Here is a 113,070-nt window from a genome sequence, read left to right as displayed (position 1 = left end):
GGCCGCCCCGCCGCCGGCAAGACCGGCACCGCCGAGGAGGACACCGCCGCCTGGTTCGCCGGCTACACCCCCGACCTCGCCACCGTCGTCGCCGTCATGGGCCAGGACCCCGTCACCGCCGGCCACAAGTCCCTCTACGGCGCCATGGGCCTGCCCCGCGTCAACGGCGGCGGCGCACCCGCCGAGATCTGGGGCCAGTACACCCGCGACGCCCTGGAGGGCGACCCCGTCCAGGCCTTCAACCTCCGCCTCCAGCCCGGCGCCTTCGAGTCCCAGCCGCCCACCGACTCCAGCACCGGCCCCTCCTCCGGCGACCCGACCGGCGGCGACCGCACCGCGCCGGACGACGAGGACACCGGCAGCAGCACACCCGAGGACACCGACGAGCCGACCGGGGAACCGACGGCCGACGACGGGTCAGACGGCGGCGGCACCGGCGGCGCGGACACCGGAGGCGACACCGGAACCACCGACGGCGGCACCGGCACGGGCGACGGGAACACCGGCGACGGCGATGCCAACGGGGACGACCGCACCCGCCCGGGCGACGGCCTGACCGGCGCGCTCACCCAGCACACCCGCCGGGAGTGGTGAAACGCGCGCCCGCTCAGTGACCGGAGGTCGCCTTCAGGCCCACCACGGCGACCACCAGCAGACTGATGAAGAAGATCCGGGCCGCCGTCACCGGCTCACCCAGCACCACCATCCCCAGCACCGCCGCACCGGCCGCGCCGATCCCCACCCAGACGCCGTACGCCGTGCCGATCGGCAGCGTACGAGCCGCGTACGACAACAGCACCATGCTCGCGACGATCCCGGCACCCGTGAGCACGCTGGGCACGAGACGCGTGAACCCCTCCGTGTACTTCATGCCGACCGCCCAGCCGACCTCCAGCAGACCGGCGACCACCAGCAGGACCCACGCCATGACAGACACCTCCGGGACACGAACCGAAACGGGGGTGCGTCGTCTTTGCCTTCACCCCGGTACGGCGCGTCTCGTCGGGGCCCCATGGGTCCCCCCACCGTAGCCCGGAAACGACGGCAGGGGCCAGTGACCATGGTCACCGGCCCCTGCTCACCTCGGAACTACAGGTACAAGCCGGTCGAATCCTCGGAACCCTCGAAACGGTCCGCTGCCACGGCGTGCAGATCACGCTCCCGCATCAGCACATACGCCGTCCCGCGCACCTCGACCTCCGCCCGGTCCTCCGGGTCGAACAGCACCCGGTCCCCCGGCTCCACCGTCCGCACGTTCTGCCCCACCGCCACCACCGCGGCCCAGGCCAGCCGGCGGCCCACCGCCGCCGTCGCGGGGATCAGAATGCCGCCCCCCGAACGCCGCTCACCCTCACTCGTGTCCTGCCGCACCAGCACGCGGTCGTGCAGCATCCGGATGGGCAGCTTGTCGTCCTGGGAACCGTGCTCGAGTCTCTTGGCGCTCACGTCCTGAAACCTACCTGCCTTCGCCACGAACGTACCCGGGAGGGGTCAACGCCGACGCCGGCGGGTCCCCAGGGCCAGCAGCCCCACGACCCCCACCACCAGCAGCGCCACCGGCACGACCCGCTCCAGCCGCGGCGCACCCTCCGCGTCCACGAACTGGCCCTTCACCTCACTCACCACACCGTTGACGCGCACATACGCGCGCCCGAGCGTGTGGTCCACGTGGGACACGACCCTGGCCTTCGCGTCCCCCACGATCGTCTTCGGGTGCGCCCGCACACCGATCTCGTCCAGGGTCTCGGCCAGCACCGCACGGCGGCGCTCGATGTCCGCCTCGATCTGAGCCGGGGTTCTGGTGTCCGCCGTGTCCGCCACCGTGTCGCCTCCGAAATCCACTGATACCTGTGCCGGACAGTCTGTCAGCTCCGCGCCTCCACGCACGGTCAGGACCCCCGGTTACCCTCGATCCCGGCACCCGACGCACCCAGCGCGCACGTACGAGGAGACCAGACCGATGAGCGAACGCCTCCAGCCCGGAGACGAGGCCCCCGCCTTCACCCTGCCCGACGCCGACGGCAACGAGGTGTCCCTGGCCGGCCACAAGGGCCGCAAGGTCATCGTCTACTTCTACCCCGCCGCCCTCACCCCCGGCTGCACCAAGCAGGCCTGCGACTTCACCGACAACCTCGAGCTGCTGGCGGGCGCCGGCTACGACGTCATCGGCATCTCGCCGGACAAGCCGGAGAAGCTCGCCAAGTTCCGCGAGAAGGAGTCGCTGAAGATCACTCTCCTCGCCGACCCGGAGAAGCGGGTCCTCGACGCCTACGCCGCCTTCGGCGAGAAGAAGAACTACGGCAGGACCTATATGGGCGTCATCCGCTCCACGATCGTCGTCGATGAACAGGGCAAGGTCGAGCACGCCTTCTACAACGTCCGCGCCACGGGCCACGTAGCCAAGATCATCAAGGACCTGGGCATCTGACCCCACCCCCTCCGGAACGGCCCGCACCCACGACTCACTGCGCGGGCCGTTCCGCTTCACGCGCCTGCCCGTCCGGTCCGGGGCCGCCGTGCCCCGACCGTCGGGCACCGGTCGGCACCTGACGCAGGAGACGCGCAAGGCAAGGCACATCTCCCGGTACGATGACAGGCGCCCGCGGCGGTGGCGCAATGGCGACGCAGCAGACTTAGGATCTGTGGCCCTTGATCGGGCTTGAGGGTTCGAATCCCTTCCGCCGCACCAAGACGGCCTGCGAATCAGAAGATGATGCGCAGGCCGTTGTGATGAGGGCTCAGCCCAGCAACTCCCGTACCACCGGCACCAGGGCGCGGAACGCCTTGCCGCGGTGGCTGATGGCGTTCTTTTCGGCGGGCGTCAGCTCCGCGCAGGTGCGGGTGTCGCCCTCCGGCTGGAGGATCGGGTCGTAGCCGAAGCCTCCCGTGCCGGTGGGGCTGTGGCGGAGGGTGCCCGTCAGGCGGCCCTCGACGACGCGCTGCGTGCCGTCGGGGAGGGCCAGGGCTGCGGCGCAGGCGAAGTGGGCGCCCCGGTGGGTGTCGGCGATGTCCGAGAGCTGGGCCAGGAGGAGGTCCAGGTTGGCCCGGTCGTCGCCGTGGGTGCCTGCCCAGCGGGCGGAGAAGATGCCGGGGGCGCCGCCCAGGACGTCCACGCAGAGGCCGGAGTCGTCGGCGACGGCCGGGAGGCCGGTGGCCCGGGCGAGGGCATGGGCCTTGAGGAGGGCGTTCTCGGCGAAGGTGACGCCGGTTTCCCTGACGTCGGGGATGTCGGGGTAGGCGTCGGCGCCGACGAGGTCGTGGGACAGGCCCGCGTCGGCGAGGATCGAGCGCAGCTCGGTGAGCTTTCCGGCGTTGCGGGTGGCGAGGATCAGGCGGGTCATGGGCCCAGTATGTCCGGGCCCATGCGCGGTTCGTGCGCCGGTGGTTGGTCCGCTACGGGGTGCAGACCTTGGTGAGTTCGCCGGCGGCGTCGGTGATGGGGCTGATGTCGGGGGTGGCGTCGCCGTTCTCGACGGAGGTGCGGACGTTGTCGACGGCCTTGCCGAGATCGTCGACGGCCTTGGAGACGTCGGCGTTGTCGGTCTTGTCGCCGATCTCGGTGAGGTTCCGGTCTATCGAGTCGAGGGACTCCTCGAGCTGGGTGACGTCGTCGCCCGCGTTCTCGACGGCCTGCTGCATGTCCGTGACGCTGTCGGCGATGGCGTCGGCGGTCTGGACGCAGTCCAGTGCCTTGTCGACGGCGGCGCAGCCGGTGGTGAGTCCGGCGGTCAGCGCGACGGCTGCCAGGGTGGCGGCGACGGCTGTGGTGCGGCGTCGGCGTCTCGCGGCCATGGAACGTCCCTCCCTCGTCGGGCCGGTGCGGCCCGGATCATCGGCCGGGCGCCCGGGGGGTGAGCCGTGCGCCCGTACTGGATCAGACGCGGGGGTGGCCGGCGCGGTTGCTCCACGTCGGCCACGTCCTTGGTCTGCCTTTTACCTTTCGAGGACGGTATCAAGGGCGGCGCGCTGGGCGGTAGCGAGTTCGGCGCAGCCGGTGACGGCGAGGTCGAGGAGGGCGTTCAGTTCGTCGCGGGCGAAGGGTTCGGCCTCGGCGGTGCCCTGGACCTCGACGAAGCGGCCGTCGCCGGTGCAGACGACGTTCATGTCGGTGTCGGCCTTGACGTCCTCCTCGTAGCGGAGGTCGAGGAGGGGGGTTCCGGCGACGATGCCGACGGAGACGGCGCTGACGGTGCCGGTGAGGGGCCGGCGGCCGGGCTTGACGAGCTTCCTGCCCTGGGCCCAGGTGATGGCGTCGGCGAGGGCGACGTAGGAGCCGGTGATGGCGGCGGTGCGGGTGCCGCCGTCGGCCTGGAGGACGTCGCAGTCGAGGACGACGGTGTTCTCGCCGAGGGCCTTGTAGTCGATGACGGCGCGCAGGGAGCGGCCGATGAGGCGGCTGATCTCGTGGGTGCGGCCACCGATGCGGCCGCGGACGGATTCGCGGTCGCCGCGGGTGTTGGTGGCGCGGGGCAGCATCGAGTATTCGGCGGTGACCCAGCCCTCGCCGCTGCCCTTGCGCCAGCGCGGGACGCCTTCGGTGAAGGAGGCGGTGCAGAGGACTTTGGTGTCGCCGAAGGAGACGAGGACGGAGCCTTCGGCGTGCTTGCTCCAGCCGCGTTCGATGGTGACCGGGCGGAGTTGTTCGGGGGTGCGGCCGTCGATTCGAGACATGGCGGTGAGCCTAGCCGTACGTGCGGGAGGGGCCCCTTCCGCGGTGGGCAGGGGCCCCGAACGTGTGGTGTGCGCACGGCTTTTGCCGTGGGTTACATCATGTCTTCGATCTCGGCGGCGAGGGGGTCGGCGTCGGTGCCGATGACGACCTGGATGGCGTTGCCCATCTTGACGACGCCGTGGGCGCCGGCGGCCTTGAGGGCGGCTTCGTCGACCTTGGCGGCGTCCACGACTTCGGTGCGGAGGCGGGTGATGCAGCCCTCGATCTCGTCGATGTTGTCGATACCGCCGAGTCCGGCGACGATCTTCTCAGCCTTGGTGGCCATGCTCGTTCTCCCTGATCCGAACCGGTTGGTCGCGATAACCCACAGTTTGGCCCATCTGTGCGAGCGGTCGTGTCGAGGGTGCCGAAGGATGGCGTCACGACGGCGGAACCGTCCCGCCCCACTGGTCTACACCACCAGGTGGACTGCCGCCAAACCCGTCATGCCCGTCGTGACCGCGTTCCAGCGAGGGGGACCGGATGAGCGCCGACAGCCCTGCCAGCGCCGAGCCCACGGTGAGTCCCGCGCGGGAGCGGTGGAACCGGTTGTTCCAGGGTCTGCAGAAGATGGGGCGCAGTCTTCAGCTGCCGATCGCGGTGCTGCCGGCGGCGGGCATCCTCAACCGGCTGGGGCAGCCGGATGTGTTCGGGGACGACGGTCTTGGCTGGACGAACGTCTCGAAGGTGATGGCGGGCGCGGGCGGCGCCCTGCTGGACGGTTCGCTGGGGCTGCCGCTGCTGTTCTGTGTGGGGGTGGCCATCGGGATGGCGAAGAAGGCCGACGGTTCGACGGCGCTGGCGGCGGTGGCGGGGTTCCTCGTCTACTTCAATGTGCTGCGTCAGTTCCCGGAGGACTGTCCGGAGGGGTCGGAGGCGGTGCCGCAGGTCGGGTGCCGGGTGACCGACGGGTCGGGGACGGTGACGGCGTTCACGTTCCAGAATCCGGGGGTCTTCGGCGGCATCGTGATCGGGTTGATGGCGGCGTACTTCTGGCAGCGGTTCCACCGGACGAAGCTGGTGGACTGGCTGGGGTTCTTCAACGGGCGGCGCCTCGTCCCGATCATCATGGCGTTCGCGGCGATCGTGTTCGCGGCGCTGTGCCTGTGGGTGTGGCCGCCGATCGGCGACGCGCTGGAGAGTTTCAGTGACTGGATGAGCGGTCTGGGCGCGTGGGGCGCGGGGGTCTTCGGTATCGCGAACCGGGCGCTGCTGGTGGTGGGGCTGCATCAGTTCCTGAACGTGCCCATCTGGTTCCAGTTCGGTTCGTACACGAAGCCGGACGGGACGGTGGTGCACGGTGACATCAACATGTTCCTGGCGGGTGATCCGGAGGCGGGGCAGTTCCTGTCCGGGTTCTTCCCGATCATGATGTTCGCGCTGCCTGCGGCGGCGCTGGCGATCACGCACTGCGCGAGGCCCAGCCGGCGCAAGGAGGTCGGCGGTCTGATGCTGTCGGTGGCGCTGACGTCGTTCGTCACGGGCATCACCGAGCCGATCGAGTACTCGTTCCTGTTCATCGCGCCTTTGCTGTACGTGGTGCACGCGGTGCTGACGGGTGTGTCGATGGCGGTGACGTGGGGGCTGGGGGTGCATGACGGGTTCAGCTTCTCGGCGGGGCTGATCGACTACGTCATCAACTGGAACCTGGCGACCAGGCCGTGGCTGATCGTCCCGATCGGTCTGGCGTTCGCGGCGCTCTACTACGTCATCTTCCGCTTCGCCATCACGCGGTTCGATCTGAAGACTCCGGGACGGGAGCCGGAGGAGGAGGTGGAGGACACGACCAAGGCCTGATCCGGCGGGCCGCGCACGGTTGCTGGAGCCCTTGGACCCGGTGGTCCGGGGGCTTTTCGGTGCGCCCGGGAGGATTCCGTTTCGCGGTCGCGGGCAGGCACGGTGCGTAGCCCTGCGGTCGCGGGATTGACGGGTTCCTTTATGTGGCCTTCATCGTGTACAACAGGTCTACACCACTGAGTGGTGTAGACCACGCGTACAGGCTTCTGCCGCGCGTTCAGGACGCCGCCGTCCTCTTCCTGTCCCTGGCGGCGCCTTGCCCACTGGAGGAAGACGATGAGCACGGCGAGCACGGCAACCGCCGAGAAGAAGAAGGGCGCCGGGGCGATGGCCGTCCTGCAGCGCATCGGCCGCAGCCTCATGCTGCCGGTCGCGGTGCTGCCCGCGGCCGCCCTTCTGGTGCGCCTCGGGAACACGGACATGCTGGGGCGCGAGTCGTTCCCCGGTTTCGTCACCAAGATCGCCGGTTTCATGGCGGCCGGTGGAAACGCGATCCTCGACAACATGGCGCTGCTGTTCGCCGTGGGCATCGCGATCGGCTTCGCGAAGAAGTCGGACGGCTCGACGGCGCTCGCGGCCGTGGTCGGCTACCTGGTCTTCAGGGAAGTCCTCGGCACCTTCACCGACGGCAGCCTGCCGAAGGAGGAAGCCATCGTCGACGGCAAGATCGTGATGGTCGAGCAGGCGGTGGACGCCAAGGTGCTCGGCGGGGTGGTCATGGGCCTTGTCGTCGCCCTGCTCTACCAGCGCTTCTATCGCACCAAGCTGCCCGACTGGGCGGGCTTCTTCGGCGGCCGCCGCCTGGTCCCGATCCTGTCGGCGTTCGCCGGTCTGGTCATCGGCATCGTCTTCGGCTACATATGGCCGGTCCTCGGCACGGGTCTGCACAACTTCGGTGAGTGGCTGGTCGGCTCCGGCGCCGTGGGCGCGGGCATCTTCGGTGTCGCCAACCGTGCCCTGATCCCGGTCGGCATGCACCACCTGCTGAACTCCTTCCCCTGGCTCCAGGCGGGCGAGTACGAGGGCAAGAGCGGTGACATCGCCCGCTTCCTCGCGGGTGATCCGACCGCAGGGCAGTTCATGACCGGCTTCTTCCCGATCATGATGTTCGCGCTGCCCGCCGCCTGTCTCGCCATCGTGCACTGCGCTCGCCCCGAACGCCGCAAGGTCGTCGGCGGCATGATGTTCTCCCTGGCACTGACCTCGTTCGTCACCGGTGTGACCGAGCCCATCGAGTTCACGTTCATGTTCATCGCACCGGTCCTGTACGCGATCCACGCGGTCCTCACCGGTGTCTCGATGGCGCTGACCTGGGCGCTGGGAATGAAGGACGGCTTCGGCTTCTCGGCCGGCGCGATCGACTTCGGCCTGAACCTGGGCATAGCGACCAACCCATGGGGCCTGGCCCTGGTCGGCCTCTGCTTCGCGGCGGTCTACTACGCGGTCTTCCGCTTCGCGATCACCAGGTTCAACCTTCCCACCCCGGGCCGTGAGTCGGACGAGGAACTGGCCGAAATGGCGAAGGCCGAGGCCAAGTAGGACCTACGAGGAACCGCAACCGCACCCTGCCGAATGCCCCGATCCGCTGCGTGGCCGGGGCATTCGGCGGTTTCGGGCAGGGAACGACTCCGGGCGTCAGATCTCGTACGTCGTCCCGGCCGACGCCAGACCCACCGGACCGTCGTACACCGCGCGGGCGTCGGTGAGGTTGATCTGTGGGTCGGTCCACGGGGGGATGTGGGTGAGGATCAGCCGGCGCACACCCGCGCGGGCCGCCGTCTCACCCGCCTCGCGGCCGTTGAGGTGCAGGTCGGGGATGTTCTCCTTGCCGTGCGTGAAAGCGGCCTCGCACAGGAAGAGGTCGGCGTCGCGGGCGAGGTCGTCCAGCACGGGGCTGACTCCCGTGTCGCCGGAGTAGGTCAGCGTCTTCCCCCCGTGCTCGATGCGGATGCCGTACGCCTCGACCGGGTGCGCCACGCGCTCGGTGTGGACGAGGAACGGGCCGATCTCGAAGGTGGACGGCTTGACCGTGTGGAAGTCGAAGACCTCGCTCATGGAGGAGGCCGAGGGAGTGTCGGCGTAGGCGGTGGTCAGCCGGTGCTCGGTGCCCTCGGGTCCGTAGACCGGCAGGGGCGCGCAACGGCCCTCGTGCCGGTAGTACCGCGCGACGAAGTAGCCGCACATGTCGATGCAGTGGTCGGCGTGCAGATGGCTGAGGAAGATCGCGTCGAGGTCGTAGAGACCGCAGTGGCGCTGCAACTCGCCCAGGGCGCCGTTGCCCATGTCGAGAAGCAGCCGGAAGCCGTCGGCCTCGACGAGGTAGCTCGAGCAGGCCGATTCCGCGGACGGGAACGACCCCGAGCAGCCGACGACGGTGAGCTTCATGAAGCAGAAACCTCCGCTGGCGCGTATGGAGAGACGGGGGTCGTGCGGTTCGTCGAGCGTAAGGGGCGAAACCTGTGGTCGCTCCTCCACCAGGGGCTGTTGTGGGCGAACTCACCTGTGGGCCGCCACCATCCGGGCTACCTGGCGTTCAGCCGTTCGACCATGATCCGAGGGCACATCACGCCGCCTCCGACAGGACGCCAACGACATGAGGCAGTCACCACTCTGCCGGCGTAACGGCATCTCCTCCGCAGGAGTCGTGATGTACCAACTCAGCACAGAGCCGCATCTGTGATCAAGCACGGAGCCAATTGGCTGTGGCTGATATCCCAGCCCGTAAGGGCGTAGGTGTGCTCGTCGGAAAGAGTGTCCGTAGGCGGGCGTCGTCAGCCTGCGAGTGGGGAACATCACCGACGCGGTCGCCTGTGTGCTCCCGCTGAGCGCGGAACCCGGTTGCAGCCTCGATTTCGGCGATCAGATCCAGGAGGGACGTTCGCGTACCGAAGGCCAGGTTTACTGGCCAGGGTTCGACGACTCGGCGCAGGAGAGCGTCGGTGAGGACATCACAGACCGTGCCGACGTAGGTGAAGTCGCGCGTCTGCGTGCCGTCACCGTGCACCGTCAGGAAGCGTCCGTCGAGCGTGGCGCTGATCCACTTCGGAATGACCGCGGCGTAGGGGTGGTCTGCGCGCTGGCCGGGCCCGTAGACGTTGAAGAAGCGAAAGGGCAGTACGGGCAGACCGAAGCTGTAGTGGTACGCACCCAGGTACGCCTCCGTGGCCAGTTTGGTGACCGCATACGGGCTCATTGGGGCGGTAGAGAGGTCTTCGCGCTTCGGAAGGCGCGGGTTCGCGCCGTAGACGGAGGACGAGGAGGCGGCTATCACCTGCAGGTTGCCGGCTCGGCGGGCTGCTTCGAGGACCTGGAGAGTTCCGGTCGCGTTGGCGTGGTGACTGGCCAGGGGGTCCTTCACGGAGCGCGGCACGGACGGCAGGGCCGCCAGGTGGACGACGGCGTCCGCGTCGTGAAATGCCTGCTTCAGGAGAGCGGCGTCCTGAATGTCACCCTTGAAGAAGCGGACATCCAAGCCCGCGATGTTCTCCTTGTTGCCGGTGGAGAGGTTGTCGATCACCCGGATTTGGCTGATCTCGCGGCGCTCCGTCAAGGTCCTGGCCAGGTTGCTACCGATGAACCCGGCGCCACCGGTGATCACGATCTTCACGTGGCTTCCCTTCAGAGAGAGTCGACGTGGACGCCGGCGAGTCGACGGCGGCAGTCGAGGATGTACGGGGCGTGGGCGGTGATCAGGGGGTAGTCGAAGGCGTCGTGGTCGGCGAGCAGGACGACGGCGTCTGCTGCCTCCAGGGACTCAGGGGTCACCTCGACTCGTTGCAGGTTCTCCAGGTTCGCCGCCCGAGGGTGAGCGTCGTCGCTGACGTGAGGGTCAGCCGCCTGAACCTCTGCCCCCATGCTGATGAGCAGCTCGGCAATGCGTGCTGCTGGGGTCTCGCGGGCGTCGCCGGTGTTGGCCTTGTACGCGAGGCCGAGCAGCAGAATCCGGGAGCCGTTGAGGGACTTCCGGCGCTTGTTGAGGCCGTCGACGAGGCGCCGGACCACATAGTCGGGCATGTGGTTGTTGACGTCGTTCGCCAGCTCGACGAAGCGGAAGCTGCGCCCTAATGTGTGCTGGACACGCCAGGACAGGTACGACGGGTCTATGGGCAGGCAGTGGCCTCCGACGCCCGGGCCCGGGGTGAAGCGCATGAACCCGAAGGGCTTGGTCGAGGCTGCGTCGGTTGCCGACCAGACGTCGATGTCCAACTCGTGGGCGAAGATTGCCAGCTCGTTGGCGAGGGCGATGTTCACGTGCCGGAAGGTGTTCTCCAGCAGCTTGGCCAGCTCGGCTTCCTTGCAGTTGGTGACCGGGACGACCGTGTGGACGAGGGACGCGTAGAAGCGGTGGACGGCTTCCTTGGAGGCGGGGTCGATGCCGGAGATGACCTTGGGGGTGTTCTCCAGCTTCCACGTGGGATTTCCCGGGTCTATGCGCTCGGGGCTGTAGCCGAGGTGGAAGTCCTGGCCGGCGACCAGGCCGGCGGCGTGTTCGAGGAGCGGGCCGAAGACTTCCTCGGTCGTGCCGGGGTACGTGGTGGACTCCAGGACGACGGTTGCCCCACGTGTGAGGTGGCGGCCGAGCATTCGCGCCGCGTCCTCGACGTGGGATAGGTCAGGCGCCCCATCTCGGAGGGGCGTGGGAACCGTGACGATCGCTACGTCGAAGTCCGCGCAGTCGGACGCGTCGATGGTTGGGCGATAGGCGCCGGTGGTAAGAAGCGGGGCAAGGCGTGAGTCCGGGATGTCTTCGATGTACGACTCTCCGTTTACGAGGTGCTTGACGCGCTGGGCGTCCACGTCGAAGCCGACGACCTGGTGCCCGACCTCGGCGGCTCTGACGGCGAGCGGGAGTCCGACGTATCCCTGTCCCACTACGACGACGCGGAGCCGTTGGAACGCGCGCGTCTTGATCATGCTGTCCACCTATTGGGATTCGGGCGGGGGCGTGGGCGGTGCATGTGGATCGGCGGCGTGGCGGGCGCTCTAAGATGAGAAGTACCTCGGCCGTACGAGACTCGCTTGGCCGCCTGTCTCGGACGGCCGAGCGCCTTCTTGGTCACGGGTGGGCAGGCCGCAAAATCCGCGGGAAGGGCAAACCGCCGGTTCGATACGATGGCCGTGGCCTGCAGACCCGTACCGTCACCGTGCGTGATGCCAAGACGCGAGCTAAGTGATCGCAACGGCTGCAGCTTCCCAACCTGGGCCCGCCGTGGCACCGCCGCCGGCGCCGTACGTACGAAATGGAGCATCCGAGGATGGCTCGACACCTGGTCACCAGCGCGCTTCCCTACATCAACGGGATCAAGCACCTGGGCAACATGGTCGGGTCGATGCTTCCGGCGGACGTGTACTCCCGGTACCTCCGCCAGCGCGGCCACGACGTCCTCTACATCTGCGCCACCGACGAGCACGGCACGCCGGCCGAGCTGGCCGCCAAGGAGGCCGGGCTCTCGGTCGAGGAGTTCTGCGCGCAGGCGCATGACGCTCAGAAGGCCGTGTACGACGGGTTCGAGCTGGCCTTCGATTACTTCGGGCGCAGCTCGTCGCAGCAGAACGTCCAGATCACCCAGCACTTCGCGCGGAAGTTGAACGAGAACGGCTTTGTCGAGGAGCGCGCCATCCGCCAGGTGTACTCGCCTGTCGACGGCCGATTCCTGCCGGACCGGTACGTCGAAGGCACCTGCCCACACTGCGGATACGACAAGGCTCGCGGCGACCAGTGCGAGAACTGCACCCGCGTCCTCGACCCGACCGACCTGCTCAACCCGCGCTCGGCGATCAGCGGCTCCACGGAGCTGGAGATCCGCGAGACCAAGCACCTCTTCCTGCTGCAGTCCAAGCTCCAGCACGAGGTCGAGGCGTGGATCGACACCGTCAGCGAGGAGTGGCCGCACCTGTCCTCGGCTATCGCCCGCAAGTGGCTGACCGAAGGCCTGCACGACCGGGCGATCACCCGAGACCTGGACTGGGGCGTCCCGGTGCCGGCCGACACCTGGCCCGACCTCGCAGCCGAGGGCAAGGTCTTCTACGTCTGGTTCGACGCCCCGATCGAGTACATCGGTGCGACGAAGGAGTGGGCGGATGTCGCCCCGGACGGCGAGGTCCGTGACTGGAAGTCGTGGTGGTACGAGGCCGACGACACCGTCCGCTACACCCAGTTCATGGCCAAGGACAACGTCCCCTTCCACACCGTGATGTTCCCGGCCACCGAGCTTGGCGTTCGTGAGCCGTGGAAGAAGGTCGACTTCGTCAAGGGCTTCAACTGGCTGACGTACTACGGCGGCAAGTTCTCCACGTCCCAGAAACGTGGCATCTTCACGGACGCCGCCCTGGAGATCCTCCCCGGTGACTACTGGCGCTACTTCCTGATCGCCAACGCGCCGGAGTCCGACGACTCGTCGTTCACCTGGGAGCACTTCACCGCCACGGTCAACAAGGACCTGGCCGACACCCTGGGGAACTTCGTCAACCGCGTGCTCTCCTTCTCCCGCAAGCGGTTCGGCGACGAGGTCCCGGCCGGCCACTCGACCGGCGAGGCCGAGGCGAAGCTGGGCGAGGAGATCGCGCGGCTCCTTGCCGAGTACGAGGAACAGATGGAGGCTCTCCAGTTCCGCAAGGCCGCGGCTGCTCTGCGTGCGCTGTGGTCGGCGGGCAACTCCTACCTTGAGGAGAAGGCTCCCTGGCTGGCGATCAAGACCGACCCGGACGCCGCCGCGCTGACCCTGCGCACCGCGATGAACCTGATCCACCTGTACGCGGTTGTCTCCGAGCCGTTCATTCCGGCCACCGCTGCTGCCATGCGCGGAGCCTTCGCGCTGGAAGGTGACACTGCGGCCTGGGCGACTGCCGAGCAGGCCAAGGCACTGGACACCGTCCCGGCCGGGATCGCGTTCACTGTTCCGCCGGTCCTTTTCGCGAAGATCACCGAGGAGGACCTGGAGTCCTATCGGGCGCGCTTCGGCGGTGGCGAGGACGCCTGACCGTATCTCTCGCACCGGTACCGCCTGCGCTCTCATCGGGCGGTACCCATGTTGAGACGGTTGGACAGGTCGGCGGCCGGCACATTCATCAGCCGGATGCGAGGGGTGCCGTCGCCGACCTCGACCCATGTGACGCCTGCGGATCCGGGGACGTGATCGAGATAGCGATCGAAGCCGTTCCCGGTTAGCCACAGCAGTAGGCAGGCGAGCCCTCCGCCATGCCCGATAAGGATGGCCGTACGCTGCGATCCCGCGCAGACTTCGTCCCAGAGATGTGAGTAGCGGGATTGGACGTCCTCGGACGACTCGCCGCCGGGCGTACGGAGTTGATGGATGGGAACGCCTCGGCGGGCGGCTTCGGCTGCTGCGAGGTCCCTGGGCCGGCCTCCGAGGTAACCGCTGTTCTTGGCGGCCAGGCGCTCCTCCACTCGTACTTCGGCGGGGGTGAGCGCGGCAGTCAGCAGCGCGGCGGACTGACGGCAGCGCGACATCGGGCTGACGAGCATCTGGTCCACGGTGACGCCGACTGTAGCGAGGCTGTCGCCGACCTGGCGAATGTCGTCCTTACCCCGCTTGCTGAGCCTGCCGCCGACAGCCTGGCCCTGGTGGATGCCCTGCCGGTTTTCCTCTGTCTCACCGTGCTTGATCAGGTAGATGTGCTTCGACTGCATGGCGTGGTGTCCCCTCCTTCGGGTCAGTCCCAGTCGCGGACGTCGACACAGGCGGACACGGCCTTGGCGACCTGTTCGTGGTCGCCGCGGCTCATGGCGGGGAAGCGGTCGTAGTGCCACTCGATGTAGAGGACGGAGATGAGGTTGATCGTCCCGTCGGCGAGCAGCTTGCTGAGCACGGGATACTCGGCACCCTCGATGTCCATTTTCACGACGACGTGATCATCCGCGGTGACCGTCCGGCCCAACCAGGAACTGAAGTCGGTCGCCGGGACGGGGACCGGCGCGCTGTAGTCGATCTGCTGGTCGTACATCGGCGGCACGCGCTTGCCGGGCATCACGGTCGAACTCTCGTGGTGGCCGAGGAAGAGGTCGATCGTCCCGTCGTGGGTCCACAACGCGCTGTGGGAGATCTCGACGCGCGGGAAGTGAGGGGCCTGCTCGACTTGCCGGCGGATGGAGGGGAGCAGGTCTTTGTTGGGCTCGAACGCATAGAAATCATGGTCCGGAAGCTCGTGGATGAAGCGGTTCAGCACGATTCCGAGGTTCGTGCCGCAGTCGATGAAGACCTTGCGCATGAGGTACTCCCTTGGTCAGCGCTGGATGTGAGGAGGTCGATCTCCTGCACGGTGCGGTTGGTGAGCAGGACGAAGTCGCCGGTGGCTGGGCGGTAGCAGCGCTCCTCGTAGCGGATCGTGATGCGGCGGACAGGTTCCTCACCGCGGTAGGGAGGAAGGTCGCCCCATCGGTAGAGCTGGCCGCCCGGAGCCTTGAGGCGGCGCAGTGATCGGGGCAGGGTGCCTTTCTGCGCGCCGGCGTTGAGCTGGGTGAACATCCTGGTCAGGAAGGCGATGTGCTCGCGCGCCTGTTGCTTGTCCGTATGTACCTGGCCGTAGGTTTGCTTGAGCGCGCGGAGTTGGTCCCGGTCGCCGCCCGCCTCGACGAGGAAGTCGCGGAGTTGCCGGTCCCAGACGATGCCGAGGTGACCATGGAGGACGGGCTCGTCGGTGAGGAAGTAGCCCAGGACGCGGCCGTACTCGCGCTCGTACGGGCACATGAAGTCGTTGTAGAGCCCGAGCGTCACCCCGGAGACGGTCTCCACCTGCCAATGGACGCGTGCCGTGAAGGGGGAGTCCCACCAGCCCAGGTGCCAGGGCTGCCACAGCAGGTCGGCGGTGCTGAGCAGGAGCACAGCGAGCGCGATCAGTGCGGCGGGCCAGCCGAAGGCCGCGTCGTACTCCGCACCGGGAAGCAGCGTGATCGTGATTGCGAGGGCGGTGTTGGTGACGATGTTCTCCCAGAAGAGGATCCCGGAGGCGAGCGCCACGGCAGCGTTGAAGAGCGCGGTGGCCAACAGGGCCGTGATGAGCAGTCGGCGATCGAGGAACGCGATGAGGCCGGCAGCCTCGACGGCCATCGCGAGGAAGTTGACCGGACGATCGAGGACGCGCGCACGGCGCAGCACGCGCGACACGGTCTCGGCACGAAGGAAGCGCGCCCAGCCCCAGGAATATGCGGAGGCCATGAGGTAGTGGGTGTGGTTGTGCCAGACCCATGACCACGGGTAGGGCCCAAGGCGGGCCTTGCTCCAGGCCGGTTTGACGTAGTGGGAGAGCGAGACACAGCCGAGGACCAACACCAGTGCCGCTGCGGAACACGCGGCGCCGAAGAGCATAGCCACGAAGAACCAGGCCAGGTACACCTTGAGTAGACGCGTGGGCATCATCGCGTGGTGTTTCCAGCCGCGCAGCTTGCCGCAGTACACGGCCATCCACGGCAGCAGGGCCGCCGGCCACAGGCATGACGCGGCTGCGAGGAGAAGCAGCAGCCGTTTGTCGCGGCGCTGGGGAGCGATGGGCTCTGTGACGTCGTAGTCGCTGGTTGCGCCCTGCCAGGTGAGCAAAACGATCACGGAGACAACGAACCAGCGTAGCGGGCTCGGCTCGGGCGACGGCCGGAACGCGGCCAGTACCGCGAGCGCGAGCGCGATGATCACGGCCAGCAGAACCCAGCGACGGCGAGCGAGGGCTCGTACCGCTGGAGAGACCGCGAAGCGATAGCAGGCCACGACTGCGGCCACTGACACCCCGAGGTCGATGTGTGAGGGGAGCGGGGGAGTCGCCATGGCCGCCTACCGCGCGGATGGCGTGAGGGTCCGCTGACTGGCTGCGGGAAGGCTCTCCAGATAGGAGGCGATCCGTTCCCGCGGATCGGCCAGGAGGTACTCGTCCCGGTGGTGCACGACGTTGTTGCGCAGTTCCCGGCTTCGGTTGAGGAAGCCGAGCACCGCTCCGGGGGTGATGTGCGGTGCTGAAGTGCCCAGTTCGGCTTCGTGGACGACCTTGGCGCACCAGTGCTGGTCGTAGGTGGGCAGGGGAACCAGGTGGACCGGTTTGCCGAGGACAAAGGCTTCGCTGATGAGGTTGAAGCCGGCGTTGGAGAAGACCACCTCGGACCGTGCCATGTCGGCGATGAACGCCTCACGGTCGAAGGTGCAGATCTCGATCCTGTCGCTGGCGTACTGGTGCAGGTTCCTGGCCTCTGCCGCCTGCGCATAGATCCGCAGGGCGCGGTCTGGCACATGCCGGCGGAAGACCTCGGCGAGGGCCCGCACGGCCTCTTCCGGGCCGTGGTCGAAGTAGCGCGAGAAGTAGGCCGTGGCGACGGGCTCGGTGGTGACCGGGGCGGAGCGGATCACTTCAGGTACGACTGGGGCGATTAACTCCAGCTTTCGGTTGTCGGCCTCCAGTGGGACGAAGGAGCAGATGAACGATCGGTCGACGTGGGGCGCGAAGTAGCGCAGACGCTGCTCGTCAGCGGTGCGGGCGTACCGGCCGACAGCGGGCAGGTCGAGGTGCCGGTACTTGCTCTGCTGGTCGACGGAAACCAGCGGCCTGCCGAAGTAGTGAGCCAAGCGAGGGGTGTTGGGCTCGTAGTCGGTGATGAACACGTCCGGGACGCCGGTGTCCCGAGTGATCCGACGCAGACGGATGTGCTTGGTGACGCCGGCGGGCACCTGCCAGAGGTTGGCGCGTATGGCGTCGCTCGCGTGTATGCGGTCGCCCCGGGCCAGAAGCGTCGGCATCCACCCGTCCCACGCGGGGAAACCGAGGTCGCGGAAGTACTCCACGCGGGCCGAGCCGTTAGTGATGATCCGCACCTGGTGTCCGCGGTCGCGGAGGTACTGGGCGATCACACTCTGCCTGACGGAGTGCCCCATGCCGATGCTGTTGACGCCGATGACCACGCTGAGTGGACGTGTGTACCCAGACACGTTGATCCCTTCGTCAGGAGAGTCGAGTGATGACGTTGCGGGTGATGGAGGCGACCTGGGGGTCGGTGGCCAGCAGGCGCGCCCAGTCGGTGGTCGCGGCGGTGAAAACCGTGCCGACCGCGGTGTAGAGGCCGAGGGTGGCCGCACGGGGGCTGGTCGTCGGCTCCCGGGCTGCGAAGTTCCAGTCGGAGGGCAGCGGCGCGATGCCGAGGATCTCGAAGTCCTTCGGCGTCCCGTCCTGGCCCGTCGGACGCGGTCGGCCGACCGCGTCGAACTCGTACGCCGCTCCGTCGCATTCGTAGCCGATGAGGGCTGCCTCGCGTCCGAGGACGCCGCCGGTCCTCAGACCTGTGCCGGAGAAGACCCAGTGGCCCCCGTCCGCCACGGTGAACCCGAGCGGTGCACGATGGCCGTCCCAGTGGCCACCGCCGTTGCGGTAGCTCACCCCGAGCAGAGCGTTCTCGGGCTCCGACTCCCACCAGTGGTCCGGGCAGCCGTACGAGCTGTCCGGGTCAGTCCCTGCGGGGGCCCCGGGAGGAAACTTGGCGCAGCTCAGCTCGGTACCGTTCGGGGCGACATTCACCCGCCACCAGCAAGTGTTGGCGCCGAAGTTGGCGATGTTGCCGCCGGCGTCACGGAAGGCGGTGACGTTCCTGCGGGCGTCAGTGCTCCAGTACTCGTCATGCCCGGCGGACACCAGAAGGCGGTATCCGTCGTTCAGGTGCCGACCTTCGTGGATGTCCAGGTCGGTGCAGAAGTCGCTCTCTAGCCCGTTCTCCTCCATCCATGCGATGAAGGGGGCGTCCCAGTGCGCGAACGTCTGCCGGGGAGACGTGGAGTCGTACGGGTCGGGCAGCCCCTTGACCGGGCCTCCGACACCACCTCCGGGACGGAGCATGGTCACCTGAGACGCGCTGTACAGGCTGCCGCCGCCTGCCGTGTTGTATGCCTGGTAGGTGAAGGTCGGGATCTTGTAGAGGATCCTGCGGTCCGAGCGGGCCGCAGGTGCGACGACCAGCATGATCCGCGCCTCGCGAGAATCCATCGGTGGCGTGCAGGAGGTCCGCTCCGTGCTCAGGACCGCGATGTAGACCCCGGACCTCCAGTCGGGCGGTACGGGAAACTCGTATGCAGGCCACTGCCAGTCCCTGTCGAACGTTCCGGGATCGGCGGCGCGGCCCGGCCACTCGGCGTGCCCTGCGTGCTGAGGAGTCATCCCCCAGCGGTAGAAGTCGACGTGAAACCGAAGGGCCGATGTGGCGATGTGTAACTGGATCACCTCGCCGGCGCGGACGCTCGGGCGAGCGGGGTAGCCGTTGATGCTGGTCATTCGCTTCCCCAAGGACGCGCGATGCCAACGAGGTGATATGCGTCGATCGGGTCGATGTGTGCTTCCCGGCCCGGGTCGTTCAGTTGCGAGGTGAAACTGGGAGCGTCGTGCAGAACCTTCACGGCGAGGTGTTGGGATCCATCGGCGAGACGACGGCGCGCAGTCGGCACCTGCGCCTCGGCTACAGGTTCTTCGATCTCCGCCTTCGCGGGTGAGTCGTCAAGGAAGGCCACGCAGCCACCGGGAGCCGCGCCCCTCAGCAGGGCCCAGAAGGCTTCCATTTCCACGGACGGAACGTGGCTGAGCCGGAAGGCGAAGAAGACGGTGTCGTACTGGCGGTCCGGCTCCCAGTTGAAGATGTCCGCTTCGATGAAGCGAGTCGCCGTGCCCCGCATCCGGGCATGGGCGATACGGAGCATTTCCGGGGTGGCGTCCAGCGCGGTCAGAGTGCGTGCGCGGCCGGCGAGGAGATGGGTCCACTGGCCCGTTCCGCACACGAGTTCAAGGACGTCGCCGATGACGGGCAGCTCATCGAGGACTTTCACGAGCTGGAGCATGGGCTGCCGTTCGTCGTATGCGCTGTCGTACTCGGCGGCTCTTGCCCGGAAGTAGGCGATCTGGCGCTGGGACCAGCCGGGTTGGTCCGAGACCTGCTCTGTCGTGTCGTGCACGGTGGCCTCTCATTCCATGGCGCGGAGTTGTCACGTGGTCAGCCGCTTCGAGCACATGACGTGATCGAGATGCGGAAAAACGCGGTCCGATCTCGTGGGTAATGAGGGTCCGAGGCGGCCGGACAATCACCGCTTCGGCTGCGTCCATGACACCGGCAGAGCAGGATGGGGAGTATCACAAGCAGTTGTCGTTGCTGCTCATCGGCCGGCGACCTGACTTTTCAACATCCGCTTACACACGGGTTCATGAGGGGCAGACTTAGCCTCCGGATCATGACTGGAGACGGGCAGGCGGTAGCACACGTGGGCAGGAACCGTCCGGGGTGGCGGCCGGAAAAGCTGAGGGAGCAACGGGAAGCACACGGCTTGACGCTCGAAGGCGCGGGCGAGCGGCTGCGCGAGGTCGCCGCGGCTGCCGGGCTCGCCGTGCCGGCGGCCAACTTCCAAACCCTGTGGCAGCACGAGCAGGGCGAGGTCTATCCCGGACCGCACTACCGCCGTGCCTACTGCTTGCTGTACCGCGCCACCGAGCCCGAGCTGGGACTCCGTGCCCCGCTCCCCGGTGAGGCGACGCAGCATGCGTTCACCGCGTCCAGCGAGCCGCACAACGGGACCCACGTCCTGGCCGTCGAGCGCGCACTGAGCCAGCTCACGCCCGCGACGGAGCAGGTTGACGGCCTGGGCGTACAGCAGCGCGTCCTCGATGCCTGGAAACGTCGGCACACCGGCGGCGACCCGAACCGGCCGACACTGATGATGGTCGGGGGCTATGCGGGAAGTGGTAAGTCGGAGTTCGCCCGCTTCATCTCGCAGCTCACCGGATGGCCTGTACTCGACAAGGACCCGATCACCAGGCCGCTCGTCGAGCGTCTCCTCGTGGAGATGGGCAGCGACCCCAACGATCGTCACACGGACCTGTACCGGGAGAAGGTGCGCCCACTGGAATACCAGTGCCTCCTGGAAACCGCGTATGCGAACGTCGACTGCGCAATCAGTACCGTCCTCTCGGCGCCGTTCGTCGCCGAGGCGACCGACGAGCGGTGGATACGGCGCCTGATCAACCGGTGCGAAGCACGCGGAGTCACCGTCGCTGTGGTCTGGATGCTCTGTGACCTCGACACCATGCACGAGTACATCAGCTTCCGCTCCGCCGCCCGCGACAGCTGGAAGCTGCAGAACTGGGACGCGTACGCGGCCACCATCGACCTCGACCTGCGTCCCGTAGTGCCGCACCTGGTCGTCGACAACCGGCTCGGCTCGGCCATATCTCTCACCGACCAGGTACGCCAAGTCTTCGGGACGGTGTTCCAGTGAGGCCTGCCAAGCCCGTCTCTCAGAGCCACGGAATCCTGCTGTACGGCCCACCCGCCTCGGGCAAGGACACGGTTACCGCCGCGCTCACCGAACTTGATCCCCGATACGTCCCCTTCACCCGCCTCAAGATCGGAAGCGGCCGAACGAAGGGCTATCGGATGGGTAGCCAGGAGCAACTGGCCGAACTGGAGGCGCGCGGCGATGTCATTTACCGCAACGACCGGTACGGCAACATCTACGTGGTTGACCGGCCCGGCCTGGAGCACGCCATGGAAGGCAGCAGGGTCCCCGTCCTGCACCTCGGCCAGATGGCGGGGATCGAGCAGGTCACCGCCCGATTTCCGGCGCACTGGACGCGCGTGCTGCTGTGGTGCCCTAGGGAGACCACCGCTCGGCGCTCACCCCTGCGAGGCGACACCGACACCGATGCCCGGCTGGCCGCCTGGGACGCCACACGGGTCGATCTTGCGGCCCATCCGCACTCTGAGTGGGACCTGCGCATGGATACCGAGGAGACGGCGCCCCATGAGGCAGCGAAGAGGATCCACGATGTGGTGCGCGCTGCGGGGCGTTCCTCTTGAGAGCCGGACGCGGCAGGTACCGTGGACGGAAACCGGTCAGCCTGCCTGATCCGGATCCTCTTCATTGCGCAGGGCCTTCAGGGCTTGGGCGATATCCAGGTGTTTGTCCCTGCTGGCGTCCCATGGGGCGAGCGTTTCAGCGGCGGCGTGCATGAGGGCGTCCGGTAGCCCGGCGTCGGCGAGCAGCGCTGCCGCGTCTTCCAGCTCCGGTCCCCAACGCCAGGCGCGGGCAGCGGTCTTGGGGATGTAGTCGGTCTCCACGAGGTAGCTGCGGGTGCGCTTGGCCGCGATTGTCAGCAGCTCGTCGGAGACGCCGTACGCATCGGCCGCACCGTACGCCACAGCAGCCAGGACACGGGAGACCTTCTGGTAGCTGGAGTACGCCAGCTTGAGCGCGGAGGCTTTGCCGATCTCCTCGCCGAGAGAGTGCGTTCGTACGGCGGTATCCGTGAATAGGGCCTCGACTGCGGCGGCTTGCTCGACTGGGCCGGACAGGTACAGCGTCGGGGACTTCCCACCGACGGGCGGCGAGCCGACCACGGCGGCGTCGAGGACCACGCTCTGTGGGAGGCCTTCGGCGATGCGGCGCATGCGCTCCGGCGCGATGGCATTCGCCTCCACGTACGTCTTGCCTGCGAAGCCCTGCTCCGACACGTGCGCGGCGATGTCCTCTGCCGCAGCCGGGGGACACAAAGCCAGGAGAAGGTCAGCGCGGGCCACGAGCGAGGGAAAGGTCTCGGCTTCGAGTCCTGCCTGCTCGGCCCTCCGGGCGGAAGCGTTACTCCGGCCGTGTGGGCACCACAGCACAGTGATGCCGCGGGCACGCAGCTGAGCGCCGAACGCGGCTCCCATGCTGCCGGGGTGCAGCAGCCCAACCGTGGGTGTCACGTCGTACTCCTCGTGGCGCTGTCGGACAGGAGCAGTTCAAAAGCCGCACGAGTGTGCTGGACCCGATGATCAGGTTCGGGAAGGTCCGCCGGCCAGGCAGCACCGTTGGCGATCCAAATGGTGCCGAGCCCTGCAGCTCGGCCGCCGCCGATGTCGTTGACCGGGTTGTCGCCGATCATCCAGCCGCCCGCGCTCAATGTGGTGCCGCAGCGTGCAGCGGCCTGGGCGAAGTGCTCTTGCTGCGGCTTACGGGCGGCGACCTCCTCAGAGATGCAGATGCCCTCCACACGGGAGTGGATGCCGGTGGCCCGCAGCTTGGCCGTCTGGATGTCGGTGGCGCCGTTGGTCGCAATCCCGATGCGCCAGCCGCGCCCTCGCAGCTCGTCCAGACCGGTGAGGACGTCGGCAGGGCAGGACACCATGGCGGCGATGTCGGCGCAGTACGACCGCCACAGAGCATCCGCCGTGCTGGTCAGTCCATACCGCATGCGGACTTCCTCAAAGCTGGACGGGTAGGCGCGGTCACCGATCAGATCGAGGAGCTCCTGTTGCGCCTTCCCTCCCAGACGGTGCCGAGCGGTGAAGTCCACGACCCATTCCCTGAGGGTGCCCTGCCGGTCCACCAGGGTGTTGTCGAGGTCGAAAAGTACGAGGCGCTGCACACGCTGCACCTTAATCTGCACAGCAGGTACGCAAGGCCGCCCTGAAGTTTCCCCGTGATCTCGGACACGTGATCGTTATGCCGCGAGGGCGTGCTGATGCCGCTGCCTGGTCTCGGCTGGGGTGAGATAGCCGAAGGTCTTGTGCTTGCGCAGTCGGCGGCGGTTGTAGAAGATCCCGATGAAGTTGCAGACCTGCACGTCAGCGCCCTTTCCTGACATCCATGCAGCTCACAGAAGTGCTCGGATCTGTTGTGGGCGAACTCACCTGTGCTGTCACCGGTTCGGCTGGATAGGGCGCACGCCGGGACGGGAGGGGCGCGCGGTGGAGGCTCGCGCCGGTACGGTCTGGACATGGACACGGCTTGGTGGCTCGCACTCGCCGCGGTGGTACTGCTCGCGTTGGTCACCACGCTCGTCGACGGGTGGGGCCGGGGGCATCGGCCCCGGCGGCGGCGCGGGTTCGGTGGCGGGCGGGGCGGCTGGGACGACTCCGCGAACACGGGCCACCGCTCCGCGTACACGGACGACTCGGGGAACACCGGCCGCCCCGCGCACACGGACGGCCCGCGGAACACGGGTAGCCCCCGGACCACGGACAGCCCGGGGAACACCGGCCGCTCCACGCACACGGACGGCCCGGGAAACACGGACGGCCCGCGGAACACGAGTAGCTCCCGGACCGCGGACGGCCCGGGGAACACGGGTAGCCCCCGGACCACGGGCCGCCCGGGAGACACGGACCGCCCCGGGAACGTGTGAGGGGCCGGAGGTGATGCTCTCCGGCCCCTCACCCCGCATGGCGCGTCACGCCCAGAGCTGGCCCTGGAGCGCGGCGATGGCCTCTTCGGTCGTCGCGGCCGTGTAGACGCCGGTCGAGAGGTACTTCCAGCCGCCGTCGGCGACGACGAAGACCACGTCGGCGGACTCCCCCGCCTTCAGCGCCTTGTTGGCGACGCCGATCGCCGCGTGCAGTCCCGCGCCGGTGGAGACGCCGGCGAAGATGCCCTCCTGCTGGAGGAGTTCGCGGGTGCGGGTGACGGCGTCGGCGGACCCCACGGAGAAGCGGGTGGTCAGCACGGAGCCGTCGTAGAGCTCGGGGACGAAGCCCTCGTCGAGGTTGCGCAGGCCGTAGACGAGGTCGTCGTAGCGCGGTTCGGCGGCGACGATCTTGACGTCGGGCTTGTGCTCGCGCAGGTATCGGCCGACCCCCATGAGGGTGCCGGTGGTGCCGAGGCCGGCCACGAAGTGGGTGATCGACGGCAGGTCGGCGAGGATCTCGGGGCCGGTGGTCGCGTAGTGGGCGCCGGCGTTGTCCGGGTTGCCGTACTGGTAGAGCATCACCCAGTCGGGGTGCTCGGCGGAGAGTTCCTTCGCGACCCGCACGGCGGTGTTGGAGCCGCCGGCGGCCGGGGAGGAGATGATCTCCGCGCCCCACATGCCGAGCAGGTCACGGCGTTCCTGCGAGGTGTTCTCGGGCATCACGCAGACCATACGGTAGCCCTTGAGCTTGGCGGCCATGGCGAGCGAGATGCCGGTGTTGCCGCTGGTCGGCTCGAGGATCGTGCAGCCGGGGGTGAGCCGGCCGTCCTTCTCCGCCTGCTCGATCATGAACAGGGCGGGACGGTCCTTGATGGAGCCGGTGGGGTTGCGGTCCTCCAGCTTCGCCCAGATGCGGACGTCGGCGGACGGCGAGAGCCGCGGAAGGCGCACCAGAGGGGTGTTGCCCACCGCGGCCAGCGGGGAGTCGTACCGCATCGCCGATCAGGCCATACCGCCGGCCACAGCCGGCAGGATCGTGATGCTGTCGCCGTCGGACAGCTTGGTGTTGATGCCGTCGAGGAAGCGGACGTCCTCGTCGTTGAGGTAGACGTTCACGAAGCGGCGCAGCTGCTCGCCGTCGACGATGCGCGCCTGGATGCCGGCATGCCGGGTCTCGAGGTCGGCGAAGAGCTCGGTGACGGTGCTCCCGGTGCCCTCCACCGCCTTCTGGCCGTCGGTGTACTGGCGGAGGATGGTCGGGATACGGACCTCGATGGCCATGGCTGAGGGCTCCTGTCGGATGTGTCTGTCGTCTGTCGTGGGTTCGGGGAGGGCGCGCGGCGGCACGCGGCAGCCCGCCGCGGCTCTCGGCCGTACGGCGGCAGCGGGAATCAACAGAGGGCGCTGTTCAGCCGGCACAGGTCGACGTGCAGCCGCGCCACGAGCAGTGCGCCCGGCGCTTTTTCGCTCACGTCGAGGAGAACCATGCGGTCATCGTATCGATTCCCGGACGCGTCCCCGGAGTGTGATCTCACCTTTCGGACACCCGCCTTCCGCAATACGGGACCGGTGCCGGCTCCGCGGGTCAGTACGCATCGACGATCTTGACCGCTTCCTCGGTGATCTCGCCCTCCACGATACGGAACGAGCGGAACTGGAAGTCGCCGGCGCCGTCGGTGTCGGCGGTGGAGACCAGCACGTAGTGCGCGCCCGGTTCGTTGGCGTACGTCACATCGGTGCGGGAGGGGTAGGCCTCGGTCGCGGTGTGGGAGTGGTAGATCACCACCGGCTCCTCGTCCCGGTCGTCCATGTCCCGGTAGAGCTTGAGCAGGTCGCCCGAGTCGAACTCGTAGAAGGTGGGCGAGCGGGCCGCGTTCAGCATGGGGATGAAGCGCTCGGGGCGGCCGGAGCCCACCGGGCCCGCCACCACGCCGCACGCCTCGTCGGGGTGGTCCTTGCGGGCATGGGCCACGATCTGGTCGTACAGGGCCTGGGTGAGGGTCAGCATGAGGCTCAGGATAAGCAGACGGGCCGTTCCGTACCGAGGGGTGGTACGGAACGGCCCGTATGCCGGACGCCTTGAGCGGATGGCGGCGGGGAACGCCACGAGTACTCCCCGCCGCCGGCGTCCCGGAGGGGACGGGCGAAGCCCGGTCCGCCGGGTTCAGAGCGACTTGGTCGCCACGGTGTCGGCTCCCTCGGCGTCGCGGTCCGCGGTGTCGCCGCTGTCGCGGCGGCGGACGAACTCCAGGAAGGAGTTGAGCTCCCGCTTGACCACGGGGGCCAGCAGGTAGAGGCCGACGATGTTGACGACGGCGAGCAGGAAGAGCGCCGAGTCGGCGAGGCTGATCAGGGAGTCGAGGGAGAGCAGGGCGCCCGCGAGCACGAACGTGCTCCAGAGGCTCTTGAAGATCGTCTCACTGGTCTTGCTGCGGCCGAACAGGTGCGTCCACGCCTTGAGGCCGTAGTAGCCCCAGGTGAGGATCGTGGAGAAGGCGAACAGGAGCACCGCGAGGGTCAGCAGGTGCGGGAACCAGGGCAGGACGGTCTCGAAGGCGTCGGAGGTGATGGTGACGCCGCCGATGTCCTTGCCCTCACGGGCCGCGCCCCAGCTGGCGGGGTTGGCGATGACGATGGTCAGCGCGGTCATGGTGCAGACGACGACCGTGTCGATGAACGGCTCGAGCAGGGCGACCAGGCCCTCGCTGGCGGGGTGCTTGGTCTTGACCGCGGAGTGCGCGATGGGCGCGGAGCCGATGCCGGCCTCGTTGGAGAAGGCGGCGCGCTGGAAGCCGACGATCAGGGCTCCGATGATGCCGCCCGCGACACCCTCGGCCTCGAAGGCGCCCGAGAAGATGGTGCCGATCGCGTCGGGCACGGAGGTGATGTTGACCACGATGACGATCAGGCAGGCGACGATGTACATGATCGCCATGGCGGGGACCAGCCGGCTGGTGACCGAGGCGATGGAGCGGATGCCGCCGAGGAGCACCAGGCCGACCAGGACGGCGATCAGCAGGCCGAAGAAGACCGCGCCGGAGGAGGTGGCCAGGAAGCCTTCCTCACCGCCGAAGGTGGAGGAGATCTGGGCGTAGCTCTGGTTGGTCTGGAAGAGGTTGCCGCCGAAGAGGCCGAAGAAGAGGATCAGGATCGAGGAGAGGACGGCGAGCACCTTGCCGAACGTGGCGCCGCCGCTGCCGAAGCGCTCGGCGAGGCCCTTGGGCAGGTAGTGCATGGGGCCACCGGAGACGGTGCCGTCCGGGTGCTCCTCGCGGTACTTCACACCGAGGGTGACCTCGACGAACTTGCTCGCCATACCGAGCAGACCGCAGACGATCATCCAGAACGTGGCTCCGGGGCCGCCGATGGAGACGGCGACGGCGACACCGGCGATGTTGCCGAGGCCGACGGTGCCGGAGACGGCGGCGGTGAGCGCCTGGAAGTGGTTGACCTCGCCGGGCGCGCCCGGCTCGTCGTACTTACCGCGTACGACGTCGAGCGCAAGCTTGATCTTGCGGGCCTGGACGAAGCCGAACCAGCAGGTGAAGACGAGGCCGGCGATCACGAGCCAGGCAACGATCAGCGGGAGATCGGTGCCGCCGACCGGGACGGTGTAGAAAACGACGTCGCCGACCGCGGTGGAGACGGGGTCGAAGAAATCACTGGTGGCGTCGTCGATTTTCTGGGTGATGGAGTCGAGTGACATCGAACTTCCTCGGAGGACGCGGGGACATGCTGGCGTGGCGCGGCAGAACGGGTACGACGCGTGCGGACGCCGGGGTCCGTGCGGCGGCGATGGGGGGAGAAGGCGTCGGTCCGCGGAACCGGGCCGTCGTCTTCCTGCCGTGCTGGTGGTGCACGCCGGCGGTGACCGGCTTTCTTGCTCACAGCTAGGGGTGGGCCGCAAGCGAGTTGCCGATTCTTACCACGCTGTTCACCTCGGGCCGGGTGACGCGGATCACGAGAAACCGCCCATGCGGAACAAAACCGCAGGGGCGGTGACGGGATCGTTATCCGGACTTGAGGTTCCTCTGAGCGAACGAAACAGGGGAATCTATGTGGATGTATGGGGCATCTTTACGGCATGAGGGTCGCGACGAGGGTCTCCTGGAGTCCGCCGAGCCACAGGTACGCCATCACCATCGGCTTGCGCGGGTCCTCGTCGGGGAGGCGGAAGAGGAGATCGCTGTCGTCCTCGTCGCTGATCTCAAGACGGGCCCCTATGGCGAGCCGCAGGTCGTTCAGCGCACCGAGCCACTGCCGGGACTCGGCCGGCGACAGCTCGAGCACCGCGCCGCCCTCGCCGGCCGGGGTGATCCCGTCCAGGGAACGGATCACCGCGAGGGCGTTGTCGCGCTTGCCGGCCCGCAGGTCGTTCTCGGTGTAGCGGCGGAACTCCGAGGAGTACTCCCGCTCCTCCTCGGCCTCCTTGCCCTGGGGAGTGCCCCCGGGGTCGCCGTAGGCGTCGGGGAAGAGCCGGCGCAGCACCGGGTCGGAGGGCGGTTCGCTCGGGCCGTCGGCGAAGAGCTCGGCGAGCGGGTCGCCGGAGGCGTCCTCAGCGGGCCCGGGGCCGATGAGCTCCATCATCTGCACGGCCAGGGACCGGATGATGGAGATCTCGACGTCGTCGAGGGCGACGGCCGCGCCGCCGCCGGGGAGCGGTTCGAAGGTTCCTGGCATGGAGGCGATCGCTACTTCCGGTCCTGCGGGCGGGGTCTGGTCATGTCCGGCTCGGTCACTTCCGGTCGTGCTGGAGGGTGGCCCACAGTCCGTAGCCGTGCATGGCCTGGACGTCGCGCTCCATCTCCTCGCGCGTACCGCTGGAGACGACCGCCCGGCCCTTGTGGTGCACGTCCATCATGAGCTTGGTGGCCTTGTCCTTGGAGTAGCCGAAGTACGTCTGAAAGACGTACGTCACATAGCTCATGAGGTTGACCGGGTCGTTGTGGACGATGGTGACCCACGGGACGTCGGGTTCGGGTACGACGAAGACCTCCTCCGCCGACTCGGTGCGTTCGATCTCCATGGGTGCGGGTGACGTCACACTGCCCATGCTGCCACCGCAGGGGGGTGGTCGCACAAACCGGCCCGCTGTCCCCGCACCCGAACCGAAATCGTCAAACTGACGAAATGGGGGTAGCATCCCTGCCATGAACACACCGGACCTTGGGCGTGGACGGCGGGTGGGTGTTCCCTCGACGGCCCTTTTCACCGACCAGTACGAGCTGACGATGCTGCAGGCCGCGCTGAAGGCCGGTACGGCCGGGCGGCCCAGCGTGTTCGAGACCTTCACCCGGCGTCTGCCCGACGGCCGCCGCTACGGCGTGGTGGCCGGCACCGGACGTGTGCTGGACGCGGTGGAGAACTTCCGCTTCGACGAGGACGTCCTCGGCTTCCTGCGCGGGAACGGGATCGTGGACGAGCGAACCCTGGACTGGCTGGCCGGTTACCGCTTCACCGGGGACATCTGGGGCTACCCCGAGGGCGAGGTGTACTTCCCGGGCTCGCCGATCCTGCGGGTCGAGGGGAGTTTCGCCGAGTGCGTGCTGCTGGAGACCGTGATCCTGTCGATCCTCAACCACGACTCGGCGATCGCCGCGGCCGCCTCCCGGATGTCGTCCGCCGCCGGGGAGCGGCCGCTGATCGAGATGGGCGCCCGGCGCACCCACGAACTGGCCGCGGTGGCCGCCTCCCGGGCCGCCTACATCGGCGGCTTCGCCTCCACCTCCGACCTGGCGGCGGGTTACCGCTACGACATCCCGACCGTGGGCACCTCCGCCCACGCCTTCACCCTGCTGCACGACAGCGAGCGGGACGCCTTCCGCGCCCAGGTGGACTCCCTCGGCCGCGGTACGACGCTGCTGGTGGACACCTACGACGTGGCCGAGGCGGTCCGGACGGCCGTCGAGATCGCCGGTCCTGAACTGGGTGCCGTCCGCATCGACTCCGGTGACCTGCTGCTGGTCGCGCACCGGGTGCGGCAGCAGCTGGACGAGCTGGGCGCCACCGGGACCCGGATCCTGGTCACCTCGGACCTGGACGAGTACGCCATCGCCTCGCTGGCGGCGGCGCCGGTGGACGCGTACGGGGTGGGGACGCAGCTGGTGACCGGCTCCGGGCACCCGACGGCCTCCATGGTGTACAAGCTGGTCGCCCGCGCCGAGTCCACCGACCCGGCCGCGCCGCTGGTGCCGGTGGCGAAGAAGTCCACCGGCGGCAAGACCTCCGTCGGCGGCCGCAAGTGGGCGGCGCGACGGCTGGACGCGGACGGCGTCGCCGAGGCCGAGGTGATCGGTACCGGCGAGGTGCCGGACGATCTGGCCGACCGGCAGCTGCTGGTGCCGCTGGTCAAGGGCGGCGAGGTGATCGTCCGTGAGCCACTGGACGTGGTCCGCGACCGGCACGCGGCCGCGCGGGCGGGGCTGCCGCTGTCCGCGACGCAGCTCTCCCGCGGGGAACCCGTGATTCCTACGGAGTACGCGGACGGGGGCTCGGGTAGCTAAAGGCGTGCCGCTGTTCGTGGCCCCGTCCCTGTCCGTGTCCTTGTCCCCGTCTCTGTCCTCGTCTCTGTCCGTGTCGCCCTCAATTCAATAGGCTCGGAGGTTCCACCCGGCCGGGCCCGTCTCCTGTCCGACCCCCTCATCGAAGGACACCGCCATGCGCCGCGCACTGATCGTCGTCGACGTGCAGAACGACTTCTGCGAGGGCGGCAGCCTCGCCGTGACCGGCGGGGCGGATGTCGCCGCCGCCATCACCGAGCTGATCGGCCAGGCCGGCTCCGCCGGCGGCTACCAGCACGTGGTGGCCACCCGCGACCACCACATCGCGCCCGGCGGGCACTTCGCCGACAACCCCGACTTCGTACGGTCCTGGCCCGCGCACTGTGTCGCCGGGACGGAGGGGGTCGGGTTCCACCCGAACTTCGCGCCCGCCGTGACGTCCGGGGCGATCGACGCGGTGTTCGACAAGGGGGCGTACTCGGCCGCCTACAGCGGCTTCGAGGGGGCCGACGAGAACGGGACGCCGCTGGCGGAGTGGCTGCGGGAGCGGGAGGTCGGGGAGGTGGACGTGGTGGGGATCGCCACGGATCACTGTGTGCGGGCGACCGCGCTGGACGCGGCGAAGGAGGGGTTCCGCACCCGGGTGCTGCTCGGGCTCACGGCGGGGGTGTCGGCGGAGACGACCGAGCGTGCGGTGGATGAGCTGCGGGGGGCGGGGGTGGAGCTCTCCGGGAAGCCTGTGGTGCGGTGACGGTGACCCTGCGCCGGGGGTGGGCCCGGGAGGGCCGCTTCTCGGCCGGCGGCGCTGCGCCGGTGCCTCCCCCAGAGGGGGTACCTCCAGCGCCCACCCTCCCTCACTCTCGGCTTCCCTCGAGCGGGGGGCGGGGACCCCCATGAGCGGGGGACCCCCATCGCCCTGGGGGGCACCTCCCAGGCCCTTGAGGCACTGGGGGAGGCACGACTGCCCGCGGCTGGGGCGGGTAGGTGCCCGCGGCTGGGGGGTAGCAGCGGTCAGGCAGGAGCGGTGGGGCGTCTCAGCAGGGCTCTGATGGGGTGCCAGAGCTCCACCGTCAGGGGGGCGTCCTCGGGGGTGGTACGCCATATGAGGCCGTCGGGGTGGTGGAGGACCGCGGTGATCTCGTCGGGGGTGGGCGGGGCAGCGTTGCCCCGCAGGTAGATCGACCGCAGGCCCAGGTTGCGGAGCCTGGTCAGGGCTCGTGCGCGGTTCTGGGCGTGGACGAGGACGCGGACTCCGGCGGGTGCGTCGGCGGCGGGGCTGGGCAGGTTCAGTGCCACCACCACCGTGCCGTTCGGCAACTTGCAGAAACCTCCTGCGGCCATACGCTCATACCCCCGTGTCGGCCGGTGTCAATAAGCGAGTCACAGGAGGCACCTAAACACGGATCGGCGGCGACCCGCCAGGGGGTCACCGCCGATCATGTGTTGACCTGCGAAGATGCTACTTACCTACCGGCAGGACCGACCTCGAGCTCGATCGTCGAGCCGTTCCTGGCCTCCTTCAAGATCTTGATCTTCGTGTTGGTGTCAGTGATCTTGACACCCGCGGTCGGGTTCGACTCGTCGTAGTAGGTGTGGGTGCGGTCGTTGAAGACCGACACACCCTTCGACGACGGGATCCACTTCGCCACGTCCGCCTTGTGCAGCATCATGCCGTCGGTGCGGAACTTGCTGAACGGCGCGTCGTAGGACTGGATGCGGTTGCGCATCAGCGTGCCGTCGGACCACTTCAGCGCGGTCGGGTGGGAGTCGACCGGGAGGAGCAGACCGGTGCCGGGGTGCCGGCTGGTGTTGTTGTCCTGCTGGGAGGTGTCCCACTTCCAGATCAGCAGGCCGTTCTGGTAGGCGAAGTGCTCCACCCAGTCCGGACGGCTGCTCGCGAAGCCGAAGTTGTACGGGCCGACCTTCAGCGTCTTGTCGTACGACACGTACTGCCGGTTCTCGGCGATGTAGTACTGCGCGTAGTCCTTGGTGAAGGACGCGCCGATGCGGGAGAAGCCCTTCGCCGTCCAGGCGTCGTCGGCGGTCTCGGCGTTGTCCGTGAACAGCGCGGAGCCGTCCGCCGTCACCGTGATCCCGTCGGCCGCGAAGCCCTTGAGGGCCACGCCGCCGTCGGTCTGGTAGCGGAAGCGCAGGTCGATCTTCTGGCCCGCGTAGGCGTCCAGGGGGTAGGCCAGCTTCTTGTAGCTGTCGACCGTGCCGTGCAGGGCCGGCTTGTCGCTGCCGTCGCGCGGGATCGGCGAGCCGTCCACCGTGCCGTCCAGGGCGGTCCAGTTGGCGCCGCCGTCGGTCGACACCTCGGCGTAGAGGAAGTCGTAGTCGGCCTCGATCTCGTACCAGCCGTCGAGGGTCAGCTCGGCCGACGCCCTGCCGGTGAGGTCGACGCTGCGCGTCAGGGTGTTCCTGAGGTCGTCACCGCTGCCGCTCCACCACTGGGTCTGCCCCTCGGCCGGGACGACGACCTCGGTGGTGACGGCCTTCTTCGGCAGCGTCACGACCAGCGCCTGCTTGTGCTTGGTGTTGTACTCGGCGACACCGAGCTTGTGCCAGGAGTTCACCCCGGCCTTGGCGGTGTCGTAGTTCAGCCAGCCGAGCTGCAGCTTGTCCCAGGCGGTCATGTCGCCGGGCAGGTTGCCGATCTCGTTCTTGCCGGTGCCGAGCCAGGAACCGGAGGACATCAGCGTCCAGAACCCGGTGGAGTTCTCGCCGCCCTGGGTGTCGTAGTGGTCCGGCAGGCCGAGGTCGTGGCCGTACTCGTGGGCGAAGACGCCGAGTCCGCCGTTCTCCGGCTGGATGGTGTAGTCGCCGACCCAGATGCCGGTGTTGCCGATCTGGGTGCCGCCGAGCTTGTTCTGCTCGGGGCCGGTGGCCCCGGCGTCGGTGCCGAAGGCGTACCAGCGGTGGGCCCAGATGGCGTCCTCGCCCTGGGCGCCGCCGCCCGCGGACTCGTCCTCGCCGGCGTGCACGATCTGGAAGTGGTCGATGTAGCCGTCGGGCTCGTTGAAGTCGCCGTCGCCGTCGAAGTCGTAGCGGTCCCACTCGTCGTACTGGGAGAGCTGGGCCTTGATCTGGGCGTCGGTCTTGCCGGCGGCCTTCTGCTGCGCGGCCCAGGCGGTCACGCCGTCCTGCACCGCGTACCAGGCGCAGTTGTCGGGGACGCACTGGTTGGAGCCGTAACGGGCCTCGTTGTAGGGCACCTTGACCCAGTCGGAGACCTCGCCGTCGACCGAGTAGCGGCCGGAGGACTGCTTCTCGAAGTACGTCTTGACCGAGTCGACGCCCTTGCCGGAACCGAAGTACAGGTCCTGGAAGTGCTGCTGGTCGTAGTCCGCCTGCCAGGCCGTGGAGTTGTCCACCTTGCGGTCCGGCTTGGCGATCTGGTTGTGCAGCGGGCCCGGGGTGCCGCCGTAGCGGCTGTCGATCTCGTCCCCGAACTCGACCAGGATCGTGAAGATCTTGTCGGTCTTCTCGCGGCCGAGCTCGACGTACTTGGCGTCGCCCTTCTTGCTCTTCAGCTGGACGACTTTCGAGCCCTCACGGTTCTTGACCGAGGCTTTACCGGATATGACCTGATTGAGGGCCTCCTCGCGCTGGGCCGCCTGCGTCTTGGAGAGCGGCCCCTCGAGGTCGTGCTCGACGTGGTTGTTCGCCGCCGGGTCGTGCCGGTCCACGGCGCTGGGACGGTCGGCCTTGTCAGCCGTGTCGGCCTGGGCCACGGTGAACGCAGAGCATGTGGCGGTGACCGCCGCGAGCGCCACGCCTGTCGCGGCCGCTCTGAACGTCCAGGGTCTACTGGTCACTTGAGATCCCCTCCCGCGTACGTACGCGCGGCTGAAGGAGGTTCCCTGGTGGAAGGTCCCGCACGCACGTGATCAACGCGTGTAGTCAAGTGACGACATTTGACTAGAGGTTCGGCAGAAAAAACAGACCTTGACTTGAACAGTTCAACTGCACTATGCGGATCGGCAGTTCGCTTTTCGGACACACCCGACGCATCCGAGCGGGCGCGTGCAAGCGTCCCTGTGTGGGACATCATGACTCCGTGCGCCCCCTGTGCACCGGCCCTGTAGGTCAGGTCACGCTTACCGCACTTTCGGCTCGGGCACGCTCGCGGTTAGAGTCGCTTGGCGCAACGCCCTGAACCGGCGGAAAGCCAGGCCGACAGCCCCCGACTCCCGAGGACACGATGGCCATGCCCCGTCCTACCGTGGCTCAGCTCGCATACGGTTCGTGCACCGTGATCTTCTCGACCCTCGCCATGCTGCTGTTGTCCGGGACGAGTTCGGGCGTGGGCGTCGTGGTGGTCGCCCTGTCGGCGCTCGCCCTCGGGCTGCTGGTGGCCATGACCGTTCCGCGCCCCGCTCCCCACCGGCCCGCCGTCCCGGTGGCACGGCCCGCCGCTCCGGAGCCGGTACGGGCCACGGTTCCCTCCCCGGTGCGCGAGCCGGTGCGGGAGCAGGTCCGTGAGCCGGTGCGGTAACGGGACGCGTCCTGACGGTCGTTCCCTGCCTGACGGTCGTTCCGTGCCGTTCTCGCGTCATCCGGTGCTGACCACCACGGTCCTGGCCGCCTTGTCGTGCAGACCCTGCTTGTAGGGCCGGTCGAAGTAGCTCCAGCCGCCCGAGATCGCGGTCCAGACACAGGCACAGCAGAACGCGAACGGCAGCCACAGCACCGCGGCCCGGGTCAGCGAGGTCTGCGTCGAGGGCGTCGAGCCGTCGGCGAGATCGGCCACCCTCAGGCCCAGCCACTTCTTGCCCAGGGTCTGGCCGGAACGGGCGGTCATGAAGGTGTCGTAGGCGATGTAGAGCACGGCGGCGATGACGGACTGCACGAAGCCGTTGCCGACGTTGATGTTGTTGCCGTCGATGTCGTACTCGTTGACGCCGAACGGCCAGGTGAGCAGCACGACGACGGCACCGACGAGGATCATGTCGATGATGCGGGCGAGTGTGCGCCTGCCGCTGTCCGCGAGCGGCGGCATGCCGGCGAGGGGATCGGAGGGGCCGGGGGTGCCGCCGTAGGGGCCACCGGGGGTACCCCCGTAGGGGCCGCCACCGCCACCGCCGTACGGGCCGCCGGGGGTGCCTCCGTAAGGGCCACCGCCACCGCCGTACGGGCCGCCTCCGGGGCCGGCGCCTTCATCGGGACCCGAGCCCGGGGTGTCGTACGGGGAGCCGCCGGGCCCCCCGGCTCCGGGGCCGCCCGGCGGGGGGTGCTTCCTGAACGGGTCGTCGTCCGGCGGCTGCTGACCGGAGCCGGAGGGCGGTTCGGTGGTCATGCACCCGAGTCGACCGCGAACGTTCCGGGCCCGCATCCGGCGAGCGGCCGTCCGGAGTAGCAGTACCGGCGGTGCGGGTTCGGGTGCGGGTACGCGTACACGTGTCGTCGGTGGGGATCAGCCGGCGACGAACGTGTGCGCGGCCTTGTCGTGCCAGCACTGCCGCCAGGGCTTGTCGAACACGCACCACAGGACGCCGGCGACACCGACGACGAGCAGTCCGGGGATGCTGAGGACCAGCCAGCGGCGCAGGGCCGCGCCGAAGCCGGGAGCGTCGTGGCCCTCGATGTCCCGCACCTCCAGGCCCAGCAGCTTCTTGCCCAGGGTGCGCCCCCACTTGGCGGTGGGCAGCACCTCGTAGAGGACTCCGGCGAGGAGAAGGACGGCCAGGACGATGCCGAGGTGGACCGAGGTGGTGCCGTCGAGCAGCCAGACCGTGACGGTCTCGCCGGACAGCTTGGCCGCTTCGATCTTCGCGTCGATGTGGTCCATGGCCTCGATGCCGAGCGGTACGGCGGCCACGGCGGTGACCGCGCCGATCACGACGGTGTCCAGCAGCCGGGCGGCCAGCCGCTTGCCGAGCCCGGCGGGGCGGGCGGCGGCCTGGCGGCGGGCGGCGGCCTGGAACGGGTCGTCGACCGGCGGCTTCCACGGCGCGGCCGCCGGCTCCTCGCCACCGGCGAGCCGGTGGACCTGCTGGGCCCAGGAGGACTGACCGCCGCCGACACCGCTCGACAGGGGTGCGGAGCCGGCAGCGGCCGGAGCGGACACGGCGGGCCGGTCCGGGGCGGCGGTCTGCGGCGGCACGGCCGGGGCGGCGGCGGCTGCCTGCTGCGGTCCGGACGGTGCCGGGGCGGCCGACGCGGCGGCGCGGGCGGCCGCGGCCTTCCCCGCACCGAAGCCGGGGCGTCCGGCGGCGGGGCGTCCGGCGGGAGCGCCACGGCCCTGTCCCTGGTTCTGCTCCTCCCCCACGCCCGGTGTGACGGCACGGAAGGTCATCGTGCCTGGGTCCTCGGTGCCGGCCTCGGCCGTCTGCCGCGGCGTCGCCCCCGGCCTGCGGAACACGAAGGTGCCGCCGGCGCCCGCACCCGCGTCCGGGCCGCCCGGGTCCGGGGCCCCGGCCTCGGGTCCCGGTGCGGCGGGCACGGACGGTGCCTCCGGAGCGGGCGGTGCGGTGGTGTGCGGCACGCGCGGGTCGGCGCCCCAGGAGACCTTGCGGTCCTGGTCGCCGCCGAAGCCGGACTGGCGGGAGGGGTCGGCGCCCCAGGCCGAGGCGGGTTCGGGCCGGCTGCCGTGCTGCGCGTCGGCCGGCGACGCGGACGCGGGCGGAGTCGGGGGCAGGGACGGGGACGGGGACGGGGACGACCCGGGTGACGGAGACGGGAACGCCGGTTCCGCCACCGGGTCCTCGTCGAAGAAGTGCGGTCCGGTCTCCTCGACGGAGGGCCGCGCCGGGCCCGCGCCGGACGGCGCCGCGAGCGGCTCGCCGTCCCGGGGCGCCGGACGGCTCGTGCCCGGTACCCAGGAGGCGCCGTTCCAGTACCGGACATATCCGGGAATGGAGGGGTCCGGGTAGTACCCCTCGCGGGGCCTGTCGTCACCGGGGGCCGGGGTTGGGGCACTCATTCCGTCGTCCCGTATCTGCTCGATGGGGTGGTTCGGGGGGACCACATCTATCAGACGGGCGGCCGTCCGACCGCCCGTCCGGCCGGACCCCACCCCTTTCGGGCACTTACGTGGTCAGAAGAGCTTGCCCGGGTTCAGGATGCCGAGCGGATCGAAGACCTTCTTGACAGCCCGCTGCATCTCCAGGCCCACGGGGCCCAGCTCGCGCGCCAGCCACTCCTTCTTCAGCACGCCCACGCCGTGTTCGCCGGTGATGGTGCCGCCGAGTCCCAGACCGAGCGCCATGATCTCGTCGAAGGACTCCCGGGCCCGCCGCGACTCCTCCGGGTCGGTGGCGTCGAAGCAGACCGTCGGGTGGGTGTTGCCGTCGCCGGCGTGCGCGACGACGCCGATGGTCAGCCGGTACTTCTCGGAGATCCGCTCGACGCCGTCGATGAGCTCCCCGAGCTTCGACCGGGGCACGCACACGTCGTCGATCATCGTGGTGCCCTTCACCGCTTCTAGCGCGACCAGGGACATCCGCCGCGCCTGGAGCAGCAGTTCGGACTCGGCCGCGTCCTCGGCCGGGACGACCCGGGTGGCGCCGGCGGCCTCGCACAGCGCACCGACGGCGGCGAGGTCGGCGGCGGGGTCGGTGGTGTCGAAGGCGGCCAGCAGCAGAGCCTCGGTGGACTCCGGCAGGCCCATGCGGGACAGGTCGTTGACGGCCCTGACCGTCGTACGGTCCATGAGTTCGAGGAGTGAGGGGACGTGGCCCCCGGCCATGACGCGGCACACGGCGTCGCAGGCGGCCGCGGCGGAGGAGAACTCGGCGGCAAGCACCAACTGCTCGGGCGGTTTGGGCCGCAGGGCGAGGACCGCGCGGACGACGATGCCGAGGGAGCCCTCGGAGCCCACGAACAGACGGGTCAGGTCGTACCCGGCGACGCCCTTGGCGGTGCGGCGGCCGGTGGACATCAGGCGGCCGTCGGCGAGGACGACGTCCAGCCCGAGGACGTACTCGGCCGTCACGCCGTACTTGACGCAGCACAGCCCGCCCGACGCGGTGCCGATGTTGCCGCCGATGGTGCACATCTCCCAACTGGAGGGGTCCGGCGGGTAGGAGAGGCCGTGTTCGCCCACGGCGCGGGACAGCGTCGCGTTGACGACGCCGGGTTCGACGACGGCGATCCGGTCGACCGGGCTGATCTCCAGGATGCGGTCCATCCTGGTCAGGGAGAGCACGACGCAGCCGTCGGTGGCGTTGGCGGCGCCGGACAGTCCGGTACGGGCACCCTGCGGGACGACCGGGACGCGCAGGGCGGTGGCGGTGCGCATGACGTGCTGGACCTGTTCGACCGTGCGCGGCAGGACCACCGCCGCGGGGCTGCCGGCCGGGCAGAAGCTCGCCATGTCGTGGGCGTAGGAGGCGGTGATGGCGGGGTCGGTGAGGACGGCCTCCGCGGGCAGGCCGTCGAGCAGCCGGTCGACGAGAGGGCCGGCCGCCACCGCGACTTCGTCGCGTCGCGCTTCGATACGGCTCATGATCACAGCGTGACACCGGGGGCCATCGGTGTGAACCCCGCGTACGGCAGCCGCGTCACGCCGGAGTGTGATCATCGTACGTGCGCGATGGGTGCCGCACCGTGTGCGTCATGGACGACAACTCGTGTGAGCCACCCCTTCGGCGCGGCCGCCGTCGGAGGCGTATGGCGCTGCTCGCCTCGGTCGCCGGGTGCGCGACGCTGGGCGGGGTGCTGGTGCTGGTGCTGCTGCCGTGGGACCGCGGGGCGCCGACCGCGTCGACTCCCGAGGCGCGGGCGCTGGCCGCGGTCAGCAGCGGGGTGCCGGCCGCGCTGCCGGACCTGGAGGCGCTGACCGAGGAGCGGGAGCGGCATCTGAAGCGGCACCCGGAGGACGCCGAGGCCTGGGCGGTGCTCGGGTCGGCACGGGTGGAGCAGGGGCTGCGGCGGGCGGATCCGGCGTACTGGCCGCGGGCCGAGAAGGCGCTGCGCACCTCGCTGAAGACCCGGCCGAAGGGCAACGCACCGGCGCTGCGGGGGCTCGCGGCGCTCGCCAACGCGCGGCGGGACTTCGCCGAGGCGCGCGCGTGGGGCGAGGCGGCGCGGAAGCTGGAGCCGAAGCGGTGGACGACGTATCCGCTGCTGATCGAGGCGTCGGCGGGGCTCGGGAACGACGAGGAGACGGGCCGGCTGCTGGACCGGCTCACCGAACTGCGCAGCGGGCCCGTGGTGATGGCGCGGGCGGCGGCCGTGTACCGCGACCGGGGCTGGCGGGAGGACGCGGCGGCGAAACTCGCGGACGCGGCGTCGGCCGCCGGGGAACCGGCCGAGCGGGCGGCGTACCTGGAGCGGGCCGGGCAGCTCGCCTGGGAACGCGGCGACCGGGAGGACGCGCTGCGGCTCTTCCGGGAGGCGGTGCGGATCGACCCCGATCAGCGGGCGGCGCAGGCCGGTCAGGGCAGGGCGCTGGCCTCACTGGGCCGGACGACGGAGGCGCTGAGCGCGTACCGGACGGCGCTGGCGAAGCACCCCCGGCCGGAATACACGCTGGAACTCGGCGAACTGTACGAGTCGCTGGGGAGGGAGCGGGCGGCACAGGCGCAGTACCGGGTGCTGCGGGAGCGGGTGCGGCTGGCCACCGGGCACGGGGCGGACGAGGAGCTCGTCCTCGGGCGGTACGAGGCGGATCACGGGGACGCGGAGGGTGCCGTGCGGCGGCTCCGGCGGGAGTGGGAGCGGCAGCCGTCGACGGAGGTGGCGGACGCGTTGGGGTGGGCGCTGCACCGGGCCGGGCGGCACGAGGAGGCGCTGCCCTTCGCGGTGCGGGCGACGGAGGGGACGCAGGGCGGGGGTGTGCGCAGCGCGTCGTACGTGTTCCACCGGGGGATGATCGAGCGGTCGCTGGAGCGGTACGGGGCGGCGCGGCGGCATGTGACGGAGGCGCTGCGGATCAACCCGTGGTTCTCACCGCTGGGCGCTCCGCGGGCGAGGCAGGCGCTGGCCAGCCTGGGCGAGCCCTCCGTCCAGGCGGGCCCCGAGCCCTCCTGACCCGCACGCCCCGCGCACTCCGCGGCCCCATACCGCGGGCACCCCGCACACCCTCCCTGCGGACAGTCCCACCGAACAGCCCGCAGGCACCCCGCACGCCCTCCCCGCACCCCCACACCGGGCAGCCCGCAGCCACCCCGCACACCCTCCGCGGGCACCGCGCACGCCCTCCGCGGCCCCGCACGGCGCAACCCGCAGGCACCCCCACGCCCTCCGCGGCCCCGCACGGGGCAACCCGCAGGCACCCCCCACGCCCTCCGCGGCCCCGCACGGCGCAACCCGCAGGCACCCCCCACGCCCTCCGCGGCCCCGCACGGCGCAACCCGCAGGCACCCCCCACGCCCTCCGCGGGCAGTCGTGCCGCAGGGCGGCACGGGTGGGCGCGACGGCACCCCGCAGGCGCCGGGTTGCGCACACACCGCCCGGTGACATGACCGCCCACAGTTGGCGACGCTGCTGAGGTACCCCTGGTGGTGCTGGTCGGGGGGACGTGGCGCAGCCCGGCGCCTGCGGGGTGCCGCTGCGCCCACCCGTGCCGCCCTGCGGCACGACTGCCCGCAGTGGGGCAGGCGGCGGGCCCCGCGGCCGGGTGGGCTGCGAGCCCCGCGGCCGAGTGGGCGGCGGGCCCCGCGGCCGGGTGGGCGGCGGGCCCCGCGGCGGGGTGGGCGGCGGGCCCCGCGGCGGGGTGGGCGGCGGTTACAGGTTGCCGCGTTTGGCCTGCTCTCGTTCGATCGCTTCGAAGAGCGCCTTGAAGTTGCCCTTGCCGAAGCCCATGGACCCGTGGCGTTCGATGAGTTCGAAGAACACCGTCGGGCGGTCCTGGACCGGCTTGGTGAAGATCTGCAGCAGGTAGCCGTCCTCGTCCCGGTCGACGAGGATCTTCAGCTCGCGCAGCGTCTCCACCGGCACCCGCGTCTCCCCCGCCCACTCGCCGAGCGTGTCGTAGTACGAGTCGGGGGTGTCGAGGAACTGCACACCGGCCGCGCGCATCTGGCGGACGGTCTGCACGATGTCGTTGGTGTTCAGCGCGATGTGCTGCACGCCCGCGCCGCCGTAGAACTCCAGGTACTCGTCGATCTGGGACTTCTTCTTGGCGATGGCCGGCTCGTTGATCGGGAACTTGACCTTGAGCGTGCCGTCGGCGACCACCTTCGACATCAGCGCGCTGTACTCGGTGGCGATGTCGTCGCCCACGAACTCCTTCATGTTCGTGAAGCCCATGACGTTGTTGTAGAACGCGACCCACTCGTTCATCCGGCCGAGCTCGACGTTGCCGACGCAGTGGTCGATCGCCTGGAAGGAGCTCCCCCAGCCTTCGGCCGGGAGGTGCCCCCAGGCCGGCGGCTCGACGATCGGGTCGGCGGCGACGAAGCCCGGCAGGTAGGGGCCGTCGTAGCCGGAGCGGTCGACCAGCGTGTGGCGGGTCTTGCCGTAGGTGGCGATCGCCGCGAGGACGACGGTGCCGTGCTCGTCCTTCAGCTCGTACGGCTCCGCGACCGAGCGGGCGCCGTGCTCGATGGCGTAGGCGTACGCGGCTCGGGCGTCCGGGACCTCCAGGGCGAGGTCGACGACGCCGTCGCCGTGCGCGGCCACGTGGTCGGCGAGGAAGGCGCCCCATTCGGTGGACTGCTTGATCACCGAGGTGAGGACGAAGCGGGCGGAGCCGCTTTCCAGGACGTAGGAAGCGGTCTCACGGCTGCCGTTCTCCGGTCCGGAGTAGGCGACCAGCTTCATGCCGAACGCGGTGGAGTAGTAGTGGGCCGCCTGTTTGGCGTTGCCCACGGCGAAGACGACCGCGTCCATTCCCTTGACCGGGAAGGGGTCGGCCTGCCGGGCGGTCGCTTCGGGAGTGCGGTGTGTGGTCTGCGTCATAGGGGCAGGGTGGGCCAGCTCTGCAAGGTGCGCAATAGTTTGCCTGTTCACTGGGCAATGTGTTCAGTCCGATGCCCGTCGGCTCGGGCTTTCTGTGCAGGATGACCATCGAGGAGGCCGGCATGGCGATCGATCATCTGGACGGGCGGATCATCCTGCTGCTGGCGCGTGAGCCGCGGATCGGGGTGCTGGAGATGTCCCGCCGGCTGGGGGTGGCGCGCGGAACCGTGCAGGCCCGCCTCGACCGGCTTCAGTCGAACGGAGTCATCCGCGGATTCGGCCCCGAGGTGGATCCGGCGGCCCTCGGCTACCCGGTCACGGCGTTCGCCACGCTCCAGATCCGGCAGGGTCAAGGAGCCGACGTACGGGCGCACTTGGCGAGTGTGCCGGAGGTGCTGGAACTGCACACCACGACCGGTACGGGGGACATGATGTGCCGGCTGGTGGCGCGCTCCAACGCCGATCTTCAACGGGTGATCGACCGCGTGGTCGGTTTTGATGGCATCGTCCGGGCCTCCACGGCGATCGTCATGGAGAATCCCGTTCCGCTGCGGATCATCCCGCTGGTGGAGCAGGCCGCGCTCGGCGACTGACCCGATCTGGCGGAGCTGGGGTGAGCCGTTGTGAACTTCTGGGAGTACCTGGGGAGCCGGCATCAGCAGATCCTCGCCGACGCCTACCAGCACGCCAGCGTCGTCTTCCAGTGCATGGTGGTGGCGACCCTGCTCGGCGTGTCGATCGGGGTGCTCACCTACCGCAGCGAGTGGGCGGGCAACCTCGCCACCACCGCGACCGCGACCCTGCTGACCATTCCCGCGCTGGCCATGATCGGTCTGCTGATCCCGATCGTCGGGCTCGGGGTGCCTCCGACGGTGATCGCGCTGACGCTGTACGGGCTGCTGCCGATCGTGCGGAACGCGATCGTGGGCCTGCGCGGGGTCGACCCGTCGCTGGTGGACGCGGCCACGGGGATCGGGATGTCGCGCGCGGCCCGGCTGGCGCGGGTGGAGCTGCCGCTGGCGTGGCCGCCCATCCTGACCGGGATCCGGGTCTCCACCCAGATGCTCATGGGCATCGCGGCCATCGCCGCCTTCGCCTCGGGCCCCGGCCTGGGCAACCTGATCTTCCGCGGGATCGCCTCGCTGGGCAGTTCGAACGCGCTGAACCAGGTACTGGCGGGCACCCTCGGGATCATCGTCCTCGCGCTGCTGTTCGACGCCGCGTATGTGCTGATCGGCCGGCTGACCATTCCCAGGGGGATCCGTGCCTGAGTCCGGGGCTGATTCCGTGGCCGGTGCCGGTGCCGTACCCGGTGACGCGCCCGACGCGGTGCCCGACCCCGGGACCTCGGGGGCGGCGTCCCGGTCGGTCGGGGCCACCATCGAGCTGGAGGGCCTGACCAAGCGGTACCCGGGCAGTGCGCTGCCGGCCGTCGACAACGTCACGATGGACATCAAGGAGGGCGAGACGGTGATCCTCGTCGGCCCGTCGGGCTGCGGGAAGTCCACCCTCCTGAAGATGATCAACCGGCTGATCGAGCCGACGGGCGGCCGGATCCGTATCGGCGGCGAGGACGTCACCGACATGGACCCGGTGCGGCTGCGCCGCAAGATCGGGTACGCGATCCAGGCGAGCGGGCTGTTCCCGCACATGACGGTGGCGCAGAACATCGCCCTCGTGCCGAGGATGCTGCGCTGGCCGGCGGCCCGGGTGCGGACGCGGGTGGAGGAGATGCTGGACCTGGTCGGTCTGGACCCGGGTGAGTTCCACGGCCGCTACCCGCGGCAGCTCTCCGGCGGTCAGCAGCAGCGGGTGGGCGTGGCGCGGGCGCTGGCGGCGGATCCGCCGGTGCTGTTGATGGACGAGCCGTTCGGGGCGGTGGACCCGATCACCCGGGACCACCTCCAGGACGAGCTGATCCGGCTCCAGCGGGAGCTGCACAAGACGATCGTCTTCGTCACCCACGACTTCGACGAGGCGATCAAGCTCGGCGACCGGATCGCGGTGCTGCGCGAACGCTCCCACATCGCCCAGTTCGACACCCCGGAGGCGATCCTCACCAACCCCGCCGACGACTTCGTGTCCGGTTTCGTCGGCGCGGGCGCGGCGCTGAAACGGCTCAACCTGACCCGGGTGCGGGACGTGGGGATCACCGACTACCCGACGGTGAGCATCGACGACCCGCTCCAGGAGATCATCGACAGGCTCCGCTCCGGCGGCACCAACGAGGTGCTGGTCCTCGACAAGCGGGGCCGCCCCTACAAGTGGCTGCGGCGCGGCGACATGATGCGGGCCAAGGGTTCCCTGGCCCGCGCGGGCGCGCTGGTGGGCGACACGGTGACCCGGGACGCGACCCTGCGGGACGCGCTGGAGGCGGTGCTCACCGACAACACCGGCCGGGTCCCGGTCACCGGGCGGCACGGCGCGTACGAGGGTGTGGTGGACGTGGAGACGCTGATGAACTCCGTGCACGAACTGCTGGAGGCGGACCGGCTGGAGGCGCGGGAGGCGCAGGCCGGCCTGCAGGACCGCCAGGCCTCGCAGACGCACGCCGAGCAGGAGGGCTTCGGAGGGACGGAGAAGGCGTGAGGACCTCTTCCGGGCGGCGGCCCGAGGACGAGCACGAGGTGAGGGGGCCGGCCTCCTCCCGGGACGAGGGCGGCGGGCCGTCCGGCGACGACACCGGGGGCGCGACGGGCACTCCCCCGTCCTCGGCCACCGGGCGGACCCGGGTGACCTGGCAGAAGCTGACGCTCCTGCCGGCGGTGCTGATCGCCGTGCTGCTCGCGACCTGGCTGTGGTTCACGCAGGCGGACCTCGACCCGCTCACCCGGAACGCGCTGTCGGACGGGCAGGTCTCCAAGGCGCTGTGGCAGCACATCGCGCTCACCGCGATCTCGACGTTCTTCGTGCTGATCATCGCGATCCCGCTGGGCATCGTGCTGACCCGTCCGATGTTCCGCAGGGCCACGCCGGTCGCGATGGCGTTCGCCAACATGGGCCAGGCCACCCCGGCGATCGGCCTGCTGGCGCTGCTGGTGATCTGGCTGGGCATCGGCCGCCGGGCCGCCCTGATCGGCATCATCGCCTACGCCGTGCTGCCGGTGCTGTCCAACACCATCGCCGGGCTGAAGGCCAACGACCCGACGCTGCTGGAGGCGGCACGCGGAATCGGCATGTCCCCGCTGGGCGTGCTCACACGGGTGGAGCTGCCGCTGGCCGTTCCGCTCATCCTCGGAGGGGTACGGACGGCGCTCGTCCTGAACGTCGGCACGGCGACGCTGGCCACGTTCGGCGGCGGCGGCGGGCTGGGCGTGCTGATCACCACCGGCATCACCAGCCAGCGGATGCCGGTGCTGATGGTGGGCTCGATCCTCACCGTCGCGCTCGCGCTGCTGGTGGAGTGGCTGGCCTCGCTGGCGGAACTGCTGCTGCGGCCGCGCGGGCTGGAGGCGGGCTCATGAGACGTGCCGGTCCCCTGCTCGCCGGTGCGCTGCTCGCCGGTGCGCTGCTGCTGGTGGCGGCCGCGGGCTGCGGACTGACCAGCGGGTCCCCGATGGTCGACGACGTGGAACCGGGTTCGATCGGCCGGGGCAGGCCGTTGGAGGGCGCGAAACTCACCGTGACCTCCAAGGAGTTCACCGAGCAGCTGATCCTCGGCGCGATCATGGGCATCGCCTTTCAGGCGGCCGGCGCGGAGGTGATCGACCGGACCGGGATCCAGGGTTCGGTGGGGTCGCGGGAGGCGGTCGTCAAGGGCGACGCGGATGCCGGGTTCGAGTACACGGGCACCGCGTGGATCACGTACCAGGGCAACAGCAAGCCGATCCCCGATCCGCGTGAGCAGTGGCTGGCGGTGCGGGACGCGGACGTGAAGGAAGGGGTGACCTGGCTGGAGCCGTCGGAACTGAACAACACCTACGCCCTCGCCATGAACCAGGCGAACTTCGAGAAGTACGGCACCCGGACCCTCTCCGACGTGGCCGAGCTGGCGAAGTCCGACCCGGGTGCGGTGACGCTGTGCGTGGAGGGCGAGTTCGCCAACCGCGCGGACGGGCTGCCGGGCATGGAGAAGGCGTACGGCATGCGCATCCCGGCGGGCAACGTCACGCAGATGGACACCGGGATCATCTACACCCAGACGGCCGAGGGCGCCTGCACCTACGGCGAGGTCTTCACCACCGACGGGCGCATCAAGTCCATGAACCTGGTGGTGATGGAGGACGACAGGAAGTTCTTCCCCAACTACAACGCGGCGCCGACGATCAACTCCGGCACCTTCGAGAAGTGGCCGGCCATCGCCGAGGTCCTGGCCCCGGTCACCAAGAAGCTGGACAACGACGTGGCTCAGACGCTGAACGCGAAGGTGGACGTCGACGGGGAGGACCCGCACCAGGTGGCGCTGGACTGGATGGTGGAGGAAGGGTTCGTCAGGGAGAACTGACAGGTGAGGGCGGCGGCGGGCTAGCAGCTCGGGACCGTGCCGGTGCCCTTCTCCAGGTTGACCAGTGCCTCCACGGCGCCCTTGAGGGTGGTGACCGGGATCAGTCGCAGGCCCTCGGGGAGTTCGGCCTGCGCGTCGGCGCACTCGGCCTTGGGGACGAGGAAGACGGTGGCGCCGTCCCGCTCCGCCGCCTGCGTCTTCAGGGGGACGCCGCCGACCGCGCCGACGGTGCCGTCCCCGTCGATCGTGCCCGTACCGGCGACGACCCGGCCGCCGGTGAGGTCGCCGCCACTGCCGTCGCCGTTCAGCTTGTCGACGATGCCGAGGGAGAACAGCAGGCCGGCGCTGGGTCCGCCGACGTCGGCGAGCTTCAGGCTGACGTCGATGCCGTCGTCCTCACGGTTCAGGTAGTCCAGCGCGGCCCGGGTCGCCTCGTCCTGGGACTCCTTCATCTGCTTCCGGTTGTACTGCTCGATCTCCTTGACGTTGTCGCCGCTGGGGTAGACCGCGTCGCGCGGCATGACCGCCTGGTCGGTGCTGAACCAGCTGTCGATCACGTCCGGGAGTCCGACGCGGGTGTCCGGGGAGGTCGCCTCGATGGTCGTCATCCGCAGCTGCCCGCTGGTCTTCCGCACGGGTGCGCCGGAGATCGTGATGATCTGTGCCCCCTTGTTCTCGCCGAGCACGTCCGCGGTCATGCCGGGCTGCGCGACGGAGAAGGGCAGCGGGGCGAAGGCGGCGGTGGCCAGCAGGGCCACGAAGGGGGCGGCGCAGGCGGCGAGGACTCGGGGGCGCGTGAGGCGAGTGGGCACGAGGTAAATCTAACGTGCGCCCACTCCCCACCGGCCCCGGGCGGGTTCGGCCACCGTGGGCGGTACGGCTGGCGCTGCGCTAGCGCAGGGCCTCGGCGACTTCTCGGGCCGCGTCCAGGACCCGCGCTCCCACCCGCTCCGGCACGACCTCCGCCAGCATGACCACGCCCACGCTGCCCTCGACCCCCGTCACGCCCAGCAGCGGCGCCGCCGCCCCGCAGGCGCCCGCCTCCAGTTCCCCGTGCGTCAGCGTGTACCCGGGATCCTCGCCGGACCGCTGCCGGGCGGACAGGATCGCCTTCCCCGCGGCCCCCCGCTCCAGCGGATGCCGGAACCCCGCCCGGTACGCCACGTGATAGTCCGTCCAGGACGGCTCCACCACGGCCACGGCCAGCGCCTCCGCCCCGTCCACCAGGGTCAGATGTGCGGTCGCGCCGATGTCCTCCGCCAGCGACCGCAGCGCCGGCATCGCGGCTTCCCGGACCAGCGGGTGCACCTGCCGCCCGAGCCTCAGCACCCCGAGCCCGACCCGGGCCCGTCCGCCCAGGTCACGGCGTACGAGCGCATGCTGTTCCAGCGTGGCGAGCAACCGGTACACAACGGTCCGGTTCACGCCCAGTTTGTGGGAAAGCTCGGTGACGGTCAGACCGTGGTCCGTGTCGGCGAGCAGCTTGAGGACACGTAGTCCCCTGTCGAGCGTCTGAGAGGTCTCCGCGGTCACGACGCCCACTCCTTCAGTGGTGAGGTCGGCGGTCCCCTCGCGGCGGTTGCGTCACCGAGTCCCGTCGGTCACGCGCTTCAGAGGCCGCCGATCGGCCGGCGGCCCGGCGGTGTCCCGGGCACAGTCGCTTCACGGCTGCGCTCCGCGGCGGCGCTGCCACGGGGCGTGTGCGTTGCGGGGACAGTAGCGAGCCGGTCCGGTGAGCGGAAGCCTCCGTCCAGAATCCGGGCACTCCCACCGGGAAGTGGTTCCGTTTGTCCTCATACGCGCACCCGGGTCATCGCATGCGCGTGGCCCACTCCTGCACCTTCTCGATCCGCTGGCGCAGTTGTCCCGCGGTGGCCTCGGCGGAGGGCGGGCCACCGCAGACCCGGCGCAGCTCGGTGTGGATCACGCCGTGCGGTTTGCCGCTCTGGTGGACGTACGCGCCGACCAGGTTGTTGAGCCGCTTGCGCAGCTCCATCATCTCCTTGTGGGAGACCACCGGGCGCCGCTCGGCGGGCAGCTCCAGCAGGTCCGCCTCCTCGGCGGGCTTCTTGCGGCTGTGCGCGATCTGCCGGGCCTGCCGCTTCTGGAGCAGCAGCTGGACCTGGTCGGGTTCGAGGAGTCCCGGGATGCCGAGGTAGTCCTGCTCCTCCTCGCTGCCGGGGTGCGCCTGCATGCCGAACTCGGCGCCGTTGTACGTCACCCGGTCGAAGACCGCGTCGGACTCCAGCGCCTCGAAGGGGAGCATGTCCTGCTCGCCGGTGTCCTCGTCCTGCTCCCGGTTCGCCTCCTCCATCTCCTTCTCGGACTCGGCGTACGGGTCCTCCTCGCCGTCCTTCTTGGGCTTGTCGAGGACGTGGTCGCGTTCGCGCTCCATCTCGTTCGCGAAGCCGAGCAGGTCGGGGATGGTCGGCAGGAACACGGACGCGGTCTCGCCGCGCCGCCGGGACCGTACGAAGCGGCCGACGGCCTGGGCGAAGAACAGCGGGGTGGAGATGGTGGTGGCGTACACGCCGACCGCGAGACGCGGGACGTCGACGCCCTCGGACACCATGCGGACGGCGACCATCCAGCGGTCGGTGTTCCCGCTGAACTCGTCGATGTTCTTCGACGCCCCCGTGTCGTCGGACAGCACGACGGTGGCCTTGTCGCCGGTGATCTCGCGGATCAGCTTGGCGTACGCCCGCGCGGAGTCCTGGTCGGCGGCGATGACGAGGGCGCCGGCGTCCGGGATGGCCTTCCTGACCTCGGTGAGCCGCTGGTCGGCGGCGCGCAGCACGGCCGGCATCCACTCGCCGCGCGGGTCCAGCGCGGTGCGCCAGGCCTGGCTGACGGCGTCCTTGGTCATGGGCTCGCCGAGGCGGGCGGCGATCTCGTCACCGGCCTTGGTGCGCCAGCGCATATGGCCGCTGTACGACATGAAGATGACCGGACGGACGACGTGGTCGGCGAGGGCGGAGCCGTACCCGTAGGTGTAGTCGGCGGACGAGCGCCGGATCCCGTCGTCGCCCTCCTCGTACGTCACGAAGGGGATGGGGTTGGTGTCGGAGCGGAAGGGCGTACCGGTGAGCGCGAGCCGCCGGGTGGCCGGCTCGAACGCCTCCAGGCAGGCCTCACCCCAGGACTTGGAGTCACCGGCGTGGTGGATCTCGTCGAGGATGACGAGGGTCTTGCGCTGCTCGACCCGGTTGCGGTGCAGCATGGGGCGCACCCCGACACCGGCGTAGGTGACGGCGACGCCGTCGTACTCCTTGCCGAGCGGGCCCGCGCTGTACTCGGGGTCGAGCTTGATGCCTATCCGCGCGGCGGCCTCGGCCCACTGCTTCTTCAGGTGCTCGGTCGGCGCGACGACGGTCACCTGCTGCACGACATGGTGGTGCAGCAGCCAGGAGGCGAGCGTCAGCGCGAAGGTCGTCTTGCCGGCGCCGGGGGTGGCCACCGCCAGGAAGTCCCGGGGCTGTGCCTGGAGGTACTTGTCCATCGCCCTCTGCTGCCAGGCGCGCAGCTTGCCGGCGGTGCCCCAGGGGGCACGTCCGGGAAAGGCCGGGGACAGGTGGTGCGAGTGGGACGCGGTGCCGGCGGTGGTAGTCACGATCTCCGTCGGGGGTAGCTCGGGTACGGCGCATCGGCGCATGACGACCGGGCCACCCTACCGATGGCCCGGCGCCGTCAACGCCGGTACCGGGCCGCGCCACCCGGGGGTGGGACCGAGGTCACAGTCAGCGCGCGAAGCGCGGCAACCGGGACGCGATCTTGGGGACGTCCAGCGCGCCCTGACAGACATCCAGCACGAAGCGCTCTGCCTCGTCCACGTCGAAGTCCGCGTCCAGTGGATGTCCGTTCATGTGGAGAAAGACCCAGGTTGCGTACCAGGCAAGACGTCTGTTCCCGTCAACGAGGGCGTGATGGCGAGCGAGGGACTCCATGAAGGCTGCGGCCTTGTGCCGCACGTCCGGATACGCGTCCTGCCCGAACACGCTCGACTGAGGCCGTGCCAGCGCCGAGTCCAACAGCCCGTAATCGCGTACCTCGTCCGCCCCGAGCCGCTTCGCGAGGTTCAGCAGCTCGGGCAACGTGAGGTAGTGCATCAGGCGAGCCTCCGGTTCAGCTCCGCACTGCCCTTCAGCACATGGTCGGCCGCCTCGTTGAAAAGACGCGAATGTTCGTTTATGGCCGAAATCACGGCATCGTGGGCGAAGGCCTGCATGCTGCGCCCTTCCGCTGCGGCGCGCTCACGCAGGGCGTCGAGTTCTTCCTCGGTAAACCGCAGGTTCAGTCCAGCCATGACGTCGACGGTACTACGTGGTACCGCACGGTGTCATGCCGTTGCGGGGCGCACCCGCGTAGCCACCCACACCCCCACCAGCGCCACCGCCGCCATCGGCAGGAACACCGCGACGAAGGCGGCCGGGTGGGAGCCGGAGGCCTCCGTCGCCGCGTGGCCGACCGTGCCGCCGCCGAGGGCCGCGAAGGCGGCGCCGCCGACGGCCAGCAGCAGGACGTTGGAGAGGCCGTCGGAGATCTGGAGGGCGGCGGAGTTGGTGCCGGCCTCGGCGGGGGCGGAGAGCTGGAGCAGCAGGACGCTGGTGGAGGAGATCACCAGGCCCATGCCCAGGCAGCCGAAGGCCCAGGCAGCCGCAAGCGTCCAGGCGGGCACCGCCTCGATCAGCACGGCCGGGGCCGCCGCGATGGTCGCCGCCACCAGGACCATGCCGAGGGCCATCAGACGCTCCCGGTGCCGCTCGAGACGGGGGCGGGACTGCACCCAGGAGCCCAGCGCCCAGGTGACGCCGCCCGCCGCGAGCGAGAAGCCGGCCATCGTCGGACTGAGGCCCCGCTGGGTGACCAGCATCAGCGGGACGAAGGACTCCGCCGCGATGAAGGAACCGGCGGCGACTCCGCGCAGGAGGACGACCGAGGGCAGGCCCCGCGCCGCCCGGTAGGTGCCGCGCGGAAGCAGGCCCAGCACCGCCGGGACGAGCAGGGCCACGCCCAGCGCACCCGGCAGCAGGGACAGCCACCGCAGGTCCTGGACGGCGTACTGGAGGAGCCCGGCGCCGAAGGAGATCGCCAGGGCCAGCCGGATGCGGCGGCCGTCGAACGAGGCCGGCGCGTCCGTGCCCCCGTCCACCGGGCCGGAGGCCAGGCGCCGTATCTGCGGCAGCGCGAGCGCCAGCGGGAACACCACGAGGACCGGTATGCCGAGGAACACCCAGCGCCAGCCGATGTGCTCGGTCACCGCACCGGAGGCGAGCGGGCCGACGATCGAGGGGACGACCCAGCTCGCGGCGAACGCCGCCATGATCGCGGGCCGCAGCCGTTCCGGGTAGGCCCGCCCGACGACGACGTAGAGCGCGACGATCACCAGGCCGCCGCCGAGCCCCTGCACGGCCCGCCCCAGGATGAACGGCCACATCGCCCCGGCCGTCCCGGCGAGCACCAGACCGACCGCGAAGGAGGAGATGCCCCAGGTCAGCGGGGCGAGCGGGCCGCGCCGGTCGGACCACTGACCGGACAGCACCATGCCGAACAGGCTGGTGGTGAAGTACCCCGAGAACGCGAAGGCGTACAGCGGCACCCCGTTCAGTTCCCGCGCCGCGACCGGCATCGCCGTGCCGACCGCCGTCGCCTCGAAGGCGATCAGCAGGACGACGGAGACCACCCCGATGCTCAGCGCTCGGTAGGGGCGGCTCAGCACGGTGTCGTCGGGGGCGGCCGGGGCCGGGGAGGGGGCGTCGGCGGGGTCGACGACATCGGTGTCGTACGGCTTCGGGGCGGTCATGACCGCCAGAGTAAGGGGCGATGCCCGGTTTGACGCCTGTCGGGAGTCGGGACCCGCACCGGGACCTTGGTCGTAGGACCCGGCCCGCCCGTTCGTGAACGGCGTATGGCAGTCCCGTTGCGGCGCCCGGGTTTCCCTTGAGCACCGCCGGCGGCCCGCCGTACGGTCAACGTACCGGTTCGGAACGGCGAGGCCCCGCAGGGCACTTCGCCCCCGGCACGGCCGTGTGCCCGAGTGGCCCAGGGACTCGCCTGCAAAGCGAGGTACGCGGGTTCGATTCCCGCCACGGCCTCCACACAGGGCGGGGTGCTCCCGAAGGGGCGCGGGGAACTGCGCGATCGGCCACGACGGCGCCGCGGAGAAGCGACAACCCCTCACCACACTCCCAGCGGAGCGCTCAGAGCACCCCGCCCGCCTCGTCCTGGAAGAGCTCCGTCCAGTAGTGCCAGTCCGCGTCGGCGGTGGTGCCCGTCGGGTCGATCGAGGACAGGACCTGGATCATGGTCAGCGCCAGCTGGTCGTAGGTGTCACTGGTCAGGGCGTGACCCGACTCCTCGTCGATGGCGCGCTCCCGGTGGAGCAGCCAGAGGGTGAAGGCGAGCGTGGAGAGGTCCGTGTTCAGGGGGCGGAGGATCTCCTCCGGCTCGTTCCAGCTGAACACCGCGCCCGTGGCCCCGTCGACGACCAGGCTGTGGTCGTCGACGAGGTAACCGAGGCGTATCAGCTGCCCGGCGCGGGCGGGACGAAGGCCTGAGAGTTCTCCCCGGCAGTCCTCGGCGTAGTACTCCGCGAGGGTCCGCAGCGGCAGGTCCGTGTCCAGGGAGAACAGGAAGCCGTCCTCCGGCAGGCCCGTCTCGCGCAGGAAGCGGCGGGTCGGCTCGTGCGTGAGCGTCGCCGGGAAGTCGAGCTCCTCGAAACGGACCACCCCGCCCCGGCCGAATGCGTCGTCCAGCAGCCGGCGGGGGAGGTCCAGGGCGAGGCCCGATGCCGTACCCGGGCCCGCGATCAGGGCCAGGGGGCGGATCAGCGCGGCCATCCGCCAGAACGGGGCCGGCTCCTCGCCCTCGGCGCCCTCCTCGAAGACCGCGAGCAGCTGCCGGGATGCCTCGGCGACCGCCTCGGTGCCGTAGCGGCCGGCGTAGGCGGCGAACTGGCCACGCAGTCCCGCCAGTTCGTCCGTCGCCGCGGCGAACCGCACCAGAGTCGGCAGGGAGGGGGCGAGCGGGCGGCAGTCCATCAGATCGGGGCGGTCGTGGAACATGTACGTGGTGGAGACCTCGCCGGTCGCGCCGTCCAGGAGTACCGACTCCGTTTCCAGACCCGCCGGGCCCAGCAGCCCGCCGATGACCAGCTGGTCCCTCAATTCCGCGGAGAGCCGCTCGCCGGGGGCGTCCACCGAGCCGGCCACCGTGCACGGGCCGCCCTGCCGCGTCAGCTCCGCGAAGGTGAACAGGCCGCTGTCCGCGGGCAGTCCGGGCCCGGTCAGCCAGCGGCGCGTGGACGCGTGCGTGATGAAGGGATCGAGGTCGGCGTCGGTGAGTGTGATCGCCGCTGCGACAACGGTGTCGGTCGTGCTCATGATTCCCCCGCGATACGTGTGCTCGGTCCCGGGTCCGCGAACGTCCCGCCCCGGGCAGGACGGCACCGGCCCTCGTGGACCTGGCGGCCGTCCCCCACTGATCGGAACACTACGCGCCACCACTGACAACGGCCCCGGACCGGGGGCGCGGCGGCACCGACGCCCCTCGTCATCCCTCAAGACGCGTCCGCAACCGCTTGCGTTGCCTCGCCACAGTGAACGCCACGGAACCCACCGGGAATTCCCCGGCGTCCCCGGGAATGTCACGGGAGTTCACGCCGGGACGGCCGCTCAGCCCCCGGTGACCACCGCGGCCTGCGGGCGTATCGGCAGCCGGTTCACCGGACGGCCCGTGGCGGCCCGTACGGCGGAGGCGATGGCCGCCGGTGAGGTCACCACTGGGACCGCGCTGACCGCCTTCGCGCCGAACGGCGCGACCACGTCCCGCTCCTCGACCAGTTTCACGATGCGGATGTCCGGCGCGTCCAGCGCGGTCGGCAGGGCGTAGCCGGTGAGGTCGGGGTGGCGGACCAGACCGCGCGGGGTGCGCAGGTTCTCGGTGAGCGCCGCGCCCAGGCCCTGGGTCACGCCCGCCTCGATCCGGGCGGCCAGTTGCACCGGGTTCAGCACCCGGCCCACGTCCTGGGCGACCGCGAGTTCGACGACCCGTACCGAGCCGATCTCGATGTCGACGTCGACCACCGCGCGGACCGCGCAGAAGGCCATGCCGACGAACGCGTCGCCCTGGCCGGACTCGTCCAGCGGTTCGGTCGGATGCGGGCGGCACTGCGCGGTGGCCCACAGTTCCTTGCCGTCCAGCGCCTCCGTGACGGTCGTGGACAGTACGCCGTCGTACGAGGTGATCTTGCCGTCGGTGATCTGCAGCAGCTCGGTGGACATGCCGAACTTGTGCGCGAGCGGCTGGAGGAGCTGGGTGCGGACCATCTTCGCCGCGCGTTCCACCGCACCGCCCGACACCCAGGTGTGCCGGCCCCGGCAGCCGGGGCCGGCCGGGGGCTGGTCGGTGTCGACGGGCACCACGTGCACCTCGTCGACGCCGAGGGTCTCCTGGACGATCTGCCGGGCCAGGGTGGCGAAGCCCTGGCCGGTCTCGACGGCCGCGCACAGCACGGTCGCCACACCGCCCTGGACCCGCACGGTGGCCGTGGACACCTCGTCGGCGCCCTCCGCGCCGAGCATGTGCACCATGCCGAGGCCGTAGCCGACGCCCCGGCGCACCGCGCCCGGTTCGCCCGCGCCCTCGGGGCCGCCGGGCAGCAGCCACTCGTCCTCGGGGGTGTCCTTGGGCAGCGGCGGCAGCGGGAAGTCCCGTACCGCCTCGAGGAGTTCGGCGACGGGCGCCGGGCAGGTCACGGTCTGTCCCGTGGGCAGGAGGTCGCCGGTCGCCATGACGTTGCGCATCCGCAGTTCGGCCGGGTCGAGTCCGAGCTTCTTGGCCAGCTTGTCCATCTGCGCCTCGTAGGCGGCGCACACCTGGAGGGCGCCCTCGCCGCGCACATGGCCGGAGGGCGGGTTGTTGGTGCGTACGGCCCAGCCCTCGATGAACGCGTTCGGGACGACGTAGGGGCCGCAGGCGAAGGCGACGGCGGCGGCCAGGGCGTCGGAGGAGGTGTCGGCGTAGGCACCCGCGTCGAGCAGGATCTGCGCCTCGACCTTGACGAGTCGGCCCTCGGCGTCGGCGTGATGGCGGTAGCGCAGCAGAGTGGGGTGGCGGTGGGTGTGGCCGAGGAAGGACTCCTCGCGCGTGGCGGCGAGCTTCACCGGGCAGCCGGTCTTCAGCGCGAGCAGGCCGAGGGGGAGCTGGAAGCTCCGGTCCTCGCGGTCCGCGGTCGCGCCGGGCACCCCGGTGACGACGATTTTCACCCGATCGGGTTCCAGGCCGAACGCGGCGGCGGCGGTGTCCCGGTCGCCGTGCGGGTCGGTGGACGCCAGGTACAGCTCGACGCCGCCGTCCGGCCGGGGCACGGCGAGACCGGCCTCCGCACCTATGGGGGCGGGGTCCTGGCGGCCGACGCGGTACAGACCCTCGACCACGATGTCGCCGGCCGCGTCGGGGTCGCCGTGGCGCAGCGGGATGTGGCGGATCAGATTGCCGTCGGGGTGCAGCGGTTCGGCCTCGAAGGCCTGTTCGGGGTCGATGACCGGGTCGAGCACCTCGTACTCGACGATGACGGCGGCGGCGGCCATCCGCGCGGTGTCGGGGTGGTCCGCGGCGACGGCGGCGAGGGGCTCGCCGTGATGGCGCACGACCTCCGAGGCGAACACCGGACGGTCGGCCGTGCCGCGGCCGTGCGTCGGGGAGCCGGGTACGTCCTCGTGCGTGACCACCGCGCGGACACCGGGCATCTCGCGCGCGTGGGTGGTGTCGATGGACACGATCCGCGCGTGCGGGTGCGGGGAGCGCAGCACGGCCGCCCACAGCAGGCCCTCGGCCCACAGGTCGGCGGCGTACGGGAAGGTGCCCTCGGTCTTGGCGCGGGTGTCCGCGGCCGGGAGGGAGACGCCGAGCCCGTGCGGAACCGGTTCCGGCTCGGGAGCGGTCTCGGTGGCCTGTGCGGTGGTTGCCTCGCTGCTCACGCCTGGCCTCCGTCCTGGCCGTAGGGCTGGTCGTGGGACTGCTCATGGGGGCCGGGGCCGCCGAACGCCGAGGGGTTGACGCCGCCGGCGCCGGGGCCCGCCTGGTGCGGGATGCGGGGCGGGTCCGGCTCCCCGTCGGGATCGTCCTCGGCGGACGCGGAGCGCTCCCGCTCCTCGCGTTCGGCCACGACCTCCTGGACGGCGTCCACCACGCCCCGGTAGCCGGAGCAGCGGCACAGGTTGCCGCACAGTGCCTGGCGGGTCTCCAGGTCGCTGGGGGCGGGGTTGCCCTCCAGGAGGTCGTGCACGGTCATCGCCATGCCCGGTACGCAGAAGCCGCACTGCACGGCGCCGCACCGCGCGAGGGCGCGCTGCACGTCCGAGGGCCGGCCGTCCTGGGCCAGGCCCTCCACGGTACGGACCTCGCTGCCGGCCGCGGTGACGGCCGGGACCAGGCAGGACGCCACGAGCCGCCCGTCGACCTGCACGTTGCAGGCGCCGCACTCGCCCTGCGAGCAGCCGTCCTTGGCGCCGGCCAGGCCGAGCCGCTCGCGCAGCACGTAGAGCAGCGACTCGCCGATCCAGGCGTCGGTGACGGGCCGGTCGGTGCCGTTCACGCGGAGCACGTAGGAGGCGAGGGGGTGGTCGTCGTGGGGGGCGGTCGAAAGGGACGGTTCACCCGGACCGGCATCGGGCTCACCGGGTCCGGCGTCCGGGTCGCCCGGACCGGCGTCCAGGTCACCCGGGCCGGCGTCCGGTGCGCCCGAGTCGTCCCGGCCGCCCGGCGCCGGGACGGCGCGCGGAGCATCGGGCGCGGCCCCGTCGTCCGGGTGACCGCTCCCGTTCGGGGAGCCGCTCCCGTTCGGCGAACCGGCCTCGTCCGGGAAGGCGGCGTCGGCCACGGGCGCGCGCTCGGCGCCGGAACCCGGTCCGGCTTCCCTGCCCGGAGCGGCCCCGGTGCGGGCGGCGAACGGGTCCGCCGGGCCGCCGGTGGCGTCGTGGGTCCCGTGGGCACCCCCGGGAGCCTCCGGGGCACCCTCGGGGGCCTCCGGGGCCTTGGTGGCCTCTCCGGCCGCGGAGGGATTCCCCGCGGCGTCCCGGGCTCCGGTGTGCGGGTGCTCCCGGAGTCCGGCCGGGGCGCCGTCGGCCGCCTCCGCTCCGGACCGCCACCGCTGCTCCTCATGGCCCTCGGCCGGCCACGGCTGGGGCACGCCCGAGGACCGGTGCCCGTGGGGCGCGGACTGCTCCGGCCCGTCGTGGGCGGACGGTCCGCCGTACCCGCCCGCACCGGGCGGCCGTCCAGGCGCGTGGTCCTCGTCCCGGCCGGGTCCCTCCGGGGAACGTGGCCCCGGCTCACCGGGGTGGCCGGGCATGCCGGTGGACTCCCGCGCGGGTGCTTCCTGGGCTGACGACCGGCCGTACTCGCCCACGCCGGACGGATCACCAGGCGCGTGGTCCCCGCCCCGGACGGACCCGTCGTACGGCCGGGGTCCGGCCTCCTGCCGCTCTCGCGCGGGGTCGTACTGGCCGCCCTGCTGCTCGGAGTCCTGCGGCACGCCGGGCACGCCGGGTCCCCATGGCCGGCCGATGGACTGGGTGGTGGCCCAGGGGGCCGGAGCGCCACCCGGCAGGGTGGGCGGAGGAGTACCGCCGCCCCACTGGTCGACCAGGGTGGACGTGGTGAACTCGCCCGATTCGTCCGGCAGGTCACCGTCCGCGACGGGGATCGACCACTGGCCGGTGACGTCCTGGCCCGGCGCGGGGTTCTCCCCGGACGTCCCCTCGACGTTCCACTGCCCGGTGGCGCCGGGGTCGTACGCGAACCGGTCCCCCGCGGCCGGGTCCGTCCCGGCGGTCCGGGGGTCGTGCCACTGGGCGCCGTCGACGGGCGCACCGGGCACGGCCCAGGACCCGGTGGCCGACGGATCGGTGCCCGCGGTGGTCGCGGGGGTGACCGTGATCTGCGGCGGCACATAGCCGTGGCCGGGCGCGGCGAGCGGGGTCTCCATGGAGTCCAGCAGGGCGTCGATGCCCCCCTCGGGGAGGTTCACGAAGGCGGTGGCGCCGTCGTCGTAGTCGCCCTGGGGCAGCGGGTCCCAGCGGCTGCCGCCCGGGGGCCTGCCCTCTCCGTGCTGGTCGTCGGTCACGACAGCGCCCTCCCCAGTGCTCGTCGGGCCAGCGCGGCGACGGTGCGCCGCAGGTGCAGTACCGCGGGCGGAAGCGGTGGGACGGTGCCGTCCTCGCCGGGTGCGGCGTCGGGGATGCAGGCCGCGGCGACGTACTCCCCGAACGCGCTCAGTGCCTCGGGCACGATCGCGCGGTTGTTGTCCCAGTCGATGAGCTGCGCGACCCACTGCTCGGCCTGCAACGGCCTGAGCGGCATCGGCGCGATGGCACCGACGGCGCAGCGCACCCCGCGACGGGCGGGGTCGAGCACGAGGGCGACGGAGGCGACCGCGCGGCCGGGGCCGGTGCGGCCGGTCGCCTTCAGGAAGACCTGGGGGGCGTGCAGCAGCGGCACGCGCACATAGCCGATCAGTTCACCGGGCCGCAGCAGGTCCATTCCGGCCAGCAGGTGCGACACGGGGACCTCGCGGCGCTCTCCGCCCGGGCCCGCGACGACCAGCGTCGCCTCCAGCGCGGCCAGGACGGGCAGCGCGTCCCCGGTGGGGGCGGCGGAGGCGATGTTGCCGCCGAGGGTGCCCGCGTTGCGGATGTGCGGCGGTCCGGCGGCCCGCGCGGAGGCGGCGAGCGCCGGGATGAGGGCGGCGAAGTCGGGGCGGCCCATCCGCGCGTGGGTGAGGCCGGCGCCGAGCAGCGCGTGTCCGTCCAGGTACTGCCAGCCGCGGATCTCGCTGATCCTGCCGAGGCCGACCAGCGCGGCGGGCCTGAGCTGCCCGGAATTCACGGCGGCCATCAGGTCGGTGCCGCCCGCGACGGGCACGGCGGCGGGCATGGCCGTGAGCGCCGCCACGGCCTCGTCCAGGGTCGTGGGCAGCGTCACGGCCTGCGCCGCCTGCGGTGCATGCGTGCTCACAACCGACTGCCCCTTCCCGCTGCCCCACCTGGTCCCACCTGTGCGCCGTACGGTACGTGCTCACAGGGCGGACGTGGCAACTCTGGCACATCTTGGCAGGCGCCGAAGACGGGGGTCCGCTAGGAGGCATTGGCCCACCTCACCCCGGACGGGGGTGATTTCGCCAGGCATCTGCGGCGCGGGGCGCCTTGACACCCTTCAGCGCCCCTTGTGCCTGTATCGCACGATGTGTCCGACCGGGAGCGAACGGACGCGCGCGAGCCGTCCGGCGTCCCGGGCTCACGGACCGCCCGCCCCGGGGCCCGGGGGCGTACGGGCCGGGGACTGCCCCAGGGGGTGCCCGGCGGATCATGCCGGGGACGTGGGGTCCGGCCTGATCCGCCGGGCACCCCCCTAGAGGTTCGGCGGCGGGCCGTCGAGCGGGCGTCCCAGCACGCCCGGACGCCGCTGCCAGGGCAGCGGGCCGGTGGGTGGCCGGTAGGCGACGCCGAGGGCGTCCAGGCGCCGGTAGTGGGCGGTCATCCGCCGTTCGAAGCCGGCGAAGTCCCGGTCGGCGGGGGCGGGCAGATCGCTCCAGGCCACCTCGGCGAGCGCGGCGAGCCGGGGGAAGGTCTGGTAGTCGACGCGCCCCTGGTCCTCCATCACCTCGGTCCACACATTGGCCTGGGTGCCCAGCACCCGCGCGGCCTCCTCGGCCGTCAGCTCCGCCGGTACCGGCTCGAACCGGTAGACGTCCTCCAGGGTGCGCACATATCCGATCGGCACCGGCTCGTCGGGGCCCGCGTCCTGACGGTAGTCCAGGTACACGTACTGCTGGGGGCACATGACCACGTCGTGTCCGGCGCGGGCGGCGGTGACCCCGCCCGCGTAGCCGCGCCAGGAGGACACCGCCGCGTGGGGCGCCAGGCCGCCCTCCAGGATCTCGTCCCAGCCGATCAGCCGGCGTCCCCGTGCGGCGAGCCACCGGTCGAAGTGCCCGATGAACCAGGACTGGAGCGCGTCCTCGTCCGCGAGTCCGAGGTCGCCGATCCGCTTCTGCGCGGTGTCCGACGCACGCCACTGGTCCTTGGGGCATTCGTCGCCGCCGATGTGCACGAACGGCGAGAACGGACCGGCGTCCGCGGGGAACAGTTCCAGGACTTCCTCGAGCACTCCTTCGTAGAAGCGCAGGGTGTCGTCGGTGGGGGCGAGTACGTTCGGATTGATCCCCCAGGTGTCCCAGACGGTCAGGGAGGCGGTGTCGACGACATCGGAGTTGCCGAGTTCCGGATAGGCGGCGATGGCGGCCTGCGAGTGCCCGGGCACGTCGATTTCGGGGACCACGCTGATATGCCGCTCGGCGGCGTAGGCGACGATCTCGCGGATGTCGTCCTGGGTGTAGTGGCCGCCGTGCGGTGTGTCGTCCCACAGCGGTGAGGCGCGGTGGCCGATTTTCGTCCGGGCGCGCCAGGAACCGGTCCCGGTGAGCTCCGGATACCGCCGGATCTCGACCCGCCAGCCCTGATCATCCGTCAGATGAAAGTGGAACACGTTGAGTTTGTGCGCCGCCATCAGATCGAGCTGCCGCAGCACACCGTCCTTGGGCATGAAGTGCCGGGCGACGTCGAGCATCAGTCCGCGCCAGCGGAAACGGGGCGCGTCCTCGATCGTGACGTGCGGCACGGTCCAGACCCGGTCGCGGCGGACCGGAGCCCTGCGGAAGGCGTCGGGGCCGAGAAGCTGGCGCAGCGTCTGCGCGCCCCGGAAGACCCCGGCCGCGCTGCCGCCCTCGAGGAGGACGCCGCTCCCGTCGCTGACGAGGCGGTACTCCTCGGCACCGAGCCCGGGATCGAGCCGGAGTCCGATGCCGTCTTCGCAGGTGTCGTCGAGCTCCCGGCCTTCGCCCAGCGGCAGGCCGGTCGCCCCGCCCAGGACGGTGCGCAGCCAGCGGCCCACGCCCTCCGTCCCGGGGCCGGCGTACAGCTGGGAACGCGCCGTCAGCCGCACGTCGCCGGAGCCGGTGACGACGCTGCGGGGCGCTGGAATCAATGCGGTCACATCAGTCCTTCACCGCGCCGCCCAGTCCGGAGACCAGTCGCCGCTGCACGAGTACGAAGAAGACCAGGACGGGAATCGTCATCACGGTGGAGGCCGCCATGACCCCACCCCAGTCCGGGTCGTCGGGTTTGTAGAAGACCAGCAGCGCCATCGGCAGGGTGGACTGCGAGATGTCGCTGATGATGAACGACTTGGCGAACAGGAAGTCGTTCCAGGTGGAGATGAAGGAGAACACGCTGGTCGCCACGAGGCCCGGCAGGACGAGCGGGAAAAGGATCTGCCAGAGAAAGCGCGCGCGGCTCGCCCCGTCGATGCAGGCGGCCTCCTCCAGCGCCTCCGGAACGGCTTTCACGAACCCCCTGAGCATCCAGATCGCGAAGGGCAGGGAGAAGGCGATGTGGGGCAGGATCAGCGACCACAGCGTGTTCAGCCCGCCGAAGTCCCGCATGGCGAAGAACAGGGGAATCGTCAGCGCCTCCACCGGCACCATCTGGGCCACCAGAAACATGATCAGCAGGGTGGTCCGCATACGGAACCGGAATCGCGTCACGGCGGTCGCGGCGAGAAACGCGATCAGCGCGGAGGCGACCACCACGGCGACCGCGACGACGACACTGTTGAGGAAGTACCGGCCGAATTCCTGCTGCCCGAAAACCCTCCGGAAGGAGTCCAGTGTGGGCGCGAGGGTCCAGGGCCGCGGCTGGGTCGACTCGATCTCCCCGGCCGGTTTGAAGGCGCTCAGGACCATCCAGTACAGCGGGAAGGCGACCACGGCGGCGATCAGCAGCGCCGTCGTCTCGGCGACCGCCCGTCCCGGACGCCGTACGGACCGGCGCGCAGGATTCACCCGGAGTTCCCTGTTCCGACCCACCGGGCTCACAGTTCCTCCCCCTGGCGGCGCAGCAGCCGCAGGTACACCAGCGTCACGGCGAGCAGGATCAGCAGCATCACCACGCCGATCGCGGCGCCGAGGCTGTACTGCGAGGACGCGAAGGCCCGTTGGTAGGCGTAGACGTTCAGGACCAGGTTCTGGCCCGCGATGCCGCCGCCGTTGGTCATGACGTAGATCTGGGTGAACACCTTGAAGTCCCAGATCACCGACTGGATGGTGACCACCACCAGGATGGGCCGGAGCATCGGGGCGAGCACCGAGCGCCAGATCCGCCACTGCGAGGCCCCGTCCAGGGACGCGGCCTCCAGCACCTCGGTCGGTACGGCGCGGATGCCGGCGTAGACCGTCACCATCACGAACGGGAAGGAGCACCACACCACTTCGAGCAGCACCAGGAAGAAGGCGCTGAACCGCCCGTACGTCCAGGCGTGGTCGCCGAGCCCCAGCATCCGGTTGACGGGCCCGAAGTCGGCGTCGAAGAGGAGCAGCCAGACCGTGGAGCCGGTGACCGCCGGGGTCGCCCAGGCGCCGAGCGCGGCCAGCATCAGCGCCGTCCGCGGCACCGCCCGCACGCGGGTGAGCAGCACGGCGAGCGCACAGCCCACGGCCAGCGTGCCGGCCACACAGGCCGCCGCGAACACCACGGTGGCCAGCAGCACCTGCCAGAACTGCTCGTCGCCGAAGAGCTCGGCATAGTTCCCGAACCCCACGAAGGCCGTCGGCTCCCCACCGCTGACCTGCGCCTGGGTGTAGTGGAAGAGCGAGATCAGCCCGAGCTGGTAGACGGGGTAGGCCAGCAGCCCTGCGAGGACCACGAGAGCGGGCGCGAGATAGAGCCACGGGGTGCCCGAACCCGCCCAGCGGGGTGGGGAACCGCGCGAGGAACCACGCAGCACCCGCACCCGTCCGCGTTCCGCGCCCACGGAGCCGACGGGCACCGTCATCCGACGGAGCCGAACGCCGCGTTCATCTTCTTCGCCGCATCCGCAGAGGCATCGGCCACACTCTTCTTGCCGGAGACGATCTCCTGGAACATCGTCGGCAGCACCTGTGACGAGTCGATCTGCGCCCACGCGGGCGAGGCCGGCACGAACTTCGTGTCGGCGGACAGCGTCTCGACGAACGGCTTCACGAAGGCCTCCTTCGCGGCCACCTGCCGGCGGACGTCCGAGAACGTCGGCAGGAATCCCATCGCGTCGAACAGTTCCTCCTGTGTCTCCTTCGAGGCCAGCCGCTTCATCAGGTCGACGGCGAGGGTGCGGTGCGAGGTGGACTTCAGCACGCCGAGGTTGTTCCCGCCGGCGAACGCGGGGGCGATGGACCCGGCCTCGACGCCCGGCAGCGGTACGACGGCGTACTTGCCCCTGACCTTCCCGGCCTCCACGGCCGCGTGGCTGAAGTCGCCGGCGATCGCCATGCCGGCCTGGCCCGCGGCGAAGGCGGTCACCGTGTCGTTTCCGGTCATCCCGGCGCACTTGGCGGCCGGGCAGTTGTCGTCCCCGAAGAGCGAGGTGTACGCCTCGATGCCCTTGCGGGAGTCGGCGCTGTCGATGACGGAGGCGTACGAACCCCCCTTACCGGCGGCGAGTTCGCCGCCGTGGGCCCAGATGAAGGGCATCGCACCGTAGGTGTAGGCGCCACCGACCGCGATGCCGTACATCCCGGGCTCCGCGGCCCGGATCTTCTTGGCGGTGGAGATCAACTCGGCCTGGGTCCGGGGGACGTCGAGGCCGAGTTCGTCGAAGACGTCGGTGCGGTAGTACAGCGCGCGGACGCCGACGAAGTACGGGGCTCCGTAGACCTTGCCGTCGACGGTGACCGACTGCCGTGCGGTGGGGTCGGTGTCGTCGGCCTCGTCCCAGGCGGTGAACTCCTCGGTGAGGTCGGCGAGTCCGCCGTCCTGCACATAGCCTGCGGTGTCCGTGTTGCCGTACTCGATGAGGTCGGGCGCGGACTTCGGGTCGTTGAAGGCGGCCTTGATGCGCTGGGCGCGGGTCTCCACGGGTATGTACTCGACGGTGACCTCGGTGTCCTCGTGCGCCTTCTCGAACTCGGCGAGGACGGAGTCGACGAGCTGTGCCTTGGGGTCGTTGTTGACCTCCTGGAAGAGCCAGACGCGCAGGGTGCCGGTCTTCTCGTCCTTGTCGGAGGAGGAGTCGCCGGAGGTCTGGGGGGTACAGGCGGCGGTGGCGAGGACGGCCGCGACGGCGACCGTACGGGCGGACAGCTTCATGGAATCGCTCCTCCGAACGCGTTGCAACATACGCAATATCGGTTTCGCTGTGCACAACACACCGGAGGCTAGGGACTCGGTGAACCGCGCCACAAGAGGTCTCAACCACTCCGTGACCGACCGACGCACCCTGTGCAACGCACGGACAGCGCAAAGGCCCCCAGGAGCGCGCAAAGCACACCTGGGGGCTCGGGCCTGTCCGGCGGATCAAGTCGGAGGAAAGCTACGGGGCCTTGCAGCCCAGGTGAGCGGGGTCTGGTGCGTGCAGCTGCAAGGCGGAGGAGGGAGTCGACGCGATGGGGGTCCCCCCACTCGAGCGAAGCCGAGAGTGGGGGAGTCGGCGAGTGACGACAACGCCGCAGATGGGCGTGCCAGACCCCGCGTCTTTGGCATGATCCGCCGGACAGGCCCTGGGACAGGTCCGGGCCGGCGGAGGGAGGGGGACGCTACTTGTCGCCCTTGCCCTTGTCGTCGTCACCGGAGCCCATGGATTCGTAGATCTCCTTGCACATGGGGCAGACCGGGTACTTCTTCGGGTCACGGCCGGGTACCCAGACCTTGCCGCACAGCGCCACGACGGGCGTGCCGTCGAGGGCGCTCGCCATGATCTTGTCCTTCTGGACGTAGTGGGCGAAGCGCTCGTGGTCACCGTCGCCGTGGGAGGTCTGCGGCGTCGGCTCGACGAGGGTCCCCGTACCTGTCCCGCGCTCGGGCTCAAGAGTGCTCATAAGAGCCAAGGGTACTGAAGCCCACCCGCATCAGTTGAGCGAAGGGTCGTCCGGATAGGTGGCCACCATCGCCAGCTCGCTGCGCTGGCGGCGCAGCACCGCGCGCCAGAGCCGCTCCGGGGACGGGGAGGAGACGTCACCGGGCTCGGACTCCACGACGTACCAGGCGCCGTCCACCAGCTCGTCCTCCAGCTGGCCGGGGCCCCAGCCGGCGTATCCGGCGAAGATGCGCAGGGAGCCGAGGACGGAGGCGAGCAGCTCCGGCGGGGCCTCCAGGTCGACCAGCCCGATCGCGCCGTGCACCCGCCGCCAGCCCAGCGGCGCGGTCTCCCCGGCCGCCCCGCCCGGGACGACGGCGACACCGAGTGCGGAGTCCAGCGACACCGGGCCGCCCTGGAAGACCACACCGGGTTCACCGGCCAGCTCCGCCCAGCCCTCCAGGATGTCGCCCACGTCCACCGGCGTCGGGCGGTTGAGGACGACACCGAGGGAGCCCTCCTCGTCGTGGTCGAGAAGGAGCACCACCGCGCGGTCGAAGTTCGGGTCCGCCAGGGCGGGAGTGGCCACGAGCAGCCGCCCTGTGAGCGAGGACACCTCGGTCATGCCAGACATGATCCCGCATTCGCCCTTCGTGCGGGGAGGCAATGGGGGCACGGGGGTGAACACGGCCGCGCATCCGATGGAGCCCCCTGGTGAAGCCTCGTTCCAGGGGTGGCGCCGGGGGGCGGGAGGGCGGACGGGTGCACGCCGGGCGCACGGGAAAACGGCGGTGACCCGGTGTGGCCGACGCGGAACCGTTCGTGTTGTGACAGAGCCATGACGTTTCCCGTCCGTCCGCGGGCTTACTTATGAGGGGGCGGGGGCGATTACCCTGTGGCTTCAGGCCCTGCCCCCCTCTCCACGGAACGCGAGATTCATGACCGTCAACGACGATGTCCTGCTGGTCCACGGCGGAACCCCGCTGGAGGGCGAGATCCGTGTCCGCGGTGCGAAGAATCTCGTACCGAAGGCCATGGTCGCGGCGCTGCTGGGCAGCGGACCGAGCCGCCTGCGCAACGTTCCGGACATCCGCGACGTGCGGGTCGTACGGGGTCTGCTGCAACTGCACGGCGTGACGGTCCGCCCGGGAGACGAACCGGGCGAACTGATGCTCGATCCCACGCATGTGGAGAGCGCCAACGTCGCCGACATCGATGCCCACGCCGGCTCCTCCCGGATCCCGATCCTGTTCTGCGGCCCGCTGCTGCACCGGCTCGGGCACGCCTTCATCCCGGGTCTGGGCGGCTGCGACATCGGCGGCCGGCCCATCGACTTCCACTTCGACGTGCTGCGGCAGTTCGGCGCGACCATCGAGAAGCGGGCGGACGGCCAGTACCTGGAGGCCCCGCAGCGGCTGCGCGGCACCAAGATCCGGCTGCCGTACCCGTCCGTCGGCACGACCGAGCAGGTGCTGCTCACGGCGGTGCTCGCGGAGGGCGTCACCGAGCTGTCCAACGCGGCGGTGGAGCCGGAAATCGAGGACCTGATCTGCGTCCTGCAGAAAATGGGCGCGATCATCGCCATGGACACCGACCGGACCATCCGCATCACCGGTGTGGACAGGCTTGGCGGCTACACCCACCGCGCCCTGCCGGACCGGCTGGAGGCCGCCTCGTGGGCGTCCGCCGCGCTGGCCACCGAGGGCAACATCTACGTCCACGGCGCCCAGCAGCGCTCGATGATGACGTTCCTGAACACCTATCGGAAGGTCGGCGGCGCCTTCGAGATCGACGACGAGGGCATTCGTTTCTGGCACCCCGGCGGGCAGTTGAAGTCCATCGCGCTGGAGACGGACGTGCACCCCGGCTTCCAGACCGACTGGCAGCAGCCCCTGGTGGTCGCCCTGACCCAGGCGACAGGTCTGTCGATCATCCACGAGACGGTCTACGAGTCCCGCCTCGGATTCACCTCCGCGCTCAACCAGATGGGCGCGCACATCCAGCTGTACCGGGAGTGCCTGGGCGGTTCCGTCTGCCGCTTCGGCCAGCGCAACTTCCTGCACTCGGCGGTCGTCTCGGGCCCGACTCGTCTCCAGGGCGCCGACCTGGTCATCCCCGACCTGCGCGGCGGCTTCTCCTACCTCATCGCCGCCCTCGCCGCCCAGGGCACCTCCCGCGTCCACGGCATCGGCCTGATCAACCGCGGCTACGAGAACTTCATGGAGAAGTTGATGGAGCTGGGCGCGAAGGTCGAACTCCCGGGCAAGGCGCTCGGCTGACGGGACCTCTCACCTGACGAGACCTCACCACGAACGCCGATGGGGCGGCTACCCGGATCCGGGTGACCGCCCCATCGGCGTAGGTGGAAGCGCCCCACAGGGGCGCGAGGAACTGCGCGACCCACCACAGCGGACCCGCAGCCGCCCCCGGCGCCGAGCCTGAACGGCGCCTGCGCGCCCTTACTTGCCCTTGGCGGCTTCCTTGAGCTTCGAGCCCGCGGAGACCTTCACGCTGTATCCCGCGGGAATCTGGATCGGCTCACCCGTCTGCGGGTTGCGCGCCGTCCGAGCGGCCCGGTGGGTGCGCTCGAAGGTCAGGAAGCCGGGGACGGTGACCTTCTCGTCGCCCTTGGAGACGATGTCGCCGACGACCTCGGCGAACGCGGCCAGCACGGCGTCGGCGTCCTTGCGGGTCACCTCGGCGCGGTCGGCCAGCGCGGCCACCAGCTCACTGCGGTTCATGTTCTTACTCCCGTGTTCTTCTTGCCGTTGAGGCGTGCCACGCGGCGGAGCCGCATGTCGGGCACGGCGAAGCCGATGCTGCCAGGTTCCTCGGTGAGTCCCCGGACCCGGGTCCGTCGTCAGACCCTCGCGCCCAGGGACGCATCCTGCCCCTACCTGCGGCGGTAATGCCAATCCGGCACCCGCAGGAGTCGTGTAGAACACCCGAGGGAGTCACACGAAGAACGCCACGGGCTCGCCGCGGTGACGCTCCGTCCGCTTCCGGCAGCGGACAGCAGGGGCCGGAGCCCGGGTCTGGCCGCCACGATAGAGGGCGGCCAGGACCTACGGGTTCCACGACGCGCCGGTTCAAACCGGGCGTGGTGATCCTCACAGCCCTCGTGCGGCAAGGTCGCTACGCCCCCGCGGCCTTCGCCGCGTCGCGCACCGCGCCGGCGACCGCCCCCGCGACCTTGTCGTTGAACACACTGGGGATGATGTAGTTCGGGTTGAGCTCGTCCTCGGTCACCACATCGGCCAGCGCCTGCGCGGCGGCCAGCATCATCTCGGTGCTGACGGCGTGGGACTGCGCGTCCAGCAGGCCGCGGAAGACACCCGGGAACACCAGTACGTTGTTGATCTGGTTGGGGAAGTCGGAGCGGCCGGTGGCCACAACGGCCGCCGTCTGCCGGGCGATTGCCGGGTCGACCTCGGGGTCGGGGTTCGCGAGCGCGAACACGACGGCACCCTCGGCCATCGCGGCGACGTCCTCGCCGTCGAGGACGTTCGGGGCGGAGACGCCGATGAAGACGTCCGCGCCGCGCACGGCCTCCTTCAGCGTGCCGGTGAGGTTCTCGGGGTTGGTGTTGTCGGCGATCCAGCACAGGGCGGATCCGGGGGCGGCGTCCACCAGGTCCTCGCGGCCCGCGTGCACCACACCGTGGATGTCGGCCACCACGGCGTTCTTCACACCGGCGGCGAGCAGCAGTTTCAGGATGGCCGTGCCGGCCGCGCCCGCGCCGGACATCACGACGCGAATGCTGTCGATCGACTTCCCGGTGACCCGCAGCGCGTTGGTGAGCGCGGACAGCACGACGATCGCGGTGCCGTGCTGGTCGTCGTGGAAGACGGGGATGTCGAGCGCCTCGCGCAGCCGGGCCTCGATCTCGAAGCAGCGCGGCGCGGAGATGTCCTCCAGATTGATGCCGGCGAAGCCCGGGGCGATGGCCTTGACGATCTCCACGATCGCGTCGGTGTCCTGGGTGTCCAGACAGAGCGGCCAGGCATCGATGCCGGCGAACCGCTTGAACAGGGCCGCCTTGCCCTCCATGACCGGCAGCGCGGCCTTGGGGCCGATGTTGCCCAGGCCCAGTACGGCGGAGCCGTCGGTCACGACCGCAACCGAGTTGCGCTTGATGGTGAGGCGGCGGGCGTCCTCGGGGTTCTCGGCGATCGCCATGCAGACCCGGGCCACACCGGGCGTGTAGATCATGGAGAGGTCGTCACGGTTGCGGATGGGGTGCTTCGACGCCATCTCGATCTTGCCGCCGAGGTGCATCAGGAACGTACGGTCGGAGACCTTGCCCAGGGTGACACCCTCGATACCGCGCAGTTGTTCGACGATCTCGTCGGCGTGCGCGGTGGAGGTGGCCGCGATGGTGACGTCGATGCGGAGCCGTTCGTGTCCTGACGCCGTCACGTCGAGGCCCGTCACCGAGCCTCCGTGGGACTCGACTGCCCCGGTGAGCTGGGAGACCGCGCTTCCCCCCGCGGGCACCTCCAGCCGGATGGTCATCGAGTAGGAGACGCTGGGCGCCGTTGCCATGGCCGACTTCCTCTGCTTTAACCGTGTCGCGAAATGTGCCGTCCGATCGTCGCACCTACCGCTCGGTACGAGGTAGCCGTCCGGGATTGCGGACGTTTTGTTCACCGGTGCACGGGGTAACGCGGACAACGATTTCCATCATACGAAGGACGGTCGGACAAGCGGACAACGAGAGAGGCCCACGTCACTCAGATGTGACGTGGGCCTCTCGCACACTTGATGACACCGACCCGCCATGCTCGCCTCGCGGCAAGTGGTCGCTCGTAGCGACGAAGGTTGGGCCCGGGGGCTTGGATCGGGCCGGTGCCACACCCAGGCTAACAAACGGATGCCATAGGACCATTCCCCCGGCACAAGCGCTTTATCCGGATCTCCGGTGTCCTCAGTCCCTCAGCAGATCGGGCACCCCTTCGGCGTCCGGTTCGTCGCGGTCCGCCGAGACCACCGTCAGCTGCTGCGTAGCCCGCGTCAGGGCGACGTACAGCACGCGCAGGCCGGCGGGGGACTCATCGGCGATCTCGGCGGGAGAGACGACGATCGTCGCGTCGTACTCCAGGCCCTTGGCCTCCAGGCTGCCGAGCGCCATCACGCGATCGCCGAGCCCGTGGAGCCAGCGCCGGGCCTCCTCCCGGCGCTGCATGGCGACGACCACGCCGACGGTGCCGTCCACCCGGTCCAGCAACCGGGCGGCCTCCGCGCGCACGGTCCGGCCCAGCGCGCCCCCCGCGCTTCCCGGGTCCCCCGGGCCGCCGGAGCCGCGCGCGACGGCGAACCGGGGCTCGACGCCCGTGGACCGCACGGCCCTCGGCGACTCGGAGCCGGGCATGGCCAGGGCGAGCACCTTCGACGCCAGCTCGGCGATCTCCGCCGGGTTGCGGTAGTTCACGGTGAGCTCGAAGCGGCGGCGCGGGCGACTGCCCAGGGCCTCGTCACGGGCCTGGGCGGCCTCCTCGGGGTCCGACCAGGAGGACTGGGCCGGATCGCCCACCACCGTCCAGGTGGCGTGCCGGCCGCGGCGGCCGACCATGCGCCACTGCATGGGGGTGAGGTCCTGGGCCTCGTCGACGATGACGTGGGCGTACTCGACGCGCTCCTGGGCGAGCCGCTCGGCCCGCTCACGCTGGGTCTCCTCACGCACCGGCATCAGCTCCTCCAGGCCGGTGAGCTGGTCCAGCGGGTCGAGCTCGCGCTTCTTGCGGGGGCGGGCCGGGGCACCGAGCACGGCCTGGAGTTCGTCGAGCAGCGCGATGTCGTGCACGGAGCGCCCCTCCCGCCTCAGCGAACGGGCGACCCTGCGCACCTCGCCGGGGTTGAGGATCCGGCGGGCCCAGCGGCCGAGGCGCCGCTCGTCGGCCATGGCGTCCAGCACGGCGGCCGGGGTCAGCTCGGGCCACCACGCGTCGAGGAAGGCGGTGAAGTCGTCCTCGGAGGTGATGTCCTCGTCGAAGGAGGAGCGCAGCTCGGCGGCCAGCTCCGGGTCGGTGTGCCGGTGCCCGGCGCCGGAGCGCCCCCACAGGGCGTCGAGGAGCAGCTTGCGGGCGCGGGGGCGCAACAGGTTGACCGGGGCGGTGCCACCGAGGGCGGTACGGCGGATGTCCGCCAGTTCCGCCGCCTCCAGCTCCAGCCGCCGGCCGAAGGCGACGACCCGCAGCCGCTGCGGTGAATCGTTCATCTCCAGTGCGCCGCGTGCGGCCTTCCGCAGCACCTTCAGCATGCGGTACGAGCCCTTGGCGCGGGCCACCGCCGGCGCGTCGTAGACCGTCGCCTCGGCGCCGTCGACCAGGGAGCCGATGGCGCGGATGGCGACCTGGCCCTCCTCGCCGAGGGAGGGCAGCACGCCCTCGGTGTAGGCGACCAGGAGCGGGGTGGGCGAGACGATCAGGATGCCGCCCGCGTACCGGCGCCGGTCCTGGTAGAGGAGGTAGGCCGCGCGGTGCAGGGCGACGGCGGTCTTGCCGGTGCCGGGGCCGCCCTCGACGTACGTCACGGAGGCGGCGGGGGCGCGGATCACCAAATCCTGCTCGGCCTGGATGGACGCGACGATGTCGCGCATGGTGTGGGTACGGGCCTGGCCGAGCGCGGCCATCAGGGCGCCGTCGCCGATCACCGGCAGTTCACGGCCGTCCAGGGAGGCCCTCAGCTCGGGGCGCATCAGGTCGTCCTCGACGCCCTGGACCCGGCGGCCCTTGGACCGGATGACGCGGCGCCGCACGACCCGGCCGGGGTCGACCGGGGTGGAGCGGTAGAAGGGCGCGGCGGCGGGGGCCCGCCAGTCGATCACCAGCGGCGCGTAGTCCGCGTCGAGGACGCCGATCCGGCCGATGTGCAGGGTCTCGGCGATGTCGGCGGTGTTGTCGGGCCTGATGGCCCCCTCGGCGGGCTCCACGGCGGTGTACGCGCCGTCGGGGCCCTTCTTGCCGTCCTTGCCGGGCAGCAGGTCGATCCGGCCGAAGAGGAAGTCCTCGTACTCGTTGTTCAGCCGGTTGAGGTGGATGCCGGCCCGGAAGACCTGGGCGTCCCGTTCGGCGAGGGCGCCGGGCGTGCCGACGTGGCCGCGCCGGGCGGCGTCGCGCATGAGGAACTCCGCCTCGTGGATCTTCTCCTCGAGGCGGACGTACACCCGGTCCAGGTGTTCCTGTTCGACTCGGATCTCGCGGTCCCGAACGGAGTCGTGAACCGGTTCGACCGCGGATTGCTGTGGAGCCTGAGCGGCCACCGGGCCCCCTTCTGACGTGCTGGGCAGCCGTCAACCGTACGCGAAGGAGGCACCTGTCGGCTACGGGCCCGCCCGGCGGACCCCCTGCCGGGCGGGACGACCCGAGATCCGGGGCCCCGAACCGCTCCGGATCGACGGACCAACGGGGCCCGCGAACCGGTCTGGCTCGCCGGATTGACGGGGCTCGCGAGCCAGGCCGGAACGATGTACCTGACCTGACTGGCCCCGCGAACCAGGCCGGACCGGCGGACCTGGCAGGACCCGCGGCCCGTACGCACCCACCGACCGGCCGGGGACCCGCAGCCCCGCAGACCCGCAGACCCGCAGACCCGCAGACCCGCAGACCCGCAGGAGCGATACCCCCCAGCCCGATGCCGGGACCGCACCGGCAGCACACCCACCGACCAAGCGGGGACCCTCAGACCCGCAGGAACGGTACCCCCGGCCCGGTGCCGGCCCGCACCGGCGGCGCACCGTGCCGAAGACGGCGGGACCCCGCACGTTCCCCGGGACCCGGCGTCGGGCCCGTACCGGCAGCGCACCCTGCCGAAGACCGCGGGACCCCGCACGCCGCAGCCCGGGACCGTACCTCCGCCCACCGTGCCGGAGGGCGCGGGACCCGCGCGTTCTCCCCACCGCCCGAGGGGTGTGGGAGGGGACGCGTCGGCCTCGCTCACGGCTCACCGGCGCCACCGGCGCCTGCGGGAGCCGCCCGTCCTGCCTGATCCGCCGGAAGGCCTATGCGTCGACCTCGACGAGGAGGTCGCCCCCGGGGGTCATGATCTGGAAGTGGTCGATCTCGTTCGGCGCGAAGGCCGCGCCGCCCTGGACGTAGAGGGGCTGGCGGGCCTTGTCCGACTTGGCGTCGGGCAGGCCGTAGCCCTCGCCGGGCACGGACCAGGAGTTCGCCGTCTCGCGCTCGCCGTTCTTGCCGACGACGATCAGCGAGCACTTCTGCTTGCCCCTGACGTTCTTCACCTCCGTGACGATCTCGGTGCCCCAGAGCTTCTTCTCCAGGGCCACGGTCGCGGTGACCTGCGTCTCGGGGTCGGTCGCCGTGATCTTGTCGGAGATCTTGTCGAAGGCGTCCTTGGCGGGGTTGGCCGCGAGCGTCTGGTTGGTGCCGCCCCCGCCACCCGACTCGCTGTCACCGCCACTCGCCGCCACGGCGACGAACGGACCGCTCACGATCAGCGCGCCCGCGGCGGCCACCATGTAGAAGTTGCGGCGGCGCTTCCTGGCACGGCGCTCGGCGACCTCGTCGACCAGCTTCTCCACCACGCGGGGCGAGGGTCTGGCGGACAGGGACTCGCCCAGCGCGGGCGTCCCGGTGTCGGGCAGGTCCGCGAGGGCCGCCAGCATGGGTTCCATGCCGGCGAGTTCGTCGAGTTGTTGGGCGCACCACTCGCACGCCGCGAGGTGCGCCTCGAACTCGGTCGCTTCGGCGTCGTCGAGGATGCCGAGGGCGTAGGCGCCGACGGTCTCGTGCTCGTTCGGCACCGGTGATCCCTCCATGGCACCAGACATACCCGTACCGCCTGTGCCGAATCCCTGGTTTCCCCCGTACACACTCATCACGCCGTCACCCCCCGCTCCTCCAGAGCCAGCTTCATCGACCGCAGGGCGTAGAAGACCCGGGAACGGACGGTGCCGCTCGGTATGCCGAGTGTCTGTGCCGCCTCATTGACGGTACGCCCCTTGAAGTACGTCTCGACGAGGACCTCCCGGTGGGCCGGGGTCAGGTCGTCGAGCGCGTCCGACAGCGTCATCAGCCACAGCGCCTTGTCGATCTCGTCCTCCGCGGGGATGACCTCCAGCGGCGACGGATCGACCTCCTGCGGCCGGGCCTGCCGGCTGCGGTGGCCGTCGATGACGATGCGCCGGGCGACCGTCACCAGCCAGGGGCGTACCGAACCGGTCGCCCGATTGAGCTGACCGGCGTTCTTCCAGGCACGGATGAGCGTCTCCTGGACGACGTCCTCGGCGCGTTGCCGGTCTCCGGCGACCAGCCGCAGGACGTAGGCCAGCAAAGGCCCCGCGTGCTCGCGATACAGCGCACGCATCAACTCCTCATCGGGTTCTGAGGGCTGTGAGGACATGCGATGTCGGGCCCTCGACCCACGTTCATTGGCCACGGCCGCATCCTTGCGCACGCCCACCTCCGGTGTCCGGGGGATCCCCCAGTCGGTCGCTCGACAACCGGTACGGACGGTGGGCGTTGGGTGTTCAAAGAAAGTCGGCGGTTTTCTGCGGGACGGCACGACGAGCGGGACATGAGACCACATTCCCCCTGCTACTTCTTTACATTTCCGACACAGCGACAGGGACGGCCCCTCGCCCGCGGAGCGAGGAGGGCCGGCAGAGGTGTAACGGAGATCACTCCGGCAATTTTCGCGCCGTTCGGCGCACGGAAGCCGCATATGCCGCAAGCAACTTGAGCCGGACACTCCCTCAGACGTGTTCTCCGTCACGCGCCCTGGCTCGCCCTCAGGTGCGGGCTCAGGTGCCGGCTCAGGTGCTCAGGTGCTCAGGTGCGGGCGAGGGCCGCGCGACGGCGGTGACGGGCCACGCGCTCACGGTTGCCGCACACCTCGCTGGAGCACCAACGCCGCCTGCGGCCCCGGGAGGTGTCCACGTAGACGATGGGGCAGTTGTCGCCCTCGCACTGCCGGAGACTCGCGCGGGCGACCGGGTCGGTGAGCAGGTCCACCGCGTCCCGCGCGACCGCCGCGAGCAGCGCGGCCCGGCCGGGCGGGCCGTCGAGCCGGCGCACCAGCGTGCCGTCCTCGCCGGGCACCGCGCGGGGCGCGGGGGGTGCCGCGCGGGCGAGTTCGTTCACCCGGGCGAGGGCGAGATCGTACGCGGCGACACCGGGCGCCGGCCGGTCGCGGACCAACGGGGCGAGCTGCCCGCGCAGTTCACGGAAGGCCACCAGCCAGGAGGTGTCCGCGTGGGCCAGTGTGGTGTCCTGGGGCACGAGCCCGGAGCCGCGGATCCAGGCGCGCAGCACCGCCGCGGAGTCGAGCCGTTCCTCGGGATGGGCGGTCGCGAGGAGATCCAGGCAGACCCGCCCGGTGTCGAACCTCAGCTCGTAGGACGCCGTGACCGTACCCAGTGCCATGTTCCTGCCACCGCCTAGGTTGGCCCCGCGCGGGGGCCGGTGAGCGATCCGGGAAACCGTTCTCCTCCCACAGTGCCCGCCCGCCACGGCCCCCGGAACCCCCCGTGCTCAGTCGTCCCCGTACTTGGACTCCAGGGCCGGGTCCAGGGCGAGGCGGTACCCGCGTTTGACGACCGTCTGGATCAGCTTCGGCGCGCCGAGGGCGGAGCGCAGGCGGGCCATCGCGGTCTCCACCGCGTGCTCGTCACGGCCGGTTCCCGGCAGGGCGCGCAGCAGCTCCGCGCGGGAGACGACCCAGCCGGGCTGCCGGGACAGCGCCCGCAGCAGGGACATCCCGGCCGGCGGTACGGGTCGGAGCGCGCCGTCCACCAGGGCCGCGTGCCCCCGGATCTCCAGCCGGTGGCCGGCGACCGGCAACGCGCGGGACCGCGCGGGCAGTTCCCGGCAGAGCACCTGCACCAGCGGGCCGAGCCGGAAGCGTTCGGGCTGCACCGTGTCGATCCCGCGGGCCTGCAACGGCAGTGCGGTGACCGGGCCGACGCAGACGGCCAGCACATCGTGGCCGAGCGCGGTGAGCAGGTCGTCGAGCAGTCCGCGCTCCTCCGCGCGGGACAACAGGGACGCGGCGGCGGGCGCGCTGGTGAAGGTGACCGCGTCCAGGGCGCGGGCGACGCATCCGTCGATGAGACGGTCGACGGGACCGAGGTCCTCCGGGGGCAGCCACCGGTAGACCGGCACCCCCACCACCTCCGCTCCCCCGGCCCGCAGCGACTCCACGAACCCGGGCAGCGGTTCACCGTGCAGCTGTACGGCGATCCGCAGTCCGTCCACGCCCTCCTCCAGGAGCCGGTCGAGCACCTCGGCCATGGACTCCGACGCCGGTGACCACTCCTCGGTCAGTCCTGCGGCCCGGATCGCGCCCTTCACCTTGGGCCCGCGCGCCAGGATCCGCACCCCGCGCAGCCGCGCCAGCAGGTCCTCACCCAGCCCCCAGCCGTCGGCGGCCTCCACCCAGCCCCGGAAGCCGATGGCGGTGGTGGCGACCGTGATGTCGGGGGCCTGCCCGATGATGTCCTTGGTCGCGGTCAGCAGTTCGCTGTCGTCGGCGAGCGGCACGATCCGCAGCGCCGGGGCGTGCAGCACCGCGGCTCCCCGCCGCTCCAGCAGCGCGCCCAGCTCGTCGGCGCGGCGCGCCGCGGTCACCCCCACGGTGAACCCCGCGAGGGGACCGTGCTTCGGTGGCTGCTCTTGTTCGTCGTACATGGCTCTCGTCCCGCTCGGGTCGGCGTACCGCGAGGAGGTGCGACTCCACCTCCCGTGCCGGCCGAGCCTGTCAACGATCCATGACAGGCTCGGTTCGGCTTCGTGTCACCAGTGTTACGTCATGCGCCGTCACACTTCGGCGTAGCTGAGCTGCGGCTTCTTCTCCGGGGTGGCATCCGTGTCCCTGGGCCGGGCCGCCGGGCGGCGCAGGTATACGGCCCAGGTGACCACGAAGCAGACCGCGTAACAGGCGAGGAACGCGACGAACGCACCGGTGCCGGAACCGTAGGAGAGGAAGGACTGGCGGAAGGCCAGGTTGATACCCACCCCGCCGAGCGCGCCCACCGCGCCGATCAGCCCCATGGCCGCCCCGGACAGCCGCCGCCCGTACGCCGCGGCCTCCTCTCCCCGGAGCCCCCGGGCCAGCGCCTTCGCCTGGAAGATGCCGGGGATCATCTTGTACGTCGACCCGTTGCCGAGACCGGTCAGCACGAACAGCACCACGAACGCGACGGTGAACAGGGCCAGTGACTTCTGCATGGAGGCGACGACCAGCACGGCCGTCGCCGCGCCCATCGCGACGAAGTTCCACAGCGTGATCCGTGAGCCGCCGTACCGGTCGGCGAGCCATCCGCCGACCGGACGGATCAGGGAGCCGAGCAGCGGCCCGATGAAGGTGACGTAGGCGGCTTCGAGCGGAGTGCGGTCGAACTGGTTCTGCAGCACCTGCCCGAAGGCGAAGCTGTAGCCGATGAACGAGCCGAACGTGCCGATGTAGAGGAAGGACATGATCCAGGTGTGCGCGTCCCGCACCGCGTCCTTGGCCGCACCGGTGTCGTTCCGCACCGAGGCGAGGTTGTCCATGTACAGGGCGGCGAGCACGGCGGCGACGATCAGCGGGATGTAGAGGCCGAGCAGCACCCGCGGTCCCCCGCTCGCGCCGATGATGGCAAGGGCCGCGATCTGGATCACCGGCACGCCGATGTTGCCGCCGCCGGCGTTCAGTCCGAGCGCCCAGCCCTTCTTCCGCAGCGGGAAGAAGGCGTTGATGTTGGTCATCGAGGAGGCGAAGTTGCCGCCGCCGATCCCGGCCAGCAGGCCGACCAGCAGGAACGTGGAGAAGGAGGTGCCCGGCTCCATCACGGCGAACGCGGCGACGGTGGGAACCAGCAGCAACGCGGCGCTGATCACCGTCCAGTTCCGGCCGCCGAAGACCGCGACGGCGAAGGTGTACGGGATCCGGACCACGGCGCCGACGAGCGTCACCATCGACGTCAGCAGGAACTTGTCGGCCGGGGTGAGGCCGTATTCCGGGCCCATGAAGAGCACCAGCACGGACCACATCGTCCAGACGGAGAAGCCGATGTGCTCGGACAGCACGGAGTAGAGCAGATTGCGCCGGGCGATCTTCTCTCCGGTGCGGTTCCAGAAGGTCTCGTCCTCCGGATCCCACTGCTGGATCCAGCGGCCGCTGGGCGCTGTCATGGGGCCTCCACTGTTCTCCGGGCGGGGCGCGGACGGGTGCCGCGAGGGGATGGTCCCGAAGGTAGGGAGGGAGAGTTTCCGCGCCGTGGCACGCGGTGACCGGCAGGGAACGTTGCGCTCACCCGTAATCGGGGCGGGGTGAGAGGTGTCCGGTGCCGGGCGCGGGCGTCGGCGTGAGGTTCAGGGGCGCGGGGGCTGCCAGTGGGGGTTCTGCTGGAGGTTCTGCGGGGCCTGGAACCCGGGCGGCTGGGCGGACTGCCCGTACGGGGGCTGGGGCTGGGGCTGGGGAGGGCCGTAGGAGCCGGGTACCTGGGCCGGGGTGCCGTACGGGCCGGGGGCCGGCTGGGCGTACGGCATCGGAGGCTGGTGGGGCTGCTGGAACTGGTGGCCGTAGCCGGGCGCGGGCGCGGGTGTGGGCATCCCCGGGACCGGGGCGCCGTACGGTCCGCCGCCGAAGGGGTTGCCATAGCCCGGTATCCCGCCCGGGGGCAGGTATCGCACCCGGCCGCGCCCGTCCGTCAGGGGAACGAATCCGGCCGCCTGGAGCCGGGCCGCGAACTTCGCGTTGCGCTTGCGGGTGACGACCAGGCCAACGCCGAGGACGGCCATGAGGACCAGCCAGAACACGCCCGCGATGACGAGGCCCGCGGACTCGTCCTCGAACCGGATGGCCATGGCCCCGCAGCCGATGGTGGCGGCGACGGCCCCGATCGCCATCCGCTTCTCGGCACTCTTGCCCGTGAGGTCGAAATTGATGCGGGCCTTGAGGAGTTCGAGGGCGTCCGGCACGAGGGGCGGCACCGACACCCCGTCGCCGGCGTTCGGGTACTGCGCCCAGTTCTGCGCGGCGCGGGCCCGCGCCTGGGGGCCGGGGTCGGGCACGATCAGCATCGTCAACTGGCCGTTGCTTCCGCCGCCCTGCCGTACATCCGCATACTCGTAGCCGAACTGCTGGGCGATGAAGGCGAGTCGGGCGAGCTTCTTCACGGATGCCATCGGACTCGTGAGCTCGACCGGCTCCCCGCTCGCCATCAACCGCAGCATCCTCCGCGTCTGCCGCTTACTCATCCGCCCTCGCCCCCTGGTCCCACCGTTCACTTCCGCAACAGCGGCAGTCTCGCATGCCCGCCCACTTCGAACCAGAGCAGCTTCCCGGCCCCTCGCCCCGGCCCGTCGTCACCGAGCACCCAACCACCCCAGGAGTCGGCGTACTCCCGCACAAGGCCCAGCCCACGCCCGGATTCGGCACCGGACGGAGCGAGCGGCACGGTGTCACCGCCGGACCGGTCGAACGGGGCTGGAATGCGGGGATCGCTGTCCCACACCCCGACGCGCAACCGCCCTCCGCCCAGCCCCGTGAGCCGCAGGGAGGCGGGTCCGTTGGTGTGCCGGTAGGCGTTGGTGACCAACTCCGACGTCAGCAACTCCGCGGCATCGGCGACGTCCTGCATCCCGTGCCCGTCGAGCGCTGCCCGCATCGTCACACGTGCGACGCGTACCGCGCGGGGGTCATGGGGGAGGCGAAGGGCGTACACCCAAGGGTGGGGCGGGGCTACGGTGACCATGGTTGTCTCCGGGGAGTTGAAGGGGCGTCGCGCTCACGACTGCGCCGGGCGGTGGCAGTGCCTCATTCGGTGCGCTTCCGGCTGACGGGCGCGGCGAGTGAGCGATACCGCTACGGTAAGGGCGATTTGGAAGATGAATCTCCCGCATACGGGAGATTCATCCCGCAGTTAGCTCGTGTGAGGAACATGAGAGCCGTTTCGCGGCCAGGAAGGACACACTTTGCCGCCCACGAACAATCCGACGCTGCGGCAACGGAGACTGGGCGCCGAGCTGCGCAAACTCCGTGAGAAGGCAGGCTTCACAGTGACCCGGGCCGCCGAGCACCTGGGCGTCAACCAAGGGCGCGTGAGCATGATCGAGACCGGGCGCAGCCCCGTGAGCGCCGACCTCGTACGCGGGATGGCGTCCGCCTACGACTGCTCCGACCAATCTCTGGTCGACGCGCTGGCCGCCATGACCGGACGCCGACGCCGGGGCTGGTGGGAGGAGTACCGCGAACACCTGCCCGCCGCACTGGTCGACCTGGCGGAGCTGGAACACCACACGACCGCGCTACGCGTCGCCCTGGTGATCCACATTCCGGCGCTGCTGCAGACCACCGATCACGCCCGTGCCCTCTTCCGGACCGTGGTGCCGCCCATGCGTCAGTACGAGATCGAGCACCGGCTGACCTACCGCATCAAACGGCAGGGCATCCTGCACCGGGAGAACCCGCCCTCCTACTCGGCGATCATCCACGAGTCGGCCCTCCGCATGGGCTTCGGCGGCCCTTCCGTGTCCCACGGCCAACTGACGCACCTGATCGACATGGGCGAGTTGCCCCACGTCACCATCCGGGTGATCCCGTTCGGCGCGGCCTACTTCCCGAGCACCGGCCAGTCCTTCGACTACCTCGACGGCGCCGTGCCGCAGCTCGACACGGTCCAACTGGACACGCATCACGGGGGCTGCGGATTCCTGGACGCGGAGGCACAGTTGACCAAGTACCGCGCCGTACTGGACCACATGACGTCCTGCGCACTCGGGCCCACCGAGTCCCGCGACTTCATCCACGACCTCATCCGAGAAGCCTGAGAAGGAACCCCGTGCCCACCATCCGATGGCGCAAGTCGTCCCACAGCGGCGACAGTTCGAACTGCCTGGAGATAGCCACCACCCCTGCCACCGTTTTTATCCGCGACTCGAAGGACAGGTCCGGCCCCCAACTCGGCCTCTCCCCCACCCCGTGGGCCGCCTTCCTCACGCACATCAAGAAGTGATGTCCCCCGGGTCACAAGATCAACCTGAAGGGCCGCCATGATCAAAAACGGTCTTAAGGATTGCGTTTTCGCTGGTCAGGCATGCAGTGAGCTGGGTGCGGAAGGGTTCGGGCATCGTGATTATCCGAGCGCGGAGGTGCGGGAAATACCGTCGGTGAAGGAGTTGCCGGAGGAGCGGGAACGTGGGGCGAGGCAATGGGTGGAGCTGCTGCGCGAGGAGGCCGAGCGAGTCCTGGTCGCGCTGTGAGAGGCCGAGACGTTCTGGGAGCGGAAGGTCGCCGCGTTGGAAGAGCTCGTTGACGCCTTGAGCGTGGACCAAGAGTCCGTGGCGGTCGAGGTGACGGGGGGAGTCGCGGACTGGGCCAAGGCGGTGGGGCCGCTCGCCGCCCCCGGCCAGAGCGTCAAGCCCGCCCGGGCCGAGTACAACGGGAAAAGCTGAAGCCGGGCGGCTGCGTCGGCTGGTCCAAGGCCCAGCTCGGCGTGCAGGACGCCGATCCGGTCATGGTGGCGGAGCTCGCCGGGGCCTGATGGAGTCGATGAAGGACGACAAGGTCGTCAAGGCCATCGCCGCGTGGTCGTCGTGCATGGACGGCAAGGGACACCCGGGGCTCGCCGATCCGTACAAGGCGATGGACCAGGGTGTCACGATCGACGGGAAGCCGTCGCAGGAATCCATCGCCCTGGGGGTCGACGACATCGACTGCAAGGAGCAGACGAACCTGGTGAAGATCTGATTCGGGGTGGAGACCGCGATCCAGAACAAGCAGACCGCCGACGACAAGAGCTGGCTGACCGGCATCAGGTAACAGCACAGCAAGTAAGTCTCCGCCGCGCGCAAGCAGGTGACCGCTTCCGCCCGGTAACGGTTGACGCTGTAGTGCCCGGACCGTGCACGGTCCGGGCATTGTGCTTGACGGCGGCGTGTGTACCAGCCTCCCTGGGGCACGGACGACGCCGTCGGCAGGGCCCCGCGTCGCAGCGGCCGGTGACTCAGAGTACGGAGATCCGGCCGCGGACGAAGGGCCGCACGGTCTCGTACGGCGCTGCCACATCGGGGTTGTACAAGACCGTGCGGCGTAGCCTCCCTGACACCGCCTCCGGACACGAGCTCTCCTCCTCGGTCGGCAGGCGTACGCCGTCACACGGACCGGTGACCACCTGATCCCGTGACCCCCGCGCCGCCGGAAGCCCTTCCGGAGTCCCGACGACGCGTCGCGCGTGACGACTTGGGCCACCCGCGGTGTCAAGCCGCTTGTATACCGGCGAGCTTCTTCGCGGCCGTGATGCGCTTGGGGTCCTCGATGATCCGGGTGCCGGCCCCCTTGCCGGGGGTGACGCTCCACTGCCTGAGGGTCTCCGCGACCAGGGCGAGTTTCGCCGAACCCGGCGGGACGTCGATGAAGAAGACCGATTCCTTGGGCGACTCCGTGTCGCCGCCCCACCCGCGGTGCCCGACGAGCGCGTGGTGAGGACCTCCCAGCCGTTCGCCGACCTGGGCCCCTTTCACGAGGCGTCGGCGGCTTGGGCGGTGCCGGGAACGAGAAGGACCTCCCCCGTGGCGAGCAATGTGGCTCCGGCGGCGACACCGGTGATTCCTCTGATCAGGGTGCGGCGCGAGAAATCGGTGTTCATGAGATCACTCCAGAAGTTTTCCTGACTCGCTTGTGCAGGTATACGGAAGTGCCGGCCGAGACGAGGGCGGCACCCGCCAGCAGGCATACGAAGACGGTGACCGACGTCGAGACGTACTCCACGGTCGACCCGTCGGAGTACACGCAGGCGTTCCGAAGAGGCCAGTACTGTTGTTTGATGGCCGCCAAGTCGGCGCCGACGTCGCTCCGGCTCGTGCACAGTTCGGGGAAAGGCCCACCCATGGTGACGGAGAACCAGCCGTAGCAGTACACCGCCACCGCCGAGGAGGCCAGGATCAGGGCGACAAGCGCGTAGACCCTGGGCGCGGGCGGCGGCGGGTGACTCAGCAGGATGAGGACCACCACGATGCCCACCGCCGCGGTGACCAGACTCGCAGCCAGCAACGCACCCATCAGGAACATGTGAAACCTACTTCTTCTCTGCTTTCTGCGCGTCCAGGAACTTCGCCCGGCGCGCCACCTGCTGGTCGATGAGTCGCTGCAGCGTCTCGGCGAAACCCGTGTAGAACTCGCTCATCACGGAGTCGGACTCGTTCCACGGTTCCTTGCCCACCGGGCAGTTTCTGTGAATGAGGAGCGCACGGGTGGAGGACAGCAGCGTGTCGTCTATCTGGTCCTCCAGGAACGCCTTCGCCGTTTCCTGGATGTTGCTCGTGACGCCGCCGAACCGGTAGAGCTTGAAGTCGCTGAAACGCGTCAGGTGGCCCGTTCTGATCAGGATCCTCCTCAGTTCCTGGACGATGTCCGTGTTGCCGTTCTTCAGGCGCTCGGCGACCAGGAACCCGTCGATGTCCTCGATGAGGTCGCCCAGCGCGAACGTCGACGCGACATCGGGCCTGCACAGCGTCTTGCGGCAGAAGTCCAGGGGCGATGCGTTGTCCGAGCGGCTCCATTCACCGTAGAACGTGAGCAGGTCTCCACCCCAGCTCGCCAGTTCGGCGCGGTTCGCCTTTCCCACCCCGGCGTTGCCCTTGAGGAAGTAACCACTGGCGCTCGCCGCGAGGTGGTCCGGATTGATGAGGGCGCCCATGGACGGATCGGTGTACGCGTGCTTCCTCGCCTGGTTGAGCCCTCGGTCGGTGGCGTAGCTGATGAAGGCGTCCGACCTCGCCGAACAGCGCTCTCCACCGGGTGTCGGTGTACTTCTCCCAGCGCATGAACTGCAACGAGAGCTCGTTCGGATCACCCTTGCCGTAGGAGACCGCGGCGTCGTACACCCTTTGTACGTAGGCGATGAACTCGTCGACCGACGAACCGTCCGGATCGTTGACCGATCCCTGCCCGAAGTCGGCGCCGGGGCGGTGCGCCACCGCGTCCAGCCCGAAGCTGTCCGAACCGTTGGGGAAGGTGAACTCCTTGATCTGGTTGAACGCCCAGTTCTGCGGCAACGGGAAACCGAGGTTTCCGGAGAAGCCGTAGGACATGCCGGAGACGTAAGAACGCCGAGTCGGCGCGCACAACGACCATGCCGGTGGCGCCCATGGCCCGCACGGACTTGATGGCCTCGGCGACCAGCGTGGCGGCGCCCTTGGCGGAGCCGGCCGAGCCCTTGCGCAGCCGCTCGGGTCAGGAGTCGGGCGGCGGCGCTGGTGCCTTTTCTCGCGCCGTCGGTCACCGCGGATTTTGTCGGGCCACCGTGTATGCGGTGGGGCCGGTGAGCCCTGTCCCTGTGCCGTTGAGCATGTCCAGGACCTCGAAGCCGGCGCCCTCCGCGTAGCGTTCCAGTTCGCGGGGGAACAGGACGCGTCTGCGGATCTCGTCTCGGGCCTCGTCGCCCGAGGGAAGCATCCAGTGCCGGTGCATGGTGTTGATCTGGGTCCGCAGGTCCCACGTGTGGCGGATGGTGACGGTCGCTGATCCCATCGGAGTGTCGACCGTGGCGGTGGTCGGCTCGGTCCGGGTGATCGGGGCGACGGGGGAACACAGCACGAGCAGCGCTCCCGGCCGGGCGTGGGCGGCGAAGGTGGCGAAGACCTGGCTGATCGCCTCGTTGTCGTGCACGTAGGCGAGGCTGTTGCCCATGCAGGTCACCACGTCCATGCGCTTGCCGAGTCGCGCAGTGCGCATATCGCCGGTGCGGACGTCCAGCCTGGGACGGGCCTGGTGGGCGTAGTCGACCATGCCGGGCTGAAGGTCCACGCCGATGCACTCGAAGTGCCTGGCCAGGATCTCCAGGTCCCGGCCGGTTCCGCATCCGAAGTCGACCAGGGTCCGGGCGTCCGGCCGGTGCAGCTCGATCAGGGTCTGGCACACTCCGGCGCTCGTGCCGTCGGACTGGATCACGTCGTAAAGCGCCGGATCGCGGTACAGGAGGTTGGTGGCTTCCACGTGCTCGGCTTCCGTGTCGGGGCTGGTTCACGCGAGGCTTCGCAGCCCGATCTCCAGGGCGAGCACATCGCACAGCAGATCGGGAACGACCAGCGCGGAGTTGGCGTTCTTCCGTGCCTGAACGAGAGCCTTGCCGTCAACGTAGCCGAGGTCCACCAGGATGGACTCCTTCAGCATGTCGTCCAGAACGGGCAGACCGTAGGACCGCAGTCCCTTCTCCAGGACGGCCAGGAAGTTCTCCGGTTCGGCCGGCGCGGCCACCCACTCGGGAAGCCCGGCCCGCCGGATCCGCTCGCGAAACAGTGTCTTGCCGCGCTTGTGCTCGTGCGGCAGTTGCTCCATGAACCGCACGATCCGCGGGTGCGCGAGCGGGCTCACCGGCCAGATTCCGGCCCGGAGGAATCCGGGGTTGTGCATCCCGAACGCCATCAGGGTCGGTACGGGCAGTACCGGGATGGGCACCAGATGCTCGTTCACCTCGGCGAGTGCTCGGGCTGCCCTGACTCCGAGCCACGGTACGGGTTCGGGTGTCGGCAGTTCGGCCTGTGTCCTGGAGTGGTGGGCGTTGATCTCGTCGCCACCGCTGCCGGTGAACATGACCTCGCACCGCCGGGCGGCTGCCTGCTCGCGCACGACATCGAACGCCTCCTGATAGAAGGCTCCCGCCGGGTCGTGCGGCCTGCGCAGATCGCGCACGCCTCCAGTGCAGAAGGGTGGGTGCTGCATGGCGGGGGTAGTCGCATCTCGGAAGCCGCAGTGCTCCACAAGGACCTGACGCCGCTCGCTCTGTTGCCTGCCGGTACTTCCTCCCACCAGCAGACCGAAGCTGTACACCTCGGGAAAGCGGGCCGCTTTCACAGCCAGGGCGACGTTCCCGGAGTCCGCGCCGCCCGACAGCTCGACGCCCACGCATCCGGTTGCCGTCGGCGCCTGGCGGATCACGTCGGTCAGCAACTCCTCCAGAGCAGCGAGTGGATCAACGCCGGGACGCAGCGTACGTGGCTCAAGTACGTGTTCGGCGGGGTCTGGGTAGTGGATGCTGAGTCCCGAAGGGGTGAACGTGGCCGTTGCCCGTTCCGTGAGGCGGTAGACGCCTTCGAAGAGCGTCTCGGACGTGTAGCGGTGCTGCCTCGTCAGCGTGCGGGCGACGACGCGCGCCACCAGACGGTCGGCTCGCATATACGGTCGCAGCAGTGTCAGGTCCCACGAAGCGTGCAGCTCGCCGGCCTTCTCTGTCAGACAGAGCGGGGCAGTGCCGAAGACACCCGCCGACAGATGGGCTTCCCCCGGCTCCATGGTGAGTGCGACGAAGTCGGCCTCGTCCCGCTTGCATTCCTTCACGCGGACCCGTACGCGCGGCGCTTGGTCGTCGTTGACCTCCATGACGAGAGTGGACACGTTCGCGGGCTCGATCCAGCTCTCGCCGTTGATCCAACGGCCGCCCTGTGATCTCCACTTGGGCTCCTGGAGATCGGCCAGGCGTAGACGCATCGACAACATGTGGTCCCTTCCGATGTCGTGCGGCGGGGCGGGGCCGCGAACGACCCCGCCCCGCCTGGCGTCAGCCCTGGATCACTTGCTGCAGTGGTCGCCGTTGTTGTCGCCACCGCCCGGCATCTTGTCGAGCAGCGCGGCCTCGACAGCCGGGACGCCGGTGATCAGGTCGCCGGTGAACAACTCGTCCACGTTCATCGCTTTCTCCCTTACGGTTTTCAGTGGACTCCGCGACGGATGCTGCGGAGTTGGACCTGTCCGGCTGCCGGACCCTTGCGAAGAAGGCAGCCGGACGGGGCGCCCACCGCTTCCGACGGCGGGCCCTCCCTCATCACAGGTGGGGAGCCTGGATGCGTGACGGGGAGGAGTCAGGTAGGGGTGGATGCGGCGGCGACGCCCAGGACGAAGCCGGCCGATCCCGAGATGGTGATGATCAGGAGTGGCCGGCGTAGCGGCCGACGGCTGCGGCCAGCCGGTTCACAGCCGCTCTCCGCGGCTGCGCTGGTTGGCCTCGCGTACTGCCACGCTCAGCTTCTCCGCGCCGTACTCGGGCGTGGCACTGCCGTGCTGCGGGCAGAGACACGGCGAGAACCGGTTCGAACCCGACGGCAGGTCCGCGGCCTCATAGGTGTCGATCCTCAACACTCCGTCCATGCCCCGCTCCTCGATCATCCGAGCCAGACGGGCCCGTGCTTCGCTTCTCATCCCTCAGCCCTTCAGACGACGGCTGCGGCGATGACTCGCCGTTACCTGCTATCTCTACGCAACCGCACGAACACGCTCAGCGGTACCGTTGCCGTAGCGCCAGGACTTGAAAGCCTTGAAAGTTCGCAAGGTCACGGGGAGTTGAGGGCATGGCCAAGCGTGAACCGAACGCGGCGCTCGGGCGCCTGCTCGCCGAGAGCCGCTGGACTCACCGCCAGTTCGCACGGACGGTGAACCGCGTCGGTACGGAGACCGGGATCCCTCTGCGTTACGACGAGTCGGCGGTGAGCCACTGGCTGGGCGGCACCGTCCCCCGGGGTGCGGTGCGCGGATGCATCCTCGAAGCTCTTTCCCGCCGCCTCGGCCGCCCGGTCACCCATGCCGAGGCCGGGCTGCCCGTTCCACGCGATCGCCCCTCCGCGGCTGCGGATACCGTGGAAGGGGTGATCGACCTGGGGAGGCTGGATATGGACCCGTCCCGCCGCAGCGTCCTGGGTGCGGGCCTGTTCTCCTTGGCCGTCACCATTCCTGGCTGGCCTGATGTAATCGGGCGGGCGGAGGCCGTCCAGTCCGGCCGCACGACTCGCATCGGAATGAACGAAGTGGACATGGTCGTGGCCATGACCGAGCGTGTCTCAGAGCTGGACGACGAGTTCGGCGGCCGTCACGCCCGCCCCATGGCGGCCTCCTTCATGGTCAACACCGTGGCCTCCTACCTGCGCGCCGACGCACCCGAGGACGTACGCAAGGCGATGCTGTCCGCCGCCTCGGACCTGCTCTACCTAACCGGCTACATGGCCGTGGACGAAGGTCTGCACGGTCTCGCGCAGCGCTACTACGTCAAGGCCCTGGAGCTGGCGGGCGCGGCTGAGGACCACCTGACATACTGCACCACCCTGCGGGGCATGAGCGTCCAGGCGGTTGACCTCCGCCACGGGGCGAAGGCCATGGAGCTGGCCGACGCCGCTGCCGCCGCCTCCCCGAAAGCCGGACCCCGGATGCTGGCCTTCCTCGTCGGCCAGCAGGCGCACGCGGCCGCGCAGACCGGCGATCGTACGGGTGCGCTGCGCTACATCCGGGAGGCCGAGGCGGCCATGGACCGTGCCGAGTCACGCGGAAAGGTGTTCGGCTCGTATGACCCCTCTTCGCTCAACTACCACATCAGTCAGGTACGTTACGAACTCGGTGACAAGGCCGGAGCCGTCGACGCCATGCAGCAAGCGGACCGGCTCCGCCCCAGCGTGTACCAGCGCACCCGAGTACACCGTCGTGGCCTCTTGGCAGAACGGCAGTTGAACCTGGGCCACCTGGAAGCGGCCTGCGCCACCTGGCACCAGGCCCTCGACGACTACCCCAAGGTGCAGTCCGGCCGAGCCGACGAGCGCGTGAAGGCGATGTTCGGTCTCCTGCGCCCTCATCTGAAGAACGCGACGGCGCTCGACCTGTACGACCGAGCACGAACGATCGCACCACCGTCGCTGGTCACATGATCCCCGTCGAACCTTCGCGCTCAGCCACAGAAAGTCAGCCACGACGGCGGGTGCGCCGACAGATCACCCGCCATGTGTGTCTCCAGCGACCCCGCACCGGCCTCAACCACGCCTCTTCCTTCCGTCACGACATCCGCCCCGCACCGGCCTGGCCGCTCGGCAGCGGGCTGGGCTGCTCGATCTGTGCCCTCACCTGTGACCGCACGCCGACGACGCGCGGCTTTCGGCTGCCGCGGTCCGACGTGGTGCTGTGCGGCGTTCGGCGGAGTCGGCCTGCGGCGCCGCTACAGGCCGATGCGGTTGCTTCCGGGATCGGGGTCGACTCGCTTGCCTGCTGCGCGCCGAGTGGCCGGTGGGCCTCGCCAGCGGGGCGGCAGACAGGAGCGGGCGGCGGTCACCGGCCGCCGGCGCGCGGCGGCCCACGCCCGCACCGACGTCTCCGGCCGGCTCCTCTTCCGCAAGGGCATCAAAGCCGCGGGTGGCGGAACCGATCTGACCTTCCTGGCCTCCGCCGCCAACTCCGCCGACGGCGCGGACACCGTCTACGGCTCCTCCGGCTGGGGCAGCTCCAACATCTACCTGCTCATCGGCACCCCCGACGCCAACCGCGACGCCATCCCCGACATCTGGACCGCGCGCACCGACGGAACCGTACGCTTCTACGCCGGCGGCAGGACCGTCCTGTCCGGAGCCGGTACGGAGATCATCGGAGCGGCGAGTTACTGGAAGACGCGCGTCGCCATCGGGTGAACCACGCGGGCGGTCCGTCCGGGACCATCCGCCGGTTTCAGACCCGTGCCCGTGCCCGCGCCCGGCGCTTCCCGCCGCCGCGGCCCGCCGCACCGTCCGGCCACAGTTGGGGCCTGCGCTTGGCGGCGAGGTCCTCGGCCCAGCCGAAGGCCAGCACGCAGCCGGAGATCAGGATCCAGGCCAGGATCAGTACCGGCCAGGAACTCTCCAGCAGCCAGGGCACGTTGAGCTCCAGAGTCTCGAAGCCCCACAGCCGGTCGTAGAGCGTGGCGGCGACCAGGACGCACACGTTGTGCCACAGGTAGATCGTCACCGCGCGGGAGTTGAGGAGCGTGATCAGGCGGTCCCAGCGGCGCAGCCGGCGTGGCCACTCCGACCATGAGGGGCTGATGTGCAGCAGGAGGAGAACCGTCGCGAACGACCACACCGCCTGGGCGAACGGGATGGAGTCGAGGTCGTGGCCGGTGCTGAAGCCCTGCTGGAAGGCGTACCAGAGGCCGAAGGCGGCGACGACCGGCGCCAGGGACGGCACGGCGTACTGCGGGAGGCGCTTGAGCACGCCCTGCTGGTGGGCCATGCCGAGGATCCAGCAGGCCCCGAAGGTGCTGAAGTCGGTGAGCGCCGAGTCGATCCGCTCGCTGGGGAGGGAGAGCCAGCCGAACTCCAGGACCGCCGACAGGACGAGCGGCGCGGTGATCGTCGGCCACGGCACGGCCCGCAGCAGTTTGAGGAGGAACGGGGAGAGCAGCACGAACCAGAGGTAGGCGCGGATGTACCAGAGCGGGCCCGTGAGTTCGGAGGCCCAGTCCTCGCCGAGGACGCCCTGGATCCCGGCGACGCCCTCGGCGTAGGGCGGGTCGCTCAGCGGCAGCACCCAGAAGGTGAGGTGGAGGAACCACCAGCCGGGGTGGCCGTCATCGTCGGGGCTCCAGCCCTGGGCGAGCATGCCCGACACGCCGATCGCGCCGAGCAGCCACAGCGGGGGCAGCAGGCGGCGCATCCTGCCCCGTACGACCTGGACGGCGGGCCGCTTCAGGGAGCGGGCCATGAGGTTGCCGGCCAGGGCGAACATCACGCCCATGGAGGGGAAGACGACGGGCAGCCAGGCCCAGCCCATCAGGTGGTAGAGGACGACGCGGAACAGGGCGACCGCGCGGAGCAGGTCGAAGTAGCGGTCCCGGGTGGGTGGACGGACGGCCGGTTCGGAGGGTGCCGGGCGGGACGGGTCGTTCGACTCGTCCCGCCCGCCCGCTCCGTCCGTTCCGTCCGTGTCGGCCGGCAGGAGGGGTGCGGTCACGTGCGTGGCTCTTCCTGGTGTGTCGCCGGGGAGGCGGGAAGGTGACGGGCGGGGCCCAGGGCCTGCGACGGGAGTGCGTGCCGGGCGTCGCGCGGCAGGCGTCACTTTTGCGACAGGGCCTGGGCCACCGGGCTGCCGTCCAGGGCCTGCGGCTGCTGCGCGGAAGCGCCCGGCGGGGCGGAGACACCGCCCTTGCGCCGCAGCTTCTGCCAGCGCAGCCGGCCGCCGGTGAGCGCCGTGATCCAGGACTGGAGCAGCACGACGTACATCAGCTGCCGGTAGAGGATCTGCTGCAGCGGCAGGGACAGCAGCGGGGTGAGCTTCTCCTTGTCGAGGACGAAGGAGTAGGCCGCGCAGGCCGCCTGGATGGCGAGGACGCCGAACCAGGCGATGATCGTCTTGTCGGTCGGGCCGAAGACCAGGCCGTAGATGAGGAACACGTCGATGAGCGGGGCCAGCAGCGGGGCCAGGACCATGAAGAGGGAGACCAGCGGGAGTCCGACCCGGCCGAAGCGGCCCGACGGGCCCCGGTCGATCACCGCGCGGCGGTGCTTCCAGATCGCCTGCATGGTGCCGTAGGACCAGCGGTAGCGCTGGGACCACAGCTGCTGCACCGACTCGGGGGCCTCGGTCCACGCGCGGGCGTTCTCCGCGTAGACCACCTTCCAGCCGTCGCGGTGGATGGCCATGGTGATGTCGGTGTCCTCGGCGAGCGTGTCGTCGCTCATACCGCCGACCCGCTCCAGCGCGGAGCGGCGGAACGCGCCGACGGCGCCGGGGATGGTGGGCATGCACCGCAGGACGTCGTACATCCGGCGGTCGAGGTTGAAGCCCATGACGTACTCGATGTGCTGCCAGGCGCCGATCAGCTTGTCCTTGTTGGCGACCTTGGCGTTGCCCGCGACGGCGCCCACGCGCGGATCACCGAAGGGCTGCACCAGTTCACGGACGGTGGTCGGCTCGAAGACCGTGTCGCCGTCCATCATCACGATGATGTCGTGGCGGGCGTTGGCCACACCCCGGTTGAGGGCGGCCGGCTTGCCGGCGTTGAGCTGGCGGACCACCCGGACGCCCGGCAGGCCCAGCGACTCCACGATCCGCGCGGTGCCGTCGCTGGAGCCGTCGTCGATGACGATGATCTCGACGGGGTGGTCGCTCTCCACGAGGGAACGCACCGTGTCCTCGATGCACTTGGCCTCGTTGTACGCGGGCACCAGCACCGTCACCGGCTCGGTGACCGGCGGTCCCCACGCGAAGCCCTTGCGGCGCACCTTGCGGGCGTGCGCGGCCGACAGGACGAGCATCAGCACGAAGCGGGCGATGACCAGGGAGCCGATGATCGCGAGTCCGGTCACGAGGACGCCGGTGATGCGGTCGGACGCCTGTACGAGGAAGACCCAGGCCTTGCCCTTCCACAGCTCGACACCGGTCACCGCGGAGTGCGCGCTGGGCGCCTTGAGGGCCTCGGTGAGGTTGTCGAACGTGTAGCCCTTGTCCTTCAGGTCGGGCAGCATCCGGTCCAGCGCCTGGACGGTCTGGTGGCGGGCGCCGCCGGAGTCGTGCATCAGGACGATGCCGCCCTCGCCGCCCTTCGGCGTGGCACGACGGATGATCTCGTCGACACCGGGCTTGCGCCAGTCCTCGGAGTCGTGGGTGTTGACGACGGTGATGTAGCCGCGGTCGCCGATGTACCGGGTGACCGGCCAGGAGTTGTTGTCCATGGCGCTGGCCTGGGAGGAGTACGGCGGCCGGAAAAGGGAGGTGCGGATGCCCGCGGCGCCCGTGATCGCCAGTTGGTTCTGGGACAGCTCCCAGTCGATGCGGTCCTTCGACTGCAGGGAGAGATCCGGGTGGTTGAAGGTGTGCAGCCCGATCTCGTGCCCCTCCTCGACCATGCGGCGGACGAGGTCGGGGTGGCGGGAGGCCATCGTTCCGGTGACGAAGAAGACGGCGTGCGCGTCGTGCTTCTCCAGGACGTCCAGGACCTTGGGGGTCCAGACCGGGTCGGGGCCGTCGTCGAAGGTGAGCACGACATGCCGGTCCGGCACGCGCAGCGTCTCCGCGCGGCCGCCCCGGGTGTCGATGACCGGGCCGCCGTCCAGGACCTTGTCCGGCACCTGGTCGGCGGCGGCCGGGGACTGGACTCGGTGGTCGGCGAGGATCTCGCTGTGCACGTAGCCGCGCAGCATGAGCATCGCCATCAGGGCGACGAGGAAGAGCAGCGGCAGCAGCAGACGCAGGGGCAGACGGCGCCGGCGGGTTCGGGATGCCATCAGAGGACGTACTCCGGGGACGGTGCGGCGGAGGGGGCGGAGGGGGCGGGTTCGGCTCCCGGGTTCCCGGCGGCCACCGGCTGGGAGTCGTCGGCACCGGCGGCGTTGTCGACGGTGGCACCGTCATCGTCTCCGCCGCCGCCCGTGGGAGCGGTCGTCTCCGTCCCGGGGCCGGGGTCGTCGGCCGGCGGGGTGGTGTTCGCGGGCGGGGTGCCCGGCGTTTCCACGGGCGCCGTCGGCGTGGACGTCTCCTGGGTGCCGGGGCCCGGCTGTTGGGTCTTCCGGGTCGCGGTGGGCTCCGGGGCGGCGGTCGTGCCGGGCCTGTCCTGACCGGCGGTCGCGCCGGGCGCGGGGACGCCGGTGCCGGGCCGGGGCAGGGTGGAGGCGCCGGGGCTCGGGGAGCCTCCGGGGAGGAGGCTGGTGCCGGAGCCGGGGGTGGCGTCCGTCTCGCCGGGCCGCGGGGAGGTCTCGACCTCCGCCGCGGGCTGTTGCTCCTGCTGCTGTCCGGGGACGGGCAGCCAGGGGGCGTCGGAGTTGCCGGACAGCAGCGTGGCGACGATGACGGCGGCATAGCAGGCGCAGGCAAGACCCACGGCCATGCCGATACGGCGGTATCTGCGGCTGCGGCGGCCGGACTCGTCCACGAACACGGGCCCGTCGGCGCCGTCCCGCTCCGCTCTCTTCGGCGCGGCGGGCGCCCGGCCCAGCATGCCGCCCTCGCCGAACTGCACGGCGTCGAGCTGGACGGTCACCTCGTGCGGATCGTGCGTGGCCGCGGCGGCCTCGCCGACGGGTTCCGGTTCCTCCTGCCACGGGTCCCGGAGGGAGGCACTGACGGCCACGTCCGCCGTCGTCGAGGTCGACCGGGGGCTCCCCGCTCCGGCGGCCGGGCTGCGCAGCACGGTGGTGCGCTCCATGTCGCGCGCACCGCCCACGGACCCAGAGCCGGACTCGGAGCCGGAGCCGGAGACACGCTCCGAACCCCGGGGGCCGACCGCGTCCTTCGCCCCGGCGGCCGGGCTGCGCAGCACGGTGGTGCGCTCCATGTCGCGCGCATCGCCCACCGACCCAGAGCCGGACTCGGAGCCGAAGTCCCGCTCCGGACCCCGGACACCGACCACGTCCTCCGCCCCGACGGCGGGGCCGCGCAGCATGGCGGTGCGCTCCATGTCCCGCGCACCGTCCGCGGAGCGGGACTCGGTCCCGGAGCAGGGCTCGGAGCCGGACCCCGAGGCGGAGTCCCGCTCCGGTGCTCCGTCACCACGCGGGGGCCGGGCTTCGCCCTTGCGCAGCGTGTCCGCGGACGCCTCCGCGGAACGGCCCACGCCCGCCTCACCGTCCCGCGAGACCGTGCCACCGTCACCCGCCCGCTCACCACGCGGCGCAGCGACACCCTCCGCGCCGCGCGGGGAGTCCCCGAGCCCTTTGCGCAGCGGGGAAAAGCGATCCGCGTCACGCGGCCCCGGCGTCCGCTCGCCACGCGGCGTGGTGATGCCGTCCGCGCCGCGCGGAGCGGTGGCATCCGCGGGCTCTCTACGGAACGCGGCCGCGAGCCGGTTGGCTTCGGAACGTTCGCGGCGCGAGGCCGCCACGGTCCGGTCCACGCCGGGCGGATGCCCGCCGTCGCCGGACGAGGCGGATGAGGCGGACGAGGTGCCACCGGCATCCCGGCGGCTGTCCGCACGCTCACTCCACGCGGCGCGCGGGGCCGCGGTCCGGTCCACGGTCCACGGGTCGGGCTTGCGTTCACCGCGCGAAGCCGCACGGTCGCCCGCGCCGCGCGAGGCGTCCACGGGCTCCTCCAGGAGGCGGGCGGAGCGGTGCGTGTCGCGCGGCCCACCCGCCGGCACGGCATCGCGCGGGCCATCCGTCGGCACGCCGTCGTCCGAAGCCGTGGGTCCGCCCCCGTGACGCAGACCGTCCGCCGCCAGCCTGTCCCGGGGCGTCCGCGTCCGCTCCTCGCGCGGGACGTCGCCGCGCAGGGTCACCGTGTGATCCGTGTTCCGGACGGGACCGCGCAGGGGCTTTTCGGCCACAGTGGGGAAGACCCCGATACGGGCCCAGCGGTCCTCGATCGGGTCGGTCTCCGCGGAGCCCCCGCCTTCGTCCTTGACCAGGAGTTCCTCGGCCGCAGGTGCGTCCTCGAGCTCTCCGGGTTGGGCGTCTTCTCGCCACTTTTCCACGCGCACGCACTTCCCCCCAGGACCGTTCCGGGTGCGCGTACGACGGAGCACTCGTCGCCGGACCGGGCGCCCAACCGCCCCGAGCGCCCCGTTTATCACACTGTGCTCGGGCACGAATGTAGCGCATGCGGGGGTTTCGTGTGCGCCCTGTAGCCTTTCGTGTCAATTGCGGGACATCACCCGGACGTCATCACAACAGAGTCGCTGGCCGGAACCCACCCTTCCTCCGGCATCCGCAGCCAGCCCCGCTCCGCGCCGACCACCGCCGCGGACCGCCGAAGTGCCTCCAGAGCGGGATGGACCAGGCCCTTCCGCCACACCAGGGACACAGGCGACAACGGAACCGGGTCCACGAGGGGCCGCAGCACCATCGAAGGCAACGGCGGGAAGTCCACGACGGCGAGGATCGGATAGCGCGTTCCGGCCATCACCCGCTGGAACTCCTCCTCCCCGACGGCCAGCGGCGCAGGCGGCGCGAGCGCGATGCCCCGCCCCTGGAACAGTTGCCGCGCGAGGTCGGTCCACTCCGGCGTGCGGGGGTTTCCCGCCCCGGCGTACACCGTCTCGCCGGCCAGCGCGGCCAGCGGCACCTCGGCCCGCGCGGCCAGCGGGTGGTCATCGGGCAGCAGCACCGCCATTGGTTCGTACCGCACCGGCTGCTGGCCGAGCCCGGAGCGCAGTGCGGGGGCGAGCCCCGCGAAGCGTCCGAACGACGCGTCGAGCCGCCCCGCGAGCAGCTCGCCCGCCGCCCAGGTCAGCCCGCTCTCGTAACGGGCCATCAGCTCGTGCCCCGGGGCGAGTTCGCGGGCCCGGTGCAGCACCCGCCGCGGGGTCCCCAGACCCGGGGTGTTGAGGTCGACCAGCAGGGGGCGCGCCTGCCCGGCGGCGGCGAGCAGGTCGTCCTGCGCCTGGAGCACCGCGCGGGCGTACGGCAGCAGCCGTACGCCGTCGGCGGTGAGCGTCACCTGGCGGGTGGTCCGGACGAACAGCTCACTGCCCAGCTCCCGCTCCAGCCGCCGCACGTCCCGGCTGAGCGCCTGCTGGGCGACGTAGAGGCGCGCGGCGGCGCGGGTGAAGTGCAGTTCCTCGGCGACCGTCACGAAGGCGCGCAGCAGACGCAGGTCGAGGTGGGTGGGGGTGGACATCCCCCGAACTTACAACGCGGGTGCGTGAATCGGCGCCGAGAAGGTGTTGGACCGGCCGTATGACCTGGAGCGACGGTGGAGCCATGCCTCAGCCGACCTCCCGGGACACTCCCCTGTTCACCGTCACGGCCGACACCCTGGTCGCCGTCGACTTCGGCCCGCGCACCCGCGGCGAGCCCCGCACGAAGGGCCCGTACCGCCGCCTCTTCGCACGGCCCGGCGCCCGCGCCTTCACGGCGGGGAACCTGATCGCCCGGCTGCCGATGGGCATGTTCAGCGTGAGCGCGGTCGTGATGATCGCCGGAACGCGGGGGTCGTACGCCCTGGCAGGCGCCGTCACCGCGACGGGGCTGGCGGCGACGGCGGTGGTCGCGCCGTGGACCGCTCGCCTGGTCGACCGGTACGGGCAGGCCCGTATCGCCCGGCCGGCCACGGTGCTCGCCGCGCTCGGCTCCCTCGCGCTGCTGCTCTGCGTACGGCACGGTGCCCCCGACTGGACCCTCTTCGCCTCCTACGCCGCCACCTCCACCACCCCCAATACCGGCGGCATGTCCCGGGCCCGCTGGACGCATCTGCTGAAGGGGGACCCCGACGCGCTGCACACCGCCAACTCCTTCGAGCAGGCCGCGGACGAACTGTGCTTCATGCTCGGCCCGGTGCTCGCGGCCTTCCTGTGCACGGCGTTCTTCCCGGAGGCGGGCACGCTCGTCGGTGCCGTGCTGCTGCTGACGGGCGTGGTGCTGTTCACCGCCCAGCGGTCGACCGAGCCGCCGGTCGTGCGGCGTTCCACCGCGCGGGCGCCGCTGCGGGCACCCGGCATGCGACCGCTGCTGGCGGTGTGCCTGGCGACGGGCGCGGTGTTCGGCTCGATGGAGGTCGTGACCCTCGCGTTCGCGGACGAACAGGGACACCGCGCGGCGTCCGGCGCAGTGCTGGCGCTCCAGGCGGCCGGTTCCTGTGCGGCGGGGCTGCTGTACGGGGCGATGCGCCCGGCCGGGTCCGCGCGGTCCCGGCTGCCATGGTGCCTGGCCGCGATGGCCGCGTTGATGACCCTGCCCCTGCTCGCGGCCGGCCTCACCGGCTCGCTGCCGGTTCTCGCGGCCACGCTCCTGATCGCCGGGACGGCGACCGCCCCGACGATGGTCACCACCATGACCCTGGTGCAGCAGCGCACCCCCGAGGGCCGGCTGAACGAGGGCATGACCCTCGCGGTCACCTGCCTGCTCGGCGGGATCGCCTGCGGCAGCGCGGCCGGCGGCTGGACCGTGGAGCACGTCTCGGCGACGGCCGGGTACGGCGTGCCGGTGACGGCCGCCGCGGCGGCTCTCCTCGTCGCCCTGGGGGCCCTGATCCCGTTCGGGTCGTCGAACCGCTCCACCGATTCCCGCGCACCCCATTGACGACCACAGGCCCCGCACATACCTTCACCCGTCGAAGCGCTTCGAAAGCGCTTTCCCCCCACGGATGGCAGTGCACAGTGCCAGTGAGGACCCTCCATGGTGAAGATCACCGATGTGGCCCGGCGCGCCGGGGTCTCCCCCAGTACGGTCTCGTACGCGCTCAGCGGCAAGCGCCCGATCTCCGACGCGACCCGGCGCCGGGTCCAGGCGGCCGTGCACGAGCTGGGCTACCGGACGGACGCCGGCCGCTCCCGGGCGGGCCGCCGGTCCAAGGTGCTGGCGCTCGCTGTCCCGATGCGCTCCGGCATCCATGCGCCGGTGATGACGCGGTTCGCGCTGTCGGTGGTCACCGCCGCCCGCGCACACGACCACGATGTCCTGCTCCTCACCCAGGAGGACGGCGAGGAGGGGATCCGGCGCGTCACCGGGACGGGCCTCGCGGACGCGGTGATCGTGACGGACGTCCAGCTCCAGGACCCCCGGCTGCCGCTGCTGCGCGCCCACTCCTTACCGTCGGTGCTGATCGGCCTGCCCGCCGAGCCGGAGGGGCTGACCTGTGTCGACCTGGATTTCCGGGCGGCCGGTGAGCTGTGCGTCGAGCACCTGGCGCGGCTCGGGCACCGGGTTGTGGCGCTGGTCGGCTCGCCGCCGGAGGTGTACGTACGGCGGACCGCGTTCGCGCGGCGGCTCGTGGAGGGCTTCACCGCGGCCGCGGACCGGCACCGGCTCACCTCCACCGTGCGTCCGTGCGGCACCGGCCGGGACGCCGCCCGCGCGATCGCCGAACGGCTGCTGAGCGACCTTCCCGCACTGACCGCGCTGGTGGTGCACAACGAACCGCTGCTCGACCCGCTGACCGACGCCTTCGAGCGGCTGGGGGTGCGCATCCCCGGCGATCTGTCCCTCACCGCCGTCTGTCCGGCCGCGGTGGCCGCATCGGCCCGCACACCGCTCACCTCGGTCGCCGTCCCGTCCGCGGAACTGGGCACCCGCGCGGTGCGGCTGCTGATGCGGAAGCTGTCCGGCGCTCCCGTACCGGGGACCACCCTGCTGCCGCCGCGGCTGACGGAACGGGCGAGCACGGCACCGCACGGAGAGGGAAGGTAGGGCATGACACAGGCCCCGCCGCTCGAAGCGACGGGGCCTGTGCCCACATGGGATGAGTGGAGATGGCGGGAATCGAACCCGCGTCCAACGGTGCGGAATCAGGGCTTCTCCGTGTGCAGTCGACTGTGCATTTCTCGGCCCCGGAGATCACGCCGACAAGTCTCCGACGGGCTCAGTCACTGTGTGGTTTCCCTCTTCACCCCGTGACCGGGATCAAGGTTTAGTCCCCTAGCTGATGCCAGGATCCGGGTCGGGAACATCCCCGGGCTGACACTCCCTTAAGTAGGGGAGCCGCTGCTCGCTACCTGAAGATCAGGCAGCGAGGGCGAGCTCGCCCTGGGAGACAGATCGCTTAGAATTGGCGATTGTTTTTTTCGGCCTGTGGTTTACGAGATCATGGCCGCTTCCTCGACACGCTTCCCCTGCTTCGACAGCCGCTGTCGAAACCGATCATCCCCATGTTTTTTTCTCAAGGTACGCACCCTCTGTGGGGTGCAGTGCCATCGTACGTGACCAACACGGGTCGGTGCCAGCGTATTCCCCGGCCCCTCCGCGCGGGCCTACGCCCGCTGCTTCCTGCGGGCCGCCGAGATCGCCCGGTCGGTCTCGCGCCGGTCCTGCTTCTCCCGCAGTGTCTGCCGCTTGTCGTACTCCTTCTTGCCCTTGGCCAGCGCGATCTCGACCTTCGCACGGCCGTCCTTGAAGTACAGGGCGAGCGGCACGATGGTGTGCCCCGTCTCCTGGGACTTGGACTGCAGCTTGTCGATCTCCGCGCGGTGCAGCAGCAGCTTGCGCTTGCGCCGCGCGCTGTGGTTGGTCCAGGTGCCCTGGCTGTACTCCGGCACGTGCACGTTGTGCAGCCACGCCTCGTGGTCGGACAGCTGAACGAAGCCGTCCACCAGCGACGCCCGTCCCTGGCGCAGCGACTTCACCTCCGTGCCCGTGAGGACCAGGCCGGCCTCGTAGGTGTCGATGATGAGGTAGTCGTGCCGCGCCTTCTTGTTCTGCGCGATCAGCTTGCGCCCTTTTTCCTTAGCCATAGTGCCGCCATTTTCGCACTACGGAGGGGGTCCGCGGAAAGCCGATTACCGACCGTGCGCCGGGGCCCGTCCTACCGGCCGAGTCCGCTGAGGACCGTCTCGGCCCGCTGGAGCGCCTCCTTGTCGGCCTCCAGGTCGGGGGTGAGGCCGCGGCCGTCGACGTCCCGGCCGGAGGGGGTGCGGTAGTGGCCGACGGTCAGCTCGACGACGGAGCCGTCGGGCAGCGTGGCCGGCATCTGGACCGATCCCTTGCCGAAGGTGCGGGAGCCCACGACGACCGCCCGTCCGCGGTCCTGCAGGGCGCCGGTGAGAAGCTCCGCCGCGCTCATCGTCCCGCCGTCGACGAGCGCGACCAGGGGTCTGGTCGTGTCGCCGCCGGGTTCGGCGTGCAGGGCGCGCTGCTCACCGTCGACGTCGTACGTGGCGACCAGGCCGCCGTCGAGGAAGGCGGAGGCCACGGTGGCCGCCTCGGCGACCAGCCCGCCGGAGTTGCCCCGCAGGTCGAGGACGATCCCGGCACCGGCCGGGGCCCGCCGTACGGCGGTGCGGACCTCCTCCCCGGATCCCCTGGTGAAGGCGCCGACCCTGATGACGGTGACGCCGGAGTCGAGCGCGCGGACCGTGACGGGGTCCCGGGACAGCCGGGCCCGGCGTACGGTCTCGTGCCACGCGCGCGTGCCGCGCTCCAGACCGAGGCGGACGGTGGTGCCGGCGCTGTCGCCCGCGGTGTCGCCGCGCAGCAGGGAGACGACCTCGGTGACCGGACGGCCGTCGACCGGTTCGCCGTCGACGCTGCGCAGCCGGTCCCCCGCGCGGATGCCCGCTGCGGCGGCGGGCGTGTCGCCGCCCACCCTCGTCACCTCGATCCGGCCGTTCCGCTCGCGGGCCCACAGGCCGACCCCGGTGTAATGGCCGTCCAGGGACTCCTCGAACTCCTCGTACTCGCCCGGGGAGTAGACGGCGGCCCAGCGGTCCCCGCTGCGGCTGACGGCGCGCTGGGCGGCCTCCATGGGGGACGTGCCGTCGGCGGCGGCCTCCTCGACCACTCGGGCGACCTCCGCGTGGTGGCCCACGGGGGCGGTCGGAGGCGCTCCTTCCGCCGTGTCCCCGGGGTCGGCGCCGGGGAGGCTGCCGGTGGCCGCGCCGGCGACCAGCACGCTCGCGAACACCAAGGTCAGGGCGGCCCCGCGGCGGATACGGCGGGGCCGGCAGAACAGGGCGCGACCTGACATGCCGGTGAGTCTAGGACAACGCGAAGGGGCGCACGGCCGGTTGCCCGCACGCCCCTCTTGGCAAGAGTCACACCTTCAGGTACTTGCGCAACGCGAAGAACGCGGCCAGGGCCGGCATCAGCAGGCTGGTCGCGAGAATCAGCGGAAGCTTCGTCAGTACGGCGTCCCAGCCGATGAAGTTGATCAGATTCAGCTTCTCGGACAGGGCCAGTCCGTGGTCGATGATGAAGTACCGCGCGACGATCAGGAATCCGCACGCGAGCGTGCCGCCGATGAGCCCCGCGACCGCGGCCTCCATGATGAACGGCGCCTGGATGTAGAAGCCGGAGGCGCCGACCAGCCGCATGATCCCGGTCTCGCGCCGGCGGCTGAACGCGGACACGCGCACCGTGTTCACGATCAGCATGAGGGCGACGACCAGCATGAGCGCCATCATCGCGAGGGCAGCCAGGTTCATGCCTTCCAGCAGCCCGAAGAGGTTGTCCAGGATGCCCTTCTGGTCCTGCACCGACTGCACGCCGTCCCGGCCGTCGAAGGCGGTCGCGATGACGTTGTACTTCTCCGGGTCCTTCAGCTTGATGCGGTACGACTCCTGCATCTGGTCCGGCGTGAGAGAGCTGGCCAGCGGGGAGTCGCCGAACTGCTCCTTGTAGTGCTTGTACGCCTCGTCCTGCGACTCGTACGACACCGAGTCGACGACCGACATCTTCTCCAGGTCGGTCTTGATCTGACCCTTCTGGTCGTCGGTCACCGCGCCCTTGGCGCAGCTGGGGTCGGACTCGGCGTCACTCTTGTTGCACAGGAAGATGGAGACGTTGACCTTGTCGTACCAGTAGCCCTTCATCGTGTTCACCTGGTCGCTCATCAGGAGCGACCCGCCGAACAGGGCGAGCGACAGGGCGACGGAGACGACGACGGCGAAGGTCATCGTCAGGTTGCGGCGGAGACCGACGCCGATCTCCGACAGGACGAACTGGGCGCGCATGGCGTCTGATCAAGCCTTTCCGTGGAGCGTCAGTGCTGGTAGCCGTAGACGCCGCGTGCCTGGTCGCGGACGAGACGGCCCTTCTCCAGCTCGATGACGCGCTTGCGCATCTGGTCCACGATGTTCTGGTCGTGCGTCGCCATCACCACGGTTGTGCCCGTCCGGTTGATCCGGTCGAGCAGCTTCATGATGCCGACGGAGGTCTGCGGGTCGAGGTTGCCGGTGGGCTCGTCGCAGATGAGCAGTTTGGGCCGGTTGACGAAGGCCCGCGCGATGGCGACGCGCTGCTGCTCACCACCGGAGAGTTCGCCCGGCATGCGGTCCTCCTTGCCGCCGAGCCCGACGAGGTCGAGCACCTGCGGCACGGACTTGCGGATCTCACCGCGCGACTTGCCGATGACCTCCTGCGCGAAGGCGACGTTCTCGGCGACCGTCTTGTTCGGCAGCAGGCGGAAGTCCTGGAACACGGTCCCCAGCTGGCGCCGGATCTGCGGCACCTTCCAGTTGGAGACGCGGGCGAGGTCCTTGCCCAGGACGTGCACCTGCCCGTGGCTGGCCCGCTCCTCGCGGAGGATCAGCCGCAGGAAGGTGGACTTTCCGGAGCCGGAGGAACCCACGAGGAAGACGAACTCGCCCTTCTCGACCTCCAGGGTCACATCCCTGAGGGCTGGACGGTTCTGTTTGGGGTAGACCTTGGACACATTGTCGAATCGGATCACGGATGCACCACGGGTAGCCGGGGGTAGATGAGCGTGACCTTACGCGACCCGGGGAGCCGAGCGCAGGCACCGCAGGGGGTTACGTAACCCTTACGCCCTTTTGTTTCCTGTCCCGGATGCGTACAGCACCCCAGGGGCGCGGGGAACCGCGCGACCGGCCCCCACGCCGCCGCAGTCGCGCAACCACCCGAATCCACCCCTTCCGGGCCACCCTGCGCAGCCCCCGCGGGAACCTGGCACAGTGGGGAGGGGGAACGTTCACGCGAACGTGGGCGTTGTCTCAACTGGAATCGGTGCGAGGAGGGCGAGCGCATGACGTACGACCGGCTGGTGTGCGCGAACTGCGCCGCGCCCGTGAGCGAGGGCCGGTGCCCGGTGTGCCGCGCGAACCGCGAGCGGCTGCAGCAGGAGAACAACTTCTTCGCGGGGCTGAACCCCCTGATGCTGATCGCCCTCCTGGCGGTGCTGATCGCGGCGGTGGCGCTGCTCGCCCAGCAGACCGTCTGAGCCCGCCGCCCACGGCGGGGCGGGGCAGGAACGGGAACGGAACGAAGGGCCCGGAACGCGAGCGCGTTCCGGGCCCTTCGTCCTACGTCATGTGCACGGTGCGTGCACGCGCGGCCACCGTCAGGCGGCGGCGCCTCCGCGGCCGGTCATCAGGCGCGGCAGCACCCGGAAGCCGATACCGCCGGCGATCATCGTGGCGGCGCCGATCACCAGGAAGGTCATCTCGGCGGCACCGGTCTCGGCGAGTTCCTTGCCGTTGCCCTGCGCCGAGGTGGCCGGGACGTCGTCGCCGGTGTCGGTGAGGGACGAGGAGCCCTCCTGCTGCGGCGAGGTACCGCCGTCGGGGTCGGCGGCGTTGCCACCGTTGCCGTTGCCATTGCCGTTGCCCGGGGTGGTCGGGTCCTCGGAGGGCTCCTCGACGGGGTCCTCGCCGCCGGGCTCCTCGCCCCCGGGCTCCTCCCCGCCAGGCTCCTCGCCCCCGGGCTCCTCCCCGCCGGGCTCTTCCCCGCCGGGCTCTTCCCCGCCGGGCTCCTCCCCGCCGGGCTCCTCACCCCCGGGCTCCTCGCCGCCAGGCTCCTCGCCGCCAGGCTCCTCGGGGCACTCAGGGCCGGTGCCCACTTCGCAGCCCGGTTCGCCCTCACCCGGGTTCTCCCCGTCGAGGCCGACACCCACCCCGAGGCCCGCGTCGTTCGCCTCGGAGCTCACGCCGATCTCGAAGGCGGAGGCGGCGCCGGCCGCCGTCAGCGAAGCACCGGCCGCGATCACGGCACCGGCCGCGATCCGAGCGACACGGATCCGCGTCTTCTTGGTCATGTGGTTGCTACCCCCAGTAGCTCATCGTCAGTGAGGCGGCGCTCGGGGCCGTGATCAACGGAGTGCGATGAAGCGCCCCCGGTTCACATGCGCCCCGGAGATACGCATGCCACTCTTCACCCTTCCCATTTTCCAAAAGAACGTCAAGGCCGTTGCGTACGCGATGTCCCGCTACGCGCGCTTTGCGGAACCAGGAAGCCGCGACTGTGACATAAAACCCGGAGACCCCGACACAGAAAGGCAACTGCCACCCAGCGGGCGGCAGTTGCCTTGTCGACAAATCGGCGTTCGTGCGGGGAGGTTACTTCTCCTGCTGCTTGCGCCAGCGAATCCCGGCCTCCAGGAAGCCGTCGATCTCGCCGTTGAACACGGCCTCGGGGTTGCCGACTTCGTACTCCGTGCGCAGATCCTTGACCATCTGGTACGGGTGCAGCACGTACGAACGCATCTGGTTGCCCCAGGAGTTGCCGCCGTCGCCCTTGAGGGCGTCCATCTTGGCCTGCTCCTCCTGACGGCGCCGCTCCAGCAGCTTGGCCTGGAGGACGTTCATCGCGGTGGCCTTGTTCTGGATCTGCGAGCGCTCGTTCTGGCAGGAGACCACGATGCCGGTGGGGAGGTGGGTGAGCCGCACCGCGGAGTCGGTGGTGTTCACGCCCTGGCCGCCGGGGCCGGAGGAACGGTAGACGTCCACCCGCAGTTCGGACTCGTCGATCTCGATGTGGTCGGTCTGCTCGACCACGGGGAGGATCTCGACACCCGCGAAGGAGGTCTGGCGGCGGCCCTGGTTGTCGAAGGGCGAGATGCGCACGAGGCGGTGGGTGCCCTGCTCGACGGAGAGCGTGCCGTAGGCGTAGGGCACCTGGACGGAGAAGGTGGTCGACTTGATGCCGGCCTCTTCCGCGTACGACGTCTCGATCAGCTCGGTCTTGTAGCCGTGCTGCTCGGCCCAGCGCAGGTACATCCGCTGGAGCTTCTCGGCGAAGTCGGCGGCGTCGACGCCGCCGGCCTCCGCGCGGATGTTGACGAGCGCCTCACGGGAGTCGTACTCGCCGCTGAGGAGCGTGCGGACCTCCATCTCGTCCAGCGCCTTCCGTACCGCGGTGAGCTCGGACTCGGCCTCCGCGCGGGTGTCCGGGTCGTCCTCCTCCTCGGCCATCTCGAAGAGCACGGCGAGATCGTCGATCCGGCCGCGCAGCGCCTCGGCCTTCCGCACCTCGGCCTGCAGGTGGGAGAGCTTGCTGGTGATCTTCTGCGCCGCCTCCGGGTCGTCCCACAGGGAGGGCGCGGCCGCCTGCTCCTCGAGCACGGCGATGTCTGCCCTCAGCCTGTCGAGGTCCAGGACGGCCTCGATCGACTCCATGGTCGAGGAGAGGGACTTCAGCTCTTCGGATACATCGACGACTGCCACGCCCTCCAGCGTAACGGCTCCGCCGGGCGGCCCACGCAGGGTGGCGTGCACGGGCCCGACGGGCGGGTGCCGGGTGCGGGCCGCCTGGGGGGTGCGTGCCGGTTGCGGGGTGGGGTGCCGGGCTCTTCGCGCCTCCGCCGCCCCTTCCCTTCCCGTCCCTGGAGGCTGCGCCCCCAGACCCCCGTTCGCGCCCATGCGGCGGAGCCGCGCATCGGCACAGCCCCGCGCCCCTGAGGCGCCCCTAGGGGGTGGCCGGTGCTGTGGTCCGGGTGTCATGCGGTGGGCTGGAGGGGTCGTCGGAGGTGGCGAGCCAGGTGGTCACTCCTGCGGCTGTCAGGATGGCCGCCGCTGCCGCGAGGGCGAGGCGGCGTCTGCGGGTGACCGCGCGGTTGCGGGCCGAGCCGGGGCGGGGGGCGCCGGCCGCGCGGGGCGCGCGGGCCGTGCCGCGGGCACCGCCGGCCAGTTCGTCGGGGGCGGGCACCCTCATCGACGTGTGCGTGTCACGGTTGGAGTCGGACGGCTTCGCGCCGGGCACCAGCGGGACCGCGCCACGGCGCCGCACCGGCTCCCCCACGGCCCGGGAGGCACCGGAGGCCGGGACGGCCTCGCCCGCCTCCTCCTCCGGCTCGGTGTCCGGCTCGTCCACGTCCAGCGGCGGCATCCCCGCCAGCATCGGCAGCAGCTCCCGCAGCCGGGCGCCCAGCTCGGAGGCGCGCAGCCGGGACGCCGGGGCCTTCGCCAGGCACTGCACCAGCAGCTGCCACAGCTCGTCCGGGATGCCCGGCAGCGGGACGACGGTTTCGGTGACGTGGCGGCGCAGCACCGCGCCCGGGTGGCCGCCGCCGAACGGTGTGAAGCCCGCGAGCAGCTCGTACAGGACCGTGGCGAGGGCGTAGATGTCGACCGAGGCGCGCGGCGGCAGGCCCTCCACGATCTCCGGCGCCAGATAGTCCGGCGTACCGATGATCTTCGTGGCCCGGGTGCGGCGCGGGGTGTCGATGAGTTTCGCCACTCCGAAGTCCGTGAGCAGGGCGCGGTGCGAGCCACCGGGGCCGAGCGGGCCCTGCATGTCCAGCAGCACGTTCTCCGGCTTCACGTCCCGGTGCACGACGCCGGCCGCGTGCGCCGCCGCCAGCCCGTCCGCGACATCGGCGACGATCGCCACCGCCGCCTCCGGTGCCAGCCTGCGCTCCCGGTCGAGGCGGGTGCGCAGGTCCGTACCCCGGACGAGGTCCATGACCAGTGCGAGATCGTTGCCGTCGACCACCAGGTCGCGTACGGACACGATGTGCGGGTGTTCCAGGCCGAGCAGCGCCGTCCGCTCCTGCACGAAGCGGCCGACGAGCTCCTGGTCCGAGGAGAGATCCTCACGCAGCAGCTTGATGGCGACGGGCCCCTCGGGGCCCTCGCCCAGCCACACCGTGCCGGCGCTGCCCCGCCCGAGGATCTGGTGGGCGGTGTACCGGCTGCCGATTCTCCGTGCCAAGACTGCTCCTACCGACGCGTGTTGTCGCCAAAGCTACGCGTCCGGGGAGCCGGCCTTCACCGGGGATACGGAAATCGACCCCCAGGTGTCGACAAATCAGCAAACAGGCTCAGGGTGCCGAGGGCTCGTCGGGACCGCCCAGGTCCTCGATCCAGCCCGTCACCGAGCCGAACCAGTCGCCGAGCTGTTCCCAGTAGCCCTTGCCCGTGCCGATCCAGCCCTGGAGCGGACTCAGTTCCCAGATCAGCCAGCCCGCGACGAACAGGATGACGACGGTGAACAGGCATCCCTTCAGACAGCCCAGTCCCGGGATGCGCATCGGGTTGGCACCGCGCTGCCGGGGCGGACGCGGCTCCCGGGGCGGACGGGGTTCCCGGGCCGGACGCTGCGGCTCCGGCGGCGGGGCGTACCGCTGCGGCTGGGGCCGCTGGGGCGGGGCGTACTGCTGCGGCTGGGGCTGCTGCGGGTAGCCGTACCCCGGGCCGGGCTGCGGCTGGGGCTGCGGGCGCCGCTGGGGCTGGGGCTGCGGGGGCCGCTGGGGCTGGGCGACCTGCCGCTGGGGGCGGCGGCGCAACGGGTCCTGACCGGGGTCGAGGTACTGGACCTGGGTCTGCTCGTTGCGGTCGCGCGCCGCGCGGAGCTGGTTCTGCCAGGGGTGCGGGTCCTCGGGCCCCGGTGCGCCGGACTGCCCCGGCCGGCCGGGCGGCACCGGAGGCAGCACGGCCGTGGGGTCGGCGGCGCCGGCCGGTCCTCCGGTCTGCGGCAGGACACTGGTCACGCCGTTGGGGTCGTAGCCGCCCGCGCCGTGCGGCAGCACCTGCGTGGCGTCGGCGGCACCGGGGACGTCGGGCACCGGTGCCGGCGCCGGGTCGGGGGCGAGGAGCGCGCCCACGTTCTCCGCGGCGGAGATCTGCCCGGAGTTCGCGTGCACACCGATGCCGTCGGCGACGACCCGGAGACCGCGCCCGAGGTTCTCGGCGCTCGGGCGTTCGTCCGGGTTCTTGCGCAGACAGCGCTCGATGACCGTCCACAGCGGGTCGGGGACGGTGGAGGGGCGGCGCGGTTCGGCGCTCAGATGCTGGTGCAGTACCTCAAGGGCGGAGCCGCCGGAGAACGGCGGGCGTCCGGTGACCAGCTCGTACAGCAGGATGCCGGCGCCGTAGATGTCGACGGCGGAGGTCTGCGGGCGGCCCTCGGCGGACTCGGGCGCGATGTAGGCGGGGGTGCCGACGAACTCGTGGGTACGGGTCAGGCCGGGGGAGTCGGCGAGGCGGGCGATGCCGAAGTCGGTCAGCATCGGGTGCATCTGGCCGCCGGTCTGCTTCAGCAGGACGTTGGCGGGCTTCAGGTCGCGGTGCACCACGCCGTCGGCGTGGCTCGCGCCGAGCGCGTCGGCGATCTGCGCGGTCAGCAGGGCCGCGGCGACGGGCGTGAACGGGCCGTTCTCGCGGAGGTGGCGGTGCAGGTCGGGACCCTCGACGAGGTCCATGACCAGAGCCAGCAGATCACCCTCGACCACCAGGTCACGCACCCGGACGATGTTGGGGTGGGTGAGCCGCAGCAGGACCGAGCGCTCGCGCAGGAACCGCATCACGATGTCGGCGTCACTCGCAAGCTCCTCCTTGAGGACCTTGATCGCGACGGTCTCACCGGGCTGCCCGGGCACGGCCGCCTCGGCACCCGCGGTCTCCCGCTGGCGGGCACGCCAGACGGTGCCCGTGGCGCCGCGACCGAGCGGCTCCTCGAGCAGGTACTTGCTCCCTACCGGCCGCACGTCATGCGCTCCCTGCTGCTTGCTTGCTGGCGTACACCGTGGTCCACCCTGCTCCGGAATGTTCCGACCCACTGTAGTGCCGCCGCTCGGGATACCGGCCGGTCGACTTCGACGTTGTCTTCCTGGTGCTCTGGCTGCCGTTCCTCAGTGGGTTTTACGTACCGGTTCCCGCCGGTGTTCGACGGTTCGAAGGAAAGACGTTGCAGTCGGTCCGTTGGTTGCCGTGCGACGGACGTGACCGATCTCAAGTCGGCACAAAACGATCATCGGCTCGTCACTGGTCAGGCATTTTTACGGGCAGAGCCGACCAATCAAGATCATTCCTTGCCGGAAGGCGGGCGCGTTGTCGGTGTCAGGTGCGAGGATGCGTGCAGTACTGGCCGTACGTGCGCGTGTGGCGGTGGGGGAAGTCCGCGGAGGGGGACCGCGGAGCGGCTTCGTCCCCGTGTCGCGGGCGCCCGCGCAGAAGGGACCCCTGACGGCGATGCAGATCCGGCTGACCGTCGTAGACCCGCTGGGCCCCTCCTCCCCCGCGCGGGAGCGGGCCGCGAGCTGCGACGTGCTGGTCACGGCGCCCGCGGGCACGGCCCTGGCCGCGGTCGCCTCCGCGCTGGCCTCGGCGGTCTCCGGCGGCGACGGCACGTCCGGCTCCACGGGCACACCGGTGTTCTACGCCGGTGACCAGCGCCTCGACGCCCAGCGCTGCACGCTCGGCGAGCCGCCGCTGATCGACGGGGCGATGCTGGCGGTGGGCGCCCCGGGCGAGCCCGAGCCCCATCCCGAGCTGGACGAGGCCCCGACCCGGCTGCATGTCGTCGCCGGTCCCGACGCCGGCGGGGTGCATCTGCTGCACGGCGGCGAGATCCGGATAGGCCGCTCCGCCGACGCCGACGTCCCGCTCGACGACCCGGACGTCTCCCGACTGCACTGCGCGGTGACCGTCGCCGCGGACGGCCATGTCTCGGTCGCCGACCTCGGCTCCACCAACGGCACGACCCTGGACGGCCGCCGCGTGGGCCCCCGCCCGGTCCGCCTGGCCCCGGGGGCGCTGCTGCGCATCGGCGAGTCTGCGCTCCGCCTGACACCGGCGGCGGGACCCCACGCGCGGGCGGCGACGACACCGGACGGGGAGGGGCACGTCCGGGTGCCGGGACCGCGGGCGGGTGAGGGGGCCGCGGGCGGCGCCTCGGCCGCGGGCGGCGCCTCGGAAGGTACCGGGCCCTCCGGCGGCCCTGGGCCGTCCGGGTCGTCCGGGTCCTCCACGGCCTTCGGGTCCTCCGGGTCGTCCACGACCTTCGGGTCGTCCGGGTCCTCCGGATCCTCCGCGACCTCCGGGTCGTCCGGGACCTCCGCGACCTCCGCGACCTCCGGGACCTCCGGGACCTCCGGGGGTGCCGCGGACGCGCGGACCTCCGCGGGCGCCGAGGCACCCGGGACGCCCGGCCGCGCGGGAATCGCCAGGGAGACCCCGCGCGCCCGCGTGGAACCCACGGCCCCGCCGCAGGGACGAACCCACCACGCCTACGGCTCGGCGAGCCGGGCCGCGAACGACCGGCCGGCCGGCGGTCAGGTCCCGGGCGGTACGGCCCGGGACGGCAGGACACCGGACGGCACGGCTCCCGGCAACGGGGCTCGCGGACTGGCGTCCGCCGGACAGGCTCCGGGCAGCGGATCCGCCGACGGTCACGCCCCGGACGGGCAGACCCCCGGCGGGTACGCCACGCGCGGACGGGCCCCGGGCCGACCGGGCGCGGGCGGACCGGGCACCGGCGGGCCAGGCGCGGGCGGACCGGGCACCGGCGGGCCAGGCGCGGGCGGGCCAGGCACCGGCGGACCAGGCACCGGCGGACCAGGCGCGGGCGGACCGGGCGGACCAGGCGCGGGCGGACCGGGCGGACCAGGCGGCGGAGGACCCCGCGTGCCGGAGCAGGGCGGGGCACCCCGGACAGAACAGTGGGGAGGCCCCGCGGGAGGGCGCACGCTGCGGATCGCCGCTCCGGGGGACTCTCTCCGGGTACCCAAGGGGCGCCGTGTGTCGCAGCCGAGGCCGGTCGCGGGCGAGACGCACGCGGACCGCGGAGCGCGCGACGAAGGGCACGGCGCCGGGTCCGGCGGCCCCGCCGACGCCGGGCGCCGGGCCCACGACGCGGCCCACGGCGACTCCCGGGACGAGGCGCCCGCCGCCGCGCCCCGTCAGGGGCATGGGGAACTCCCCGGCGGCACCACACGCGACGGCCGCTACGGCGGACCCGGCGCCGGCCCCGCAGGCGACGCATACGACAGGAGTCCCCGCTCGATCCGCACACCCGGCACGACGCCCGGAGGACTCCCCTCCGGCACCGCGTCCGACGGGCACCACGACGGAACTCCCCACACCCGCTCCACCCCCGCGCCCGGAGAACCCTCCAGTACCACCGACACCGCACACGACGGCCGCTACGGCCGACCTCCCACCCCCGGCACCGCCCACGCGCCCGGCGGACCCACCTCCGGCACCACCGGCGACGTACCCGCCGGGGACCCCCGCCGGACCCGGACACCCGGCGCGGCGCCCGGAGCATTCCGCGCCGGTACCGGACACGACGGGCCGCGTGACGGGCAGCGCTCCGCCCCCACGGCCGGTGGCGCCCCCGGGGACCTGCCCGGCGGTGCCCCGCGCGAGGAGCGCCACGGCGGACCTCCCGCCCCGGCCCCCGGTACCGCTCGCGCGCCCGAGGGCCCCACCGGCCGTACGACGGGCCACGCATACGGCGGGCACGACGACGAAGGCACCGGCCCCGCCCGCGCGGCCGGTGACGCGCGCGACGGGCAGTACCGCGAGGTGTCCCACCCCACCGCATACGGATCCGGCGTCGGCCCCACCGTCCCCGGCTCCCGCAAAGGCACCCCCCTGCGCGGCACCGACCTCCCTGCCTCCCCCAGCGGGCGGAAGCGGGGCGGGATCGGAGCCTGGGCCCGGCGGCTGGCCGGAGGCAGGCCGGAGCGGGACGCGCCGGTGCTCGCGCGGGGTGACCACGACACGGAGCCGGACGGACCCCCGCCCGGGCCGGCCCTCGCCACCCCCGTACAGCCCGAGACCTGGCCGGACCCGGCCGCGGTGCTGCTGACCGCGCTCGGCCCCGGCCCCCGGCTGTGGGAGCGCGGGCCGGGGCATCCCGAAGCGCTCACGGTCCGGCTCGGCACCACCGACCGGACCGCGCCGGACGGCTCGGGCCCGCTGCCCGCCGTACCGGTGACATCGGACCTGCGCGAGGTGGGCACGCTGGGACTGGCCGGTCCCCGCGAGCGTCTCGCCGGGCTGGCCCGCGCGGTGCTGGCCCAGCTCGCCGCGCTGCACTCCCCCGACGCGCTGGAGATCGTCCTGATCGCCGCGGACCACTCCCGTCCCCTGGCGGAGCGCGCCGCGGAGTGGTCCTGGCTGGGCTGGCTGCCGCATGTGCGCCCGGGGCACGGCCAGGACTGCCGGCTGCTGCTCGCACACGACCGCGAACAGGCCACGGCCCGCGCGGACGAGCTGCTGCGCCGGCTGGCGGACCACGATCACGCGGCTGCGGGCGCCCCGCCCGTACCGGCCGACGGTCCGTACAGCGTGGTCGTCGTGGACGGTGATCCCGGCGGCGCCGACGTTCGCGAGGCGGTGGCCCGGCTCGCCCAGGACGGCCCCCGGGCCGGGATCCATGTCGTGTGTCTGGCCGAGACGCCCGCCGCCTCCCCCGCGTCCCCGGTGTCGGAGACGTACGAGGAGGCCTGCGCGGTGGCGCCGGCGTTCCGGCAGTGCGGGGCCGTCGCCCTGCTCAGCGGTGACGTGGCGACCGCGCTGCGGCTGCTGCGGGTGGCCGGAAGCGGCTCGGGGACGCCCCCGGGCCCGGTCGGGCACGGCACTCTCGCCACCGTCGACGCGGTCTCCCCCGCCTGGGCCGAGCGGTTCGCACGGGCACTCGCCCCCCTGCGCACCGACGGCACCGAGGGCGAGCGGCACGCGCGTGTGTCCGCTCCGCTGCCCCCGTCGGCGCGGC

The 113,070-nt window shown here is 70.8% G+C and carries 104 protein-coding genes, 2 tRNA genes, 1 other RNA gene, 1 pseudogene and 1 riboswitch (2 of these 109 running past the window's edge); of the genes and pseudogenes, 30 read left to right on the top strand and 78 right to left on the bottom strand.

What is annotated here, in order from left to right; translation table 11 throughout:
* Positions 1–594, top strand: the final stretch of a protein-coding gene (locus tag ACIF9R_RS17225) for a transglycosylase domain-containing protein (protein WP_399980420.1). The gene continues 1,863 nt to the left of window position 1, outside the view; the window shows 594 of its 2,457 coding nt (coding positions 1,864–2,457); the start codon falls outside the window, past its left edge; the stop codon is at positions 592–594.
* 13 nt (positions 595–607) lie between these two features.
* Here ACIF9R_RS17225 and sugE read toward each other — a convergent pair whose 3' ends face one another.
* The 3 genes from sugE to ACIF9R_RS17210 all read right to left on the bottom strand — a co-directional run bounded on the left by sugE (position 608) and on the right by ACIF9R_RS17210 (position 1,821).
* Positions 608–928: a quaternary ammonium compound efflux SMR transporter SugE gene (sugE, locus tag ACIF9R_RS17220; RefSeq protein WP_399980330.1), complete on the bottom strand. Its 321-nt coding sequence runs from the start codon at positions 926–928 to the stop codon at positions 608–610.
* A gap of 33 nt (positions 929–961) precedes the next feature.
* Positions 962–1,022: riboswitch (guanidine-III (ykkC-III) riboswitch) on the bottom strand.
* A gap of 67 nt (positions 1,023–1,089) precedes the next feature.
* Positions 1,090–1,392, bottom strand: coding sequence for a GroES family chaperonin (locus ACIF9R_RS17215; RefSeq protein WP_399980417.1), 303 nt, complete (start codon positions 1,390–1,392; stop codon positions 1,090–1,092).
* A gap of 99 nt (positions 1,393–1,491) precedes the next feature.
* Positions 1,492–1,821: a DUF3618 domain-containing protein gene (locus ACIF9R_RS17210; protein ID WP_399980328.1), complete on the bottom strand. Its 330-nt coding sequence runs from the start codon at positions 1,819–1,821 to the stop codon at positions 1,492–1,494.
* Positions 1,822–1,960: 139 nt separating this feature from the next.
* Here ACIF9R_RS17210 and bcp point away from each other — a divergent pair, with 139 nt between their 5' ends.
* Entirely contained in the window at positions 1,961–2,428 is a 468-nt protein-coding gene (gene bcp, locus ACIF9R_RS17205) for a thioredoxin-dependent thiol peroxidase (RefSeq protein ID WP_399980326.1), read from the top strand.
* A 174-nt stretch (positions 2,429–2,602) separates the two neighbouring features.
* Positions 2,603–2,689 (top strand) — tRNA-Leu (locus ACIF9R_RS17200).
* Positions 2,690–2,738: 49 nt separating this feature from the next.
* Here the strand turns inward: ACIF9R_RS17200 and rdgB are convergent.
* From rdgB to ACIF9R_RS17180, 4 genes are all read right to left on the bottom strand, one after another.
* Entirely contained in the window at positions 2,739–3,341 is a 603-nt protein-coding gene (gene rdgB, locus ACIF9R_RS17195) for an RdgB/HAM1 family non-canonical purine NTP pyrophosphatase (RefSeq protein ID WP_399980324.1), read from the bottom strand.
* Positions 3,342–3,393: 52 nt separating this feature from the next.
* Positions 3,394–3,792 (bottom strand): hypothetical protein, encoded by a 399-nt coding sequence (locus ACIF9R_RS17190; RefSeq protein ID WP_399980322.1) that lies wholly within the window; start codon positions 3,790–3,792, stop codon positions 3,394–3,396.
* 141 nt (positions 3,793–3,933) lie between these two features.
* Positions 3,934–4,671: a ribonuclease PH gene (rph, locus tag ACIF9R_RS17185; protein WP_399980319.1), complete on the bottom strand. Its 738-nt coding sequence runs from the start codon at positions 4,669–4,671 to the stop codon at positions 3,934–3,936.
* Positions 4,672–4,763: 92 nt separating this feature from the next.
* Positions 4,764–4,997, bottom strand: a complete 234-nt coding sequence (locus ACIF9R_RS17180) for a glucose PTS transporter subunit EIIB (RefSeq protein ID WP_399980317.1) — start codon at positions 4,995–4,997, stop codon at positions 4,764–4,766.
* A 197-nt stretch (positions 4,998–5,194) separates the two neighbouring features.
* Between ACIF9R_RS17180 and ACIF9R_RS17175 the strand changes: the two genes are divergently transcribed.
* Entirely contained in the window at positions 5,195–6,508 is a 1,314-nt protein-coding gene (locus ACIF9R_RS17175; protein ID WP_399980315.1) for a PTS transporter subunit EIIC, read from the top strand.
* 276 nt (positions 6,509–6,784) lie between these two features.
* Positions 6,785–8,047 carry a PTS transporter subunit EIIC gene (locus ACIF9R_RS17170; protein ID WP_399980313.1) on the top strand — a complete coding sequence of 421 codons (1,263 nt, stop codon included), beginning with the start codon at positions 6,785–6,787 and terminating at the stop codon, positions 8,045–8,047.
* A 96-nt stretch (positions 8,048–8,143) separates the two neighbouring features.
* Here the strand turns inward: ACIF9R_RS17170 and ACIF9R_RS17165 are convergent, their stop codons facing one another.
* The 3 genes from ACIF9R_RS17165 to ACIF9R_RS17155 all read right to left on the bottom strand — a co-directional run bounded on the left by ACIF9R_RS17165 (position 8,144) and on the right by ACIF9R_RS17155 (position 11,422).
* Complete coding sequence (locus ACIF9R_RS17165; RefSeq protein WP_399980311.1) at positions 8,144–8,893, bottom strand: MBL fold metallo-hydrolase; 750 nt, start codon at positions 8,891–8,893, stop codon at positions 8,144–8,146.
* Between the two features lie 295 nt (positions 8,894–9,188).
* Positions 9,189–10,115 (bottom strand): NAD-dependent epimerase/dehydratase family protein, encoded by a 927-nt coding sequence (locus tag ACIF9R_RS17160; RefSeq protein WP_399980309.1) that lies wholly within the window; start codon positions 10,113–10,115, stop codon positions 9,189–9,191.
* Positions 10,116–10,126: 11 nt separating this feature from the next.
* Positions 10,127–11,422, bottom strand: a complete 1,296-nt coding sequence (locus tag ACIF9R_RS17155; RefSeq protein WP_399980307.1) for a nucleotide sugar dehydrogenase — start codon at positions 11,420–11,422, stop codon at positions 10,127–10,129.
* 341 nt (positions 11,423–11,763) lie between these two features.
* On the opposite strand from ACIF9R_RS17155, the gene metG reads away from it, so the two are divergent.
* Positions 11,764–13,488 (top strand): methionine--tRNA ligase, encoded by a 1,725-nt coding sequence (gene metG, locus ACIF9R_RS17150; RefSeq protein ID WP_399980305.1) that lies wholly within the window; start codon positions 11,764–11,766, stop codon positions 13,486–13,488.
* A 32-nt stretch (positions 13,489–13,520) separates the two neighbouring features.
* Here metG and ACIF9R_RS17145 read toward each other — a convergent pair whose 3' ends face one another.
* Genes ACIF9R_RS17145 through ACIF9R_RS17120 form a run of 6 tightly spaced genes read right to left on the bottom strand, consistent with a single transcriptional unit; the run spans position 13,521 to position 19,434 of the window.
* Positions 13,521–14,159, bottom strand: a complete 639-nt coding sequence (locus ACIF9R_RS17145; RefSeq protein WP_399980303.1) for a histidine phosphatase family protein — start codon at positions 14,157–14,159, stop codon at positions 13,521–13,523.
* A gap of 23 nt (positions 14,160–14,182) precedes the next feature.
* Complete coding sequence (locus ACIF9R_RS17140; protein WP_399980301.1) at positions 14,183–14,737, bottom strand: FkbM family methyltransferase; 555 nt, start codon at positions 14,735–14,737, stop codon at positions 14,183–14,185.
* On the bottom strand, positions 14,689–16,245 hold the full coding sequence (locus tag ACIF9R_RS17135; protein ID WP_399980299.1) for a hypothetical protein: 1,557 nt from the start codon (positions 16,243–16,245) through the stop codon (positions 14,689–14,691). Before ACIF9R_RS17135 ends, ACIF9R_RS17140 begins: the two co-directional genes overlap by 49 nt.
* A gap of 45 nt (positions 16,246–16,290) precedes the next feature.
* Complete coding sequence (locus ACIF9R_RS17130; RefSeq protein ID WP_399980297.1) at positions 16,291–17,433, bottom strand: glycosyltransferase family protein; 1,143 nt, start codon at positions 17,431–17,433, stop codon at positions 16,291–16,293.
* Positions 17,434–17,446: 13 nt separating this feature from the next.
* On the bottom strand, positions 17,447–18,763 hold the full coding sequence (locus ACIF9R_RS17125) for a N,N-dimethylformamidase beta subunit family domain-containing protein (RefSeq protein ID WP_399980295.1): 1,317 nt from the start codon (positions 18,761–18,763) through the stop codon (positions 17,447–17,449).
* Positions 18,760–19,434 (bottom strand): class I SAM-dependent methyltransferase, encoded by a 675-nt coding sequence (locus tag ACIF9R_RS17120; RefSeq protein ID WP_399980293.1) that lies wholly within the window; start codon positions 19,432–19,434, stop codon positions 18,760–18,762. Before ACIF9R_RS17120 ends, ACIF9R_RS17125 begins: the two co-directional genes overlap by 4 nt.
* A gap of 273 nt (positions 19,435–19,707) precedes the next feature.
* Between ACIF9R_RS17120 and ACIF9R_RS17115 the strand changes: the two genes are divergently transcribed.
* Together ACIF9R_RS17115 and ACIF9R_RS17110 are read left to right on the top strand one after the other, a co-directional pair.
* Entirely contained in the window at positions 19,708–20,748 is a 1,041-nt protein-coding gene (locus ACIF9R_RS17115) for an AAA family ATPase (RefSeq protein ID WP_399980291.1), read from the top strand.
* Complete coding sequence (locus ACIF9R_RS17110) at positions 20,745–21,329, top strand: guanylate kinase (protein WP_399980289.1); 585 nt, start codon at positions 20,745–20,747, stop codon at positions 21,327–21,329. The genes ACIF9R_RS17115 and ACIF9R_RS17110 overlap by 4 nt, the downstream gene beginning before the upstream one ends.
* 36 nt (positions 21,330–21,365) lie before the next feature.
* Here the strand turns inward: ACIF9R_RS17110 and ACIF9R_RS17105 are convergent, their stop codons facing one another.
* The 10 genes from ACIF9R_RS17105 to clpS all read right to left on the bottom strand — a co-directional run bounded on the left by ACIF9R_RS17105 (position 21,366) and on the right by clpS (position 28,691).
* Positions 21,366–22,217 (bottom strand): DUF1932 domain-containing protein, encoded by an 852-nt coding sequence (locus tag ACIF9R_RS17105; protein WP_399980286.1) that lies wholly within the window; start codon positions 22,215–22,217, stop codon positions 21,366–21,368.
* Positions 22,214–22,879, bottom strand: coding sequence for an HAD family hydrolase (locus tag ACIF9R_RS17100; protein WP_399980284.1), 666 nt, complete (start codon positions 22,877–22,879; stop codon positions 22,214–22,216). Before ACIF9R_RS17100 ends, ACIF9R_RS17105 begins: the two co-directional genes overlap by 4 nt.
* A 75-nt stretch (positions 22,880–22,954) precedes the next feature.
* Complete coding sequence (locus ACIF9R_RS17095; protein ID WP_399980282.1) at positions 22,955–23,098, bottom strand: hypothetical protein; 144 nt, start codon at positions 23,096–23,098, stop codon at positions 22,955–22,957.
* A 585-nt stretch (positions 23,099–23,683) separates the two neighbouring features.
* Positions 23,684–24,634: a PLP-dependent cysteine synthase family protein gene (locus ACIF9R_RS17090; protein WP_399980280.1), complete on the bottom strand. Its 951-nt coding sequence runs from the start codon at positions 24,632–24,634 to the stop codon at positions 23,684–23,686.
* Positions 24,635–24,640: 6 nt separating this feature from the next.
* On the bottom strand, positions 24,641–24,919 hold the full coding sequence (locus ACIF9R_RS17085) for a MoaD/ThiS family protein (protein WP_399980277.1): 279 nt from the start codon (positions 24,917–24,919) through the stop codon (positions 24,641–24,643).
* Between the two features lie 110 nt (positions 24,920–25,029).
* Positions 25,030–25,125, bottom strand: a complete 96-nt coding sequence (locus tag ACIF9R_RS17080; RefSeq protein WP_399980275.1) for a putative leader peptide — start codon at positions 25,123–25,125, stop codon at positions 25,030–25,032.
* Positions 25,126–25,223: 98 nt separating this feature from the next.
* On the bottom strand, positions 25,224–25,646 hold the full coding sequence (locus tag ACIF9R_RS17075; protein ID WP_399980272.1) for a Mov34/MPN/PAD-1 family protein: 423 nt from the start codon (positions 25,644–25,646) through the stop codon (positions 25,224–25,226).
* A gap of 156 nt (positions 25,647–25,802) precedes the next feature.
* Positions 25,803–27,344, bottom strand: coding sequence for an alanine/glycine:cation symporter family protein (locus ACIF9R_RS17070; protein WP_399980269.1), 1,542 nt, complete (start codon positions 27,342–27,344; stop codon positions 25,803–25,805).
* Positions 27,345–27,715: 371 nt separating this feature from the next.
* Positions 27,716–28,318 (bottom strand): DUF2017 domain-containing protein, encoded by a 603-nt coding sequence (locus tag ACIF9R_RS17065; RefSeq protein ID WP_399980266.1) that lies wholly within the window; start codon positions 28,316–28,318, stop codon positions 27,716–27,718.
* A 55-nt stretch (positions 28,319–28,373) separates the two neighbouring features.
* Positions 28,374–28,691, bottom strand: coding sequence for an ATP-dependent Clp protease adapter ClpS (gene clpS, locus ACIF9R_RS17060; protein WP_399980264.1), 318 nt, complete (start codon positions 28,689–28,691; stop codon positions 28,374–28,376).
* Positions 28,692–28,788: 97 nt separating this feature from the next.
* On the opposite strand from clpS, the gene ACIF9R_RS17055 reads away from it, so the two are divergent.
* Complete coding sequence (locus tag ACIF9R_RS17055) at positions 28,789–30,141, top strand: nicotinate phosphoribosyltransferase (RefSeq protein ID WP_399980261.1); 1,353 nt, start codon at positions 28,789–28,791, stop codon at positions 30,139–30,141.
* 154 nt (positions 30,142–30,295) lie between these two features.
* A complete protein-coding gene (locus ACIF9R_RS17050; protein WP_399980258.1) occupies positions 30,296–30,889 on the top strand; it encodes a nicotinamidase in 594 nt (197 codons plus the stop codon).
* A 260-nt stretch (positions 30,890–31,149) separates the two neighbouring features.
* Here the strand turns inward: ACIF9R_RS17050 and ACIF9R_RS17045 are convergent, their stop codons facing one another.
* The gene (locus tag ACIF9R_RS17045; RefSeq protein WP_399980256.1) at positions 31,150–31,479 is read right to left on the bottom strand and encodes a hypothetical protein; all 330 of its coding nucleotides are present in this window, start codon (positions 31,477–31,479) and stop codon (positions 31,150–31,152) included.
* 122 nt (positions 31,480–31,601) lie between these two features.
* Positions 31,602–33,956: an immune inhibitor A domain-containing protein gene (locus ACIF9R_RS17040; RefSeq protein ID WP_399980254.1), complete on the bottom strand. Its 2,355-nt coding sequence runs from the start codon at positions 33,954–33,956 to the stop codon at positions 31,602–31,604.
* Between the two features lie 386 nt (positions 33,957–34,342).
* Between ACIF9R_RS17040 and ACIF9R_RS17035 the strand changes: the two genes are divergently transcribed.
* Positions 34,343–34,636, top strand: a complete 294-nt coding sequence (locus tag ACIF9R_RS17035; protein WP_399980251.1) for a hypothetical protein — start codon at positions 34,343–34,345, stop codon at positions 34,634–34,636.
* Between the two features lie 57 nt (positions 34,637–34,693).
* On the opposite strand, the gene ACIF9R_RS17030 is transcribed toward ACIF9R_RS17035, so the two are convergent.
* The 3 genes from ACIF9R_RS17030 to ACIF9R_RS17020 form a co-directional block, all read right to left on the bottom strand.
* A complete protein-coding gene (locus ACIF9R_RS17030) occupies positions 34,694–35,437 on the bottom strand; it encodes an RDD family protein (RefSeq protein ID WP_399980249.1) in 744 nt (247 codons plus the stop codon).
* Positions 35,438–35,554: 117 nt separating this feature from the next.
* Positions 35,555–37,063 (bottom strand): RDD family protein, encoded by a 1,509-nt coding sequence (locus ACIF9R_RS17025; RefSeq protein ID WP_399980246.1) that lies wholly within the window; start codon positions 37,061–37,063, stop codon positions 35,555–35,557.
* A gap of 114 nt (positions 37,064–37,177) precedes the next feature.
* On the bottom strand, positions 37,178–38,593 hold the full coding sequence (locus tag ACIF9R_RS17020) for an FAD-binding oxidoreductase (protein WP_399980243.1): 1,416 nt from the start codon (positions 38,591–38,593) through the stop codon (positions 37,178–37,180).
* Between the two features lie 104 nt (positions 38,594–38,697).
* Here ACIF9R_RS17020 and ACIF9R_RS17015 point away from each other — a divergent pair, with 104 nt between their 5' ends.
* On the top strand, positions 38,698–40,113 hold the full coding sequence (locus tag ACIF9R_RS17015) for a tetratricopeptide repeat protein (protein WP_399980241.1): 1,416 nt from the start codon (positions 38,698–38,700) through the stop codon (positions 40,111–40,113).
* Between the two features lie 696 nt (positions 40,114–40,809).
* On the opposite strand, the gene hppD is transcribed toward ACIF9R_RS17015, so the two are convergent.
* Positions 40,810–41,985, bottom strand: a complete 1,176-nt coding sequence (gene hppD / locus ACIF9R_RS17010; RefSeq protein WP_399980238.1) for a 4-hydroxyphenylpyruvate dioxygenase — start codon at positions 41,983–41,985, stop codon at positions 40,810–40,812.
* A 122-nt stretch (positions 41,986–42,107) separates the two neighbouring features.
* On the opposite strand from hppD, the gene ACIF9R_RS17005 reads away from it, so the two are divergent.
* Genes ACIF9R_RS17005 through ACIF9R_RS16985 form a run of 5 tightly spaced genes read left to right on the top strand, consistent with a single transcriptional unit; the run spans position 42,108 to position 46,429 of the window.
* Entirely contained in the window at positions 42,108–42,578 is a 471-nt protein-coding gene (locus ACIF9R_RS17005; protein ID WP_399980235.1) for an Lrp/AsnC family transcriptional regulator, read from the top strand.
* A 30-nt stretch (positions 42,579–42,608) separates the two neighbouring features.
* The gene (locus ACIF9R_RS17000; RefSeq protein WP_399980232.1) at positions 42,609–43,256 is read left to right on the top strand and encodes an ABC transporter permease; all 648 of its coding nucleotides are present in this window, start codon (positions 42,609–42,611) and stop codon (positions 43,254–43,256) included.
* Between the two features lie 58 nt (positions 43,257–43,314).
* Positions 43,315–44,574: a betaine/proline/choline family ABC transporter ATP-binding protein gene (locus ACIF9R_RS16995; protein WP_399980414.1), complete on the top strand. Its 1,260-nt coding sequence runs from the start codon at positions 43,315–43,317 to the stop codon at positions 44,572–44,574.
* Positions 44,571–45,449: an ABC transporter permease gene (locus ACIF9R_RS16990; protein ID WP_399980230.1), complete on the top strand. Its 879-nt coding sequence runs from the start codon at positions 44,571–44,573 to the stop codon at positions 45,447–45,449. The genes ACIF9R_RS16995 and ACIF9R_RS16990 overlap by 4 nt, the downstream gene beginning before the upstream one ends.
* Positions 45,446–46,429: a glycine betaine ABC transporter substrate-binding protein gene (locus tag ACIF9R_RS16985; protein WP_399980227.1), complete on the top strand. Its 984-nt coding sequence runs from the start codon at positions 45,446–45,448 to the stop codon at positions 46,427–46,429. Before ACIF9R_RS16990 ends, ACIF9R_RS16985 begins: the two co-directional genes overlap by 4 nt.
* Positions 46,430–46,449: 20 nt before the next feature.
* On the opposite strand, the gene ACIF9R_RS16980 is transcribed toward ACIF9R_RS16985, so the two are convergent.
* The 6 genes from ACIF9R_RS16980 to ACIF9R_RS16955 form a co-directional block, all read right to left on the bottom strand.
* Positions 46,450–47,241, bottom strand: coding sequence for a S16 family serine protease (locus ACIF9R_RS16980; protein ID WP_399980225.1), 792 nt, complete (start codon positions 47,239–47,241; stop codon positions 46,450–46,452).
* 79 nt (positions 47,242–47,320) lie between these two features.
* Positions 47,321–47,962: an IclR family transcriptional regulator gene (locus ACIF9R_RS16975; protein ID WP_399980223.1), complete on the bottom strand. Its 642-nt coding sequence runs from the start codon at positions 47,960–47,962 to the stop codon at positions 47,321–47,323.
* A gap of 277 nt (positions 47,963–48,239) precedes the next feature.
* Positions 48,240–50,081 (bottom strand): DEAD/DEAH box helicase, encoded by a 1,842-nt coding sequence (locus tag ACIF9R_RS16970; protein ID WP_399980220.1) that lies wholly within the window; start codon positions 50,079–50,081, stop codon positions 48,240–48,242.
* Positions 50,082–50,166: 85 nt separating this feature from the next.
* Positions 50,167–50,535: a type II toxin-antitoxin system death-on-curing family toxin gene (locus ACIF9R_RS16965; protein WP_399980218.1), complete on the bottom strand. Its 369-nt coding sequence runs from the start codon at positions 50,533–50,535 to the stop codon at positions 50,167–50,169.
* Positions 50,535–50,732: a hypothetical protein gene (locus tag ACIF9R_RS16960; protein WP_399980215.1), complete on the bottom strand. Its 198-nt coding sequence runs from the start codon at positions 50,730–50,732 to the stop codon at positions 50,535–50,537. The genes ACIF9R_RS16965 and ACIF9R_RS16960 overlap by 1 nt, the downstream gene beginning before the upstream one ends.
* 33 nt (positions 50,733–50,765) lie before the next feature.
* Positions 50,766–52,229 (bottom strand): MFS transporter, encoded by a 1,464-nt coding sequence (locus ACIF9R_RS16955; RefSeq protein WP_399980213.1) that lies wholly within the window; start codon positions 52,227–52,229, stop codon positions 50,766–50,768.
* Between the two features lie 220 nt (positions 52,230–52,449).
* On the opposite strand from ACIF9R_RS16955, the gene ACIF9R_RS16950 reads away from it, so the two are divergent.
* A tRNA-Cys gene (locus ACIF9R_RS16950) sits at positions 52,450–52,524 on the top strand.
* Positions 52,525–52,626: 102 nt separating this feature from the next.
* Here ACIF9R_RS16950 and ACIF9R_RS16945 read toward each other — a convergent pair.
* The 10 genes from ACIF9R_RS16945 to ACIF9R_RS16900 form a co-directional block, all read right to left on the bottom strand.
* The gene (locus ACIF9R_RS16945; protein ID WP_399980211.1) at positions 52,627–53,808 is read right to left on the bottom strand and encodes an SUKH-4 family immunity protein; all 1,182 of its coding nucleotides are present in this window, start codon (positions 53,806–53,808) and stop codon (positions 52,627–52,629) included.
* A 291-nt stretch (positions 53,809–54,099) separates the two neighbouring features.
* On the bottom strand, positions 54,100–56,406 hold the full coding sequence (locus tag ACIF9R_RS16940) for a xanthine dehydrogenase family protein molybdopterin-binding subunit (protein ID WP_399980209.1): 2,307 nt from the start codon (positions 56,404–56,406) through the stop codon (positions 54,100–54,102).
* Entirely contained in the window at positions 56,403–58,553 is a 2,151-nt protein-coding gene (locus tag ACIF9R_RS16935; protein ID WP_399980207.1) for a 2Fe-2S iron-sulfur cluster-binding protein, read from the bottom strand. Before ACIF9R_RS16935 ends, ACIF9R_RS16940 begins: the two co-directional genes overlap by 4 nt.
* Entirely contained in the window at positions 58,550–59,443 is an 894-nt protein-coding gene (locus ACIF9R_RS16930; RefSeq protein WP_399980205.1) for an FAD binding domain-containing protein, read from the bottom strand. Before ACIF9R_RS16930 ends, ACIF9R_RS16935 begins: the two co-directional genes overlap by 4 nt.
* A 393-nt stretch (positions 59,444–59,836) precedes the next feature.
* Positions 59,837–61,480: a beta-N-acetylhexosaminidase gene (locus ACIF9R_RS16925; RefSeq protein WP_399980203.1), complete on the bottom strand. Its 1,644-nt coding sequence runs from the start codon at positions 61,478–61,480 to the stop codon at positions 59,837–59,839.
* A gap of 1 nt (position 61,481) precedes the next feature.
* Positions 61,482–62,327, bottom strand: a complete 846-nt coding sequence (locus ACIF9R_RS16920; RefSeq protein ID WP_399980200.1) for a carbohydrate ABC transporter permease — start codon at positions 62,325–62,327, stop codon at positions 61,482–61,484.
* A 29-nt stretch (positions 62,328–62,356) separates the two neighbouring features.
* Positions 62,357–63,316, bottom strand: a complete 960-nt coding sequence (locus ACIF9R_RS16915; RefSeq protein ID WP_399980197.1) for a carbohydrate ABC transporter permease — start codon at positions 63,314–63,316, stop codon at positions 62,357–62,359.
* Complete coding sequence (locus tag ACIF9R_RS16910; protein WP_399980194.1) at positions 63,313–64,605, bottom strand: extracellular solute-binding protein; 1,293 nt, start codon at positions 64,603–64,605, stop codon at positions 63,313–63,315. Before ACIF9R_RS16910 ends, ACIF9R_RS16915 begins: the two co-directional genes overlap by 4 nt.
* 446 nt (positions 64,606–65,051) lie before the next feature.
* Positions 65,052–65,333 carry a DUF3039 domain-containing protein gene (locus tag ACIF9R_RS16905; RefSeq protein WP_010039914.1) on the bottom strand — a complete coding sequence of 94 codons (282 nt, stop codon included), beginning with the start codon at positions 65,331–65,333 and terminating at the stop codon, positions 65,052–65,054.
* A 30-nt stretch (positions 65,334–65,363) separates the two neighbouring features.
* Complete coding sequence (locus ACIF9R_RS16900; protein WP_399980192.1) at positions 65,364–65,936, bottom strand: YqgE/AlgH family protein; 573 nt, start codon at positions 65,934–65,936, stop codon at positions 65,364–65,366.
* Between the two features lie 313 nt (positions 65,937–66,249).
* On the opposite strand from ACIF9R_RS16900, the gene murA reads away from it, so the two are divergent.
* Positions 66,250–67,590, top strand: a complete 1,341-nt coding sequence (gene murA / locus ACIF9R_RS16895; RefSeq protein ID WP_399980190.1) for a UDP-N-acetylglucosamine 1-carboxyvinyltransferase — start codon at positions 66,250–66,252, stop codon at positions 67,588–67,590.
* 180 nt (positions 67,591–67,770) lie between these two features.
* Here murA and ACIF9R_RS16890 read toward each other — a convergent pair whose 3' ends face one another.
* The 10 genes from ACIF9R_RS16890 to ACIF9R_RS16845 form a co-directional block, all read right to left on the bottom strand.
* On the bottom strand, positions 67,771–68,052 hold the full coding sequence (locus ACIF9R_RS16890; protein WP_004987462.1) for an HU family DNA-binding protein: 282 nt from the start codon (positions 68,050–68,052) through the stop codon (positions 67,771–67,773).
* A gap of 394 nt (positions 68,053–68,446) precedes the next feature.
* Complete coding sequence (locus tag ACIF9R_RS16885) at positions 68,447–69,856, bottom strand: NAD-dependent malic enzyme (protein WP_399980187.1); 1,410 nt, start codon at positions 69,854–69,856, stop codon at positions 68,447–68,449.
* Positions 69,857–70,238: 382 nt separating this feature from the next.
* Positions 70,239–72,572, bottom strand: a complete 2,334-nt coding sequence (locus tag ACIF9R_RS16880; RefSeq protein WP_399980184.1) for a HelD family protein — start codon at positions 72,570–72,572, stop codon at positions 70,239–70,241.
* A gap of 738 nt (positions 72,573–73,310) precedes the next feature.
* A complete protein-coding gene (locus ACIF9R_RS16875) occupies positions 73,311–74,072 on the bottom strand; it encodes an anti-sigma factor family protein (RefSeq protein WP_399980181.1) in 762 nt (253 codons plus the stop codon).
* A 74-nt stretch (positions 74,073–74,146) separates the two neighbouring features.
* Positions 74,147–74,731 carry a sigma-70 family RNA polymerase sigma factor gene (locus tag ACIF9R_RS16870; protein WP_037932079.1) on the bottom strand — a complete coding sequence of 195 codons (585 nt, stop codon included), beginning with the start codon at positions 74,729–74,731 and terminating at the stop codon, positions 74,147–74,149.
* A 368-nt stretch (positions 74,732–75,099) separates the two neighbouring features.
* Positions 75,100–75,693 (bottom strand): CGNR zinc finger domain-containing protein, encoded by a 594-nt coding sequence (locus tag ACIF9R_RS16865; RefSeq protein ID WP_399980178.1) that lies wholly within the window; start codon positions 75,691–75,693, stop codon positions 75,100–75,102.
* A gap of 108 nt (positions 75,694–75,801) precedes the next feature.
* Positions 75,802–76,956 (bottom strand): uroporphyrinogen-III synthase, encoded by a 1,155-nt coding sequence (locus ACIF9R_RS16860; protein ID WP_399980175.1) that lies wholly within the window; start codon positions 76,954–76,956, stop codon positions 75,802–75,804.
* A gap of 129 nt (positions 76,957–77,085) precedes the next feature.
* Positions 77,086–78,441 (bottom strand): nitrate/nitrite transporter, encoded by a 1,356-nt coding sequence (locus ACIF9R_RS16855; protein WP_399980172.1) that lies wholly within the window; start codon positions 78,439–78,441, stop codon positions 77,086–77,088.
* 180 nt (positions 78,442–78,621) lie between these two features.
* Complete coding sequence (locus tag ACIF9R_RS16850) at positions 78,622–79,509, bottom strand: hypothetical protein (RefSeq protein ID WP_399980170.1); 888 nt, start codon at positions 79,507–79,509, stop codon at positions 78,622–78,624.
* Positions 79,510–79,535: 26 nt separating this feature from the next.
* Entirely contained in the window at positions 79,536–80,006 is a 471-nt protein-coding gene (locus ACIF9R_RS16845; protein ID WP_399980167.1) for an ATP-binding protein, read from the bottom strand.
* A gap of 220 nt (positions 80,007–80,226) precedes the next feature.
* Here ACIF9R_RS16845 and ACIF9R_RS16840 point away from each other — a divergent pair, with 220 nt between their 5' ends.
* The 4 genes from ACIF9R_RS16840 to ACIF9R_RS16825 all read left to right on the top strand — a co-directional run bounded on the left by ACIF9R_RS16840 (position 80,227) and on the right by ACIF9R_RS16825 (position 82,000).
* Entirely contained in the window at positions 80,227–81,081 is an 855-nt protein-coding gene (locus tag ACIF9R_RS16840) for a helix-turn-helix domain-containing protein (protein WP_399980164.1), read from the top strand.
* Positions 81,082–81,092: 11 nt separating this feature from the next.
* The gene (locus ACIF9R_RS16835; protein ID WP_399980161.1) at positions 81,093–81,266 is read left to right on the top strand and encodes a DUF397 domain-containing protein; all 174 of its coding nucleotides are present in this window, start codon (positions 81,093–81,095) and stop codon (positions 81,264–81,266) included.
* Positions 81,267–81,549: 283 nt separating this feature from the next.
* Entirely contained in the window at positions 81,550–81,705 is a 156-nt protein-coding gene (locus ACIF9R_RS16830; protein ID WP_399980158.1) for a hypothetical protein, read from the top strand.
* Positions 81,706–81,802: 97 nt separating this feature from the next.
* Complete coding sequence (locus ACIF9R_RS16825) at positions 81,803–82,000, top strand: hypothetical protein (protein WP_399980155.1); 198 nt, start codon at positions 81,803–81,805, stop codon at positions 81,998–82,000.
* Positions 82,001–82,509: 509 nt separating this feature from the next.
* Here the strand turns inward: ACIF9R_RS16825 and ACIF9R_RS16820 are convergent.
* The 7 genes from ACIF9R_RS16820 to ACIF9R_RS16790 all read right to left on the bottom strand — a co-directional run bounded on the left by ACIF9R_RS16820 (position 82,510) and on the right by ACIF9R_RS16790 (position 87,445).
* Entirely contained in the window at positions 82,510–82,773 is a 264-nt protein-coding gene (locus tag ACIF9R_RS16820; protein ID WP_399980153.1) for a hypothetical protein, read from the bottom strand.
* Entirely contained in the window at positions 82,770–82,898 is a 129-nt protein-coding gene (locus tag ACIF9R_RS16815) for a hypothetical protein (RefSeq protein WP_399980149.1), read from the bottom strand. The genes ACIF9R_RS16820 and ACIF9R_RS16815 overlap by 4 nt, the downstream gene beginning before the upstream one ends.
* The gene (locus ACIF9R_RS16810) at positions 82,895–83,320 is read right to left on the bottom strand and encodes a hypothetical protein (RefSeq protein ID WP_399980147.1); all 426 of its coding nucleotides are present in this window, start codon (positions 83,318–83,320) and stop codon (positions 82,895–82,897) included. Before ACIF9R_RS16810 ends, ACIF9R_RS16815 begins: the two co-directional genes overlap by 4 nt.
* A 7-nt stretch (positions 83,321–83,327) precedes the next feature.
* Complete coding sequence (locus ACIF9R_RS16805; protein WP_399980145.1) at positions 83,328–83,948, bottom strand: hypothetical protein; 621 nt, start codon at positions 83,946–83,948, stop codon at positions 83,328–83,330.
* Positions 83,949–84,529: 581 nt separating this feature from the next.
* Positions 84,530–85,246 (bottom strand): class I SAM-dependent methyltransferase, encoded by a 717-nt coding sequence (locus ACIF9R_RS16800; RefSeq protein WP_399980142.1) that lies wholly within the window; start codon positions 85,244–85,246, stop codon positions 84,530–84,532.
* A 27-nt stretch (positions 85,247–85,273) separates the two neighbouring features.
* Positions 85,274–86,737 (bottom strand): asparagine synthase-related protein, encoded by a 1,464-nt coding sequence (locus tag ACIF9R_RS16795; RefSeq protein ID WP_399980140.1) that lies wholly within the window; start codon positions 86,735–86,737, stop codon positions 85,274–85,276.
* 480 nt (positions 86,738–87,217) lie between these two features.
* A complete protein-coding gene (locus tag ACIF9R_RS16790; protein ID WP_399980138.1) occupies positions 87,218–87,445 on the bottom strand; it encodes a hypothetical protein in 228 nt (75 codons plus the stop codon).
* A 149-nt stretch (positions 87,446–87,594) separates the two neighbouring features.
* On the opposite strand from ACIF9R_RS16790, the gene ACIF9R_RS16785 reads away from it, so the two are divergent.
* Both ACIF9R_RS16785 and ACIF9R_RS16780 read left to right on the top strand, forming a co-directional pair.
* Positions 87,595–88,935, top strand: a complete 1,341-nt coding sequence (locus ACIF9R_RS16785) for a tol-pal system YbgF family protein (protein WP_399980136.1) — start codon at positions 87,595–87,597, stop codon at positions 88,933–88,935.
* A gap of 327 nt (positions 88,936–89,262) precedes the next feature.
* A complete protein-coding gene (locus ACIF9R_RS16780; protein WP_399980135.1) occupies positions 89,263–89,685 on the top strand; it encodes a hypothetical protein in 423 nt (140 codons plus the stop codon).
* A 37-nt stretch (positions 89,686–89,722) separates the two neighbouring features.
* Here ACIF9R_RS16780 and ACIF9R_RS16775 read toward each other — a convergent pair whose 3' ends face one another.
* The 4 genes from ACIF9R_RS16775 to ACIF9R_RS16760 form a co-directional block, all read right to left on the bottom strand.
* Positions 89,723–90,982, bottom strand: a complete 1,260-nt coding sequence (locus ACIF9R_RS16775) for an acyltransferase (RefSeq protein ID WP_399980133.1) — start codon at positions 90,980–90,982, stop codon at positions 89,723–89,725.
* Positions 90,983–91,083: 101 nt separating this feature from the next.
* Positions 91,084–93,255, bottom strand: coding sequence for a glycosyltransferase (locus tag ACIF9R_RS16770; protein ID WP_399980130.1), 2,172 nt, complete (start codon positions 93,253–93,255; stop codon positions 91,084–91,086).
* Entirely contained in the window at positions 93,255–95,438 is a 2,184-nt protein-coding gene (locus tag ACIF9R_RS16765) for a hypothetical protein (protein ID WP_399980128.1), read from the bottom strand. Before ACIF9R_RS16765 ends, ACIF9R_RS16770 begins: the two co-directional genes overlap by 1 nt.
* Before the next feature lie 176 nt (positions 95,439–95,614).
* Positions 95,615–96,583, bottom strand: coding sequence for a LysR family transcriptional regulator (locus ACIF9R_RS16760; RefSeq protein ID WP_399980125.1), 969 nt, complete (start codon positions 96,581–96,583; stop codon positions 95,615–95,617).
* 83 nt (positions 96,584–96,666) lie between these two features.
* Between ACIF9R_RS16760 and ACIF9R_RS16755 the strand changes: the two genes are divergently transcribed.
* Positions 96,667–97,983: an MFS transporter gene (locus ACIF9R_RS16755; RefSeq protein WP_399980122.1), complete on the top strand. Its 1,317-nt coding sequence runs from the start codon at positions 96,667–96,669 to the stop codon at positions 97,981–97,983.
* 96 nt (positions 97,984–98,079) lie between these two features.
* The gene (locus tag ACIF9R_RS16750) at positions 98,080–99,090 is read left to right on the top strand and encodes a LacI family DNA-binding transcriptional regulator (protein WP_399980120.1); all 1,011 of its coding nucleotides are present in this window, start codon (positions 98,080–98,082) and stop codon (positions 99,088–99,090) included.
* A gap of 54 nt (positions 99,091–99,144) precedes the next feature.
* On the opposite strand, the gene ssrA is transcribed toward ACIF9R_RS16750, so the two are convergent.
* The 5 genes from ssrA to ftsE form a co-directional block, all read right to left on the bottom strand.
* Positions 99,145–99,548: a transfer-messenger RNA gene (gene ssrA / locus ACIF9R_RS16745) on the bottom strand.
* 102 nt (positions 99,549–99,650) lie between these two features.
* Positions 99,651–100,130 carry an SsrA-binding protein SmpB gene (gene smpB / locus ACIF9R_RS16740; protein ID WP_399980117.1) on the bottom strand — a complete coding sequence of 160 codons (480 nt, stop codon included), beginning with the start codon at positions 100,128–100,130 and terminating at the stop codon, positions 99,651–99,653.
* 71 nt (positions 100,131–100,201) lie between these two features.
* Positions 100,202–101,362 carry a S41 family peptidase gene (locus tag ACIF9R_RS16735; RefSeq protein WP_399980116.1) on the bottom strand — a complete coding sequence of 387 codons (1,161 nt, stop codon included), beginning with the start codon at positions 101,360–101,362 and terminating at the stop codon, positions 100,202–100,204.
* Positions 101,363–101,429: 67 nt separating this feature from the next.
* On the bottom strand, positions 101,430–102,347 hold the full coding sequence (ftsX, locus tag ACIF9R_RS16730) for a permease-like cell division protein FtsX (protein WP_399980113.1): 918 nt from the start codon (positions 102,345–102,347) through the stop codon (positions 101,430–101,432).
* Between the two features lie 29 nt (positions 102,348–102,376).
* Positions 102,377–103,066, bottom strand: a complete 690-nt coding sequence (gene ftsE, locus ACIF9R_RS16725) for a cell division ATP-binding protein FtsE (RefSeq protein WP_399980111.1) — start codon at positions 103,064–103,066, stop codon at positions 102,377–102,379.
* 312 nt (positions 103,067–103,378) lie between these two features.
* On the opposite strand from ftsE, the gene ACIF9R_RS16720 reads away from it, so the two are divergent.
* Positions 103,379–103,573, top strand: a complete 195-nt coding sequence (locus ACIF9R_RS16720; RefSeq protein ID WP_399980108.1) for a hypothetical protein — start codon at positions 103,379–103,381, stop codon at positions 103,571–103,573.
* A gap of 120 nt (positions 103,574–103,693) precedes the next feature.
* On the opposite strand, the gene ACIF9R_RS16715 is transcribed toward ACIF9R_RS16720, so the two are convergent.
* The 4 genes from ACIF9R_RS16715 to ACIF9R_RS16700 all read right to left on the bottom strand — a co-directional run bounded on the left by ACIF9R_RS16715 (position 103,694) and on the right by ACIF9R_RS16700 (position 109,054).
* Positions 103,694–104,386: an LPXTG cell wall anchor domain-containing protein gene (locus ACIF9R_RS16715; RefSeq protein ID WP_399980105.1), complete on the bottom strand. Its 693-nt coding sequence runs from the start codon at positions 104,384–104,386 to the stop codon at positions 103,694–103,696.
* 301 nt (positions 104,387–104,687) lie between these two features.
* Positions 104,688–105,794 (bottom strand): peptide chain release factor 2, encoded by a 1,107-nt coding sequence (gene prfB, locus ACIF9R_RS16710; RefSeq protein ID WP_399980102.1) that lies wholly within the window; start codon positions 105,792–105,794, stop codon positions 104,688–104,690.
* A 241-nt stretch (positions 105,795–106,035) separates the two neighbouring features.
* The gene (locus ACIF9R_RS16705; RefSeq protein ID WP_399980100.1) at positions 106,036–107,280 is read right to left on the bottom strand and encodes a serine/threonine-protein kinase; all 1,245 of its coding nucleotides are present in this window, start codon (positions 107,278–107,280) and stop codon (positions 106,036–106,038) included.
* A gap of 109 nt (positions 107,281–107,389) precedes the next feature.
* Positions 107,390–109,054 carry a serine/threonine-protein kinase gene (locus ACIF9R_RS16700; RefSeq protein ID WP_399980098.1) on the bottom strand — a complete coding sequence of 555 codons (1,665 nt, stop codon included), beginning with the start codon at positions 109,052–109,054 and terminating at the stop codon, positions 107,390–107,392.
* Between the two features lie 364 nt (positions 109,055–109,418).
* Here ACIF9R_RS16700 and ACIF9R_RS16695 point away from each other — a divergent pair.
* Positions 109,419–110,084: pseudogene (locus tag ACIF9R_RS16695) on the top strand (FHA domain-containing protein); the annotation flags it as partial.
* Positions 110,085–110,972: 888 nt separating this feature from the next.
* Positions 110,973–113,070, top strand: the 5' portion of a protein-coding gene (locus tag ACIF9R_RS16690; RefSeq protein WP_399980412.1) for an FtsK/SpoIIIE domain-containing protein. The gene runs 1,175 nt beyond the window's last position; the window shows 2,098 of its 3,273 coding nt (coding positions 1–2,098); it begins with the start codon at positions 110,973–110,975; the stop codon falls past the right edge of the window.

Origin of the sequence: Streptomyces sp. NPDC086080 (genome assembly GCF_044540255.1) — a bacterium.
Classification (GTDB): Bacteria; Actinomycetota; Actinomycetes; order Streptomycetales; family Streptomycetaceae; genus Streptomyces.
The sequence above is the reverse complement of the archived record's forward strand: the minus strand, read 5'-3'. Positions and strand labels throughout refer to the sequence as shown.

What these genes read in the sequence shown, in the direction of transcription:
- bcp (WP_399980326.1), top strand. Translation starts at nt 1,961, where the DNA reads ATGAGCGAACGCCTCCAGCCCGGAGACGAGGCCCCCGCCTTCACCCTG.
- ACIF9R_RS17085 (WP_399980277.1), bottom strand. Translation starts at nt 24,919, where the DNA reads ATGGCCATCGAGGTCCGTATCCCGACCATCCTCCGCCAGTACACCGAC.
- ACIF9R_RS16860 (WP_399980175.1), bottom strand. Translation starts at nt 76,956, where the DNA reads ATGTACGACGAACAAGAGCAGCCACCGAAGCACGGTCCCCTCGCGGGG.
- rdgB (WP_399980324.1), bottom strand. Translation starts at nt 3,341, where the DNA reads ATGACCCGCCTGATCCTCGCCACCCGCAACGCCGGAAAGCTCACCGAG.
- ACIF9R_RS16720 (WP_399980108.1), top strand. Translation starts at nt 103,379, where the DNA reads ATGACGTACGACCGGCTGGTGTGCGCGAACTGCGCCGCGCCCGTGAGC.
- ACIF9R_RS16960 (WP_399980215.1), bottom strand. Translation starts at nt 50,732, where the DNA reads ATGGCTGGACTGAACCTGCGGTTTACCGAGGAAGAACTCGACGCCCTG.
- ACIF9R_RS16760 (WP_399980125.1), bottom strand. Translation starts at nt 96,583, where the DNA reads ATGTCCACCCCCACCCACCTCGACCTGCGTCTGCTGCGCGCCTTCGTG.
- sugE (WP_399980330.1), bottom strand. Translation starts at nt 928, where the DNA reads ATGGCGTGGGTCCTGCTGGTGGTCGCCGGTCTGCTGGAGGTCGGCTGG.
- ACIF9R_RS16715 (WP_399980105.1), bottom strand. Translation starts at nt 104,386, where the DNA reads ATGACCAAGAAGACGCGGATCCGTGTCGCTCGGATCGCGGCCGGTGCC.
- ACIF9R_RS17075 (WP_399980272.1), bottom strand. Translation starts at nt 25,646, where the DNA reads ATGCTGACCCTCACCCAGGCCCTGTACGACCAGATCGTGGCCCATGCC.
- ACIF9R_RS16900 (WP_399980192.1), bottom strand. Translation starts at nt 65,936, where the DNA reads ATGACCGAGGTGTCCTCGCTCACAGGGCGGCTGCTCGTGGCCACTCCC.
- ACIF9R_RS16735 (WP_399980116.1), bottom strand. Translation starts at nt 101,362, where the DNA reads ATGTCAGGTCGCGCCCTGTTCTGCCGGCCCCGCCGTATCCGCCGCGGG.
- ACIF9R_RS16910 (WP_399980194.1), bottom strand. Translation starts at nt 64,605, where the DNA reads ATGAAGCTGTCCGCCCGTACGGTCGCCGTCGCGGCCGTCCTCGCCACC.
- ACIF9R_RS16905 (WP_010039914.1), bottom strand. Translation starts at nt 65,333, where the DNA reads ATGAGCACTCTTGAGCCCGAGCGCGGGACAGGTACGGGGACCCTCGTC.
- ACIF9R_RS17065 (WP_399980266.1), bottom strand. Translation starts at nt 28,318, where the DNA reads ATGCCAGGAACCTTCGAACCGCTCCCCGGCGGCGGCGCGGCCGTCGCC.
- ACIF9R_RS16795 (WP_399980140.1), bottom strand. Translation starts at nt 86,737, where the DNA reads ATGCGTCTACGCCTGGCCGATCTCCAGGAGCCCAAGTGGAGATCACAG.
- ACIF9R_RS16865 (WP_399980178.1), bottom strand. Translation starts at nt 75,693, where the DNA reads ATGGCACTGGGTACGGTCACGGCGTCCTACGAGCTGAGGTTCGACACC.
- ACIF9R_RS17180 (WP_399980317.1), bottom strand. Translation starts at nt 4,997, where the DNA reads ATGGCCACCAAGGCTGAGAAGATCGTCGCCGGACTCGGCGGTATCGAC.
- ACIF9R_RS16955 (WP_399980213.1), bottom strand. Translation starts at nt 52,229, where the DNA reads ATGACCGCCCCGAAGCCGTACGACACCGATGTCGTCGACCCCGCCGAC.
- ACIF9R_RS17090 (WP_399980280.1), bottom strand. Translation starts at nt 24,634, where the DNA reads ATGCGGTACGACTCCCCGCTGGCCGCGGTGGGCAACACCCCTCTGGTG.
- ACIF9R_RS17035 (WP_399980251.1), top strand. Translation starts at nt 34,343, where the DNA reads ATGGCCATGCCCCGTCCTACCGTGGCTCAGCTCGCATACGGTTCGTGC.
- ACIF9R_RS17080 (WP_399980275.1), bottom strand. Translation starts at nt 25,125, where the DNA reads ATGGTTCTCCTCGACGTGAGCGAAAAAGCGCCGGGCGCACTGCTCGTG.
- ACIF9R_RS16815 (WP_399980149.1), bottom strand. Translation starts at nt 82,898, where the DNA reads ATGAACACCGATTTCTCGCGCCGCACCCTGATCAGAGGAATCACCGGT.
- ACIF9R_RS17140 (WP_399980301.1), bottom strand. Translation starts at nt 14,737, where the DNA reads ATGCGCAAGGTCTTCATCGACTGCGGCACGAACCTCGGAATCGTGCTG.
- ACIF9R_RS17215 (WP_399980417.1), bottom strand. Translation starts at nt 1,392, where the DNA reads ATGCTGCACGACCGCGTGCTGGTGCGGCAGGACACGAGTGAGGGTGAG.
- ACIF9R_RS17055 (WP_399980261.1), top strand. Translation starts at nt 28,789, where the DNA reads ATGAACACACCGGACCTTGGGCGTGGACGGCGGGTGGGTGTTCCCTCG.
- ACIF9R_RS16965 (WP_399980218.1), bottom strand. Translation starts at nt 50,535, where the DNA reads ATGCACTACCTCACGTTGCCCGAGCTGCTGAACCTCGCGAAGCGGCTC.
- ACIF9R_RS16945 (WP_399980211.1), bottom strand. Translation starts at nt 53,808, where the DNA reads ATGAGCACGACCGACACCGTTGTCGCAGCGGCGATCACACTCACCGAC.
- ACIF9R_RS16850 (WP_399980170.1), bottom strand. Translation starts at nt 79,509, where the DNA reads ATGAGTAAGCGGCAGACGCGGAGGATGCTGCGGTTGATGGCGAGCGGG.
- ACIF9R_RS17155 (WP_399980307.1), bottom strand. Translation starts at nt 11,422, where the DNA reads ATGATCAAGACGCGCGCGTTCCAACGGCTCCGCGTCGTCGTAGTGGGA.
- ACIF9R_RS17015 (WP_399980241.1), top strand. Translation starts at nt 38,698, where the DNA reads ATGGACGACAACTCGTGTGAGCCACCCCTTCGGCGCGGCCGCCGTCGG.
- ACIF9R_RS16885 (WP_399980187.1), bottom strand. Translation starts at nt 69,856, where the DNA reads ATGGCAACGGCGCCCAGCGTCTCCTACTCGATGACCATCCGGCTGGAG.
- ACIF9R_RS16890 (WP_004987462.1), bottom strand. Translation starts at nt 68,052, where the DNA reads ATGAACCGCAGTGAGCTGGTGGCCGCGCTGGCCGACCGCGCCGAGGTG.
- ACIF9R_RS17145 (WP_399980303.1), bottom strand. Translation starts at nt 14,159, where the DNA reads ATGCAGTCGAAGCACATCTACCTGATCAAGCACGGTGAGACAGAGGAA.
- ACIF9R_RS16810 (WP_399980147.1), bottom strand. Translation starts at nt 83,320, where the DNA reads ATGTTCCTGATGGGTGCGTTGCTGGCTGCGAGTCTGGTCACCGCGGCG.
- ACIF9R_RS17070 (WP_399980269.1), bottom strand. Translation starts at nt 27,344, where the DNA reads ATGTCACTCGACTCCATCACCCAGAAAATCGACGACGCCACCAGTGAT.
- ACIF9R_RS16915 (WP_399980197.1), bottom strand. Translation starts at nt 63,316, where the DNA reads ATGACGGTGCCCGTCGGCTCCGTGGGCGCGGAACGCGGACGGGTGCGG.
- ftsX (WP_399980113.1), bottom strand. Translation starts at nt 102,347, where the DNA reads ATGCGCGCCCAGTTCGTCCTGTCGGAGATCGGCGTCGGTCTCCGCCGC.
- ACIF9R_RS17165 (WP_399980311.1), bottom strand. Translation starts at nt 8,893, where the DNA reads ATGAAGCTCACCGTCGTCGGCTGCTCGGGGTCGTTCCCGTCCGCGGAA.
- ACIF9R_RS16985 (WP_399980227.1), top strand. Translation starts at nt 45,446, where the DNA reads ATGAGACGTGCCGGTCCCCTGCTCGCCGGTGCGCTGCTCGCCGGTGCG.
- ACIF9R_RS16825 (WP_399980155.1), top strand. Translation starts at nt 81,803, where the DNA reads ATGAAGGACGACAAGGTCGTCAAGGCCATCGCCGCGTGGTCGTCGTGC.
- ACIF9R_RS16845 (WP_399980167.1), bottom strand. Translation starts at nt 80,006, where the DNA reads ATGGTCACCGTAGCCCCGCCCCACCCTTGGGTGTACGCCCTTCGCCTC.
- ACIF9R_RS16750 (WP_399980120.1), top strand. Translation starts at nt 98,080, where the DNA reads ATGGTGAAGATCACCGATGTGGCCCGGCGCGCCGGGGTCTCCCCCAGT.
- ACIF9R_RS16970 (WP_399980220.1), bottom strand. Translation starts at nt 50,081, where the DNA reads ATGCGCCGATGCGCCGTACCCGAGCTACCCCCGACGGAGATCGTGACT.
- ACIF9R_RS17170 (WP_399980313.1), top strand. Translation starts at nt 6,785, where the DNA reads ATGAGCACGGCGAGCACGGCAACCGCCGAGAAGAAGAAGGGCGCCGGG.
- ACIF9R_RS17115 (WP_399980291.1), top strand. Translation starts at nt 19,708, where the DNA reads ATGACTGGAGACGGGCAGGCGGTAGCACACGTGGGCAGGAACCGTCCG.
- ACIF9R_RS17030 (WP_399980249.1), bottom strand. Translation starts at nt 35,437, where the DNA reads ATGACCACCGAACCGCCCTCCGGCTCCGGTCAGCAGCCGCCGGACGAC.
- ACIF9R_RS16755 (WP_399980122.1), top strand. Translation starts at nt 96,667, where the DNA reads ATGCCTCAGCCGACCTCCCGGGACACTCCCCTGTTCACCGTCACGGCC.
- clpS (WP_399980264.1), bottom strand. Translation starts at nt 28,691, where the DNA reads ATGGGCAGTGTGACGTCACCCGCACCCATGGAGATCGAACGCACCGAG.
- ACIF9R_RS17190 (WP_399980322.1), bottom strand. Translation starts at nt 3,792, where the DNA reads ATGGCCGCGAGACGCCGACGCCGCACCACAGCCGTCGCCGCCACCCTG.
- rph (WP_399980319.1), bottom strand. Translation starts at nt 4,671, where the DNA reads ATGTCTCGAATCGACGGCCGCACCCCCGAACAACTCCGCCCGGTCACC.
- ACIF9R_RS17045 (WP_399980256.1), bottom strand. Translation starts at nt 31,479, where the DNA reads ATGGCCGCAGGAGGTTTCTGCAAGTTGCCGAACGGCACGGTGGTGGTG.
- ACIF9R_RS16805 (WP_399980145.1), bottom strand. Translation starts at nt 83,948, where the DNA reads ATGGGCGCCCTCATCAATCCGGACCACCTCGCGGCGAGCGCCAGTGGT.
- murA (WP_399980190.1), top strand. Translation starts at nt 66,250, where the DNA reads ATGACCGTCAACGACGATGTCCTGCTGGTCCACGGCGGAACCCCGCTG.
- hppD (WP_399980238.1), bottom strand. Translation starts at nt 41,985, where the DNA reads ATGACGCAGACCACACACCGCACTCCCGAAGCGACCGCCCGGCAGGCC.
- metG (WP_399980305.1), top strand. Translation starts at nt 11,764, where the DNA reads ATGGCTCGACACCTGGTCACCAGCGCGCTTCCCTACATCAACGGGATC.
- ACIF9R_RS16855 (WP_399980172.1), bottom strand. Translation starts at nt 78,441, where the DNA reads ATGACAGCGCCCAGCGGCCGCTGGATCCAGCAGTGGGATCCGGAGGAC.
- ACIF9R_RS16785 (WP_399980136.1), top strand. Translation starts at nt 87,595, where the DNA reads ATGGCCAAGCGTGAACCGAACGCGGCGCTCGGGCGCCTGCTCGCCGAG.
- ACIF9R_RS17175 (WP_399980315.1), top strand. Translation starts at nt 5,195, where the DNA reads ATGAGCGCCGACAGCCCTGCCAGCGCCGAGCCCACGGTGAGTCCCGCG.
- ACIF9R_RS17125 (WP_399980295.1), bottom strand. Translation starts at nt 18,763, where the DNA reads ATGACCAGCATCAACGGCTACCCCGCTCGCCCGAGCGTCCGCGCCGGC.
- ACIF9R_RS16790 (WP_399980138.1), bottom strand. Translation starts at nt 87,445, where the DNA reads ATGAGAAGCGAAGCACGGGCCCGTCTGGCTCGGATGATCGAGGAGCGG.
- ACIF9R_RS17025 (WP_399980246.1), bottom strand. Translation starts at nt 37,063, where the DNA reads ATGAGTGCCCCAACCCCGGCCCCCGGTGACGACAGGCCCCGCGAGGGG.
- ACIF9R_RS16770 (WP_399980130.1), bottom strand. Translation starts at nt 93,255, where the DNA reads ATGGCATCCCGAACCCGCCGGCGCCGTCTGCCCCTGCGTCTGCTGCTG.
- smpB (WP_399980117.1), bottom strand. Translation starts at nt 100,130, where the DNA reads ATGGCTAAGGAAAAAGGGCGCAAGCTGATCGCGCAGAACAAGAAGGCG.
- ACIF9R_RS17095 (WP_399980282.1), bottom strand. Translation starts at nt 23,098, where the DNA reads ATGTCAGGAAAGGGCGCTGACGTGCAGGTCTGCAACTTCATCGGGATC.
- ACIF9R_RS17005 (WP_399980235.1), top strand. Translation starts at nt 42,108, where the DNA reads ATGGCGATCGATCATCTGGACGGGCGGATCATCCTGCTGCTGGCGCGT.
- ACIF9R_RS17050 (WP_399980258.1), top strand. Translation starts at nt 30,296, where the DNA reads ATGCGCCGCGCACTGATCGTCGTCGACGTGCAGAACGACTTCTGCGAG.